This is a genomic window from Halomonas korlensis, from assembly GCF_900116705.1.
Taxonomy (GTDB): Bacteria; Pseudomonadota; Gammaproteobacteria; order Pseudomonadales; family Halomonadaceae; genus Halomonas; species Halomonas korlensis.
Genome location: NZ_FPBP01000001.1, coordinates 341814 through 457156 on the forward strand (window position 1 = coordinate 341814; position 115343 = coordinate 457156).

Sequence of the window (115343 nt, forward strand, 5' to 3'; positions counted from 1 at the left end):
ATGACGGGTTCGCGCATCGGCGGCGGAATGATCAGATCCTCCAGCGGACGTCCAAACGCTTCATCGGCCGTATAGCCGTAGAGACGGGCACTTGCCTCGTTCCAGTAGATGACGCGACGCTCCCGATCGTATCCCTGCACGGCCACCTTGGGCAGGCTTTCCAGCAACGCTCGAAAACGCTGCTCGCTTTCCAGATATTGGCGACGAACGAGCTCCACCTCACCGCGTATCGATCTCTCGAACGGGTGAAAGTGCTGAATACCGCCCCACCTCAGTAGCCCTTTCAACCACCTTCGGAGTTGAGAATCATGCCCGAGCATGGGGCTCCTCATCGCGCAGGAACGGCGCTGTCATCGACTTACCCTAGCCTCATCATTCATGGCGTCATTCATCCTACACGTATGGGTCCTTGATCTCCTACCTGTAACTTCACATTTCCGAATTGCCCATCCCCTTCTTTTTAACGCACGTAGCACCAGCTTTCAGTGCGAGTTTAGCATCGTCTTTTTTGACATTTAGTTTTATTCATTTTCATTTAATTAGTGTTGGCCGGGCCAAGGCTCGTCAACCCACGGGCAATGTCGCCCAAAATACAGGAGAAAGTGAACATGAAACTCGACAATCTCAAGCATGGCTTCGATGTCTCCACCATGCCGATGGACCCGCTGGCGGATTATTGGTCACCCGGAGTCACCGAGACTCTCGAAACCAGGCATTGGAGCCTGACAGATATCCGCAGCCGGATCGACCTGGAGGCCTGGCAGGGCTTCATTGGCGATCTTCCCCGTGACCCCTACGTTAACCAGCGCTGGAAGCGGATGTCCTGGTTGACGCTTAACGGACAAGGAGATGTCGAGGAAATGGGACACTGCCCGATGGCTCAGGGCGGCGCCTTCAATGATGCCGAGAGCATGGCGGATCGCCTGCGCTATTATGATCCCTTGACAGAGGAATTCCTCTCACGTCCTGACGTCAAGGCCTTCGTGCGCGCCTGGGCGCGGCTCTGGTCGCTCGCCCCTCAGGAGCCTATCCTGATGCAGATTACCGGCGTGCGTGGTGAGGGCCAGGTCGACCCCCTGCAGGGCCAGGGCATTCATGCCGATGGCTGCAAGGCGCTGAGTATCATGGTGGTGAACCGCGAAAACGTCTTGGGGGCAAAGAACCATCTGTACGCCGACAAGGCCGGGAGTCAGCCGCTGACCAGCACCACCATGGCAGCAGGTGATGTCCTTCACCTGCGTGACGACAAGGTGTATCACAGCGTGGAGGGAATCGAGCAGGAAGACCCGAATGCGCCGTTCGAGCGCTTCATTATCATCATCAACAGTCGCTTCGTGGATGCGTTCCAGAATCGCATCCTGCGTCGCCACTTTCCCGATGCGGTACTCAACGAGACCCGCTGACGGCTGAACCGGGAAAAGGAACTTCCCGGCACTTCCAACCCAACGACAATACCCCCCGGGCTTTCGCCCGGGGGTGTTCGTATCGCCCGCGTCTGATGCGTTCGTCGTTACTGACGGACGCCTTCAAAGGTCACGTAGAGTTCGAGTTCGTGCATCATTTCGGGAAAGTCGCCCATGTCGATACCGAAATCGGCCAGCGTCAACATGGTGGAACCCTCGAAGCCGGCACGATAGCCACCCCAGGGATCTTCACCCTCGCCCACCAGCGTCACCGGCATCTCGATCTCAACGGTCTCGCCGTGCAGCGTCAGGTCACCGGTCAGCACCCCTTCGTCGTCGCCGTTGGATTCGAAGCCGGTAGAGGCGAAGGTGGCCGTCGGATATTCGCCGGCATCCAGGAAATCATCGCTCAGGATGTGCTTGTCGCGTTCAGCGTGGTTGCTGTTGAGGCTCGCCACATCGACCTCGACATTGACCGATGTAGCATCCAGATCCTCGGGATCATAGCTGAAATCGCCGCTGAAGTTCTCGAAACTGCCCAGGATGTAAGAATATCCCAGATGACTGATCTTGAATTGCACGAAGGCGTGCTGCCCTTCGGTGTCGATGGTGTAATCCGCTGCCTGGGCCTGAGTCAGAGGAACGGAGGCAACCGCCAGGGTCGCTGCAATCACGGTTTTCTTGAACATCTATTAAGTCTCCTTAAGGGAATCTATCGGCCAAGCGGCATCTCAGCCACGGCGTGAACGGGTCGGATCAATCATACGCAACAGGACATCATTGCGATCGACCAGATGATGCTTGAGGGCCGCCAGGGTATGGCCCCCGGCCAGGATGATCAGCGCCAGCGCACTGTACCAATGGATAGTGCCTGCCAGTGTGGCCTGATTGGGCAGATCACTGATAAATGCCGGCGCCTGAAACCAGCCGAATACGTCGATACCTCGTCCGTCGGCGGTGGAAATAAGGTACCCACTGACCAGCGCCACCAGCATCAGCACATACAAGCCAATGTGCCCGATGTGTGCTGCGATGCGCTCGAGTCGAGGACCGCGGGCGACCGGGGCCGGTAACATGAGCCGCCAGATTACTCTCAGCAAGGTGGCGACAAGCAATAACACTCCGACCGAACGATGCCACCAGGGCGCAAGGTTATACCACTCGTCATAATACCCCAGATCCGTCATCCACCATCCCAGGGCGAACAGCCCGACGATTGCCAGGGCACTCAGCCAGTGCAGGGCGATGCTGACGAGCCCCCAGCCGGAGCGAGTATTGCGCCACATGTCGTTCGCCTCTTCGGTGATGTTATGTGCCGTTGGTAGTAGATGGCGTCCAGCATACCGTAGCGCAGCATTACCATCCGCTGAAAAAAGCCGAATGCACCGTTCGGAAAAAACGATGCCGCCCGCAACGGCAGTCGAGGCGGACGGCAAACAGATGGTTGCACACAGTCAAGGCCTCGAGCTCAGACCAGGGCGTCCAGCCCGCGCGCTAGATCTCCGCGGATGTCATTCATCGACTCCAGGCCCACCGATACACGGATCAGGTTCTCGCTGATGCCGGCAATGGCCTTCTGATCGTCGGAAAGCCGACCGTGGGTAGTGGTGCCCGGGTGGGTGATCGTCGACTTGACGTCACCCAGATTGCCGGTGATGGAGAGCATTTGCGTCGCATCGATCACCGACCAGGCTGCCTCGCGCTGCCCCTTGACCTCGAACCCCAGCACCGCACCGAATCCCTGCTGCTGGCGGGCTGCCAGGGCATGTTGCGGATGGTGCTCGAGTCCACTGAAGTGCACCCGCGTGACGGCGGGATGCTGATCGAGCCAGCGGGCCAGCGCCAAGGCATTGTCGCAGTGGGCGCGCATGCGCAGATTCAATGTCTCGAGCCCCTTGGTGAAGATCCAGGCGTTGAAAGGGCTCATGCACGGCCCGCAGGTGCGCACCACGCCGAACAGCTCCTCGAGCTCCTTGTCGCGACCCACGACCGCCCCGCCAATGGCGCGTCCCTGTCCATCCAGGTACTTAGTCGCCGAGTGAATCACCAAGTCCGCCCCCAGCGCCAGCGGCTTTTGCAGTGCCGGGGTCAGAAAGCAGTTGTCGATGGCCAGCAGGGCATCGTGTCGATGGGCAATCTCGGCCAGCGCCGCGATGTCGACGATCTCGGACAAGGGGTTGGAGGGAGTTTCGGCGAACAGCAGCTTGGTTGCCGGGGTAATCGCCGCCTCCCAGGCGTCGAGATTGGACAGCTCCACGTAGCGCGTGGTGATGCCAAGCTTGCCCAGATACTTGTCGAACAGGCTGACCGTGGAGCCGAACAACGAGCGTGAGGCCACGATCTCATCGCCGGCCTCAAGTAGCGCCAAGGCGGTGGAGAGAATCGCCGACATGCCGGAGCTGGTCGCCACACAGCGCTCACCGCCTTCCATCGCCGCAAGGCGCTGTTCGAACGTGCGCACCGTGGGATTGGTGAAGCGGGAGTAAATGTTGCCGGGCTCCTCGCCACCGAACTTGCGGGCGGCTTCTGCGGCACTGCCATAGACGAAGCTCGAGGTGGGAAAGATCGGCTCGCCGTGCTCCTGCTCATGGCTGCGCTGGTGACCGGCGCGGATCGCCAGCGTCTCCAGGTCCCAGTCAGCCTGCGGTGAATGCTCGTCGTGCATGATCGCCCCCTCAGTCGTCGAGTCCGTCTTCCTGATTGTGCATTCCTACCAGGGCATGGTCACCGGCACTCTGCTGCTGCTTTGCCATGTCGTTGCGCGACGCCTCGAGGTCACTGAGGTAGCGTGCATCGATATCGCCGGTGACGTAGTTGCCGTCGAACACCGAACAGTCGAAGGCTGTCAGTGCGGGATTAACCTCGCGGCAGGCGTCCTTGAGGTCATCGAGGTCTTGATAGAAGATCCGGTCGGCGCCGATCAGCTCGCCCACCTCGGCTTCGCTGCGCCCGTGGGCGATCAACTCGTCGGCCGCCGGCATGTCGATCCCGTAGACATTGGGGTAGCGTACCGGCGGCGCGGCAGACGCGAAGTAGACCTTGCGCGCCCCGGCCTCGCGCGCCATCTGGATGATCTGCTTGCAGGTCGTGCCGCGCACGATGGAATCGTCCACCAGCAGCACGTTCTTGTCCTTGAACTCGATGTCGATGGCGTTGAGCTTCTGGCGCACGGATTTCTTGCGCTGGGTCTGCCCCGGCATGATGAAGGTCCGGCCGATATAGCGGTTCTTCATGAAGCCCTCGCGATAGGTCACGCCCAGATGTTGGGCGAGTTCCAGCGCCGAGGTGCGCGAGGTGTCAGGGATGGGGATGACCACGTCGATGTCGTGCTCGGGCCAGTCGCTCTGGATGCGATCGCCCAGCTTGCGGCCCATCTGCATGCGCGTGCCGTAGACATAGGCACCGTCGAGGATGGAATCGGGACGCGACAGGTAGACGTGCTCGAAGATACAGGACGTCAGCTGCGGATGATCGGCACACTGTTGGGTGTGAATCTCGCCTTCCATGTCGACGAAAATGGCCTCGCCTGGGCCGAGGTCCCGATGCAGCTCGAAGCCGCCAACGTCCAGTGCCACCGACTCGGAGGCGATCATCACGTCCTGGCCGTTGACGTCCTCGCGGGTGCCAAACACCACGGGGCGAATGCCGTGCGGATCGCGAAAGGCCACCAGGCCGACCCCATTGATCATCGCCACTGCCGCGTAGCCACCCCGGCAGCGGCGATGAACCCGGCGCACTGCATCGAAGATGTCGCCGGGCTTGAGGTGCGGTCCCTGCTTGCCGAGCTCATGGGCGAAAACGTTGAGCAACACCTCGGAGTCGGAGCTGGTATTGATATGCCGCAGATCGGAGGAAAACAGCTCCTGCTTGAGCTGTTCGGAATTGGTCAGATTTCCATTGTGGGCCAGGCAGATGCCATAGGGGGAATTGACGTAGAAGGGCTGGGACTCGGCTTCGCTGGAGGAGCCTGCCGTCGGGTAGCGCACGTGACCGATGCCCAGGTTGCCCTTCAGGCGCGACATGTGACGAGTGTGAAAGACGTCCCGCACCAGGCCGTTGCTCTTGCGCAGCAGGAAGCGGCCTTCATGCCAGGTCATCATGCCAGCGGCGTCCTGTCCGCGATGCTGCAGCACCGTCAGGGCATCGTAGATACCTTGGTTAACCGCCTGCTTGGCCATCAGGCCAACGATTCCGCACATGTCATCTTTCCTCGCTTGCCTTGGTGGGCGAGTCGCCAACGCGGCCCACCCGGGATTCGTGTTTCAGGGCTGATCGGTCGTCCCGTTCATGTTGTCGATGGATGCGCGAGTTTCCTGCTCGCCGTAGGGCATCGAGAGGCCCGGTAGGGAGTCGGGGGCGCCAGGGAGCTCGCCCTCCCAGGTTTCCAGCTGGCTGAGTGCCCAAGTACGCAATTCTTCGAAGGTGGGTCGCAACTGCGCCCCCTGCCACGCATCAAGCTGGGCCAATGGCGTAAGAGAAATGAGAATAGTTACCAACACCAGGATCGCCGCTCCCTTGGCACCGCCGAAGGCAGCTCCCATCACGCGGTTGAACAGCCCCATCCCGACCCACTCCACGGCAGCGTGGACCAGGCGAATGACGATGCCGCACAGCAGTACCACCGCAAAAATCACCAGTACGAACGCCAGCACCAGGCGACCGTCAGCATTATCGATTACACCGGCCAACAGGTCCGCCACCGGCTCGGCAAGCAGGCGTGCGGCCAACAAGGCGATGACCCAGGCAGCCAACCCAAGGGCTTCGCGGATCAGGCCGCGCAAAAACCCGGTGAGGGTGGTGACGGTCAGCACCACGATGAAGATCCAGTCAAGCCAGGTCAGCAGCATATCAATCCCTAACGCGCACCAGCAGGCCCTGGAGGTTCGCCTGCTCCTTGAGCTCGCCCATGGCTTGCTCGCCGTCCTCCGAGGACGCGAAGGGCCCGACATACACCGTGGTCAGATCGTTGTCGCGGGGTCGGCTGAAGGCATTGAACCCCTGCTCGGCCAGCTGGGACTGCAAACGTTCGGCATTTTCCGGCTGGCCGAAGCTCCCCACCTGAACGGCCCAGCCACCCGAGGCAGTCGCCGCCGTTGCGCTAGGCGCCTCGCTCTCGGCGGGCGGTGCTTCCTGCGACAGCCGTTGGTCGGCGGCTCGCGCCAGCTCGGCGATGGGGTCATCGCCCGGCGAAGCGTCGCCCGACGGATCGCCGCTCGACGGATCGCCGCCCGACCTCTCCTCACTCGCCGTTGATGTGGTTGGTGATGAATCGGGCTCGGGCGTCACGGACTCGCCGCGTGCTACCGTCTCACTCGCCTGAGTGGCGTCCTCATCAATAAAGGGCTGGGGCGTCTGCGACGCCGTACCGCTGGGGAAGCGAATCTCGCCAAGGCTCGACGGGGGCTCCGGGTCGGGCACGTCCTGACGCTCGACGTCCACCGGCTCCTCGATCGTCAGCGCCGGCTCGGGGCGCTCACCGCGCGGCGCCGGCTCATCGAACAGCATGGGCACGAAGATTACCCCCAGCGCGATCAGGATCACCGCGCCGCTGAGGCGCTCACGCATTCCGTATTTCATGGTGTTCCCTCCATGGCCGAATCATTCACATCAGTCTGTTCCGCGGTCTGCCAAGCCATCAGCACCGCGGCCACGGTAAAGAAGGAACCGCATACCAGCACCCTATCCTCGGGCGACAGGCGCGTCGCCAACCACGCAGCACCGGCCTCAGGTGCATCGGCGCAGTGCCATACGGTGCCGCCTCGGGCGGCCACACGGCCTGCCAGATCGGAGGCCCTGCGTGCCCTGTCGCCCTCCAGGCTCACCGGTACCCAAGCATCCACGGCCGGCTGGAGGGCTTCGATGACCCCATCAGCATCCTTGTCGACGAGCATGCCCAGCAGGGCGATCGTTCGGCCAGCGCAGGGTCGTGCCGCGAGGCGGGAAGCTACATAGGTGGCGGCATGCGGGTTGTGGCCAACGTCAAGGCACCACTGCCCCCGCCACTGCATGCGGCCGGGCAAACGGACCGCCGCCAGCGCGCGACGACAGTCCGTGGCGTTCAATTCAACACCCGCCAGCGCCAGCGCCTGCAGCGCCGTGGCAGCGTTATCCAGCGGCAAGCCGGGATCGGGCAACGCATCGATCTCGACGGATTGCCCAGCCGGGTCGCGCCCGCGCCAGCGCCATCCTTCTTCCTCACCTTCTGCTTCTCCTCCCTGGCGAAAAAAAGACTCGTCCAGGGCGTAGACCCGAGCGCCGAGCTCGGCGGCGACCTCCCGCACGCTCTTCGGCAGCGTCGTGCTACCCAACACCGTCGGGCGGCCTGCACGCAGGATGCCGGCCTTCTCGCGCCCGATGCCTTCGAGATCATCACCGAGGTAAGCGGCATGATCCTGCGCCACGGTGGTGATCACGGCAACGTCCGGATCGACGATATTGACGGCATCGAGACGCCCCCCCAGCCCCACCTCGAGAATCGCCAGGTCGGGGCGTTGCCGCGCAATAGCCCAGAGCGCGCCCAGGGTGCCGACTTCAAAATAGCTCAGGCTGATCGGCGGGCCGTCGACGCGCGCCTTTTCCACCGCAGTAAAGCCATCGATCAGCAGGCTATCGGAGGCCTCGGCGCCCGACAGCCGCAGCCGCTCGTTGTAACGCAGGAGATGCGGGGACGTATACGCCGCCGTTGACAGGCCGTGGGCCTGGGCCAGCGCGTCGAGCATGGCCACCGTGGAACCCTTGCCGTTGGTACCGGCCACCGTGACAAGGCGGCCGGCCACGGGAGCATCCAGCAGGCCCATGCGTCGCGCGACACGGGCCACGCGTTCGAGCCCCAGGTCGATCCCCACTGGGTGGGCGGCTTCCAGACGGGCCAGCCAGGCATCCAGGGTAGTTGGCGAAGCCATGGCGTTCATTGCAATGGCGATCAGCGTGAGCCGTCAGCACGTTCGTCGCGATCATCTTCCTCGCGTTCGGCAGCGGGCGGCGCTTCTGGTTCAGGAAGGACTTCTTCGATGGTGGCATCGTCCTGCTCGGCAACATCGACCAGGTCGGGCTCCCATTCGGGCTCATCTGGCGGTGCGCCATTGGCCGGATGATGCGTCAACTTGCGCAGCAGGCTCCCGAGACGCGAGCGCATCTCGCGGCGATGCACGATCATGTCGACGGTGCCATGCTCGAGCAGGAATTCGCTGCGCTGGAAACCTTCGGGGAGTTGCTCACGCACCGTCTGCTCGATGACCCGAGGACCCGCGAAACCGATCAGGGCATTGGGCTCGGCCACGTTGATATCGCCCAGCATGGCAAGCGAGGCCGAGACACCACCGAAGACCGGGTCGGTGAGCACCGAAATATAGGGCACGCCGTGCTGCTTGAGCTTCTCGAGTGCCGCCGAGGTCTTGGCCATCTGCATCAGCGAGAAGAGCGCTTCCTGCATCCGCGCGCCACCGGAGGCGGAAAAACAGATCAGTGGAATACGTTCTTCGAGGGCCAGCGTCGCGGCGCGTACGAACTTCTCCCCCACGACACTCCCCATGGAGCCGCCCATGAAGGTGAACTCGAAGGACACCACGACGACCGGCAGCCCATCGAGGGTCCCGCGCATGGTAATCAGCGCGTCTCGTTCACCGGTTTCCTTTTGCGCCGCTGCCAGACGATCCTTGTATTTCTTGGAGTCGCGAAACTTGAGCCGATCGACCGGTTCGACCTCGGTGGCCAGTTCCTCGCGTCCCTCCTTGTCAAGAAACCAGTCAAGGCGCTTGCGCGCCGTCAGGCGCAGGTGATGGTCGCACTTGGGACAGACGTTATGGTGCTTCTCGAGTTCGGGGAGATAGAGTACCGCCTCGCACTTGGGGCACTTGCGCCAGAGGCCATCGGGCACGCTCGCCCGGCGATCCTTGCGCTGAATGCGACCCATGGAGGGCACGATCTTGTCTAGCCAGCTCATGTCAGAAGAGGTTCCGTCATGTGGTTGGCGCCCGGACGCACCGGACGACGAAGCAAATCAGGCGAACAAGCCGGCCTTCAGCCAGCGCTCAAGGCGTCGAGTGCCTGGCGCATCTCGCCAAGCACTGCCTTGAGTTCGCCATTGATACGGTCGGGTGTCTGGGCATTTTCGGCGATGCGATTGACCAGCGCGCTACCAACGATCACGCCATCGGCCACCTTCCCTACCTCAGCTGCAGAGGCACCGTCGCGGATGCCGAAACCGACACACAGCGGCAGGTCGGTCATTTCACGCAGCGGCGCCAGGTGCCGGCCCACGTCATCGGCATCGAGAATAGCAGACCCGGTTACACCCTTGAGTGACACGTAATACAGATAGCCCTCACCGTGGGCGCATATTGTAGCGGCCCGGTCGTTGGAGGTGGTAGGGGCTACCAGGAAGATAGAGGCAAGCCCTTGCGCCTTCAGCACCGGGCCGAACTCACTGGCCTCCTCCGGCGGCATGTCGACGGTCAGTACGCCATCTACACCGGCTGCCGCTGCCTGCTCGGCGAAGGCTTCCAGCCCGATGCGCTCGATGGGATTGAGGTAACCCATCAGCACCACCGGCGTCTGCGTATCGTGCTGACGAAACTCGCTCACCATGGCGAACAGGTGCGACAGTCGAACACCATGCTTCAAGGCCCGCTCGCAGGCCTTCTGGATTACCGGGCCATCGGCCATGGGGTCGGAAAACGGGACGCCCAGCTCGATAATGTCGGCCCCCGCCTCCACCATCGCATGCATGAAGCTCACGGTGTGCCCGGGCGCCGGGTCACCGGCGGTGATGTAGGGAATCAACGCCTTGCGGCCTTGGGCCTTGAGGTCGGCGAAACGCTGGTCGATTCGGTTCATCATGGTCCCTTAGATCTCGATGCCGTCAATCTTGGCGACGGTCAGGATGTCCTTGTCGCCCCGTCCGGAAAGGTTGACGATGATGTTCTGGTCGGGGCGCATGGTCGGGGCCAGTACCTTGGCATAGGCCAGCGCATGGGCGGTTTCCAGGGCTGGCATGATGCCCTCGACGTGAGTCAGTTCACGAAACGCCTCGAGCACGTCATTGTCGTTGGCGGCCACGTATTGGACCCGGCCGACATCCTTCCATAGTGCGTGCTCCGGCCCGACACCCGGATAATCCAGGCCCGCCGAGATCGAGTGGGTATTGGATACCTGGCCGCCCTCATCTGACATCAGATAGGTGCGATTGCCGTGTAGCACGCCACGCGGCGCATTGGACGCCAGCGGCGCTGCATGACGACCGGTCTCGACTCCATCACCGCCGGCCTCGACACCGTACATGGCAACCTCGTCGTCTTCCACGAACGGGTAGAACAGCCCCATGGCATTGGAGCCACCACCGACACAGGCAATAAGGGCGTCCGGTAACTGACCGAACTCCTCGAACGATTGCCGGCGCGCCTCACGCCCCGCTACCGCATTGAAATCGCGCACCAGCATCGGGTAGGGGTGCGGTCCCGCCACGGTGCCGATGATGTAGAAGGTGTCGTCGACGTTAGTAACCCAGTCACGCAGCGCCTCGTTCATGGCGTCCTTGAGGGTGCGGGTCCCCGACTCGACCGGAATCACGTTTGCGCCCAGCAGACGCATCCGGTAGACGTTTAGCTTCTGGCGCTGCACGTCCTCGGCGCCCATGTAGACTTCGCACTTGAGCCCCAGACGCGCCGCCACAGTGGCAGTGGCCACTCCGTGTTGGCCGGCGCCGGTCTCGGCGATCACCCGCGGCTTACCGCTCTTCTTGGCCAGCAGTGCCTGGCCGATGGTGTTGTTTACCTTGTGGGCGCCGGTGTGGTTGAGGTCTTCGCGCTTGAGCCAGATCTGTGCCCCGCCGAGCTGCTTCGACCATCGCTCGGCATGGTAGAGGGGTGACGGCCGGCCCACGAAGTGGGCCAGGTCGTAGTCGAATTCCGCCTGAAATTCCGGATCGTCGCGAAGACTCAAGTACGTCTTGGTCAGATCGTCCAGGGCGAAGCTCAGGGTCTCCGAGACAAACCGGCCACCGTAGGCACCGAAATGGCCAAGGGCGTCCGGAAATCGGGTCAGGTCACTGAACTTGCTCACGAAAGACACCTCACAAGGTCACGGGTAGAGGGTTAGGTTCATCACGAGAACAGCGCAGTTACCAGCCGTTCAGGTTCGCATGGTCGGCATGTCGCACGGCGTTGGCGAAGGCCAACATTTGCTCAGGATCCTTGAGGCCAGCATCGGCTTCGACGCCGCCGGAAACATCCACCGCGAAGGGCCGAACCGTGGCGATGGCATCAGCCACATTGTCCGGTGTCAAACCTCCGGCGAGGATAACAGGTTTTGCCAGCCTTGCGGGGATTCGCGACCAGTCGAAGGTCTCGCCGGTGCCGCCCGGCACCCCAGGGCGATAGGCATCGAGCAACACCGCCTGGGCGCCGTCATAGGTTTCGACGGCCATCTGTAGATCGAGATCTTCGCGCATACGCAATGCCTTGATCCACGGACGACTAAACGACGCGCAGAGCGCGGGCGGCTCATCGCCATGGAACTGCAGGAGGTCCAGGGACTCGGCGCACCGTGCGACGAGGGCCGGCGAGGGGTCGACGAAAAGCCCTACCCGCGTGACGAAGGCCGGGACGCGAGCACTCAGCCTCGCCAGCCGAGATTCATCGATGCCCCGCTTGCTGCCAGGCCAGAGCACGAAGCCCAGCGCGTCGGCGCCGGCGGCCACGGCGGCGTCGATATCCTGCTCCCGCGTCAGGCCGCAGAACTTGATGCGCGTACGCGCTAATGCTAATCGGCGCTCACTCATCGCTCCCCTCCTTTACTTCTTCCGTCACTTGGCCTGGCATCCAGATCCTGGCGTTTACCTTGATCATGGGCTTACCACGGCGGAAGTCGATCATCGGGCAATCAGGCAGTTCACGCTCACCGGTCCACTCGCCCAGAAAGGCGAGCAGGTTGGGGCCGAGAGGCTCCCGGGGCAATCCCCAGCTCTCATCGTACAACGAGTCCACGAAATGCAGGCCACAGCCCGGCGCCGTGACATCACCCAAGGTACGATTCTGGTGCGCCAGCAGGCCGGTGAGGTAATCGACCCCGCCACCACCCCGCCCGACGGTCACCAGCGCCCCGACGATATTGCGCACCATGTGCTTCAGGAAGGCGTTGCCCTGGACATCGATCACCACCAGCGGACCATGTCGATGGACCTCGATGAAATGCAGATGACGCCAGGGCGTTTTCGACTGACAGCCGGCGGCACGAAAACTCGAGAAATCGTGCTCACCGACCAGCGCTTGCGCGGCCAGGTGCATGGCGCCTTCATCCAGGGGGTCACGACACCAGGTGGTATTGGCGCGCTCCAGCACCGGCCGGCTGGGCTGATTGAGGATGACATATCGGTAGCGACGCGCCAGCGCCTTGAAACGGGAATGAAAGCTGGCGGGCACCGACCTGACCCAACGCACGGCAACGTCGCGGGGCAGATTGGCATTGGTCCCGAACACCCAGGCTTTTTCCGACCGCCGTACGGGAGGGTCGAAATGAATGATCTGGCGAGTTGCGTGGACGCCGGAATCCGTGCGTCCGCTGGCATGTACCGTGATCGCCTGGCCGGCAACCCGGGACAGGGCTTTTTCCACTTCGGCCTGGACCGAGGCGGCGTGCTTGAGACGCTGCCAGCCGCAATAGGCGCTGCCGTCATACTCAAGCCCCATGGCCAGTCGGCCATCGAGAGGAAGATGTTCGTCGAGTTGTCGAAATAGCGTCATGCGGCCTTCAAAGGTCGTGTCGGGTGAGCAGCGATTGCGCCTCCTCCCGCGTCGTCGCATCATCATCGGCGGCCAGATCCATCAACAGCGAGCGTGCCTGCTTGACGTCGCCCGCCTGCAACAGCTCTCGAGCCTCGCCGAGTGCAGAAGCAGCGCCAGCGGAAGGAGAGCTATTATCCTGATCGAGAGGCGGGAAGGCCACCTCCTCGACGTCCCAATCATTCGACCGGACGCCGCCGAAGAAGGTCCCGCTTGACGAGGACCCCGCCCCAACAGGCTCGGGAGTGCGGGATGGCGCCTCGAAGGAGGAGGTGAATTCGATGCTGGGCTGCATCGGCGTCTCCTGTCGAGCCGCTGGAGCGGGGTCCAGTGCCGGCGGCTGGTAGTCGATGATGTCCCGACCCTGTTCGGCTTCCCGAGAGTTCAGCTCAGGCGCTGGGGCGCCCGACGCGTCACTACTCTCGCCGCCCACCTTAACCTCACTCTCTACCTTGGCCTCACTCTCCCTCCTGGCCTCTTCTACTGTCTCGACTGGCGCATCGATCAGCGCCTCATCAGTTTCCTTGGCATCTTCTGGTCCTGGCGTCTCGCCAGGCGTCGCTTGGGTCTCTACCTTGGCAGTTTGGCTATCATCTTCCGGTTGGCTATCTTCCGGGGCGAGTGGGTCGCCGTGGTCGGCGGCGAGTGGCGAGACCTCGCCAAGCCGGCTCATTACTCTGGCGACTTCCGCCTGTATGGCCGGGTCGGCTCTTGCCTCCAAGTGCTCGGCCTGGCGATTGGCGTCTTGCCGGTTACCCTGCTCCAGATGCACCATCAGCAGCTTGAGGCGCAGGTCGTCACGGTCCGGCTCCTTGTCGAGACTGGCTTCCAGCAACTCACGCGCCTGGTCGAAACGCCCATAGGCAATGAAGATATCCGCTTCATTGATCGCCTCAGCCTGTGGCATGGACGCTCGCACCGGCGCGGCCGGCTCCTCCTGGCCGCCGACCGCGTCGGGCCTGGCTGTTCCAGCGCCCTGCGACCCGACAGCCGGGATATTACCGAAGGTATACGCCTCGGTCCGGCCATGCCGGCGACGATGACGCACCAATGCCCAGAGTGCCAACAAGACTGCAAGGCCGGCACCTCCCACTACCAGCGACGGGTTCGTCTCTGCCTCGTAGACGGCACCCCACCAGGGCGCGTCTGCCGCTTGGTTCGCTTCGCCGGTAGAAGGCACGACACCACCGGGTCCCGGTGCATGGATACCTTGGCCACCAGCACTCAGGGTGGCCAGCCGGTCCCGCATGGCATCGAGTTCGGCACGCATGTCGCCAAGCGATGCCTGAAGCGCGTCGCGTTCGGCACGCACAGCTTCCAACGCATCTCGGCTTTCCATCCACCGCCTCTCGAGGCGCAGCAGACGGGCATCGCGCGTCATCTTACTTTCACCGAAGAGCGCCTGCAGCACTTCCGGTGCGATCACGACCTGCTTGTCACCAGCGCCGAGAACAGGCTCGCCTGCCGGCCCGCGCTTATCCTCTCCTCCACCGCTGCCCGCCCCCTCCGGCGCGATGGCGCTGATACGCGAGGCGGCCGCCTGCGCATCGGTCAACAGCGTCAGACGTGCACTCTGACCATTCGACGCGGCGGGCTCTGTCGTCGATTCGGCAACATCAGCGGCGCTGGCACCATTTTCGCCCGCGGGTTCCTCGGCTCTCGTCGTCCCATCGGACGCGGGCGACGCCGATGCACTCGCGAGCGCCACCTCCCCGGCGGCTTGAGGACTGCCCATGGATACGCGCGCCGGGTCACCATTGCCACGGTTCGCCCAGGCCTGATTCATCGACGCTACGATGCGCTGCGCTTCGGCCGCGGTACGCGACGCAAGAGCATCGCGCGAGGGCACTACCAGTATGGAGCCGGCGCGCATGGCATTGATGTTATCCGAAGGAAAGACCCGGGGATTCGCTTCAACCAGCGCGACCATCATCTGATCCATGCTGATGCCACTGTCCGGGCGTAGGCGGCCTGCCACCGACCAGAGGGTGTCGCCACTGCTGACGCGGGCCGCGTTATCGGAAGCGTCAAACCGAGAAGACGGCGATACGGCACGTGCCGCTGGCACCGAATCGACGGTCGACGATGGCGCGCTGGAAGATCGCGCCACGTTCGCTCCCCCCATCACCAGCGCCGGCATGCTGTCATAGTCCGGCGGGTCCAACAGCAGCGTGACCTCACGCAGCTGCTGCCCACTGGGCCAATCGAAGCGCAGCAGCAGGTCCAGCCAAGGCTCGTGAATGGCTCGTTCACTGGTCATGTCAAGCATTAGCCTGCCCTCGCGCTCCGAGACGTCCAGACGCACACTCGCCGCCAGCGGAGTCCGCTCCAGGCCCGCGGTTGCGTAGGCTCGTACGTCGGCAATCGAGGCCTTGATCAGCTCAGGCTCAAGGTCCGCCGTATCGGTCAGGGGAATGCTGGCTCTAAGAGGAGTATTGAGCGTCGAGCGCACCTCAACGTCCCCCACCCCCAGGGCCATCACCGGGTGGCTGGTCGCGGATAGCGAAATCAGCATCGCGAGAGTCAGCTTGTGTTTCATCGATCTCCCTTGCGTTCCTCGGCAGCGTCTATCGTCGGCTACCTCTTGAAGCCGTTCTAAACTGATTTTCTGGTCACTGCCTAATTATTTTCTTTGGCATAGCTAACTATCGTATTGTTAAACATCGTGTCTGAGTATGTTGTCACCTTATAGCATGGCTGTATCTCATTCTTTCAACGTACCTCATTGCTAAGTGACGAGGCGAATCCGAATCTATGGGCGAAAAAACGGGGCGACTCCCAATGGGAGCGCCCCGCTGATTCATATGACCGGATTTACTGTTCGCGCAGAATCCTCAGCATCCGCTTGAGCGGCTCGGCGGCCCCCCACAGCAGCTGGTCGCCGACAGTGAAGGCAGTAAGGTAGTCACCGCCCATGGCCAGCTTGCGCAAGCGGCCTACCGGGACATTCAGCGTGCCGGTCACGGCAGACGGCGTCAGACCCTCAATGGTCGCGTCCTTGTCGTTGGGAATCACCTTGACCCAATCATTGTGCCGGGCCAGACGATCCTCGATCTCGTCGATCGGCACGTCACGGCGCAGCTTGATGGTAAACGCCTGGCTATGGGAGCGCATGGCGCCGATGCGCACACAGAGGCCGTCGATCGGAATCGGGTTGTCCTGAAGCCCCAGAATCTTGTTGGTCTCGACCGAGGCCTTCCACTCCTCCTTGCTCTGGCCGCTTTCCATGGGCTTGTCGATCCACGGCAACAGGCTGCCGGCCAGGGGGGCGGCGAAGTTGTCAATCGGGAATTCGCCCGCGCGCATCGCGGCGGTAACCTTACGATCGATATCGAGGATGGCGCTCGCAGGGTCGGCCAGTTCGGTCGTCACGCTGTCGCGCAGGCCACCCATCTGGTTGAGCAGTTCACGCATGTGCTTGGCACCGGAACCGGAAGCGGCCTGATAAGTCATGGAGGTCATCCACTCGATCATGTCCGCTTCGAACAGCCCACCCAGCCCCATCAGCATCAGGCTCACGGTGCAATTGCCGCCAACGAAGGTTCTGGCGCCCCGGGCCAGCTGCGCATCGATGACATCGCGATTGACCGGGTCCAGTACGATGGTGGCCGCCTCGTCCATGCGCAGGGTGCTGGCGGCATCGATCCAGTAACCTTTCCAGCCGCTCTGGCGCAGGTCGCCATAGACCTTCTCGGTGTAATCACCGCCTTGGCAGGTGATCACGACATCCAGCGCCTTGAGCGACTCGATGTCAAAGGCATCCTGGAGCGGAGGCACGTCGACGCCGACGTCGGGGCCGGCTTGGCCTACCTGAGAAGTGGTGAAAAAGATCGGCTCGATGCCCTTGAAATCGCCATCGTCGAGCATGCGCTGCATGAGCACTGAGCCCACCATGCCGCGCCAACCGATGAAACCGACTTTCAACATGTGAAGTCCTCCCACAACTGAATGTGAGGCGTATTATACATGAGCCGCCCCCACCTGGCAGGCGGGGGAGTCGAGAGCACCAGCCCACCTCTGATTAGGGCTTACCGTTTTCATGCTTGGTCACACGGACATAGCGTTACATTATAGTAACAAAAGGGACTTAGCTAAGGTGGAGACCGATCATGCCGGGCGTTAGAGATCGACTTACACAGAACATTCCGCCATTACCGGCTGCGCCGGAAAGACGCCAAGCTATACCTGCTTCTCCTTCATTCCGTTACTACACCATCTATGGACTGACGATCGCCTCACAGCTTGCGCTTCCCGAGCTCGAAACGCTGCCGCCGGTAGCAAGCCCCGACATTTTGATTCGTATCGGGAACGTGGCAGATCATCTTGAAGGTGCAGGGTTCAGCACGCCCTGGCTTGAGAGCACCAACGACCGTTGCCAATTTCTCCTTGAAGGCATTGCTCGCTTTCGCGTCGAGCAAGGCAAGCACATCAGTGTCGATCGCCGCCTGAGGCTCGCTCGGGGCTCGACAACCAACGAGAGGGACCTGCGTGTCTATTTGCTGGGAACCGCCTTGGGTGCACTGCTGCACCAGAGGCACTGGATGCCCCTCCATATCAGCGCTGTAGAGACGCCCTCTGGTATCTGGGGGTTTACGGGAAACTCCGGAGCAGGCAAGTCAACGCTCGCCGCCTGGCTGCATTATCAGTACGGCTGGAAGTTGGTCAGCGACGATGTGGGAGTGATCAAGCCCGAAGAGGGGCTCCCCACTCTTTATCCAGGGCCACGGCGTCTCAAATTATGGAAAGACGCGCTGGAGCGCCTGAGTATCGAGCGCCAGGGCCTGATCCGAGACCTGACACGCACAGACAAGTTTCACCTGAATCAGCATCAGGGCTTCAAGACGGACATCGAGCCATTGAGGGTGCTCGTGATGCTGGAAAGGGGCTCTGCCGATGAAGAGGCCTGCGTCGAGGCCATCGAGGGCGTCGAGGCATTCAGGATCGTGATGTCGGCCCTGTACCTGCCGGAGTGGGGGCAACGCTTCAATGGACCCGCCAGACTGATGCAGTACGGCGCTGACCTCGCGCGGCAAATCAGGGTCTATCGCTACCGGCGACCCTGGTCGCTGGAGCGCATGGAGCAGAGCCTTGCCCCGCTGCTACAACGGATTCATGCTGATGCAAGACATGACGACTGAGCCTTTCTCGCTGGACTCAACGCTCCGATTATTGATATTGCTCGCCAGGCTCGAGCTCTCGGTGCCCCAGCAGCAATATGCCATGGCACTGTGCTCACGAATCGACGACTGGGCGGAAGTGACACGACAAGCCAAGCAACAGTTCGTGCTGCCCTTGGTCTATCGACATCTGCGACACCTCAGCCCGCCCTCCCTGTCATCGCAAGACGCAGCACTAATGCGGAGCCAATGCCTGCAAATCCTGCAGCATAATCTACACGTTATTGCCGAACAGCAGCGTCTTGTTCGCGAGCTTCTGGACCCTCTGGAAATTCCTTACCTTTTCTTCAAGGGGCCTTCGTTGGCTGCCCGCTACTATGATGACCCGGCCATACGCTTTTGCCGCGATATCGATCTTTTGGTGCCCTGTGACAAGGCTGTCGACCTGCTCGAGGCAGCGTTGCAGCGCAACTACCAGGCACACAATCCAAAACAGCTGGCGTCCGACAGAGGCAGCCTGGACTTCGCCGTGCGCACTCAGCCGGTCATCACCCTCATCTCTCCCAAGGGCGTCGAGATCGAACTCCACAAGCAACTGGACAAGGAGGGCAAACTCTACCGCACCGATGCGCTCCTCGAGGCTCGTAAACCCCTGCCATTCGGCGACACGGTGCTATGGACAATGCCGACAAGCGAACTCTTCGTGTATATCTGCCTACACCACACTCGCCATTACTGGTCACACCTTCACTGGCTGGTCGATCTGGATGCAATTCAACGCCACTCGGATTTCGACCTCGATGACGCCTATGCCTGCGCCGAAAAACATGGCCTGACGACGTCTGTCGCGGCCAGCATGGAGCTCTATCATGCTCTTGCCCAGCCCGAACCGGCACTCACTCATGGACTGGGCGAGAATGGCAGAAGCCTCCTCAATGCCTGCCTGGCTACCCTGCAAGGGGGACACGAAGCCGAATTGGCATTGCGACACACCCGTCCCACGCCGGATTTTGCTTTTTCTTGGCAGTCCACGGCTTCCTATTGGCTGGCCTATCGCCTCCGAAGCCCGTTTGTGCCGCTCATGCCCACCTATACCGATTATCAATTCGTGCCGCTGCCGCCTCGTTGGCAATGGCTGTATTACGTTATTCGCCCGTGGCGCGTGCTGATCAAGCTGTTCACACCTTCTGAGCCTCGACCATGAATCTGACGCTCCCCTTCCGCCCATGCTGAAGATGCAAAGAATTTTCCATCCGCTTCGCACTCTGCGTCGCATTTTCCCGCTTCTCTGGGCAAGCAGCCGAAAATGGACATTGCTGAGCACCATCCTGCTGGTTCTGGAAATCGGTTTCGGCCTTGCCGTGCTGTACCTGCTCAAGCAGATGGTCGATGTCGTCACCGAGCTTCTCGGCGAGGAGGCCGCTAGCCAAGACTTTGTATCGGTGATCGGATACGTGGCGCTGACCGGTGCTGCAACTCTGGCATTCATGACTTCTCGCGCCTTGGCAAACCTGGCAAGGGAAGCTCAGTCACTTCTGGTAGCCGATCATATTGATCGGCAAATCCATGAGCGGGCGGTGCGCGCCGACCTCGCCTTCTACGAAAGCCCCCGTTATTTCGACACACTTGAGCGAGCTCGCGAAGCCGGCAATCAGCGCCCGGCTCAGGTCGTCGTCAACGTGATGATGCTGATCAAGAACTGCGTCATGCTAACGGCCATCGTGGTTCTGATCCTCTCTATCAACTGGCTGGTGCTGCCGGTACTGATGATCGCCATCGTACCGGCACTGCTGGTCCGGCTGCACTTCACCCGCCAACTGTATGACTGGCAGCGACACCGAACCCAGATGGAGCGTCGGGCCAGCTATCTCGACTGGCTAATGACGTCGGATCTCCACGCCAAGGAGCTGCGCCTCCTTCAACTGGGAGACTTTCTGAGGGAGCAATATTCTGAGCTACGTGGCCGGATTCGCCGCGAACGCATGCACATTACCCAGCGACGCACACGCGTCGAGGTGCTCGTGGGCAGCGTTGCCACTATCGCCTTCTTCGGTGCTCTGGCGTTCCTGGCCTGGCAGACGGCAGAAGGACACAACAGTATCGGTGACCTGGTGCTTTTCCTGTTGATCTTCCAACGGGCCCAGACCATGGGCCAGGAACTGGTCCAGCAGCTCTCCAAGCTGTACGAGGATCATCTCTATATGGGGCTGCTGTTCGAGTTCATGGATATACGACCGGAGATCGCCGAACCGGTGAACCCCGTAACGGTCTCCGAACCGCCACAGGAAGGCATTCATTTCGAACAGGTGAGCTTCTGTTATCCCGGCACGAAAGCGCCCGTACTGAGCCAGATCGACTTAACCATTCGCCCTGGCCAGATCGTGGCCCTGGTCGGCGCCAACGGCTCCGGCAAGACCTCGCTGATCAAGCTGCTCTGCCGACTCTACGATCCCACGGCGGGCCGGATCACCCTGGATGGCGTAGACATTCGCGACTACAGCCTGGAAGACTACCGCCGCCTGTTCAGCGTGATCTTCCAGGACTATTCGCACTATGCCGCCTCCGTGAGCGAGAACATCCGCTTTGGGGACATTCTGCAGCCCGTCGGTACGCCATCGATCAAGACAGCTGCGATCAAGGCCGGCGCCGATCCCTTCATTGAGGGGCTCTCGGCCGGATACGATACCCTCCTGACGCGTATGTTTGACGATGGGCAGGAAATCAGCCTCGGCCAATGGCAGAAGGTCGCTCTGGCTCGCGCCTTCATGCGCCAGTCCAGCGTGATTATTCTGGACGAGCCGACCAGCGCGCTCGACCCTGGAGCGGAGTTCGAACTGTTCGAGAACTTCCGTGAACGAATCAATCACCGAGCTGCACTGGTGATCAGCCACCGACTCTCGACCGTGCGGATGGCAGATTATATCTATGTGCTTGACCAAGGAATGATACGCGAGTCAGGAAGTCACGATGAGTTGATCAGACACGGCGGGATTTACTGTCGGCTTTTCACCCAGCAAGCCCACCACTATCGCGAAGTGAGGGATCGCGAAGTGAGGGCGTGAGTGAAACGAGGATGACCTGGATGCAGTGAGGGGCTTGCAAGATCAGCGGACCGTGACCATGCCCTCATTCGCGAGTTGCTCGACGAATTGCAAGACTTCGCGCTCACAGGTCACGCGATCTACCGAGAACTCATCGAGGAGTTTGTCGCAGACCTCGGCGACGCTGACCTCATCTTCGATCAGCGTCCAGATGCGTCTTCCCACCGCCTGGGTTCCGTAATACATGCCTTGTTCAGCACTAAACAGAACCAAGTCATCATCCACACTCGACGACAAAAGCGAGGGATGACGTTTCACCAGAGTACTGCGGTTCATAAAATACCTTTTGTCCATGCACATCAACTTCAAGGACTCCATGATCCATGGACGAAAAGTTGACTCAGGAACCGCCCGATCCCGGAACATTCCCACTAGGATTACCCGACATGGTTTCGGAAGGATTGTCAATCCTTCCCGTTAGGGTCTGCTCAATGCCCATGCGTGTAAGCTCGGGCGTCACCCACTCGCTTTTCTGCCGATCATCTCGCTTGGTCATTGACGAATTATCCATAAGCAACCACTCCATAAAGTAAATCTATCAAAGCGTCCGTTTTCTTTACTGCATAGATCCTTAAAGCGTTATTCACAACCGGAACTAAGTCAAGCCAAACTCAATCACACTTGTATAGTAGATCAATAGCATGTCAGAGCGAAGTCTCAGCGAGTGAAGACGTAGCGCTGCCAAAGATACCAGGCTTGAAGGGCCGAACAGAGGGGAAGAAACCGCAGCATCTCCGGGGTAGAAGTCATTTGTGGGGGGGCATCCCGCAGTCGGGCCTGCAGGGCCGCCATGTCCAGCCAGTCACAATCATGCTGGAACCGCCCTTTCGCCGCCTCCTCCGCCAGGATTTGCCAGCACTCGGTGCGGATATTCATACGCTTCTTTTCGTTGGCGTTATCATTCTTGCCGAGCTGCCGGGGAAGCAGGCTACCGAACGCATCCCGGTACAGGCTGCGGGCCTGTCCCTGGTGCCATAACAACTCGGGAGGGAGCCCCATGGTAAAGCGCAGCAGGCGCTGGTCGGTCAGGGGATAGCGGTAGACCATGCCATTTTCGGCTGCCCAATGCGCCCAGGTCGACATGCGGCTCGCCAGGTGGCCGTTCTGTAGCAGCAGCGCCTGCATGCCAATGGGATCGGGGTACTCACGCCATGCCGGCATGCGTTGGTCTCTCGCCCTGGGGAACCTTGCGATGAAGTCGGGTCGATAGAACGGCTCCAGCTGATCGGGCCGCAGGTAGGGACTATGACGGGCGTATAGCGCATCCGGGAGAAAGGTCAGCAAGCCCTCCTGCCACAGAAACCTGGCCAGCTTTCTGGGATGGCGAAATCCCCCGGCCGCCGTGCGCGCAATGGCTAGGAGTCGCAACCACTGGCCACGTTTCAATAGATAGCCGGGGTACCCCCGCACACCGAAGGTAGCCGACTCATCGCCACCCCAACCCGACAGCATCACTCGGGTGCCGCGACGAGCGGCCTGGCGCATTACGCCCCACTCTTCGAAGAGGTCGGTGGTGCCATCCAGGGCGATGTCCCGGGCCAGATAGTCCCGGTATTCTCGGCCGGTAGTGGTTCCGTATTGACACCGGATACCCTCTCGTCGGCAGATATCATCTATCACACGTCGCTCGTCGCGATGACTATCCGCCAGCGGGTAATGCGCCGACACGGGGGGGGACCAGCTGTAACTCATGTCCAGTTGCCCACCGCCTGCCCGCATACGCTGACTCGCCAGGATCGTCACGCCCGTGGAGTCCAGGCCACCGCTCAGGTGCGAGCCCACCGGGTAGCGGGTGTTCAGCCGGTCACCGACGGCCAGTTCCAGCAACTCCCTGAAATGCTCGGTATATTCTTCGCGCCTTGAATAGCGAATGCTCGGCGCCTCCATGGGGTGCCAGTAGGCCTGAGGCGTCACGCCATGACGATCCACCCTGAGCCAGTGACCGGGCGCCAAGGGTTGAACCCTCTGAAAGAATCTCGCCTCACTGGCGTCATGGGGCCAGAGCAGAAAGCTCGCGACTCGGGATTCATCGATCGCCAGGGAAAGGTCGCGGAAGGCGTAAATGGCGCGGATATCGGTCGCGAACAGGAAGCGCTCGCCGGCCCGGCAGTAATAAAGCGGACGCGAACCGATATGGTCACGGGCACAGAACAGCACCTGCTCGCGGGCATCCCAGATGGCGAAGGCAAAGTCGCCTACGAGCCGCTCCACACACTCCCGCCCCCAGCGACGGTAGGCGTGCAGCAGGAGCCGGCTATCAGGCATCTGCGCGCGCCAGCGCGCCTCGATCGCGAGCTGATCACACAGCGACTCGCGGTTGTCGAGGATCACATCGGCAACGATCAGCAGATGTCCGACTACCAGCGGCTGGTTTTCATGCACCGACGTGGGGGCGATATCAAGACGCTGGAAGCCGAACGCAACGGGCCCCTCGACCCACAGACTCGCGCCCTCCCGGCCGTAGTGGTCGAGGGTGGCCAGTGCCGGGCCGAAGGCCTCGGGGTCGACCGCTTCGCCGGCAAAGTGAACGCGCCCCAGGATTGCACTCACTCAGCTTGCCGCTCTGGCGAGGGGTGGTAGCGAACAAAGCTGGAGATCGGAATGTAGCCTTCCTCATGATGACCCAGCACGACACCCGAGCCGACCCTGACCCAGGCGTGTGCCTTGATGACGAGTCGCTTCTGCGCATCCTGCTCGGTGCGGGTACCCAGCACCAGGCTGCTGGAGATCTCTCGCCGGCTGAGCATCCACTGGGCCGCCATGGCCAGCATAAGGCAGGTGAGCCGGTCGCCCAGCCGCGCACTGATAGAGGTGATCGCCAGGCAGATGTCTCGCACCCGAGGGTCGCGCTCGACACCAACGAGGTCAACCTCCCCTGACGACTGGGTGCCCAGCCAGCGCGACCAGACCCGGAATGGCATGGTTCGGACCAACAGCCAGGCCAGCGCCAGCCAGCCAGCAGCCTCCAGCAACAAGACCTTTCGAGACCAGGGCAACTGCACGAATCGGCAGAGTGTCTTCACGAGGTCCCATCTCCCCTGCACAACTGTCGATGTGGTCCGTTCCCTCATAGCCGAGAGAATCCGGGCTTCTGCCATATCCTTCAGTGCTCATCGAACAGGTTTTGATTAACCCTCCACCACGAAGAGTTCACAGTCACTCGAAGGCAGTAAGCACTGCGTCGCCCATCTCGGACGTCGAGACCATCTTCTTGCCCGCCGAGGCGATATCGGCCGTGCGCAGGCCGTCATCCAGCACCTTGCCAACGGCGGCCTCGATGCGCCCGGCAAGCGCAGCCTCGCCCAGCGAGTAGCGCAGCATCATCGCCACGGAAAGAATGGTGGCCAAGGGGTTGGCGAGATTCTGACCGGCGATATCCGGTGCACTGCCGTGGCAGGGTTCATACATGCCCTGGCCGCTCTCGTTCAGCGAGGCCGAAGGCAACATGCCGATAGAGCCGGTGAGCATGGCCGCCGCATCCGAGAGAATGTCGCCGAACATGTTGCCGGTGACCACCACATCGAACTGTTTGGGCGCACGCACCAGTTGCATCGCGGCGTTGTCGACATACATGTGAGAGAGTTCGACATCCGGGTATTCAGGCGCCAGGCGCTCCATCACCTCGCGCCAGAGGATGGTGACCTCGAGTACATTGGCCTTGTCGACCGAGCAGAGCTTCTTGCCACGCTTTTGGGCCATCTCGAAGGCCACGCGGCCGATGCGCTCGATCTCGCTCTCCGAGTAGACGTAGGTGTTGAAGCCAACGCGCTCCCCCTCACGCTCCTCGATACCGCGCGGTTGGCCGAAATAGATACCGCCGGTCAGCTCGCGGACGATCATGATGTCGAGCCCCGAGACGATCTCGGGCTTGAGGCTCGACGCCTCGGCCAATTGAGGATAGAGGATGGCGGGGCGCAGGTTGGCAAACAGCCCCAGGTTCTTGCGCAACCCCAGAAGCCCTTTCTCCGGGCGCTTGGCGAGATCCTCGATGGTATCCCACTGGGGACCCCCTACGGCACCGAGCAGGATGGCATCCGCCCCCCTGGCCTTGTCGAGCGTGGCGGCGGGCAGCGGCTCACCGAAGGCGTCATAAGCGGCGCCACCGACCAGCGCCTCCTCGACCTCGATATCCAGGCCGCGCGCCTGACAGGCCGCCAGCACCCGGCTCGCCTGAGCGGTAATTTCCGGGCCGATGCCATCACCCGGCAATACCAGAATCTTGCGTGTCATCTTTGTGTCCTTGTGGTCTTCAGCCCTCAGGCGCTGTCGCGGAACAACCAGGGGCGCGCCGCGCGATGCTTATCCTGGAACGAACGAATGGCCGCTTCATCCTTGAGGGTAATACCGATGTCATCCAGCCCCTCGAGCAGGCACTGCTTGCGGAAGGCATCCACCTCGAACTCGATGATTTCCCCCGACGGTGTGGTCACACGCTGGTTTTCCAGGTCCACATCGAGCCGATAGCCTTCGCTTGCCGCCACCTCGGCGAACAGTCGGTCGACCGTGTCTTCGGCGAGCGGGATCAACAGCAGGCCGTTCTTGAAGGCATTGTTATAGAAGATATCGGCAAAGCTCGGGGCGATCACGGCGCGGAAACCGAAATCCTCCAGCGCCCAAGGCGCGTGCTCCCGCGAGCTTCCGCAGCCGAAGTTGCGCCTTGTCAGCAAGATGCTGGCACCCTGGTAACGCGGCTGGTTGAGCACGAAATCAGAATTGAGCGGGCGCTGGCTGGCATCCTGGCCGGGCTCGCCTTCATCCAGGTAGCGCAATTCGTCGAACAGGTTGACGCCAAAGCCGGTGCGCTTGATCGACTTCAGAAACTGCTTGGGAATGATCAGATCGGTATCGACATTGGCCCGGTCGAGCGGGGCCACGAGTCCTTCATGACGATCGAATTTCTTCATGGCTCACGCCTCCTGGACATGGGTGGGGTCGTTGGCGGCACCATCGTTACCCAGCCCGCGGACATCGACAAAATGCCCGGCGATCGCCGCCGCGGCGGCCATGGCGGGGCTGACCAGGTGAGTCCGTCCGCCATACCCCTGGCGGCCCTCGAAATTGCGGTTCGAGGTGGACGCGCAATGCTCGCCCGCGCCGAGCTTGTCGGCGTTCATCGCCAGGCACATCGAGCAGCCGGGCTCACGCCATTCGAAGCCGGCATCGAGGAAGATCCTGTCCAACCCTTCTGCCTCCGCCTGGCGCTTCACCAGGCCGGAGCCCGGCACGACCATGGCAAGCATGATCGAGTCGGCCACCTTCTTGCCCTTGGCTACCTTGGCGGCTTCACGCAGATCCTCGATGCGCGAGTTGGTGCAGGAGCCGATGAACACCTTGTCGAGGCGAATGTCGGTAATCTTCTGCTTAGGCGCCAGCCCCATGTAGTCGAGCGCACGCGAGTAGCCACGCTGCACAGTCTCGTCGGCAGAATCAGCCGGATCCGGCACTTCACCAGAAATACCGGTCACCATCTCGGGACTGGTCCCCCAGCTGACCTGGGGCTCGATTTCGGCTGCATCCAGGGTCACCACCTTGTCGAAACGGGCATCGGCATCCGAGACCAGGTTCTTCCAGTCCGCCACGGCGGCCTCCCATTGCGCGGCGGTGGGCGCGTAATGGCGGTCACGCAGGTAGTCGATGGTTGTGTCGTCCACGGCGATCAGCCCGACCCGTGCGCCGGCCTCGATGGCCATGTTGCAGACCGTCATGCGGCCTTCCATGGACAGGTCGCGGATGGCGCTACCGGCGAACTCGATGGCACAGCCGGTGCCCCCCGCCGTGCCGATACGGCCGATGATCGCCAGCACGATATCCTTGGACGTGACGCCGGTGCCGAGCTTGCCTTCCACCCGGACCTGCATGTTCTTCATCTTCTGCGCCAGCAGGCACTGGGTCGCCAGCACGTGCTCGACTTCCGAGGTGCCGATGCCATGAGCCAACGCGCCGAAGGCGCCGTGGGTGGCGGTGTGGGAGTCGCCGCAAACCACGGTCATCCCCGGCAGCGTGGCGCCCTGCTCCGGCCCCACCACGTGAACGATGCCCTGGCGTGGGTCGTTGATCTTGAATTCTTCGATGCCGAACTCGACGCAGTTGTCATCGAGGGTCTGCACCTGTATCAGCGACGTCGGGTCCTTGATGCCGGCGTTACCCTCGGCACGCTCCTTGAGAGTCGTCGGCACGTTATGGTCCGGGGTCGCCAGGTTGGCGTCGAGCCGCCATGGTTTACGTCCCGCCAGCCGCAGCCCTTCGAAGGCTTGCGGAGACGTCACCTCATGCAACAACTGACGGTCGATGTAGATCAAGGCGGTACCATCGCCGCGTTCCTTGACCAGGTGCTGAGACCACAGCTTGTCGTAGAGTGTCTGGCCAGCCATGTGTTCCTCCTGGGCTCATGCCCTGTTATGACGTCGAGAGGGTGAGAAGACGTCGAAACGTTCGGCGCTCACGGGTGCCTCTCTTGGTTGTGAAAGCAGTGTTGCGCGACGTGCCCATAAATGCAATTCATGTTATTTATGGAAGCGATTCCTAAAAGGAATGCAAGTAGGCACCAAGGAGAGTCGATCATGGATACCCAAAGCCTGCAGGCCTTCCTCTGCGTGGCCGATACGGGCAGCTTTTCACGCGCCGCCGAACAGCTGCACCTGACCCAGCCGGCAGTCAGCAAGCGAATCGCGACGCTTGAGGGCATGATCGACGCCCGGCTGTTCGACCGCATCGGGCGCCGGGTCACGCTCACCGAGGCGGGCCGCATGCTGTTGCCTCGGGCCCGCCAGATCCTGGTGATGGTCGACGACAGCCGACGGGCGCTCGGCAACCTCAGCGGCGGCGTGGCGGGCAGCCTGACCCTGGCCACCAGCCACCATATCGGCCTGCACCGCTTGCCACCGCTGCTCAAGACCTACACCCGCGAGCACCCCGAGGTACGCCTGGACCTGCATTTCCTGGATTCCGAGCAGGCGTATCAAGGGGTGCTCGATGGTGAGCTGGAAATCGCCGTGGTGACCCTGGCGCCGACACCCGACCCGAATCTCAACGTCGTTCCCGTGTGGATCGACCGCCTCTGCTTTGTCTGCGCACACGACCACCCACTAGCCGCCAGCGAGCGACCCAGTCTCCACGATCTGTGCGAGTTCGATGCGGTATTGCCGGGCAAGCTGACCTTTACCCGGGGCCTGATCGAATCGAGGTTCGCCGCCGCCGGCCTGAAATTGCCGGTCGCGCTCTCCACCAATTATCTGGAAACCCTCAAGATGATGACCGCCATTGGCCTCGGCTGGAGCCTGTTGCCCGAAGGGCTGGTGGCCGGCGATCTGCACGAACTGGCCGTCGATCATCCCCCCATCCATCGGCCGCTGGGGTATCTTGTCCACCGCAGCAGAACGCTCTCCAATGCGGCCAGCGCCATGCTCGAACGCCTCGAGAATGCCCGCGAATTGCAGGCCAGGGAGTGGCGCCAGTCACCGTGAATTGGTTAGGCTGCTTTGTTTCAGGAGAACGCTTCGTGCCTGCCACTACCGCCACTCTCTCCGCACGACAGGCTGTTGCCGGTTGTCTGATCTTCGCCGGGCTGCTGTTGCAGATCAGCGGTTTCACCAAGCTCGACGTCTCGTCGATACCCGTCAGCTACGCTTTCTGGCTCGCGGTTCTGCTGCTGTGGCGTGACCTCCCCACGCGCACCCGTCGCCAATCGGGTGTCCTCGCCGGGATCGGCTTGGCCCTGTTGATGGCGGCTCATGTCTATTATGAGGCTGACATTGCCTGGCCGAGCATCCTCGACGGCAATACTTTTGTCGTCGCGATGCTGGTTGGGGTGAGCTTCGTCGGTTTGATAGGCGCGCGTCGCGGCAGCTCTCGGCCGCTAGGTCGGCCCATCACCGGCGCGCGCGGTATCGCCAGCACCTGGCTTGGTGTTCATCTACTGGGTACGATTCTCAACCTGTCGACCGTCTTCATGATCGGGGACCGCCTGGCCCGACAGGGGCCCTTGAGCATGCCGCAATACCTGGCCCTCAATCGCGGGCTCTCCAGTGCCGCGCTGTGGTCGCCGTTCTTCGCCTCCATGGGCGTGGTGATGACACTCGCACCGGACATGCACTATCCCCAGGTACTGGCGATGGGTCTCCCGCTGGCGATGGTAGCCGGTGCGCTGACCGTTCTCGAGCTATCGCGACGTTATGCGCTCGATGAGGTCGCGGGCTTCTCGCTGTCTCCGCGCAGCCTGTTGATGCCGGTCAGCATGGCCGCACTGGTCATGCTGTTTCATTACGGCCTGACGCCCAAGCTGTCCATCGTCAGCATCATCACTTTCCTGCTGCCGGCCGTGGCGCTTGCCAGCAACCTTCCGCAAGGCGTGTCCTGGACCCTCAAGCGCTTCCACCAGCACACCATCACGCGTCTACCCGCCATGCGCGGCGAGCTGACGCTTTTTCTTTGTGCGGGACTGCTCACCAAAGGGTTATCGACCTTCGTCGACGCCGCCACCGACAGCAGCTGGCGGCTTTTTGCCCAGTTCGAGGCATTCGAAGCCGTACTGAGCTTTCTCGCCATTGTCGCCAGCGCCCTGGTGGGCCTGCACCCCATCATTGGCGTCTCGGTGCTCGCCTCGATGCTCGATCTAGAGGCCGACCGCCAGACCCTCTTTGCCTTCGTCGGCCTGGCAGCCTGGGCCGTAGGTACCTCCGTCGGCCCGCTCTCGGGCATCAATCTCTCGCTCCAAGGCCGCTACGGCATCAGCGGCAAGCAAATGATGTGCGCCAACCTGGGTTATGCCTTCGCCATGACCGCGCTGGTCATCACGACCATTCTGCTGCTGAAACCTCTCGGAATGCTGGCATAACGCCGAAGGCAGCGCAGCATAGGCGGCTTATAAAGTCGGATTAGGTTTTTAGCTTTTTCCGTCCACTTTCCTGCTTTTTTTTTCGTAAAGAACGAAGCCATTTGGTTGAAGTTATTCGAGAATTTTCAGGGGGCACCGACTGTGTAAATATGTAACGCTTCGTGTCATGGGGAGCCACACCCATCCTTGTCACGATTATAGCGACCTGTATGAGACGTTCATGATTGGATATCGGTACTTTCGTAACAACGAGGTTTTATGGCGTAAGCACCTTGGCACGTTGCTACCTCTATCGATGCCCCATTGTGATGCCGGCGTCAGCCCCTCAAGGGCCATGGTTCTCCTGGCGATCCACCGTGCCTATCTGATCCGCTGGGAATCTGATTTCGACTGCGAAACCCCGACCGAGTGGTGGCACGTCATCAAATCGGAACCCGAGGAACTCGAGGCCCTGAGCGCCAACACGCGCAGCAAGGTGCGCCGCGGCGACAAGCGATTCCTCGTCGAGCCAGCGTCCCGCAAGCAGATCCTCGAGACGGGGCATGCCGTCTATTGCAAGGCTTACGAGCGCTACGACACCTTCGAGCCGATGATGACACGTGAGGACTTCTGCGAGGCCATCATGGCGCTGCCTGCTGAGACCGAGTTCTGGGTCGTGCGCCACCGCCAGAGCGGCGAGATGGTGGCGTTCAGCGAAAACCTGGTGTCGGATGACGCCTGTTTCTATCTTTCCATCTGGTCAACGCCCGACTCGCTCAGACAGTACGCTTCCTACGCGTTGATCTATCGGATGAACCTGCACTACCTCAACGAGCGAGGCCTGAGATACGTCTCGGACGGCGCTCGGAGCATCAGCCACAACACCGGTATCCATGACTTCCTGATCGAACGCTTCGGCTTTCGCAAGGCCTATGCTCGCCTTCATGTCGTCTACTTCCCGTTGTTGTCTCCCGTGGTATTCGCCCTCTACCCCTTCCGTCAGCGCATTTCACAAGCACAGGGCCCGCTCTGTCAGAAGGTCAATATCCTGCTCAAGCAGGAAGCAATCCGCCGTTCCTTCAAACGACATCGCACATCGCAACGCGCGTTGGCCAACTGACTCATCCCAGCCCAACGTCACTGGAGCAGGACCCATGAAACTCTTACGTCGCACATCGCAGAGAAAGAAGAGGGTACTTGATTTTACCCTTGCCGCCATCGGCCTATTGTTGGCCTGGTGGATCATTGCCCTGGCCTGGCTAGCGGCCACCCTCAACACGGGGCGAAATGGCTTTTTCACCCAACGACGGATCGGACGGGGCGGAAAACCCTTCACGCTTGTCAAGATACGCACCATGCGAGACAGCCCCGGCCTCCATACCACCGTGACTCGCGCCAACGATCCACGGATCACCCGGGTCGGTCGCCTGCTGCGTCGTACCAAGATCGACGAGCTGCCCCAGCTCTGGAATGTACTGATCGGCGACATGAGCTTCGTGGGCCCCCGGCCGGATGTCACAGGCTTTGCCGACAACCTGGTGGGGGAGGAGCGGCTATTGTTGCGCGTACGCCCCGGCATCACGGGTCCCGCCACGCTCAAGTATCGTGATGAAGAAGAACTGCTCGAGAAGACCGCGGATCCTGAAACCTTTAACCGTCATGTTATCTGGCCAGACAAGGTGCGCATCAACCTTCATTATGTTCACCAGTGGTCGCTCACGGAGGATTTGAAACACATCTGGCACACCGTGGCGAAATAACAGGGGTGGCAAAACGCTATAAGCTTAGCCAGCTCGATGGGAGCGAAGACGCGTCGCTCCCATACACGCGAAACGGCTGATACCCGGGGCCTGCCGACTAGTCTTCCACGCTATCCGATGCCCGATAGAAATAACGGTGGCCACACTGGTGGCACGGCTCGATGCGTGTCACGCCCTGAAGCTCGACGATGGCTTCGCAGTGCACGCAGGCCATCCGGCCGGGAGCTGCCATCTCGCCTTCGCAATAGTCGGCGCGGGCCGCCTCTAGATCTTCCTCGAACTGCTCGCGCTGAATGCTGCTGCGATCAGCAATCGACAACAGCGACTCGACGACCTTGCGTGACAGCGCCGACAGGTCGATACCCAGCCATGCCGCCACCCCCTCACCGCCGGCGCTGAGATAGCGACGCATATCCTTGAGGTCGCGTTCCACCCAGGCGCGCAGCAACGAAAGCTCGTCCTTGGTGAATTCCTCGAGCTCGGCCTCGAACTCCACCGCCTCGTCGAGCTCCTGTTGCAGATTTTCCCAGGTCAGCTCGTGGGCACCCTCTCGCAACCGGCCAAGCATGCGCGTGTAACTCTCGCGCAGGCGGTGCTCGTGCTGTAAATCCTGCTCACGTTTCATGGTCTTCTCCTTTCGGTCGCGGTGCGCGGCAGATGCCGGCCATAGCCGGACCCTGCCGTGCTGGGGTATCCTTGCGTACCATTTAGACTACATCTTCTCGGCAGTTCAATGTCTTGACGCTTCACGGGTCAGCACTGAGCCGCCGGGCTTTATCCGTAGACTCCTGCAGCCCGCCGGTGCGCTGCAATGACTCCAAGGTACCCGTTGACAGCGATGGACGCACAGTACAAGCCCCACGATATCGAACGCGACGCCCAGCAATTCTGGGACACTCACCAGTGTTTCAAGGCCGTGGAAGACGCCGAGCGCGAACCCTTCTATTGCCTGTCGATGTTCCCCTATCCCAGCGGTAAGCTGCACATGGGGCACGTGCGCAACTACACCATCGGCGACGTGGTCTCGCGCTACCAACGCATGCAGGGCAAGAACGTCATGCAGCCCATGGGCTGGGACGCCTTCGGCATGCCGGCCGAGAATGCGGCGATCCAGAATCGGGTGCCGCCGGCCAAGTGGACCTACGACAACATCGACTACATGCGCAATCAGTTGAAGGCCCTCGGTTTCGCCTACGACTGGAGCCGGGAATTCGCCACGTGCGACAGCAGCTACTATCGCTGGGAGCAGTGGTTCTTCACCAAGCTCGTCGAGAAGGGGCTGGTCTACAAGAAGATGTCGACCGTCAACTGGGACCCGGTGGACCAGACGGTGCTCGCCAACGAGCAGGTGATCGAGGGCCGTGGCTGGCGCTCCGGCGCCCTGGTCGAGCGCAAGGAAATTCCGTTGTGGTTTCTCAAGATCACCGACTACGCCGAGGAGCTGCTGACGGACCTGGACAAGGTCGACTGGCCCGAGCAGGTCAAGACCATGCAGCGCAACTGGATCGGCAAGTCGCGTGGCGTGGAGATGACGTTCGACATCCGGGAAGCCAACGGCCATGCCCTCACGCCGGTCAACGTCTACACCACCCGCCCCGATACGTTGATGGGCGTGACCTACCTGGCGGTGGCGGCCGGCCATCCCTTGGCGAAGCAAGCGGCCGAAGGCAACGTTGAATTGACCGATTTTCTCGAAGAGTGCGCCCAGGGCGGCACCTCCGAGGCGGCGCTGGCCACCATGGAAAAGAAAGGCATGCCCACCGGGCATGTGGCCGTACATCCTCTCACCGGCGATGAAGTGCCCGTTTATGTCGCTAACTTCGTGCTGATGGAATACGGCACCGGCGCGGTGATGGCCGTACCGGGCCACGATCAGCGCGACTGGGAATTCGCCACCAAATACGACATTCCCATCAAGGCGGTGATCGCCGACGAGCACGGCCAGACGCCGGACCTTACCCAAGGCGCCCATGTCGAGCATGGCACGCTGATCCATTCCGGCGAGTTCGACGGCCTCGCCTTCCAGGCCGCCTTCGATGCCATCGCCGCCAAGCTCGAGTCGCTCGGTCGCGGCGAGGTCAAGACTAATTTCCGCCTGCGCGACTGGGGCGTGGCGCGTCAGCGTTACTGGGGCGCGCCGATCCCGGTCAAATACGGTCCCGAAGGCCAGACCGTGCCGCTCACCGATGACGAGTTGCCGGTCGAGCTGCCCATGGAGGTCACCGTCGACGCCACCGGCTCGCCGCTCAAGCGCATGCCGGCGTTTTCTGACCTGGGCGACGGCTGGACGCGCGAGACCGACACCTTTGACACCTTCATGGAATCGTCCTGGTATTACGCCCGCTTCTGCTGCGCGGACAATCCCGATGCCATGCTCGACGAGCGCGCCAATTACTGGCTGCCGGTGGATCTCTACGTCGGCGGCATCGAGCACGCCATCCTGCACCTGCTTTACGCACGCTTCTTCCACAAGCTGATGCGCGACTTCGGCCTGGTCGACAGCGACGAGCCCTTCCAGCGTCTGCTGACCCAAGGCATGGTGATCGCCGAGACCTTTTATCGTCCTGCCAATAACGGTGGCAAGCAGTGGTTCAACCCTGCCGATGTCGAGGTCAAACGCGACGACAAGGGCCGCCCGGTCAGCGCCGTGCTGATTAATGACGGTCAGCCGGTCGCGATGGGCGGCATCGAGAAGATGTCGAAGTCGAAGAACAACGGCGTCGACCCCCAGTCGATGATCGACCGCTTCGGCGCCGATACCGTGCGCTTGTTCATGATGTTCGCCGCACCGCCCGAGCAATCGCTCGAGTGGTCCGATTCCGGCGTCGAAGGTGCCCACCGTTTCCTCAAGCGCGTGTGGCGCCTAGTCGCCGAGCATCTGGAGGCGGGAGAACCCGGCGCTCTGGATGTCGAAGCACTCAACGAGTCCCAGCGAGAACTGCGTCGCAAGACCCACGAGACCATCAAGAAGGCCGGCGACGACATCGGCCGGCGTACCACCTTCAACACCGCGATCGCCGCCGTTATGGAACTGACCAACGCCCTGGGGCGCTTCGAGGATCGCTCGCCACTGGGGCTGGCTGTTGTGCGTGAGGCCATCGAGGCCAGCGTGCTGCTGTTGGCACCGATTGCCCCGCACGGCTGCCACGCCCTATGGCAGACACTGGGACACGCCGACCCGGTGATCGACGCCGCCTGGCCCCAGGTCGACGACGCCGCGCTGGTACGCGACAGCATCGAACTGGTCGTGCAGGTCAACGGCAAGCTGCGCGCGCATATCGAGGTCGCGGCCCAGGCCGACAAGACGGCCATCGAGAACGAGGCACTGGCCGCCGAGAACGTCAAGCGGCATACCGACGGCAAGACCATTCGCAAGGTCATCGTGGTGCCGGGCAAGCTGGTCAATATCGTCGTTGGCTGAGAAGCGATTCCCGGTGACGTCCAAGGTCTGAATGGCCTTCAAGGAGAGCGCTCATGCAACGTCGCACCTTCCTGAACCTTATCCTGGCCGGAAGTGGCACTTTCGTGCTCGCGGGCTGTGGCTTTCGGCTGCGTGGGGTCGGAAGTCCAATGCTCGCCTTGGAATCGCTCGCCCTTTCGGGGGCTGACAGCGAGCTCTTGCGCCTTGCCGGCGAGCGGCTCGAGGCGGCAGGAACGCGCCTCGATGACGATGCTGACCTAGTGCTGAACCTGGGTAATGAAATGTTCCGCGAACGCCAACTCGGCGTGCTGGACAGCGGGACCCAGGAGCGCGAGCTTGAGCTCACCGTCCCCTTCTCGGTGCAACGCCGTGATGGCACCTACCTGCTGGATCAGCAACGCCTCGAGGTGACGACCAGCTTCACGGTGAGTGAGGACAATCTTCTCTCCAATCAGGACCTGCGCGACGAGGCAATGCAGCAACTGCGCCAGCAAGCCGTACAACAGCTTCTGGATCGCCTGCGGAGCCTGGCCGAAGAATGATTCGCCAAAGCATGAAGAAAGCATGAAGAAAAAGTCATGAAGGAGCGGCCATGAAGGTCTTTGCCGACAAGCTTCCCGAGGCGCTGGCGAAGACGCTGCCACCGGTGGTGATTGTCGCCGGCGACGAGCCGCTGCAGCATATGGAAGCCTGCGATGCCGTGCGTCAGGCCGCGCGTTCCGCCGGTATCGAAGAGCGCGATGTCCTGCCCGTGGAAGCCAATTTTGCCTGGGGGCGCCTCACCGAGGCGGCGGCCAGCCTGTCGCTATTTGCCTCGCGTCGCCTGATCGAACTGCGCCTCAACGGTAACAGTCTCGGCCAGGAAGGCGCCAAGGCCCTGAAGGAATACGCCGATGGCCTGAAAGACAGCGAGGATGTGCTGTTGATCGCCATGGGGAAACTCGATTTTCGCCAGCAGAAGAGCGCCTGGTTCCAGGCGTTGGACAAGGCCGGCCTTTTCGTGCCGGTCTGGCCGGTGGACGCCTCACGCCTGGGCTTCTGGCTGCGCGACCGTGCCCAACGCCATGGCCTCAACCTGGAGCTCGGCGCCGCACGCCTGCTCGCCGAGCGCACCGAAGGCAACCTGTTGGCCGCCGACCAGGAGCTACAGAAGCTCGCCCTACTGATGCCGCCCGGCGCACGCGTCACGCCTCAGGAGATTGTCGGGGGGGTAGAAGACAATGCCCGCTACGACGTCTTCGTCCTGGTGGAGGCCTGCTTGAAGGGTGAGCGTGTACGGGTCTCACGCATCATCGAAGGATTACGAGGGGAAGGCGTCGAGCCACCGATCATGCTCTGGGCATTGACCCGCGAGCTGCGCACCCTGCTCTCGCTGCACCAACACATGGACCAGGGACAGAGTTTCGAGCATGCCTGCAAGGCGCAGAAGCCGATGATCTTCGACAAGCGGCGTCCCGCCTACCAGCAGGCACTGGGTCGGCTTCCCGCGAAGCGCTTGCATAAGCTGCTGCTGTTCGCCCAGCGCCTCGATCTTGCCGTCAAGGGCGCCTCGCCCTTGCCGCTCCACGACGGCCTGCATGACCTTGCCCTGACACTCGCCGGAGGGCGCGGCCTGTTGGCCGAGCTGCCCTCTTCCTACCGCATCGGCTGATCGCTCCCTCGGGAGCAGCGGCCTCAGGCTCTCGGCTCGATGTTTCGATCCTGACGTTGAGGGCCAAGGGTATGAAAGCACATGGCATTTTGGCCTATACTGACATAACCAGCATCGCACCTCTCGCCTCGCTTGAGCGCGACGCCTGGCATATCGAGAAACCGGAAGCCGAACCAAAAAGAAGGATGAACCTCATGATGAAGAAGATTTGCCGTTTCCTGAGCCCGCTGCTCATCGCCGCGCTGGTGCTTGGCAGCCTTCCCGTGGTGGCAGCCAGCCAGCCGACGCCGGGAGCCACCCTGATCAGCACCGAGGAAGCATTGAGTGCCGAGCGCGGACAGAGCCATCGTGAGCGTATCCACACGATCCTCGCCCGCGATGATGTCCAGGAGCAACTGGTGGCACAGGGCGTTGACCCGGCGGAAGTCGAGGCGCGTGTCGCCGCCCTCTCGGATGCCGAGGCCGCGCAGATGGCCGACCAGCTTGAAGAGCTTCCCGCCGGTGCCAGCGTTGTCGGTGCGCTGTTTGCGGTCTTCATTATCCTGCTGGTCACCGATATCCTGGGCCTGACTAACGTCTTCCCCTTCACTCGCTGAAGCTGACACAATGTTGACAAGCCGAGTCTGGTACGTCGAGAACGCCCGCGCTGCGGGCGTTCTTGTCTTGCGCAAGCGCCTACGAAAAATTCCGCGGCTCCGCTTTGCAGGGCTTTGTCTGATCTTGCTGCTGTTGACCGGCTGTGCCGCCACGCCGCAACTGGCCGAAACGACGCAGCAGCGACTACCCGAGCGGCTATTGCTCGATGATGTCCCCTTCCATGGCCAACGTGACTATCAATGCGGCCCGGCGGCGCTTGCCATGGTCCTCAATGCCCAGGGCGTCGAGGTATCAGTCGATGCCCTGATTCCCCAGGTATTCCTGCCCGGCCGCGAAGGCAGTGTGCAGCCGGAGATGCTGGCCACGGTTCGCCGACATGGGCGCATTCCCTTCGTGATCGAGGGCAATCTCGATACGCTGCTGACCGAAATTGCCGCCGGCCAGCCGGTCGTCGTGATGCAGAACCTTTCCCTGCCTGCCTGGCCACTCTGGCATTACGCGGTCGCCATCGGCTTCGACCTGGAGGCAGAGGAGTTGATTCTGCACAGTGGGGAAACACCGCAGCGAATCGAGTCCTTCAAGCGTTTTGATGCGACCTGGGCGCGCAGTGATCGGTGGGCCTTCGTGACCCTGGCTCCCGGAAAACTGCCTGAAACCATCAATGAAGATACTGCCATAGAGGCGACCACGGCATGGGAACGCCTTCAGGGTGCCGAGGCTTCATTACCCGCCTGGAATGCTATCGTGGAACGTTTCCCCGGCACTGCCATGGGCCACTTTGCACTCGGCAATGCCCGTCATGCTGTCGGCGATGACGAGGGCGCCATTCACGCCTTCAAACAGGCCGTGACCAACGACCCGAATCTTGCCGTAGGTTGGCTGAATCTGGGTCTCCTTCATCACGCCAGGGGTGAAAACAGCCAAGCGCAGCGGGCGATACAACAAGCGGCCGACCTGCCAGGCAAGTGGCAAGCGCATGCCGAGGATGCACTGAATAGACTATAGGAGCCGTTCGATGGCGTATCGGATCATGCTGAAACGTATCTACCGGCCTGCCGAACCAGACGATGGCGCTCGGGTATTGGTTGATCGTCTCTGGCCGCGTGGCAAGCGCCGCGAGAGCCTGGCGCTTACCGACTGGTATCGTGACGCCTCCCCGTCTCCCGCCCTGCGTCGTCAATATCACCAGCAGGACATCAGTCATGGGGTTTTCGCAGCTCGCTATCGAGGCGAGCTACGCGATCGCCCTGACTGCCTGATCCCGCTGATGCGCCATGCCCGACTGGGTCCGCTCACGCTGCTGACGGCGGCCCGGGATGTTGATTCATCCCATTTACCCATCCTGCAGGAGGTCTTGCTCGCTGCACTTCAGCAAGAAGATGCAGACGACCGTGAATCGGCCTCACCACCTTGTTACCTGAGTGTCCTGCCTCGTAAGTAGCCGAACACATCAAGCATTCCTGTGATGAGCGCCCTGCCACGAATGTAACGGAAGCTCTCACGCCCTGCCGTGATCATCCGCGACGACAGTCCTGCTCGACGATGCCGTGGTGCGACCACATCGCGCAACGCCAGGTCGTGTGCCCAGGCCAGCCGGACTGCCTCGGCATGGCTTTCCTCCAGTGCCAACTGGCGTATTACCAGTCGCCGTGGAAAGAAGCAGAGTTCGACACATGTCCAAGCCAACAGGAAGGCGGCCATGCCCCACCACCACTGCCATTCTCCACCTCCCAGCTGCACTATCAGGTAGAAGAAAAGCGGCGCGAGAAGCCCTCCCCACCATACCTGATGGATTCCCAGGAAGCGGTTCGCTCGTAACATTTCCCTGCGCACCTCACGTGGCGAACGGGCGATGGGAGGTACGGTCATGGTTATATTGTTCATCGCTGCACCGCATTATTTGTCTGACCACCATTAATGAGCCCAACACATCACGGCTTGAAAGGTTCTCGGACAGGAGTACAAAACGCCACAACCACCTTTCAGGAGCCTAGCCGTTACAAAACGGACTCGCCGTATACATAAAGTAACACAAATTCTGAATTTGCGCTTTTTGATCGACCAGCGCATAAAACTAGCCTAGCGAATTGATGAGGAGACGATGAGAGGAAAGCGAACGGCGAGGGAACAAGCGGTTAAATAAAGGGAGCAGGCGGCTAAAAGGTGAGAAGCGAGGTCTTCCGATGCCCCGTGGTTAGTCAAGCCGACCCACGCAGGAATCGGGGCGAGTAGAAACTCGCCACTCCTTTGGTAGTGAGTAAAACGCTGGAAGGGGCGCGGGTGGCTCCATCGGTCCTATCGCAAACCGAGTCGGCCTGCTGACCGTACAACTAGGAGCCTGCCCCTTCCCACGGTGGCTTAACGCGGATAATTCAGAGCTGGGGAGTCTTCAACGAGTCCCCACGGCCCATAGCGTAGTAGAGCAGACCGGCACGCTTCACTGTCTGCGGATCGTAAAGGTTGCGACCATCAACGATCACCGGGGTGGCCAGGTTAGACTTGAGCCACTCGAAATCGACCGTACGAAAATCTTTCCATTCTGTGCAGATTACCAGTGCGTCGGCCCCTTTCACCGCCTGGATACGGTCGGCCACGAGAGTCAGATCATCACGCTCGCCATAGATCCGGCGACATTCCTTCATTGCCTGAGGGTCGAAGGCCTGCACCCGGCCCCCGGCGTTCCAGACCGCCTCCATCAGCGTGCGGCTGGGGGCGTCCCGCATGTCGTCGGTGTTGGGTTTGAAGGACAGACCCCATAGGGCGATGGTCTTGCCTGTCAGATCCCCATCGAAAACCTGGGAGAGCTTGGTGAAGAGGTTCTTCTTTTGTCGGCGGTTGACGCTCTCAACAGCGTTGAGAAGTTCAGCCTGATAGTCCACGTCGGCGGCGGAGCGCGCCAGCGCCTGCACATCCTTGGGGAAACAGGAACCACCGTAGCCGCATCCGGGATAGATAAACTGGTAACCGATGCGCGGATCACTGCCGATACCGTGACGCACCTGTTCCACGTCCGCCCCCAGCCGCTCGGCCAGGTTGGCGATCTCGTTCATGAAGCTGATCTTGGTGGCCAACATGGCGTTAGCCGCATACTTGGTCAGCTCAGCGGATCGCACATCCATGTACATGAGCTTTTCATGGAGGCGGTTGTAGGGTGAGTAGCACTCACGCATCAACTCCTTCACCCGCTCCGAATCGGTGCCCACCACGATGCGAGCCCCGTAGGTAAAATCCTCGATGGCCGCGCCTTCCTTGAGAAACTCCGGATTGGAGCAGACATCGAAGTCGATCGTTTCACCACGTGCCTCGAGGGCATTGGCCACCGCGGCATGAACCCGGTCGGCGGTGCCGACCGGTACCGTCGATTTGTCGACAACCACCTTGTATTCGTTCATATGCCGACCGATGGTGTCGGCCACCGCCAGCACATACTGGAGGTCGGCGCTGCCGTCCTCGTCCGGTGGCGTACCCACCGCGATGAACTGCAGGGTACCGAAAGCCACTGCCTCGGCCGGGTCGGTGGTGAATTGAAGGCGTCCATTGGCGACATTGCTCTTCACCATGCTTTCGATTCCCGGCTCATAGATGGGAATCTCGCCATCACGCAACCTAGCGATCTTGTCGGCATCCACATCCATGCACAACACGTCGTGGCCCACATCGGCCAGGCAGGTACCGGTCACCAACCCGACATACCCCGTTCCGAAAATTGTGATCTTCATTACCTGTCTCCCGATATAGCCAGTTCAAACATCAATATTTACGTTGTAGGTATTGGCCTCGACCCTCGCCGCAGACCTCGACCTCTCATACGCCATAATATTCGCGGTACCACCCCACAAAGCGCTGGGCGCCCTCTTCCACCTTCACCTTCGGTCGATAGCCAGTGGCAGCGAACAACGCTTCAGTATCCGCCCAGGTACGTGGCACATCGCCGGGCTGCATGGGCTGATAATCGCAGACCGCTTTCTTGCCGATAGCGGTCTCCACGGCGCGAATGAAGTCCATGAGCCCCACCGGGCTACCATGGCCGATGTTATAGAGCGCATACGGCGCACTACTGCTATCCGGTGATCCCTGGGAAGGTTTCCACTGTGGATTCGAGGCAGGCGTCACCGCCTGGATACGCACCACGCCCTCGACGATGTCGTCGATATAAGTGAAATCGCGCGACATATCGCCATGGTTGTATACCTGGATCGGCGTACCTTCGATGATTGCCCGGGTGAACTTGAACATGGCCATGTCGGGCCGCCCCCATGGCCCATAGACCGTGAAGAAGCGCAGCCCCGTGGTAGGCAGGTCATAGAGATGAGAATAAGTATGCGCCATCAGCTCGTTGGCCTTCTTGGTGGCCGCATAGAGACTGACGGGGTGGTCTACGCTATCGCTGGTAGCGAAAGGCATGCGGTCGTTCATCCCATAGATTGAGCTGGACGAGGCATAAACCAGATGCTTGACGTCGTGTCGACGGCAGCCCTCAAGCACGTTCATGAAGCCCATCAGGTTGCTGGTCGCATAGACATGCGGATTCTCGAGCGAATAGCGCACCCCCGCCTGGGCGGCCAGGTGAATGACTCGATCAAAGCGGTGTTCCGCGAACAGCCTCGCCATTCCTTCCTGATCGGCCAGGTCCAGTTTCACGAAGCGCACATCGTTACAATCTGCGAGATCCTTGAGGCGTGCCTGCTTGAGCGAAACCTCATAATAATCGTTGAGATTATCGATACCCAGTATCTCGTGCCCTTCCCCCGAGAGGCGTTTGGCCACGGCATGTCCGATGAAACCGGCCATGCCGGTGATCAAGAATTTCATTGTTGCCCTCGTTCCTTGGTGTCATCTGGCAACCTGAATGTAACCAAATGTGTCTTGAGCAGCGCCCAGCATGCCACGATTAAACCTAGATAGCCGCTCAATCCTCTCACATCGCGGAGCATGGATTGTGTCAGACCAAAATCCACGAAAGCGACGATAACCATCAATCCTGAAAGCGCGAGAGTTCTCGTCTGTGCATCGTGACTTCGATGCAGGTGACGAGCGAACAGCCAGAACGGAATTCCATACAACGCGGCCAGGGTCATCAACCCCAACAGCCCTCGTCTTGCCGCAGTATCGATGATGTCGCTGTGTAGCTGGTCATAGAGACTCACGTCGGGATGCACTACGCCCTCGTCGATCATGACATCCCGAGCCGCCTGCAGCCGCCCCTCGCCCCAGCCCAACAGCGGCTGTTCCAGGAACAGCTTTCCACCGGCATGCCACATATCCAGTCGCAGCCCGACTGAGCTGCCGCTATCGCCCTCCTCGACATAGCCACGGACATCATTGAACGCTCTCTCGATGCGCTCGGAAACCCCGTAATCGGTGATGGCGGTCATTGCCACCAGCCCGACCACCAGCAGCCAGAACCCCGCCGCGACCATCAACATCTGACGTGGTGGAAAGACCCGGCGAAACGCCCGGAATCCCATCCAGAACAACAAGGGCACTGCCACCCAGCCACCGCGAGTACCGGAAAGGAAGGAAGCGGCAAAGCCAGCCACCGATGCCAATCCAAGCGCGGCGGTCAGCCAAGCAGAAGGGCGCCGTGGGCGGGATAAGCGCCCCAGCATCGCCACCAGGGCGAGCACACCCAACAGCAAGGAGATATTGCCGAAGGGAATGGCGTTCATGTCGTTATCGGCGCGGTAGGCACCCAACACGAATCGCTCATGCACAGCGATGGCACCAGCTCCCAACCCTCCCACCACCAGACCCAGCCACCAGCCGATGCGCAAAGGGGGATGGCGGCGCAACCACACCAATAGCACCGCGGCCAGCAGCGGCCACAGCGGTAATAGCCAGCCTCGCCCATGTTCTGCGACTGGCCAGATGCCGGTGCGCAACACATCCCAGCACCATGTAAAAGCAAACGCAGCCAACGCCAGTAGCCAGAGGAGATCTTCGCCATCCAACAGGGCCGGGCCGTGCCGAGCCGTATCGCGTACGAGATTGCGCGCTGGATCGTGTGCCAGCAACCAGGAAAGCGCCAGCAGTCCACCCGCCAGCGGGACAGCCGCATATCCCCACGGCACCAGGATCAGCAACGATACGAAGGCCCATAGCAACAGCGTGTTGCCCGCCCGCCAAGGGTCATCGCCCAGTGCGACCATCTGTTGCCGGATTGCCGACTGCGACATTCATCATGCTCCTGAGCTCCGCCAGTCGGCGTATCCTGACATTTCCTAGACCGAGACGATGTTCTCTTGATGAAGGTATGACCAGGCTGTGCCCGATATCGCTCCAGCACCATCCAACTGTCATGCCGTGTTGCGGGATAATAATTGTTACATTTCTTTACGTCAAAGAGCCGCTGCCTGCGGCCTGCAACCGTTCGGTCAATAACGCCTGAGCTTCCTCGATCAACGTCTGAAGATGCTCCGGTCCTCGAAAGCTCTCGGCATAGACCTTATAGAGCAATTCGGTTCCACTGGGGCGGGCGGCGAACCAGCCATTGGCCGTTGTCACCTTCACTCCGCCGATCGGTGCCTGGTTTCCCGGAGCAGTAACCATTACCCCCACGACGGGGTCGCCGGCCAGTTCCTCGACAGCCAAACTTTCGGCGTTCAGCGCCTTGAAGGCCTGCTGCTCGCGGCTGCAAGGGGTGTCCACACGGCGATAATGAGGCTCGCCATGCTGTGCCGTGAGTTCCCGATAGTATTCGCTGGGGCGTTTGCCGGTGACCGCCAGGACCTCGGCTGCCAGCAGGCAGAGCAGGATACCGTCCTTGTCCGTGGACCAGGGATGACTATCAAAGGTGAGAAAGCTCGCCCCGGCGCTTTCCTCACCGCCGAAGGCCAGCCAGCCCTGATGAAGGCCCTCCACGAACCACTTGAAACCCACCGGTACCTCGAACAGCTCGCGCCCCCGATCCGCCACCACCCGGTCGATCATCGAGGAAGACACCAGCGTCTTGCCGACCTTCAGCGCTTCCGACCAGCCTGGACGATGGGTGATGAGGTAGTCGATGGCGACCGCCAGATAGTGGTTGGGGTTCATCAGGCCGGCAGCATCGACAATACCGTGACGGTCGGCGTCGGGATCATTGCCGAAGGCCAGATCGAAGTCATCTTTCATTGCCAAGAGGTTGGCCATCGCCGCCGGGCTGGAACAATCCATGCGTATCTTGCCGTCGTGATCCGGCGGCATGAAGGCGAAGCTGTCGTCAATGGCGGGATTGACCACCTCAAGATACAAGGCGTAGCGCTCCGCGATGGCCTGCCACACTGGCAAGGCCGTGCCTCCCATGGGATCGGCCGCCAGCCTGAGGTTCGAGGCGGCGATGGCCGGCATGTCAACCACCTCGCCCAAGGCCGCCACGTACTCGCCCACGAAGTCGTGACGCTGAGCATTCGCCACCGCTTCCTCGAGTGGCACGGTGGCAATTGCCGTCACCCCTTCGGCGAGGTAACGGTTAGCGCGGCGTTCGACCCAGCCAGTGATCTCACCCTCGGCCGGGCCGCCATGGGGCGGGTTGTACTTGATACCGCCATCCTCTGGGGGGTTGTGCGAAGGTGTGATGATCAAGCCGTCGGCCTGCACCGCCCCGCCCTGGGCGTTGTGCTTCAGGATGGCACGGCTGACCAGCGGCGTGGCGGTAAGTGCACCATCGCGTTCGACGCGCACCTCCAGCCCATTGGCGGCTAATACCTGAAGGCTGCATTCCCAGGCGGGCCGGGAGAGCGCATGGCTATCGCGCCCGAGGAAAATCGGCCCCTGAATGCCAGCCTCGCGACGATAATCGACTACCGCCTGGGTGATGGCCAGTATGTGCGACCGATTGAAGGATCCCACATCAGCGCGGCCGCGATGACCGGAGGTGCCGAAGCTGACCGCCTGATCCGGCGTCGCCGGGTCGGGCTGGATATCATAAAATGCCTGAATGACTGCCTGCATCGATATTGCCTCCCTGCTTGGATAAATCAGCCGCCTTGGCGGGGTCATTGTACCCAGCCCTGATAAAGGTCGGCCGTGCACTCACAAAGTGCCTCATTCGAGATATACGGCCAGTTGTCCCAGGCGCTCGTAGATGGCGCGCTCGCTCTTGTGCAACTGAGTCGCCGAGGGCACCCAGTAGCCTAAGCTGTTGGTCAGCGCACGCCCTGCCAGGTAGTGCGTGGGTGCCGCCAGTGGCTTCAGCCCGGCGCGCCGGAAGTGCTGGATCGCTCGGCTCATGTGCGAGGCCGAGGTGACCAGAACCACCCGGGCTCCCTCACCCAGCGACTCGCGTACCGCCCGCGCCTCCAGGCCGGTGTCCGTCGGGGTATCCAGTACCTGCAAGCGAGCTGACGGTACGCCAAGCTGTCGTGCAGCCTCGGCATAGCCTCGAGCGACGGGTTCTCGTTCGGGATCGCGACTGGCGCCCGTCACGACCAGCGGCAACGCGGAACGCTGGCGCCACAGCCGCACCCCTTCCATCAGGCGAATGGCGGAACTCTGGTTCAGCTTGGCAGTGATTGGCCAGGGGGCTGCGTCGTGCCAACCGCCTCCCAGCACCACTATCGCTGCAAGGTCGGCTTCTACCGGCAGGTCGTGCAAGGCCTCGTACTGCGTTTCGAGGGGCGAAATCAGGCGGTCTGCTATCGGCGCCCAGCTCAACAGCAACAGCAACAACAGCGCCGCTACGGACATGGCAAGGCCAAGGCGGCGGCGTCCTGCCTTGACCAGCAGCAGACCCAGCAACAGCAGACTCAGCAGGACGGGAAGCGGCATCAACAGTTGAGCCACCAGTATCTTCAACAAGTCATACATAAAGGCTTAGCCAAGCTTCCCTATCCAACTGTCTGTCGCCTCGGTCAGTAGCTTGTGCACCTGCTGAAAAGCCTCCTGACTCTTGCGATAGGGATCAGGTATCTCACGCCCTTGGCCGCCGTCGAGCCAACGACCCAGGAGCATGGTCTTACCCAGGGCGGCAGGGTCCAGCTGGCCGACCGCCAAGCGCTGACCATCGGACATCACCAGCACCAAATCGGCGCCCTGCAGAATCTCGCTGGTGACCTGGCGCGCCTCGTGAGCGCTGACGTCAAGCCCCGCGCCTTCAGCCAAGGCACGTGCTCTGGCCTCCACGCCTCGGCCTTCCAGGGCGTTGAGACCAGCGGTCTCGACATGCTTATGGGGTAGCTGGGCGGCCAGCATGGCGCCGGCAACCGGGCTGCGGCAGATGTTACCGGTGCATAGCACCAGAATGCGCTCGAACATGGTGTCCTATTCGTTGATATTCAATATGTTATAAAAATCTAAAGCTACCTGCCCGAAGGGCTGGTCAATGCCGGTAGACAGATTATACGGTTCCAGCGGATGGCCATGGCGGAGACAGATAAGCCACACCCCGATTCCATCGGTGTGCAGTTGGCGATGGTAACAGCCTCGCTGTGACGAATGTCGAACTCCTGGACGCTCATCAGTATCGTGCCGCCTTCTTGCGCCCCGCCATTCCCGAAGATACCTGAGGCCTCGACACTTGTCTCGTTGATTCCGGCCGCCACGTGAGACGCCTCGGTCCGAGAGGTCGGCTCACGATTCGGCGCCAGGTACCCCCGGGGCCGCGAATGAGCGGTCACCATGATAGCGAAAGAAACAGGGCAAAGGAGCACCTGCGGGGTATTTTGGCTCCGCTATATGCAACAAAGTGTCGCAGCGCCATCCCGAAGCCAGCGACGTTTAGGCAGCGATGACAGCTTGGCGGGAGGAGCAATCAACTAATGCAAACCAAGTCCCTCATACTCGCTTAAGGTTTAGCCTCAGAATAAACCTGATTAATAATACCAGATTCTCTAGACATATCTGACCAGGAAATTTCTTAAGGGCAATTCAATCCTGCCTCTCTTGAAAGTAAAAGCCATTGCCACTCAATGATATCCCCCGCTACCCCCGCCAGCATGCTGCCGCGCCGAAAGCGCTGCCTCGTCACCGTCAGTCCTTTTATCGGCGCTTTCATTGTTCATGCTTTCTCGCCAAGCCGACCTTTAACCTCAGACTTTCTCATTTCAAGGATGGAAAGTTAACTAGCTATTTTTTGTTATAAATTGCAATTTACTTATTTACCGTCAGCGCTGCATTTTGCTCGTTATATCAAGTTTCTGGCGCCCTTCTGCTTAGTAAAACCAACTTGGGAAGTCAGCTAAGGTTTCATATTCTTGGTAACATTATTTAACAAATCGGCAAAGGATCTGATCCATGGTGGCGATGCTTAATCGGCTGTTTCGTTTGCCACGTCGGCAGAAACGTCTTATCCAGCTGTCGATTGATAGTGTGCTGCTAACGGCGAGCTTCTTCCTGGCCCTCTGGCTGCGACTGGAAAGCTGGGCACCCTTGATGTCACGCGAAATCTGGCTGTTATGGTCGGGTGTGCTGCTGGTGAGCCTGTTGCTGTTTACGCGGCTGGGTTTCTACCGCAGCGTGATCCGCTACATGAGCGCCAAGGCACTGCAGTCTCTGGTGGTCGGCATTGCGTCTTCCAGCGCCCTGCTGTTGATGGCCTCGCTATTCTCGGACGCGCTGCCCCGTTCGTCGGGCCTTATCTACGCTATGTTGGCCATGCTGACCGTGGGCGGCATACGTTTCATCCTTCGTTCACTGCACCTGCGCAATCAGCGACGCGACAAGACCCGGGTGATCATCTATGGGGCGGGTGCCGCCGGCGCCCAGCTGGTGCACACGCTGCGTCAGGGCTCAGAATACTCGCCAGTAGCTTTCATCGACGACTGGCGCGGTATGCAGACGACCTACGTGGAAGGATTGAAGGTCTACAGCCCCGATGTGCTACCTCGTCTGTTGAAGGACTACGGGGCCAAGCGCATCCTGCTGGCCATCCCCAGCGCGCCGCGTAGCCGCCGCCAGGAGATCCTGCGCGTGCTGGAGCCGCTCCCGGTGCCCGTTCAGACCCTGCCCAGCATGGAGGACGTCATTGCCGGCCGTGCACGGCTCAACGAGATTCGCGACGTGACCGTTGAGGACCTGTTGGGTCGAGATCCGGTACCTCCCAACCAGACGCTGCTGGATGCCAATATCCGTGGCAAGGTGGTGATGGTGACCGGAGCCGGGGGCTCCATCGGGTCGGAGCTGTGCCGCCAGGTACTGGAACAGGGACCGCGTCAGCTTTTGCTGTTCGAGTTCTGTGAGTACTCGCTGTATACCATCGAGCGTGAGCTGCAACAGCGTGTGAGCGACAAGAAGCTGAACGTTTCTGTGAAGGCATTGCTCGGTTCAATCCAGGATCGTCAGCGCCTCGACAGCGTATTGCGAATCTTCGGCGTGGAAACGATTTACCACGCCGCCGCTTACAAGCATGTACCCATGCTGGAGAACAACAGCATCCAGGGCATCCTCAACAACGTCTACGGCACCTTGGCCATGGCCGAAGCGGCTATTGACTGCGGAGTGGCGACGTTCGTGCAGGTATCAACCGACAAGGCCGTACGCCCGACCAATGTAATGGGTACCACCAAGCGGCTCGCCGAACTGGTCTGTCAGGCACTCGCCGACCAACAGACGAAGACACGTTTTACCATGGTGCGTTTCGGCAATGTGCTGGGCTCTTCCGGCTCGGTGGTGCCGTTGTTCCATGAGCAGATCGCCCGCGGTGGTCCGATCACGGTGACGCATCCGCAGGTGACCCGTTATTTCATGACCATTCCCGAGGCCTCACAGTTGGTGATCCAGGCCGGCGCCATGGGTACCGGTGGCGATGTCCTGGTCCTCGACATGGGGGAACCGGTGAAGATCGCTGACCTAGCCACCGAAATGATTCGCCTGTCGGGTCTGGAGGTACGCAGCGAGGCGAATCCTGATGGCGATATCGAGATCAGCTACACGGGGCTGCGTCCTGGCGAGAAGCTCTATGAAGAGCTATTGATCGGGGAAAATGTATCCGACACGGCCCATCCACGGATCATGGCTGCCAAGGAGGACTACTGGTCGTGGGAGCGGCTTGAGTCTTACTTACAGGAGCTTTACCAAGCCATCCAGACACGCCGCCACGACAGGATCCGCGAGTTGTTGATCTCAGCCCCCACCGGTTATGCGCCGCGCGACGACATCGCCGACCTCGAGTGGCTCGGCCGCTCGCCCTCACCTTCCTGGCCGGCGCAGCCCGTGGCGATTCCTGCCGACCGCGTGCGCAGTTCGGGAGAGGCCATGTCTCCGGCACTGAGATCGTCGTCTTTCGGTAGATAACGCGGGGCTACCTAATGCCAACAGGGACATGGCGGCCGTAGCCGCCATGTCCCTGTTTCATTTCAGATATTCCAGTATCACCAGCCGATGTTGTGAGACAGGCAAGCTTAGTCCGTCGCTATAGCCATCACTTCTTTGAGTGCTCGACAGGTGGCCTCGATCTCTTCCGCCTTCAGCGTGGGATGACAAAGCAACATCAGGCTGGTCTCACCGAGTTCGCGGGCTACCGGTAGCCTCTCCTCGGGGCGCCAGCCGGTATCCTCGAAGGCCTTTTCACGATAGATCTCGGAACAAGAGCCGCTGAAGCAGGGAACCCCGCGCGCCACGACTTCATCAATGATGCGATCCCGGTCCCAACCATCGCTGAGTTCGTGTGGTTGAACGAAGACATAACACTTGTAGGCGGCGTGTTCGATATGTTCCGGCGGCCGCGGCACCCTCAGTCCGGCACATTCGCGTGCGGTCGCCCAGATGCGCTCGGCGTTGGCACGGCGTTGGGCGGACCACGCCGGGAGACGGCGCAACTGCACCCGGCCGATGGCGGCCTGCATCTCGGTAAGCCGCCAGTTGGTACCAAAGCTTTCATGCAACCAGCGAAAACCGGGAGGATGCTGCTGCTCGTAGACGGCGCTCCAACTCTTGCCATGATCCTTGTAGGCCCACATGCGTTGCCAGAGTTCGGGGTCGTTGGTAGTCACCATGCCCCCCTCACCGCCGGTGGACATGATCTTGTCCTGGCAGAACGACCAGCAGCCCACCTTGCCGATCGACCCCACGCTGCGTCCTCGGTAGCGTGCACCGTGGGCCTGGGCACAGTCTTCGATCACTTCAATGCCATTGCCCGACAGGTTTATCAGCGCATCCATCTCACAGGGCCAGCCCGCCAGATGCACGGCGATGATCGCCCGAGTACGAGGGGTGATGTGGCCCACCACGGTGGTCAATGAAAGCGTCTGGGAATCGCACTCCACATCGGCAAAGACCGGCACGGCGCCGACGGCTACAATGCTCGAGGCCGAGGCCAGGAAGGTCCGTGAGGTCACGATTACCTCGTCACCCGCACCAATACCCAGCCCGCGCAGCGCCAGCTCGAGGGCAACGGTGCCATTGGCCACCGCAATGGCGTACTCGCTGTCCGTGGCACGGGCGAACTCGCGTTCGAATTCCCGCCCTTCCTCACCGGTCCAGTAATTGACCCGATTGGAGAGCAGCACTTGCTGTACCGCCTCGGCCTCCTCCTCGGTGAAGGAAGGCCAGGAAGAAAAGGGTCCGTCAATCATCATGCGCCTCCCGTTTCAACAGCTCACTTTCTTTCATGACAACCGGTTTCTCGTCGACGTCGCGCAGAAAGATCATGTCGTCCTCGAAGGTGTAGTGCCGATAGGCGGTAGAGAACGCTTCGGGGTTCAGGCTGGCTTCCAGGTAATCAAGCGGCAAGTTGGCGCCCGCCTTGGCCAGGACCGACATGAAGGCGACGAACCTCACGTTGATTTCGGTGATCATTGGCTGGCCATTTGCCGCTTCCTTGAGGTCCGCCGTAAACACCCCATGCGGTTTAACCCCATGTTGGTGAAACACCTCCCTGATGGCGTCATCCGCAATATCGACCAGATGGCGGTCGTTGATCAGGCGCCCGAAGGAGGTATTGCCGGTGATACCGGACGGCGACACCTTGGCCATGATGTATTCCAGCCGCTCGGCACACGCCGAGCGCAGAAGCCGTCCATCGAAATAGAGCAGCTTGCAAGCCAGATTCCGCCCAGGCAGGAACTCGGAGGCAATAAACTCCCCGACGGTAGGATTGATGCGCATCCATTCATCGAGCTCTCCTCGGCTGCCTACCTTCAGGGAACCAAGACCACTCGAGCCGACAGTGGAGCGCACCCAGAAGGGATAAGGTAACGACAGCTCGCCAATATCTGCTCCGTTGGAGAAGTTGGCATGCGCGGGTATGTAATGCTTGTTGTACAGCGCGTCATGCATCGCTTTCTTGTCGATCAGCACGCGGCTCGTCTGATAGTCAGGCACGAACGCCTTGCAGGGCAGCGCCTGTGCATCCTTGGCCTTGGCCCAGACCAGCACCTCGGTTTCGGGCATGACCACGGCGAACGCAATCTCATGCTTGTCGACGAGACGCCCGATAGCCGGCCAGTAATCTTCACTGGAAGACTCCGGCACTACATGGGTCTCGATGTAGCTGTCTCGGTCATAAAGACCAATGGCCAAGGGGTTCGAATCGACTCCCACGAAGCGATAGCGTTCACATCCCGAGTCGAGGATCGATCTGACGAAGCTACGAGGGGTGGGCCCGCCCACCCCTGTCACAAGCACGTTGATCCTGTCACCCATTTTCGTTGATCCTATTGTTGGTTGATTTCGCTCCCTGAAATCGGGGCATGCCTACCTCATTGGCGTGGGAGATACCCTCGCGGCTGAACACCTTCTTGACCGTCAGTAACAGGATCCAGATATCCAACCGAAGAGACTGGTGATCGACGTACCAGACGTCGAAAAGGAACTTTTCCTCCCAGCTAATGGCATTGCGTCCGTTCACCTGGGCCCAGCCGGTAACGCCGGGACGAACCTCGTGACGACGAAACTGTTCGGGAGTGTAGAGTGGCAAGTAATCCATCAGCAGAGGACGCGGCCCCACCAGGCTCATATCGCCCAGGAGGACGTTCCATAACTCGGGTAGCTCATCCAGGCTGGAGGAACGCAGCATGCTGCCAAAGCGGGTAAGTCGCTGCGCCGACGGCAACAGCTCGCCGTTGGCATCCCGGATGTCGCGCATGGACCTGAACTTGACCAGTCGGAAGGGCTGGCCATCAAGGCCAGGACGCACCTGTCTGAAGAGCACGGGGGAACCGAGTTTCCAGCGAACCAGGATGGCGACGATGAGCATGACCGGCGACAAAACGATCAATAACAGGGCAGCTACGCTCACATCAAAAAGGCGCTTGATCATGAAATCCCCATTTCCTTGAGCATGACGGCATTGACCTTGCGTACGTCATATTTGCGAAGGGCCTGTTCGCGCGAGCGACGGCCCATGGTGCTGACAAGTTGCGGCGATACGAGGAAGGCTCGCATGGCATTGGTCAATTCATCGGCATTGCGCGGCTGGACCAGATAGCCATTTTCCCCCTCGATGACAGTTTCGCGGCAGCCCGGGGTATCGGTGGTGATCACGGCACGCCCCATCGCCAATGCTTCCAGGATGGTTCTGGGTACTCCCTCTCGATAGAAAGTGGGCAGCACAAACACGCTGGAAGCCCCCAGTGCATCTCGGACGTCATCTTGCTTGCCAAGGTAAGTAATGACGCCGTCATCGACCCACTTGGTGAGTTCCTGGGGCGTGATCGAATTGGGATTGCTGTCGAGGTCGCCGACCAGAATGAAGCTGGCCTCGGGAAATTCCACCTTGAGGCGATAGGCGGCTTCAGCGTACTCGCGAACCCCCTTGTCGATCAGCAGCCGGGCGATCAGCAGAAAGGCAACCTTGGCTGGGTAAGGACGCGGGGCGTAATGCTCGATGTCCACTCCCGAGCCGTTAACCACCACCGAAGGTGTTACACCATTCAGCACGCCCAGTTCACGAAACAAGGCCTGATCGTCGGGGTTCTGAAAGAACACCTTATGGGTGAAACGCAGCGACTGCCGATAGAGGTTGGTGGCGATGCGACTTATCAAGCGTTGCTTGTGGCTATCGCTGTGGCCCGAGAAGGAATAGCCAAGCCCGGTGATCAAGGCGAAACGCTGGCGACAACCGGCCATGGCAGCGGCCAGGGTACCGAAGATCACTGGCTTGATGGTGTAGCCGAGCACGTAGTCGGGTTTGATGACCCGCATGAGCCGAAATAACCCCAATAATGTGCGTAGATCATCCAGGGGGCTCATGCCGGTGCGCTTGAGAAAGATATCGTGCACATGGGCACCCTTTTGCTCGAGTTGCACTCGAATTTCGCTATCCATCGGCAGATCAGGACCCGCGGCATGGATCGTCAAACCCTGGCTGACAAGATCGGATATGAGATGACCTCGAAAACTGACCAGCGAGCGCGGTGCGCCGGCAATGATAAGAAATTTCATGTCAATCCTTGGAGTCGAGGCAACTCGCCCAGACACTATCGAAAGAAGTCACCATCTTGTCGATGGTGAAATTGTCCTTTATTCGTGCAACGGACGATGCCTGACGCCCTGCCCAGCGATCGGGAAAATCCATACGTTCGACCAGTGCCGCCTGAATGGCATCGGCGAGCTTGCAAGGCTCCTTGGGAGGCACCACCCAGCCAGTCTCACCGATGATCATCGCCGTATCACCGACATCCGTGCCCACACATGGTGTGCCGCAAGCCATGGCTTCGGCGATCACATTGGGGAAGGCTTCACCAAATGAGCTCGAGAGAATATGAAGATCCAGACAATTCATGATGACCGGAATATCCGAGCGAATCCCCATCAGGCGAATCCGAGAGGTCAGATCCAGCTCCGCGATCCGCTTTACGAGAAAGAGGTTTTGGTCATCGAGGCCACTTCCTACCAGTAGGCAGCTAAAACCATGACCGCGGCTCTTCACTTCGGCCAACGCCATGAGTAGATTTTCATGGTCCTTCTGCGTGTTGTATCGCCCCACCATTCCCAGAACCGGCCACCGTAAATCTTCTCCCGACAGCACGTCGTCTCGCCTGCCATCAGGCTCTCCAAAAGGATGAAAAGCGGACAGGTCATAGCCGTTGGGAATGACCACCATCTTCTCGGAACGGTAGCCAAGCGACGCATGGAGCCTGGCCGCTTCATGAGCACAGCAGACGATTCGGTTGGGTATTAGGCCGGAGAGCCGCGCGCAGAGCCTGGCGGTAATGATGGAGGAGCGTGAGCTTTGGCCCGTTTCCAACGCAGTGTGGCGGATACCCCAACAAACGTGTCGAACCCCGGCTAGACGCGCGCATATCCCTCCAATAAGATCGGGATGATACATCCACGTCTGCACCAGATCCGGTCGATACTGCCTGAGGTGTTTCCACAACCTCACCATCCCCGAGAGCAAGCCGTCCTTGCGGGTAAAGCCCAGCGATTCGACAGCGATGCCTTGCTGCCTGAGGCGTTCCTCGTAATCCCCACCGCCGATCATGGCGATGATAGTATGCTGATTCGCTGTATCATTCGTGCAGAGGCGGCACAGAGCAGACTGAGCGCCGCCGGGATACAGGCTGGTGATGACATGAAGAATGTGCATAGCGTTACCGGAGTGTCCTGTAATGAAAAGTCTCAACAATAGGCAAACTTCCGGCTACATCGCGGGGTCAAGTTCCCATAGCTTTCCCATCCATTTATCGTAAATAATGGAGGAAAAACGTGATCGACCAGCGCCATGCGCAAAGGTGATCTCTCCGAAATAGATAACTCCATCGACGTTATAAAGATCAACGCGAGCATAGGAAAACGGCTGGCCCAGTGTCTTGGCAATCTCAAGCATCTTCACGTAATTTTCCGGTCGCTCAAGAGTGGTCTTCAAGCACGGATGGGTCAGCGAGAAAGGCAGCCAGTTAAGCTCTTCATCAAAAAAAGAACGGTGCGCATGGCCGTATCGGTCATAGTCAATATGCAGCAGAACTGTCTGCTCACCCTTCTTCTTGTGGTTGAAGACATGAAATTTATAATCCCAAAGGTCGTCACCGTTGGACGTTTTTAGCTTTTTTTCAACCAGCACTGCCGGTTGGATGTGGCTGTACCAAGGCTCCAGTTTCATCCGACCGTAATCGACGGTGAGTTGATGATTGATGTTATCGCAGACCGACCGGACCCTGTCGTCCGGATCGGCTGGAGAAAGAAACTGGACCGGACCTGAGTTATGATTAGCCTTGACTACCAAGGCACCATGCTTGTCGAGCAACTTCCGGGCGTCGAGAGGTGAGAGTCGATCTCCGACAAAAACATTGTCAATTACGTATTCGCGCCCCACTTTTTCAGCCACATACTCCTTGACGGCGATCTTGTCGGCGCAGGTAATGAAAAGCGGATTCTTCCAGTTAAATTTACGGTGGTTGATCTTCTGGTTGTAGGTAACCGGGTGCTTGAAGCGGGGATAATACCCGGCACGCGCGATGAAGGCGGCGCGCTCGCGAATGGCAGTGGGAACCAGCCGATAAATCTTTTTCATGTCATCTTCCTAAGGTACTACGTCATCACGTTTCGCTATGAGCGCATTAATCTGCCTGAAAGCGTCGATGCATGGCTTCAAGAACACCGAATGGCATCAACGAGATCAGTGTCCATTTCAGGCAATAAGGAATATCGTCGGCCCAGTAGAACGACCCAGGCAGTAATGACAATGGAAGTGACATTCGCTTCTTCTTCTTCTGCAGCCACACATACTTGACCATCTTGTTGCTATAGCGCTTGAGCCATTTTTCATCCCTGTGGCTGACATAGGGCCCGAGCTCATTCACCATCTCGCGGAAGAGGTCTATGGAGGGCGTGGAGTTGACCGATACCGAGGCGGCATCACGATAGGAGATGGAGGCGATATGCGGTGACCACACCATGCGCTGCATCCTGGCCAGCAGCTCAACCCAGGCATAGAGATCACCTGAGCGTTCGGTACGCCCTTCAGGGAAGACGGTATGACTGAACAGGGCGTCTCGTTTGAGTAGAACAGCGTTTGTTCCCATGGCACGCCAACCCTTGCAGGCAAACTTCAGATAGTCAGAGAGAGTAAGTACCTGAGGCCCTTCTGATATAAAATGCTTCGCGAAGGAATCAAGCGTCTGTTTAGTACCGACCTGGCTGATACGGGCCGAGCAGATGATCGGAATATCAACAAATTCACCAGCAATGTCCATGGCATCGGCGAGATGCTCCGGGAACCAGGCATCATCTGCATCCAGTAAGGCCACCCAGTCTCCCGTGGCATGCCGGATGCCGTGATTCCTGGCGGCGTAACCACCCGGACCGGAGGTAGTTCTCCTGAGTACCCTGATGCGTGCGTCGTCGAATTCCGCCACCCTTTCAAGGCTGCCATCCTTGGAAGCATCATCAACAATCAACAGCTCCAGGTCCGGATACGTCTGGTCCAGAACGGACTGAATTGCGCGTGACACATACTGTTCCTTGTTATAGACAGGCATCACGACAGTGACGAGCGGACGCATGAAAATCTCCATAAAATGATATTGGATAACGGAACGCTGACAAGGCGGCGAACAACAAGAAGCACTCTTTCAGTAGGCAGGTTCGCGCTCTCTCTGGTCGGCATAAAAAGGCGAAGAGAAGGTGTAGCAAAGTCCCATGCCGATAATCATCCACATCATCCTTGCCGAGTATCCCTTGAAAATGAAGGGCTCCTTTATTTCGGCAATAAACATGATAATCATGAAAACGATCCAGAAGCTCTTGTAATGGGTGATCATCAATACATACCTGGCCAGATAGGCAACAAACAGGTAAAAAGCGATTGTCAACGGAATACCCAAGGCCGTGAACATGCGCATATAGCCCGCATCAACGCGGCGAACCAGGTCGAAGCCGCCCGTGTGGGCCCCTACACCAAAAAATAGTTTGGCCCATTGATCTGACATGGCAAACATATCTATCAGCGATGTTGTCGTTCCCTCCTGCTCTAGCCCTTCGACACCTTGGTACAGGAAACTGATTGAGTAGGAAAGCACGCTGTCAGGATACAGCAGGGCAAGCATCGGTGGGGCAACAACCACAATAGCCGTGACACTGGCATAAATCAGCACCCGTCGCATTGATACTTTTTCTTTTGATAGCATGAGATTGAGGATGTGAAACAGGACGATGCCAATGAAACCCACCACAATGCCGGTCCGGCCGATGAACAGCAGCGACGTGAAGATTGTTATCGAAGCCACCAAAAAGTAAATAAAACTTATCTTGCGCTTGATGTATAACGCCTGGAGCAATACGAGGATAGTGCCATGGAAAAGCGACAGATTAGCGGCGCCGCCTGACGCGATACCGCGTAGCCGATACTCCCTCGTCAAATAGTTGATGTTGGAATTTTCGGGCAGGTAGAGGATAGACTCGACGAGGGCACGGAACGCCGGGAACTGATATTCCAGCAAAATAATTGCGGAATTAACGAAAACCACGAAAACGATGAGCTTGAAGCACAGTGTCAATGCCTGATCCATGTCTAGAGCCTTCTGGATCAAATAGAAGGCTAACACGAACCCAATCATTATATAGACGCCTACTTGGATAACGTAGTTCTGGAAAGACGTACTGAAGGCTTCCATGTAGAAGATAATGACGACGAGGTTATATAGACAGAAAAAACATAGTGCGATAAAGGTCAGCAGCAGAGGCATCTGCTGCAGCGACCTGGCGGCAAGAAGTGGGTGCATACCCAGGAAGAGCACGATTGCAATCATGCCACCGTGAAGTAGCATCCCGCCCAAATTGAAATAAGGGCTCAGCAAATAGAGGTACAGAAATAGCGTCAACACGAAAATGCTTCGATAGGTGAATCCGTGTATATACCGGAGCCCCCCATGAAAGCTGTCGACATCCACTGTTCTTTTTGAATATCTCACGGCAATCTACCTTCAGGTTTCTGCACTCAGTGGCTTGATATTCCCAACCTGCGAAACTGGACCCGAGAACGGAATTCATCATTTCAATCCCGGGCCCAACTGACTACTTGTAGGAGTAACTGTAATAGCCGTAACCGTAGCTGATGGCGGCAGTCTTCTCGATGGCGTTGAGGATGCAGCCCTTCACATGAACACCGGTGTTCTCGAGACGACGAACGGCGATCTTGACCTCACGCGGGGGGTTGACGCCGAAACGCGCCACGAGCAGCGTGGTTCCGACGACCTTGCCGATGATGGAGGCATCGGTCACGGCCAGGATCGGCGGCGTATCGAAGAACACCAGATCGTAGTGCTGGCTAACCTCATTCACCATTTCCGCAAAGTTCTTGCGCATCAGCAGCTCGGAGGGATTTGGCGGCGCCACTCCGCGTGTCATGTAGTGCAGGCCAGGCACATCGGACTGACGGATCGCCTTGTCGACCGGCAGCTTGCCTGAGATCACCTCGGACAGGCCATTTTCTGACTTGTCATTGAAGGTGAAGTGCAGGTTACCCTTGCGCATGTCCGCGTCGATGATCAGCACCTTCTGACCCGCCTGGGCACAGACAAACGCCAGATTGATGGTCACGAAGCTCTTGCCGATCCCAGGACTCGGACCGGTGATCATGATGGAGTTGTTGGGTGAATCCATCATGGCGAAGTGCAGGCTGGTGCGCAGGCCACGAATCGACTCAACGGCCATATCGGTTGGGTAGAGCTTGGCGAGAAAGCTGCCGATGGCATGCTTGGATATCTTATCGTTACGCTGCTTGACCCGTTTGACGAGCTTCATCTGGTCATTGGAGCGCGGTACTGTGGCGTAAACTGGGAGGTTCATATCCTCCAACTGTTCAGCGCTTTCGATACCCTTGTTTAACAACCCGCGAAGCAGAATCAGGCTGATGGCAAGCAAGAGACCCACCAGCATGGCGACGATCACGATCAGTCCGGTATTGGGCGCGATCGGGGATGGCAGGACGGCAGCAAAGTCGATGATCCGCACATTGCCGACGGTGGCCGCCTTGGCAATATTCAGCTCCTGCATACGGTTAAGCAGCTGCACATAGATCTGCTGGGTGACCTCGACATCGCGGGTCATTCTCAGCATCTGCTGCTGGGTCTCGGGCAGGTTCTCGGTCCGGTCTTCCAGGTTAGCTCGCTCACGCTGTAGCTGAGCTTTCTTGTCGAGCAGCGCGGCGTAGACCGGGTGATTCGGTGTAAAACGGCGAGACAGCTCCGATTCCTGCATCTCGAGGTCGTTCATGCGACTCTCTATCTCAACCATGCTGGTCAAGACGTTCTGAGTCTCTTGTGTGAGGTCGACACTGTCCTGCTCGGTACGGTAGGCGTTGAGGCTATTTTCGGCCTCTCCCAATTGCTCACGCACCCTCGGCAGTTGCTGGTCAAGAAACTCGAGGCTCTTCTCCGCTTCCGCGGCCTGGCGCGCAATGTTCTGGGCCAGGTACACCTCGGCGATGGCATTGAGCGATGACTCCACTTCATCAGGAGCGGTGCCATTAAGAACGAGTTGCAGTACGCCGGTATCGCTCTCCCCTACCTGAGTTACGGCGAACCGTGACTTCAGGCTGTTGATCGCCGACTGAGTGCTGCGCTTGGCAATGGTGAACTGAGCGCCTGCCGGTGCCAAAATCTCGCCGACCCGGATCTCGATCCAGGGGTTATCGGCCTCGATTCGCTCACCTGGCTGACCGGTCAACAGCACCTCGCCTTCAACGCCTAGAATTCGATAGCCACCGCCCTGGGTGACCTCAAGCGTCAGGGGCTGGTTGACCAGTTCCGGATCGACGCTCAGCGTTTCCACGCTGATGCTCTCACCGGCCCAGATCTCAGGCCGACCCTCGGCGAATGCCGGACGCGGGATATCGTGAACGATGGGGGCATTACCAATAACGGGAAAAACTACCGGCGAGACGCTGATATCCAGCTTCTCCTGGCTCGCCGCCTGGCCGATGATGAGCCTCGAGCGCAGTATTTCCATCTGCGCTGCCGTTCTCGGCTCCTCTTCCATCAGCATCGCGGCGATCTCATCGGCGCCGGTAGTGGTGCCTGTCCTTTCAATCTGGACGAGAGCATCCCCTTGGTATACGGGAGTTTGAAGCATTGCGTAAACAATACCCGCGATCCCGAACGCCAAGGTCAGAAGAATGATCTTCCACTTGTTGTCGAGCAGCATGCCCAGCATGCGCCCCAGGTCAATATTCTCTTCACCGAGAGGCATGCTGGGAGATGCTGATGCATTCGGATTGGGTTGTACGATCGTACTGTTAGTGGTCAAGCTAGTCATGTTGATGTCATCCCTAGGAGGGTGAGGATGAATATCTCTCTGGAAGGCCATGGCTGGGTATCATGACAACCGCATGCGGTTGTCATGATACGAAAGCCCCAAGGGATTAAAGGTCGCCAACGTCGCTGGACGTTTCAGCCACCGAACCGGGCAAACTGATTGACGGCAGCAGCAGACTGATGACGTTGTTCCAGCGTGCCAGCGGTGCGGAGGTCACGTAGACAACATCCTGAGGTTCCAGCGGGAAGTGGGTTCCCATGTTCAGGGCGACGGCATTCGAGATGTCGAGCTGGTAGACGGTAGCCATCTTGTCGCTGCCCTGCGGGTTACCCCGAATGACGAAGATGCCTGAAGGCTCGGCGCGACTCTCGACCACACCACCTGCACGCGACAAGGCATCGGTGAGGCTGAAGCGCTCCATGCCTGCCTGAATGGTGCCCGGATCCCGAACCTGCCCCAGCACGGAGATGTTCTGATTCTCAGCCGACGAGACATGCAGCACGTCGCCTGGCCTCATCAGGGCATTCTGCGTCAGATCGCCTTGCTTCAGCATCTCGTACAAGGAAATGGGCATCTCCTTGCCGTCACGCGTTAAGGTGACTTGGTGCCAATTGGCGTTCTCGGTAGCTCCTCCCGCCTGGCTGATGGCATCGAGGACAGACATGGGGACATTGGTAATGGGCTGAGTCCCCGGTGAATCGACAGCGCCGCTGACGTAAAACTTCTTCGAACGGAACGCCGCCACGCTCACTTCAAGCTGAGGATCGGTGATATAGGTGGAGAGTTGGTTGGTGAGAATTCGCCGAATCTCGTTGACAGTTTTCCCTTCTACCTGGATGTTGCCGATATAGGGATAGTAGATGCGACCGTCGGCATGCACGAGGGTGCCGGATTCTTCTGCACTACGCTCACTACCCGCCGGTATGGTCAGCTCGGGGTGGTCGTAGACGATGATATTCAACACATCACCCGGCCCGACGAGATACTGATAATCTTCTATCTCGCGGATCATTTCCGTTGTCATGGTCCTGGATTTGCTGGAGTCATTCTCGGCGCGATAGGTCGATATCAAGCTCGGCGTGATTGGGACGATATCTACCTGATTATCCAGGGAGACTTCCTCCGTTTCATAATCGATATGACCACCAGGCGCCATGGCACAACCGCCCAATATGCTGATAGGCAATAATGCGACAGCAAAGCAGGCACCGCGTGTAAACTTCTTCATTGTCCTTTCTCCCTTGCTCGCAAGACATTTCGAGTGTTCTTGTCGGCGTTCCAATGACGCATGGTTGACTCCCTCTTCATCAGACCTGCTGTGTCTTACCGTCTTCTTGCCCAAGCGTTCGTGCCACATGCCTCTTGTGGCTTTCTTCCCTAGGCGTGTGGCAAAGACCATGTCATCTGGCAGACCCTGATTGTTACAGGAGTACAATCATAATTACACAATATTACAAATATCTCGAATGCTTGTGGGAATGGAATTTCCCATCCCTCAAGGCTCATTAATTTAGCTATTATAATAATTAGATTATATTGATGTATTTAAGATTAACCGTTTGATTTATGGGCGTTTTTATTATCATTCCCAAGCGATTTCGCTCACTCACGTACACGAATTCACTTACAAGGCCATCGTCAAAGTGAGCCTCGAAAAAGAAAGTATGAGAAAGCTAGTGTCATGCTCAGGCTGAAGCGAGGCGAGAGAGGCGCATGGCTCCCTCCGTCGACCAGGCCACTGGGGTAATTTGAGCAGAGAAGCCAAGGAAAACAGGGCCGGCATTACGGGGGCTTCTGTCGTCAAGGTGGGTATAGCTGCCGTAGCCTCTTCACCACGAAGGCTTCAGAGAAGCCCGTCAGGTGCTGCCGATCGGAGAAAAATGACCAGCCGTCATCGGATACCTGGCACCTTTTGTCGCAAAATATCCGATAAGGACTCAGATAACGTAGCGCATGGTGTTGAGACAAATGTTGGAAATAAGTGTCGGACTTGGCAAGCTCTTCAAGGTCTTCAACCTTTAACTGATTCAAGCCTTCACGATAGTCATCAAAATCGATGGCAATGGAAGGCTGCAGCCTCTGCACACCTTCCACATGAACATGGGGACCAATGATCGTTACCTGACGGCTCATTGGACGAAAATGGTCAACCGTGGCTTGTATGAACCCGGCCCAACGAGTATCGATAGTGCTTCCCTCGGGGAAATTAGTGATCCTCTCGTCATACGTGTCCCAAAGTTGAGAGATGATGACATGGTCATACGTCTTATCAATGTCATAAAGTTGCTCGCGAAGCTCATTGCAAGAAATATCCGCTGACTGGTCATTGAACGCAACACCCTTGAGCAATACACATGCTCCTCGGGAAACGACATCTACGTTCTCCGGAGACAATCCCAAAGACTTCGCGATTGGCGCAACGTATTGTTGGAGAACAGAGTCACCAATAAACAGTACGCTGGTTTCCGCTTGGGTTTCAGCTACATTAAAACCCCGGACATAGTCCTTATGGAAGGAGGAGGCATGGGCCTTCGCCACCTCGAAAGCGAACGGGTTCAGTATCCTGAAACGTGCCTCGAGGCCATTGGTCTTAGCGACCAAGAAGCCGGCCCCTGCGAGAAGGCCGACAGATAGCGTCCCGAGTGCCATGCCCTTTCCATAACCACCTGCTCGCCGTGCATAACGGCGAGCCGGTATCTCCAGGAAACAATACGACATCCATGCCGCCGGCACAGCAATGAGCACAACAATGCTGAATACCATCCAAGGAGCTTGTTCTCCTTGAAAGAACTCGAGCCCGGCGATGACCGGCTGATGAAAGAGATAGAGAGGGTAAGAAATCAGGCCTATCCAGACGAGTTCCCTGGAAGCGAGCAATCGACAGAGGCTACCCCGGTTGCCATGAAAGATAATCAGCGCCGTTCCCAGGCACGGCCAAAGCGCATTCAGCCCGGGAAATCGGCTGTTGGACTCCAGCCACAAGGCCGAAAGCAATATCATCCCGGCGCCAAGCCAAGGCAGGAATGGAGGAGAATATCGCGTGGCCCGCCATGCATAACGCTCGTCAGACATGACAATCGCCAATAGGGCCCCTATCAGCAATTCGAAGGCGCGATAGTGTGGTAGGTAATAGCTTGCCAGGCTCTCACCCTCTCTGACGGACCACTCCGACATCCCCAGCGATACCAACAGCAGCAGCGCCGTGACAAGCAGGACGACAGCACGACCCGTACGAATGAAAAATATTAGCAACAACGGCCAGAAAGCATAGAACTGCTCTTCAACGCCAAGAGACCACAAATGAATCAAGGGTCGATACGCTTCCTCGCTGGCAAAATACTGCTCCCCCTGGGCGAACAATATATTCGCTAACCCAAATGCTGAAAAGAATATCTCCTTACCTAAGTTGTCGAAGGTTTTTTCATCATAGAAGACGAAGCCGAAGATCAGGACCGCGGCGAGAAGCACAAACAGCGAAGGAAGTAGACGAGAGGCGCGTCGTCGATAAAAAACTAAAAAACTGAAGCGCTTGTCTGTCATTTCACCATATATAAGTGCTGTGATCAGATAGCCGCTTATCACGAAGAAGACATCGACACCGACGAAGCCACCTTCCAATAAAGAGAAACCAGAATGAAAGCCAATCACCAGAAAAACCGCAAACGCTCTCAGGCCATCAATGTCGGGCCGGTAAGAAAAACTTGGATGCATTATTCTTCCACTTTGTAACTAGACTTGAAATTAATTATTATGCCTATTCCTCCAAGTTGACGTTATTCCCCAGATCTATCACGCCATCTGACTTGTTAAGGAGCCGCATAAAATTGTTGCCCACGAAACCACTGACCTTGTGCGATGTAATGATGGCATTTCCACCATCACCATCGTTCCCCTGAATATCGACCTGCCTGGACCACAGCAACCGAATATGCCCACCTTCCAATAGATTATCCTTGATTTTTACAACGCGAGTAAACTTATCGGAGTCACCATGATAGGCATCCGTTATCGCAGATTCGGACGTCTTGAACTGATTGCCGGTAATCCAGAGCCCTTTGGATAGTCGTTCGTCCTTTTTTTTGTCGAACCCACCGTACACGCACCCTCTCTCTACATGGTTAGCACTATTATGCAAGATGTGAATCCCTTCGTGGCGATCGATCCAGTAGGCATTCCGAGTATTTATGGCACTGTTGGCGATGATCTGCGTGTCGTAGGCCGATGCCAGACGAAAGCCATGGAGAGTCTGACCATCCGTATGGTTGCCCATGATCAATACATTTTCTGCCCCGCCTTCACATCCAATACCCACCTGTCCACGTAGTGCACGACACTGGCGAATCACACCACGGTGGGTCGAATTCCAGAAATTGCTACGGATGTTATTAGTAAATCGCCCTACACCGTAACCGGTGACGAAGATCCCATAGCTCGAGGCATCCTCGGTACGGACTCGCTCGACAAGGAAATCTGACATTCCTTCAAGGCGAATCAAGGGACCATTATCAGTGGCTCGCTTATCGGCCCCGATGGCGCAGAAATCTGACAAGAATACACCGTGTCGGTGAAGGGTATCGCCGACATTCAGATGTATCATGACATAATCGTCTTGCCGCCAGTCCTCGGCCCGGGCTTCGATGATTGTTTTTTCCATCCCTTGGCCACAGACACGAATGCCATCATGCAAGTTGAGCTTTCTGTAGACGAACCAGTGGCCCGCCTCGATGATGCCCGTTAACCCATCGGAGGCGATATTGTCCAGGAAGTCCTGCAATTGCTTCTGATCAATGACCGGGTCACCGCTCGGTGCCAAGCCCATCTCACTAGTAGTAATGCTGGAGGCTCGGCATCGTACACGCGCAGCACCCGTGACCTTACCTGACCCAAAATGGGTCTTTCTGGCACCAACCGTGGTTGAGGCCAGCAGCAAGTTATCGCTATCCGCTATCGATCCCAGTGACATTACATTAGCACCTTTTTAATATAATTTCTTGTATTGACTATTTTTATGCTTATCCATGACAACAGTGAACCATATTGCCAAACAATCTTAGCAAAACGGAATATCCAAGTTGCCAAGCGATAGCTCACCTCGCCTCATCCAACTAGTATCAAGCTAATCTTTGATACACTGAAATAATCTTATTTTTCAACACACGGCAATGAAAGGTGATTTATACAATAATCAATCCAGTCGCTCGCGACTCTCGGCGACTTCTTGCTAATTATCCGGTCAAATATAGCAAGCGCCTCCTCTTCCGTATGAAATCCATTGACGACGCTAGGGAAATGCCGAGAAAAAGACTTAAGCATGAGGCCTCCAGGCGCCTTTTTCGGTTGTAAACGAACGACTGCAGACTCATGGCCCAAGGCCGCCAGGCAAGCGATACGGTGTTGGCCCGTCGAGACCATCACTACCCAATCCTTTTCATCGATCCAAGCTGTACCCGTCATCCATTCGCCTGTCTGAGGTTTATACCCACGACTCTTTATCGAATCGTAAAGATGAGTTAAACGCCGGTATTCAATAAAAAGTTTTCTAGGTTCAATTGGGCCAAATTGACTTCCACCAATGAATTCATCGAGCTTGACCCCTTGCTCGGTATCTTCTCTTTGATAAATGCTTTTTATATATTCACAGTACTTTTCCGGTGATAACCAAGAAGATAGCGGCAGGCTAGCAAGTGGGGGAAGATCAAGGAAGGCAGAATAGCTTGGTCTAGGAATATCCATCAACTCACTTGCCGTAGCTGGCTGATAAAGATCATAAAACCAGCGAAGGGGAGAAGCTTTTGCAGTTAATTGGCTGTTTTCCTCGTACGCCTTTAATGTTCTGACAAAGGGGTGCTTTCCGTTTATACCAAGCGAAAAGGCGCTGTAATTAAAAGTCACTATGCGATCCAACGGAACCTTGACCAGGCATGAGTTACCAGATGAGGCGTATACTGCCTCAATTGGATTAACACAATCACCCTTTGTCAAATCAAAAATTCTGGTCATCTCTTTTCGTTTTAACTCTACTCCTAATTTGCGACACGAAGATCTTAGCAGCTCTTTAGCAGCTCTTTTTATCATGGTAACCAGCCCCTGCGGAACAAGGCAAAAACCTTGCCTTTTTTAGAATTTATTTTAATAACTAATTATTTATGCGTGCTCAGCCATTTTTTTGAAGGTTTCGTTACGTTGAACCAGCTCGTCGTACGTTCCACTGTCGATCACATGCCCCTCCTCCATCAGGTATATACAGCCACAAGCTTTTACCGTGGCCAGACGGTGGGCGATCATGATGATGGTCTTCTTGCCGGAGAAGTCGTGGATCGCATCCATTACCAGGCGCTCAGTAATACCATCCAGGGCGCTCGTCGCTTCATCGAGTACCAGGACTTCGGCGTTATCATAGAGGGCACGGGCGATACCGATACGCTGGCGCTGGCCACCAGAGAGTTGAATGCCACGTTCACCTACTCGGGTCTCAAGACCCTCAGGCAAGCGCTCTAACAGGTCATCCAGATGAGCCATCTGTGCGGCACGCTGTACTTTTACAGCGTCAATATGTTCTGGTGGAAGGCCAAAGGCAATGTTTTCACGAATACTGGCGTCGGCCAGGAATATGCTTTGGGGCACAAAGCCGACGGTATTCTGCCAGGCTCGGCGGCGTTCAGCCGTTACCGGCTGGCCATCCAGCGTCAGTTGTCCTTGATTAGGCTCGATCAGACCCAGCAATACATCAATGGCGGTACTCTTACCCGAGCCCGAGGCACCCACCAAGCCAATGGTACCGTTGACGGGGATTGTCATATTGAGGTTTTCAAGCGCCGCTTCTTCCTTGCCTGGATAGCAGAACGTAACATTGTCAAGACGGATCACCTGCTGAGGTACCCATTTGCCCGTCTGCTGTACCGGCTTATCGTCAGTCGTTTCCTGACTGGCCGCCAGGTCCCCTTGCAAGCTATTGAACGAGGCGATATTCCCTCGAACCATCGCAAGGCTGCTGTAAATTTGCTGGAATGCTGGCAATAGTTTGAAGCCAGCCATGGCATATACAGAAAGGATTGGCAGGATCGTACCGAGGTTGCCTTGGTGAGAAACCAATAAGTAAAGAACCAACATGATGACAGCCCCAAAGGCGACCAGCTCCATCAGATAACGCGGCGCTTGGCTGAGGGCCTTGGTGGTGCCTTTGGCTCGCCCCAGTTGGCGGCTGGTTTTTTCAAAACGACGGTTGAATTCATCTTGACGCGCCAGAAGTAGAGTGTCCTTGATCCCGCCAAACCCTTCATTCATCAGCTTGAAGCGTAGGCTATTGGTGGCGCTGACTACGTTGCCATTACTTGAAAGTTTGCGCCGTACAGTTCGGTAAAGCCCCCAATAAACCGTGCCAAAGACCACCACCCCACTTAGCGCTACCCATGGGTTAAAGAGGAAAATGGCTATCGTAATGACCAAGGCCATTACCATCTTTGCATTCATCTGCATGAGCGGCGTCAGAACGTTGTCGCTGATCCGCCGGCATTCCTGCGCAATCTTGCTGGTGAGTTCGCTGCTGCTGCCGCTAGCATGGTACAACCAATCCTGTTGCATATAGTGCTTAAAAAGACGCGTGCTCAGCTCGGCGCCTACTTGCTGAGAATACAGCGAAAGCCTCCACGTGATAAAAATCGAGATCATGGCAGCCAATGCCAGCACGCCTAATACGCCTAGTCCTATCCAGAACAGAAAGGTTGTAGGGTCGTCGGCACCATACCACCGGTAGAAATCGCCTAGCAGGCCATCCCCCTCCAAGCGGCTCATATCGCCAACTACCGCCATGAAGGGGCCAATTGCCGCTATGCTGGCGAGTTCCGCAAAAGCCATTATTACTACCAGGAATTGCAGGCGCAATAGTCGCCTTCGTTGCTCGCCTGTCAACAGCCGATATAGCTGCTTAACGCTTGAAAGCAAGGAAAAGGTGTTAGCGTTCTTGACTGGATATACCATATAAGCCTTCCTCACAGGGAGGTGATAGCGTTTTAAAAGATAACCATACGTTCAGCTTTTCTATAGATCAGCCGCTTGGAAAATGATTCCCGAATTAACCAACTTAGATACCCGCAAACTTAAACGCTCACTTTGATTCTGCTATTACAGCATGGCATCGAGCAGGTGTACTAATGAAGCTAACGAGCCTGATCAAGAGAGTTACGCTTGACAGATCCTTTTGAAAGCCTCGCATCTTCTCACAGAATAACTAAGCACTGAATTCGCTCACGTAACCTGTCACTATGCTAAATAACGTTACAAATTGCGAGCCTAAGAATATTGGTTTTTCTAATACTTAACTACCTAAAGCGTTCTCGTTCCTGCGAAACTGCTCACGTCAGGCGTTGCAGCAGCCAGGGTGCAACAGCGCAAGGCCACCTGCCGACTTTGTCACTATGGGTTAATAACGTGGTATGGCGACTACCGTCTGATTGACAGGTGCTATCATTTGAACTCAGCACTATTGGTGGGCCGCACCCTTCAAGATTGGCGAATATACTTCAGGCCCGCAAACATTGCCGGGTTGGCTGCCCCGGCACTATGGTCTACGTAAGTGTCCGCTTGGTGCGTAGTTGATTTTTCGATATTCGAGTAGTCGTAATCAGCATCCACTCGTTCACTATGTGGGTTGAAAAAGAGGCTCTGTGTTAAACCCACCATCACGACATACGCCTTTCTCGGCTCCCCCTTGAGTAGCATCTTGATGGTCAGCACGACATTGTTGAACAGCACGGAAAACAGTCGCCGCCTCGTCTTGTATTTTCTGGCCAAAAAAATATTATTCCTGACAAAATTCTTGTAATAGCCGATTCTGACCGGGTTGGTTTCGGCCACGATGCTGATCGAGGCTCCCCCGTGACGGATATGGGCAACTCGGCTTGCTCCGACGAGGTAACCAGGAGCCTCACGCGTGATTCTGAGAGTGAATTCTGCATCCTCGCCCCATATGAACATCGATGAAATGGGTAGTCCATATTGCTTCAGTGTGCTTCGCGGTAACAAGATCGACACGAAGGTACCACTACAAACGGCTACCAGACCATGCTCGAGCTGTTCTGGCCAGCCAAAGTGACCGGCTTCGTTCCTCTTGTCACTGATCTGAGGGGTATTGGTCGACTGCCCCGTCTCTGTAAAGGCCGTCGACAACAGGTAGGTTCGCTTTGCCCCTTTCTCCTCAAGAAGGGCATCGGCCTCGAGGAGCCGCTCAAGCGCCGTGGTTTCAGGTATGACATCATCATCCATCATCCAGACGTAATCGGCGCCATTATCGTAGGCCAGGCGAAACCCTGCATTGAAGCCACCTGCCGCCCCCATGTTCTTCTTCAATGAGTACACCTTGAGGTCGGAGTACTTGCCACTCTCCAGCATCTCACGCGTGCCATCCGTACTCGCATTATTGATAACGAGAATGTCGTCACAACGCCGTGTCTGTTGCTGGATAGCATCCAGGCAGCATTGCAGGAGTTCCTGACGGTTGTATGTCAATACGACTGCTATCACTCTAGTCATCATTCCCTCCCCCTGCGATGATGAAATCCTTTTTTATGGTCTTCTTATCAAGTGCTTTTCTGGCTAACATCCCTTGGCTAATGTTTCTTGCCTGTCCTCATCCCGGCTGTATCACGGCTTATCGGGATAAATAGGCTCGAACACTCAATAGAGGGGTTCGCTGCGTGCCTGGATCAATGGCCAGTTGGCATCCTTATCCGACATTACCGTGACCGGCAATGGCCATTTGATTCCAATCTCCTCATCATCAAAGCGCAGGCCATCTTCTGACGCTGGCGAATAGCGGGCAGTGACCAAGTAGCTTACTTCGACATCGTCCTCCAACGTCATGAAGGAATGAGCGAACCCCTTGGGGACATACAATTGAAGGCGATTGCTACTCGTGAGCTCGAACATCTGATGCTGCAAATAAGTAGATGAGTCTTTTCTAATATCAACAATGACATCAACAATGGCGCCCTTGAGGCAGCGAACCAGCTTGTCTTCCCCATGGGGCTGCTTCTGAAAATGCAATCCCCGTAAGGTACCGCGCTGGGCCGAGAAAGACGTATTCTGCTGCACGAAATTGCTGTCCAGTCCTACCTCGTCAAACTCATCACAGCACATGGTCCGGGCAAAAAACCCTCTCTCGTCGCCGCGAGGCTCAAGATCAACGAGATAAGCGTCCTTGAGATTCGTCTCGGTAAATTTCATTTCACCTGTTCCTTCATACTGATATTTTTTGCCCGGTGTAGATTCTTTCCTGTTCGCTGTACAGGCGGTCGACCAGCCGTCCCTCAGGTACTTGAACATCGTCGAAGGTCAGCGGCATATCTTTGCGTACAGGCCGTCTTACGACGCTGTCGAGCGCCAGCCCGATAGGCAGCAACCGTTCATTGCGTATGGTGTCGATGTTGTCAGCCACGCCGTAGACTTCGAAACCGCCAAACTCGGTAATGCGCTCGCCTGCCGCCAGGTCCTTCTTGGCGATTGCCACGACCCCGACCCTGGGTCCGCCTTCAGGCGCTAGAACCGCATCGCTGAAAAGCACAGCGCGGGCGACCGAGGTGGGCACTTCGAAGTGACAGAGATGATAAGGCGTGTTGAAGCAGTAATAAGGGCCCTTGCCGAGCTTGTAGAGTTCAAGGTAGTGCTGCTTACGGGGATCCTCCACCGTGCCAATGACGAACACGCCGGGCCCCGGTCTGGCCCCCACCACATAATCGACCAGGCCTGGCCTTGTGGCATTCAGATAGGGCTCGAACGAGGATATGGTCTGCTCGACCGGAATCAGCGGTGCATTGGGATCGCCTTTCGAGAAATCGGGCCCCAGCATGCCGCGGCGGGCCACTTGCATGCCGGTACCGTTAGCCACGATGGCCTGTTCAAATGAGATCTTGGTGCCATCAGCGAACGAAGCGACCATTGCCGGTTTCTGGCCCCAGCGTTCCGCGAAGGCACGCTGGGTAGCCGGATTGCGATAAGGGTCATGGAGCCCTTTGATGTTGCCGCACAAGACTGGTTTGACGCCGATACCTTGCACGAACCGATAAAGGTTCATCTGTACCCCGGGCTGATCCCCGTCCGAAAAGGTGTAGACGACGCCTGCCTGGTCAGCCTTCTTTTTCAGGATGGGGCCGATGGTCCCGTCAAGCTCGGCGTTCATCTGGATGACGTGCTTTCCGCTGGAAATAGCGGACAGAATCGCCAATGCCGCATACTCGATCGACCCCGTCACTTCGATGATGGCGTCAAGGCCTGCTGCTGCCGCAAGCGCATTGGCGTCCTGCGTGACGACCGGTCTCCCGCGAGCGATCGCCGACTCGATCTGCGAGGTGGTATCGCACCTCTCCGGCTCGGCACCCACCTGCCCGAACACCTGTACCGCCGAATCAATGTTCCGGTTCGCTACCGCGCATAGCTTCATGCCGGGTGTCGCGGTCATGATCTGTAGGCCGATTCCCCTACCCTGGAAGCCCGCACCGATCATGCCTACACGAATGGGATTGTTATCCGCTTTTCGTTTCGCCAGAGCCGTATCTACGATAATCATTGTCTTCTCACAAGGTTGCCGCTGTTCGGAAAAATAAGGAAGATTTTATTAATCTTTCCAGACTTTCCAGCGGGGGTTATCAGCCCAACTGGCTTCGAGCACCATCTTATCGCGCAGCGAGTCCATGCTTTGCCAGTAACCTTGATGATGGTAGTAGCCTAGCTTGCCCATCTCGACCATTCGCTCCATGGGCTCGTTTTCCCAGGTCGTGCGGTCATCGTCGATCAGGTCCAGGACTTCGGGCTCGCAAACGAAGAAGCCACCGTTTATTAATCCCCCATCCACGGCACCTTTTTCCCGAAACGCTTTGACTTGACTATTCTTTTCGTCGAGCCTCAGGGCACCGTAACGGCCCGGCTGAGTTACCGCCGTGAGAGTGCACCAGCTATCTGACGCCTTGTGAGCTTCCACCAGATCGTGGATATTGATGTCGCTGACACCATCCCCATAGGTCAGGCAGAAGGATTCATCTCCGATGAGATGCTTGGCACGCTTGATCCGCCCGCCGGTCAAGGAGTCGGGGCCCGTATCCATGACGGTTACGTTCCAGTCTTCAGAGACGCCCTGCAACCACTCGACTCGCCCGGTCTTCAAATCAATGGTGTAATCGGTCTGTTTCCCCCGGTAGTTAAGAAAATAATCACGGATATACTCAACCTTGTAGCCACCGAGAATAACGAAGTCCTTGAAGCCATAATGGGAATAGAGCTTCATGATGTGCCAGAGAATGGGACGTCCTCCGACTTCCACCATTGGTTTAGGACGAATTGAGGTTTCTTCACTGAGGCGAGTGCCGAAACCTCCTGCCAGAATGACGACTTTCATGTTCTTTCCCCTGCTCTGCTTACGATATGGTTTGTCACAGCATGCATCTTGTGCATGCGCTTTATTGTTCGGTCCACCTCAGGGCTTGCGTCAGCCGACCCTGATCGACATGCGCCTGTAGGACATGCAGGCGCATCAAATGGGAGTCGCGGAAGTCAGTATCCGCAAACTCCATCTTGCTCAGCCCCTCCACGAGGCCCTGTATAGAATCTCGCAGCGTCATCTGCGGTTGATGGTCAGGTGCCAGTTCCTCGAAGAGACTGAAATCAACCTTGTAGGACCGACTGTCGACTGCCGCTGCTTCATTGATGCTGACGGAAGTGCCCGGAATTACGCTTGCCACGGTCTCGGCCAGATCGCGTACCTGATGGTTACGCTGATTGGAGCCGGTATTGATATTAAGTAGCCGACCCCCGTTACTGGCCTTGCGCTGTATGGCCCAGTCGATGGCACGCGCCATATCGCTGACGTCGATCAGGGGACGCCAGGGGCTGCCATCGCTTAATACCGTGATTTTCTTCTGTGACAAGGCACAGGCGACAAAATCGTTCAGCACCAGATCCAACCGCAGACGCTCGGACATACCGCAGGCCGTTGCAAACCTGAGACTAGTGATGACCATGTCACCTTCGATATCGGCAAGCGCCTCTTCGCTGCCGATCTTGGACCTGGCATAGGCGGTCATCGGTGAGAGCGGGTCTGTCTCTTTTCTCGGATCTCCACTTGCCACCCCATAAACGCTACAACTCGAGGCAAACACGAAGTTGCTGACATTTTCTCGCGCCGCCTGTTCGGCAATGCGCACAGTGGCTTCCTGATTAATCTCTCGCGTCACAGACTCGAAGCGGTTACCCATGGGGTCGTTGGAGACGGCGGCAAGCTGAACAACGCCTGTATAGCCTTCCAGCATACCTTCCGGCAGATTGCGCACATCGCCGAAATACTGCTTTTGCAAATGCCGCTCAGGCAGGGTATCGATACCGGTCAGGCAGTGTGCAAAATAAGCATTATCGTAACCATGCAAGATGGCTTCCGGGTGTTGCCGAGCCAACTCCTTGATCACGGAAGGACCTACGTACCCCATGTTCCCAATGACTAATATCTTCATTTTTATTCCCTTCATTTAACAGGATTTCTTTAGCGTTTCCTTAGTCTTTAGTGATTCCTTGCTCTTTAGTGTTTCCTTACAGGGTCAACGCCCATTGCGTTACTCACTGAGCAGGCTCAACTTCAACTCTTTGTCGCTCAGCCACCCCTTGCTGCGCATTTCATGAAACACATGCTCGACCAATACAGAGGCACCGAATTGACTCAAGTGGTTGTTGTCGTAATAAAGAATGTTCTCCTCGACCTGGGTCGCACAGCGTCCGGGCAAATAGGTATCGCAGAACAGTCGCGCCGGCTCGATTTTCAGCAGACCATCGTGAGGGGCAACTTTGGAAAGCTGCTGGTAGGCGGAAGCCGCGCGCTCCTTGAATACGTCATAGCTGGTCGAGAGTGGCGACGTCCGCTCGATGCCGTACAGCTTCTCCTTCGCCAGCAGGTAAGGCACGTTCCAGCCCACTTCCGGAACCGGGTAAATCAGCACGACCTGCTTACCGTCGTTCACCAACTTGTCGACGGTTGCCTGGAGTAGTTCTCCAACCGCCTCGACACGACGATAATCATCGGTCATAGAGTCGCCGGCCGCGTCGAATGGCACGGCATGAACGGCGCGGTCGGTTTCGATTCCTCCCTCACCGTTGTTGAAGGTTTCTCCTTCAAACTGCATTGGATAACGACCGAGCATGACCACCAGCTCTACATCATCATTACCCAACAGATATTCCATTGCATCGTTGTTGAAGCGACCGCACTCCGGCTCGTCGCTTCGGGTATAGCCGGCGATGGGCAAACAATTGGTATAGACGAACTGCTTAACCTTCATCCCCAAGGCATCGACTCGCTCGGCCACCGGGCCAACCAGGGGTGTCGCCTGGCTGTCTCCCCAGACCACGACAGTTCCTGGCCCCTTGTCGTTGTACTCACATATCTCATCGATGGAGCGCATATCGCCTGGCTGTGATTGGCAGCTGCCGCTGTTAATATCCTGGTCGCTACGGACCTCGGCGAGTCTTTCGACATCGTCATCCAGACGCCAAGGAATTCCCTTCGAATAACTGCCGTAGAGCCCGATCCCTATCATCAGGCAGGACATTGCCAGTCCTGCCTTGAAAATCTGCGGGCGGGTGAAATTCTTTCGGCTCCTGAAAGGCTGCTCGACATAGCGCCAAGAGAACCAGGCCAGAAGCAGCGAGAGAATGCTGAACAGGATGTAGTCGACATGAGAGATCGGGTTCAAGCTACGCTCTCGGGCGAAGACGAATACCGGTTGGTGCCACAGGTAAGCGCTGTAACTGATCAGACCTATCCCCACCACCGGCTTCAGTGACAGCAAACGGCCGATGACGTTAGTGCCGTTCGCATAGAGAATGATCAGTGAGGTGCCCAATATGGGGATAACGGCCCACAGGCTCGGGAACGGTGTGCTTTCATCGAAGCTAAAGATGGCATAGAGGATCAGGCCAAGGCCCAGCGCCCCCGCCACATTACTGGTCCGTGAAGAGGGTCGTACCGAATGGTCATGCATGTAGATGGCAAGGATGGCCCCTGCCAGCAGTTCCCAGGCACGTGTCGGCAGCAAAAAGAAGTTGGCCGAGGGATGATGTACCGAGCCATACTCCGCCAACGCCAGACTGGCCACGAAACCCAGCGCTATAACGCCCAGCAGGAGGCCTCGCCCGAATCGCCAGACCAGAAGCATGAAAAGCGGGAAGAACACATAGAACTGCTCTTCGACTGCCAGGCTCCAGGTGTGCAGGAAAGGCTCCATTTCTGCTGGACCGGCAAAGTACCCCGAATCCTGCCAGAAATAGATATTGGAGACGAAGAGATTGACCGCAACGAGGCTTTCGCTCAGGTTTTGGAACTCTTCGGGTAACATCCATAGCCAAGCTGTTACCAGGCAGGCAATACTGACGAAGAAAAGGGCCGGGAGTATTCTTCTTGCACGACGCTCATAGAAATTGATAATCGAGAAATTACCGGAGAGCAACTCCCCGTATATAATACCGGTAATCAAGTAACCACTGACGACAAAGAAGATGTCGACACCGACATACCCCCCACTGAACCATTCGAAACCGGCATGAAACAATATTACGGGAATAACGGCCACTGCCCGCAAACCATCAACTTCGGGCCTGTAAGTAGTTGTCATCACTTCCTCATTGAGTTCCGTTCAACCGAAAGCCCATGACGACATGCTCATGAACACGTTTATACATCCTCCAATTGCCAGTGTATGACTGGCGGAACATGACCAAACGTGTGAGCATCAGGGCGGATCAAGCCGTCCAGGCAAAGCTACCGCCAGAAAGTGCATCGCCTCTCTCCTCTTTAATGCAGCAGTGCCGATTTAGCAGCGCCTATGTAATTGTTAATTTTCTCTTCGCAATGTTACTAAACGTATGCCTCCTTTGCGTAGTTGGTTTTTCTCATCCTCGCTCGCCCGTCAAGTCATGACGTTGCTGATGCTTCAATGGCACCAAGGGGGTAGCGAGTCGAGCAAAAGACCGTGCAAAGCCGTGCGGGACATCATGTCAAGAGGGAAAGCTATTTGCGGTAATGTGCTTGGAAGGGCAGGCAGGGAGAGATTTTACGCACAGCGGAAAAGACCCTCCGCAATAGAGAGCCGTGGGGAAAGATTATGAAGGGTGATCCGAGGTAGCAACGCGACTCGGATAGGATAGGTTAGCCCCTACCGAGTCACTGATTCAACGCGCTCATACCCCTCGTGGTGGCGAAGAAGGATACATGACGCTTACGCAAGCGGTAAAGAGCGCGCACGGACCGTCAAAAACATATTACGCTGGCCGTATAATCACAGCGATGCCGTGCCAGGCATTGCTGTGGGCCTCCTCTACGGACTACCATCTAGTTCTTTGTGGTATCAGATATTGTCATGGCGCAGCCTGCTAAGGCTAACGTGGCTCATCAGCGACGGGTTGCGTCGTACCCCAGGTCCGCACCGCGGCTTTCGTCGCTTTTCCGACGAGCACCAGCACGTCCCTTGCGGTTTTCCTCTTCGCATACCTCGTCCTTGCCGCCGCAGACTTCACAGCCTTCCTTCATTCCCAGACGATTGAGCCCGCCGCAGCTTCCGGCAATGGGCCGCCGCCCCATGATCACGCCAATAGCCATGGCGGCCACGATCAGTAACATGAAGGCCAGTACAATAAAAAAAAGATTCATGATCATTACTCCGCAATCATTGGAAATTCATCGACTCGTACGTTTATCCACTCGTACGAAATCCTGTCCTTGAGACAGTAAATAGCTAGTATAGATCCATGCCAAAAAACCCCACCTTTGGCCAGCAGTGCCATCGTTTACCAATGCGGTACGTCATAAGCACAAAGGGCCGACCCACAACGGCCAGCCCTTTGAGCACTACACGGCAACCACTCGATGGAGATCCGCCATTTGATGAAGGTCAACCACCAAAGTCGTCAAGCATGATGTTTTCTGGCTCAACTCCCATGTCGACGAGCATCTTGATCACCGAAGCGTTCATCATCGGCGGCCCACACATATAGTACTCGCAGTCCTCGGGAGCAGGATGGTCCTTGAGGTACATGTCATAGAGCACATTATGGATAAACCCAGTAGGGCCCTCCCAGTTGTCTTCCGGCTGCGGGTCGGATAGCGCCAGGTGCCATTCGAAGTTCGGGAACTCTTCGGCGAGCTTGTCGTACTCTTCGTTGTAGAAGGTTTCGCGCCAGGAACGCGCGCCGTACCAGAAGGTGATCTTGCGCTTGGAGTGCAGGCGCTTGAGCTGGTCGAAGATATGGCTGCGCATCGGCGCCATGCCAGCGCCACCGCCAACGAAGACCATCTCGGCATCGGTATCCTTGGCAAAGAACTCACCGAAGGGACCCATTACCGTGGTCTTGTCGCCCGGCTTCAGGCTGAAGACATAGGTCGACATCAACCCGGGCGGGTGGTTGGTGTTAGGTGGTGGTGTAGCAATACGAATATTGAACTTGAGGATGCCCTTCTCATCCGGATAGTTCGCCATGGAGTAGGCGCGGATGACCTCTTCGTTGTTCTTGTGGGAGATATCGAAAAGACCGAATTTTTCCCAATCGCCTCGATACTCCTCATCGATATCGAAATCGGAAAACTTGACATCGTAAGGAGGAGCGACAAGCTGTACATAGCCGCCCGCACGGAAAGCAACTTCCTCTCCCTCGGGAAGCTTGAGGTTAAGCTCCTTGATGAAGGTGGCGACGTTGGGGTTGGAGATGACTTCGCATTCCCACTGCTTGACACCAAAGACCTCTTCCGGGACCTCGATTTTCATATCCTGCTTGACCGGCACCTGGCAGGAGAGCCGCCACCCATCTTTCTTCTCACGCAGCGTGAAGTGGGACTCTTCGGTGGGCAGGATGGAACCGCCGCCCTCTTCAACTCGACACTTGCACTGAGCGCAGGAGCCGCCACCGCCGCAGGCGGAAGAGAGGAAGATGCCGTTGGCGGCCAAGGTATTGAGGAGTTTGCCTCCCGCCTGGGTCGTCAGGGTGTGCTCGGGATCGCCATTGACCTCGATCTGGACGTCGCCGGTACTGACGAGCTTGCTTCTTGCGGCCAGGATTACCAGGACCAGGCCGACGATGATCACGGTAAACATGACCACACCGAGCAAGATGACTACTGTATCAACCATGTCGGGTTCCTATTGCTTGACGTTGCCTGATTTCCGACAGCACGGCGTGCCGCCGGAACAACATGACGTGCCTCAGAGCTGGATGCCGGAGAAGGACATGAAGCCCAGTGACATCAGACCCACAGTGATGAAGGTGATGCCCAGCCCCTGAAGCGAGCCGGGAACATCGCTGTATTTCAACCTCTCGCGGATACCGGCCAAGGCGGTGATGGCCAATGCCCAACCGACGCCGGCGCCGAACCCATACACCACCGACTCACCGAAGTTGTAGCTGCGCTCGACCATGAACAGCACACCGCCCAATATTGCGCAGTTGACTGTGATCAATGGCAGGAATACCCCCAAGGCGTTATAAAGTGCCGGAACGTACTTATCGAGGAACATCTCCATGATCTGCACCAAGGCAGCGATAACCCCGATATAGCTCAACAGCCCGAGGAATGAGAGATCGATGTTTTCGGCACCGCTGATGCCCGTCCAAGTCAGCGCCCCTTCCTGGAGCAAGAAGCTATAGACGAGGTTGTTGACCGGGACAGTTACGGTCAGTACCACGATGACTGCAATTCCCAGTCCGAAGGCCGACGACACCTTCTTGGATACCGCCAGAAACGTACACATACCAAGGAAAAACGCCAGGGCCATGTTCTCGACGAAGACCGAAGCGACGAACAGGCTGAGATAATGTTCCATGTTACACGGCCTCCTTCGGCTGGGTGTTTTCCTTCATCTTGAACTCGTTCTCCTCGATCTGCTCAGGATTGAGGGTGCGCAATACCCAGATCAGCAGGCCGATAATGAAGAACGCCGAAGGTGGCAGCAGGAACAGGCCATTGGGCACATACCAACCACCATCCTGTACCGGTTGCAGCACGGTGAAACCGAAGACGCTTCCGGCGCCGAATAGCTCGCGGAAGAAACCCACCACCATCAGGATGAAACCATATCCCAGACCATTGCCGACGCCGTCAAGGAACGACATGCCGGGCGTATTGGTCATGGCAAAGCCTTCGGCGCGGCCCATCACGATACAGTTGGTAATGATCAATCCGACGAAGACCGACAACTGCTTGGATATTTCGTAGGCGTAAGCCTTGAGAATCTGGTCTACCACGATGACCAGCGAGGCAATGATGGTCATCTGCACGATGATGCGGATGGAAGAGGGGATGTGGTTACGAATCAGCGATACGAACAGGTTGGAGAAAGCCGTAACGAAGATCACGGCCAACGCCATGACCATCGAGACACTCATGCTGGTGGTCACCGCCAGGGCCGAGCAGATACCCAGTATCTGCAAGGCGATGGGGTTATTCTTGAAGATCGGCGTTGTCAGAACGCCCTTGGGAGTATCTGCCGCCATGATCAGGCTCCTTCAGCTTCGAGTTCGACTTCGGCATTCTGGGCGTCTTCCTGGTCGATGCCGCTACGGAACTTCGCCAGATAGTCGCCGAACCCTTCCGGGCTCAACCAGAATTGCAACATGTTGGTAACACCGCGGCTGGTCAGTGTCGCACCAGACAGGCCATCCACTTCCGTTTCCTCGTTGGCGCCACCCTTGACCAGCTCGATAGCTGGCGCCAGGTCACCCTCTTCAGCATAGACCTCTTTGCCTTGCCACTGGGCCTGCCAGCGGGGGTTGTTCACCTCTGCGCCAAGGCCCGGGGTTTCGCTGTGGTCATAGTAAGTGATGCCGACGAAAGTATTGCCGTCGCCCTCAAGGGAGATATATCCCCGCATCAGCCCCCACAACCCCTGTCCACGGATGGGCAGGATGATCTGCTCGGGATCATCCGGGTCGCCCACCAGGTAGACGGTGGAATAGTTCTCCTGACGAGACAGGCCGGCAATATCCTGATCACCCGACAGGGTACGTGAGGACGCCGGGTCACGAGCCGCCTCGAAACTATTGTAGGTGTCGGGGTCAAGTTCGTCGGTGTACTCGCCGGTACGCAGATCCACGACGCGTGCGGTGATCTCGCTGAATGCCTCTTCCACATCCATTCCCGGTTCATAGAGGTTGGCCACTTCGAGAATGTTGGTCTTGCGGTCGAGTTCCTGATTGAGTTGCTGCCTTTCGCGCAGCGCCACCGCGGCGGTAGAAACAATAACCGAACACACGATACAGAGTGCGAACGCTACCGTCAGAATCTTCTTGATGGAGTTGTTGCTCTGTGCCATCAGGCAGTCTCCTCGGCCGGCACACCAGTACGCTGCAAGCGGCGCTTGATGTTGGCCTGTACAAAGAAGTGATCGATCAGCGGAGCAAACAGGTTAGCGAACAGGATCGCCAACATGATGCCTTCCGGGAAGGCGGGGTTCACCACTCGGATCAGTACGGTCATGACTCCAATCAGCGCACCGAATATGAGCCGGCCCTGATTGGTCATCGACGCGGATACCGGGTCGGTGGCCATGAACACCATGCCGAAGGCAAAACCGCCCACCACAAAGTGCCAGTGCCATGGCATGGCGAACATCGGATTGGTCTCTGAGTCCATCAGATTGAATAGTGTACTGGTGACCACCATGCCCAGGAAAACGCCAAGCATGATTCGCCACGAGGCGATCTTCGTCCATAGCAAGACTGCCGCACCGATGAGTATGGCAAGCGTCGAGACCTCCCCCACCGAGCCCGGCATGAAGCCGATGAACGCATCCCACCAGCTCCACTGGCTGGAAAGTGCCGCCATGCCGTCCTGCGCCGCTACGGAAAGCGCGGTGGCCCCTGTGTAGCCATCGGCGGCGACCCAGATGGCATCACCGGAGATCTGGGCGGGATAGGCAAAGTAGAGGAACGCACGCCCCGTCAGCGCCGGGTTGAGGAAGTTCTTTCCAGTACCACCGAATATTTCCTTGCCGATCACTACGCCAAAGGTGATACCCAGCGCCACCTGCCAGAGCGGAATGGTGGCAGGCAGGATCAAGGCGTAGAGCACTGAGGTCACGAAGAAGCCTTCGTTCACCTCATGGCCGCGCTTGATGGCGAACAGTACCTCCCAGAACCCACCGACCACGAAGGTCACCAGGTAAATCGGCAGGAAATAGGTCGCTCCAAGCACGAAGTTGGCCCAGAGACTATCGGGGTCGTGGCCGCTGGAGAACAACATCGTGATCGCTTCGCGCCAGCCCGACATCGAGGCGTAGCCGTCAGCAATCGCGGTATTGGCCTGCCAGCCGGCATTCCACATGCCGAAGAACATGGCCGGGAAGGTACAGGCCCAGACAGTGATCATGATGCGTTTGAGATCGATACCGTCACGCACATGGGCCGTTGTCTTGGCGACGTTTGCCGGCGAGTAGAAAATGGTATCCACCGCCTCATAGAGGGGATAGAACTGTTCGTACTTTCCGCCCTTGTGGAAATGCGGCTCGAGATTATCGAGTGTTTGTCGGATAGCCATCATCAGGCCTCTTTCTCGATCATGGAGAGGTTGTCACGCAGGATAGGGCCGTATTCATATTTCCCCGGGCAAACATACGTACAGAGCGCCAGGTCCTCTTCGTCCAGCTCCAGGCAGCCAAGCTGCATGGCGGTTTCGATATCACCGACGATCAGCGTGCGCAGAAGCTGCGTGGGCATGATATCCAGCGGCATCACTTCCTCGTAAGTTCCCACGGGCACCATTGCCCGTTCGGAGCCATTGGTCGAAGTGGTGGGCGCATAATCGTGCAGGCCCTTGAAGTGGGAAAGATAGATTCCCATTATTGAATGGCGATCTTTCCCCGGTGACAGCCATCCCAGCCAGGAACGCTTGTTCCCTTCCTCGATCAACGAGATCTGATTATGAAAGCGGCCAAGGTAGCGCAGAGAGCCTTCGGCGGTCGCGCCGGCAAACACGGAACCGGAAATGACCCGCGTATCGTGGGGGTCGATCACTTCCTGATCGAGAAGTTCCAGCGTGCTGGCACCGATACGCGTACGCAGCAGGCGGGGTGCCTTGGCACGCGGACCTCCTACGGCGACGACCCGGCTGGTGTCCAGCTTGCCCTCGGCAAACAGCTTGCCGACGGCAATGACGTCCTGGTAGCCGATATGCCAGACACGCTTGTGAAGTGCCACCGGTGACAGGAAATGGATGTGGGTGCCGACCAGACCGGCCGGGTGTGGGCCACCGAACGTCTCGACCTGCACGCCCTCGACGTCGCCGCCAGGAACGGATGCGTCGGGTGCGGTGCACAGATACACCTTGCCTTCGGTGAGGCGTGTGAGAACTTTAAGGCCATCTTCAAAGGCCTCGGGCTGCTCGTTGATGATTCCGGCAGGATCCGCACTGAGGGGGTGCGTATCGATGGCAGTGACGAAGATGTTCTCCGGAGTCCCATCGAGGGCAGGGGTGCGCGAATACGGGCGGGTACGAAGGGCCGCCCAGAGCCCCGATTCGGCCAGTTGGTCCACCACGAGCTGTCGATCCAGCCTCATCAACTCGTTGCGACCATGAGCCACAAACTCGATCGCCTCCTCGGTCTCGGCGACCTTGATGACGACCGATAGCAACTTGCGCTTCTCACCGCGATTGATCGCTACCACCTCGCCAGCGGCCGGTGCCGTGAATCGCACACCATCGGTTTTCTTGTCGGTGAAGAGCAGCTGCCCCAGCTTGACACTGTCCCCCTCCCGGACCTCCATGGTCGGCTTCATGCCCACATAGTCGGTTCCCAGGACCGCCACGTGGCGCACCGGCCGCGCATCCTCGATACGCGGCTCGGGCGCCCCCATGATGGGGAGATCCAGGCCTTTCTTGACTTCGATCATAGTCTCGCCCAGTTGATGGATCGGATATACGAAGGAAAGGGGTTCGAATGGATTCGAATTCTTGTGGTTTCAGTACGTTACCAGACAGGCCCGGGCACGTCCCGGACCACCCCGAATATCAGGGATATTATAAAGACATGCCGTCAGAATGACCACATGACCCAAGGTATAAGATGGCGCCCTGCAGCGGGCGGCGACACGACTCGGGCGGATATCAACTGGCGTTATCGCGACGCCGGACAGCGTCGCAACACATACTCTCAGGCAGGCATGCTGCCGCTCCTTGGGCGAGGAGCGACAGCACGGGGCATCATTCGCTGGCGCGGGGCAACTTGCGGAAATGAACGTTGGAGATGTGCTGCAGAATGCGGATCACCTGGCAGCTGTAGCCGAACTCGTTGTCATACCAGACATACAACACGGCGTTACGTCCATTGGCGATCGTCGCCTTGGCATCGACAATACCCGCATGACGATTGCCAACGAAGTCCGAGGAAACCACCTCGGGTGAATCTACATAGTCGATCTGCTTCTGATAGGTGGAGTCGATCGACATGCGGCGCAGGTAGTCGTTCAGCGTGTTGGCGTCGGTCTCTCTCTCGAGGGTCAGGTTGAGGATCGCCATGGATACGTTGGGGATCGGCACGCGGATGGCGTTACCGGTCAGCTTGCCGGCGAACTCTGGCAAGGCCTTGACTACAGCCTTGGCGGCGCCAGTCTCGGTAAGCACCATGTTCAGGGGCGCACTGCGGCCACGACGGTCCCCCTTGTGGTAATTGTCGATCAGGTTCTGGTCGTTGGTATAGGCATGCACCGTCTCGACATGCCCGTGAACGACACCGAATTCGTCGTTGATCGCCTTTAAGGCCGGCACGATGGCATTGGTGGTACACGATGCCGCCGAGAGAATGCGATCTTCCGCCGCGATATCGCCGTGGTTGATGCCGAAGACGATATTCTTGATATCTCCCTTGCCCGGCGCCGTCAGCAGCGCCTTGGCCACGCCCTTGCAGGCCAGATGCTGACCCAGGCCCTCTTCATCACGCCAGATACCGGTATTGTCGACCACTACGGCGTTATCGATGTCGTAGGCGGTATAATCGACGTCTGCCGGAGAGTCGGCGTAGATCACCTGAATCAGGTTACCGTTGGCGATAAGGGCCCGAGCCTCGGTGTCCACACTGATCGTGCCGTTGAAGGGGCCATGAACCGAATCGCGACGCAGCAGGCTCGCCCGCTTCTCGAGATCCTTGGCAATATCACCGCGGCCGCGCACCACGATGGCGCGCAAGCGCAGCAGGTTGCCGCCCCCCGCCTTCTCGATCAGCACCCTTGCCAGGATCCGCCCGATACGCCCAAAGCCATAGAGCACAACGTCCTTTGGCTTGCCGTTGCCGGCGCTGGGGTCATGACCATCGACAATCTCGGCCAGTTCCTCGCGCATGAACGCCAGAGCGTCCCCCCTGCCCTGCTTCTTGAACGCCACCCCCAGCTTACCCACGTCGACGTGCGCCGGCCCGAGATTGAGTTGCCCCATGGCCTGAACCAGCGGAAACGTATCCTGAACGGAAAGCTCGGTGCCCTCGACCTTACGCACGAAGCGGTGATCCTTGAGGATGCGAATGACGCTGCGGTTGAAGAGCGAACGGCCGTAAAGCGTCGTGACGACATTGTGCCGGCGATAGAGACTGCCGATCAGCGGAATCATCTGTTCGGCGAGCGCCTGATTGTCATGCCATTCCTGGAAGACAGTATCGAGGGGGGGTTGACTCACGTGAAGCCTCTCTGACGGTGATAGGTGTGGGACGCTATTATCCTGGGCCTCCATCGCTGGGGCAATCGCAGGATGGTCGTAACCGCTGTAAAGAGATTACAGAAAGCACAGGTTGACTACACGCCTCATGGCAGGCTGGTATCATGGTGTGGCTTGCCGCCCGGGAAGCGTACCGTCACTTCTTACCTCAAGCCAAAGACACCCTTTGCCTCCAGCCGAAGACACCATGCCGACATTCTCGCCGCTAAACCCGCCGCGGCCCCAGGGCCTGCGCGATACGCTCTACTGGCAGACGCCCCATGGCAGCGCTGGCGCCCTGGCGCTCGCCCATCTGGCCGACGATGCCCCACTGCTGGTGATTACCGCTGACACCGCCCAGGCGCAACGGCTCGAAAACGACCTGCGCTTCTTCGCCGTCACCTCGGTGATGCCCTTTCCGGATTGGGAGACGCTGCCCTATGACAGCTTCTCGCCCCATCAGGACATCGTTTCATCGCGGCTGCGTACTCTGCGCCGGCTTCAGGATGGCGAACACGGCATCGTCCTGGTGCCGATCAATACCCTGATGCAGCGACTACCGCCGGTCGAATATATCGCCGGCCGGGTACTGACGCTGGAAACCGGCATGCGCCTCGACCGCGAACGATTTCGCGACGCGCTTTCGCGTGCCGGCTACCGTGCCGTTGAAACGGTGTACGAACCGGGTGAATACGCGCTGCGTGGCGCCTTGATCGACTTGTTCCCCATGGGTAGCGAAGACCCATTGCGTATCGACCTGTTCGACGACGAGATCGACACCCTGCGCCACTTCCAACCGGACACCCAACGCAGCCGGAACAAGGTCGACAAGGTCGAGCTGCTGCCGGCACACGAATATTCTCTCTCCCCGGAGGCTATCGCTCGATTCCGCGAGGGTTTCGAAACCCTTTTCGATGTCGATCCCCGCCAGTGCCCGCTCTATGTCGACGCGCTCAAGGGCATCCCCTCTCCTGGTCTCGAGCAGTATTTACCCCTGTTCTTCGACCATACCGCCACCCTCTTCGAGCACCTTGCCGAAGGCACGCGCGTGGCGTTGCTACCCGAGGTCTTTGCCGCCGCAGAACACCACTGGAGCGCCATCGAGAGCCGTTACGAGAACCTTGGCGTTGACCCGACCCGGCCGCTGCTGCCGCCACACCGTGCCTTCGTCCCTGTGGCCGATGTCTTTGCCGCCATCAAGCGCCACCCTCGCGTCGAGCTGACCGATGACAGCGAACATCGCCATGCGAGTGTGCCGGCAACCCAGCCGCCACCCGATGTAGCGGTCAACGCACGGGCCAAGCAGCCGCTCGCCGCCCTGGAACATTTTCTGACCACGCAACAAGACAGTCGCGTGCTCTTCGTGGCGGAGTCGCGTGGACGCCGCGAGGCGCTGGAGGAAACCCTGGCGCCATTGCGGCTCACGCTTCCCCATGTGGCCGACTTCCCGGCATTTCTGGCCGCAGACTCACGCCTGGCGCTTACCGAGGGGGAAATCGATGCCGGCCTATGGCTGACCGAGCCCAACCTCGCGGTGATCAGCGAGACCGAGCTGTACGGCGATATCGTGCGTCAGAGCCGGCGTCGCGAGAAGGCGACCGACGATAACGAACTGGCGATTCGCCATCTCTCGGAATTGCGTCCCGGCGCCCCTGTGGTGCATCAGGCCCACGGCGTCGGCCGGTACCTGGGCCTGGAAACGCTCGATGCCGGCGGTCAGGCGGCCGAGTTTGTAGCGCTCGAATATGCCGATGGGGCTCGCCTCTATGTCCCGGTCGACAGCCTGCACCTTATCTCACGCTATGCCGGTGCCGACGATGAACTCGCTCCACTGCATCGCCTGGGCTCGGAGCGCTGGCAGAAAGCCAAACGCAAGGCCGCCGAAAAAATCCGCGATACAGCGGCCGAGCTCCTCGATATCTATGCGCGTCGCGAGGCCCGCCAGGGTTTCGCCTACGACCCGCCCGATGACGCCTATCGGCGCTTCGCCGCCAGCTTTCCTTTCGAGGAAACGCCCGACCAGCACGCCGCCATCGCCGCGGTGATTGACGATATGACCGCCCCACAGCCCATGGACCGCGTCGTCTGCGGTGACGTTGGCTTCGGCAAGACTGAGGTCGCCATGCGCGCGGCCTTCCTGGCCGTTCATTCCGGCCGCCAGGTCGTGGTACTGGTACCTACCACCCTGCTGGCCCGTCAACATTACGAGAACTTCCGCGACCGCTTCGCCGATACCGCGGTCAATATCGAGATTATCTCGCGCTTCACCTCGGGCAAGGGGCAGGCAGAGTCGCTGAAGCGAATCGAGGAAGGCAAGGCCGATATCGTCATCGGCACGCACAAGTTGCTCTCAAAGCAGACCCGACTGCCAAGGATGGGGCTCTTGATCATCGACGAGGAACACCGCTTCGGCGTAGGCCAGAAGGAGAAACTCAAGAGCCTGCGCGCCGAAATGGATATCCTCACCATGACGGCAACCCCCATTCCGCGCACCCTTAACATGGCCATGAGCGGCATACGCGACCTGTCAATCATCGCCACCCCCCCACCGCGACGGCTCTCGGTCAAGACGTTCGTCCAGCAACGCGACGAGGCGGTCATCAAGGAGGCGCTGCTGCGTGAGCTGTTGCGCGGCGGTCAAGTCTATTTCCTGCACAACGAGGTCAAGACTATCGAGACGGCCGCGGAGCGGCTGCGCGAGCTGGTACCCGAGGCGCGTGTCGGGGTCGCCCATGGCCAGTTGCCGGAGCGCTCGCTTGAGCGTGTGATGTCCGATTTCTACCACAAGCGCTTTAATGTGCTGGTGTGTTCGACGATCATCGAGACCGGGATCGACGTACCCAGCGCAAACACCATCATCATCGAGCGCGCCGACAAGTTCGGCCTGGCGCAGCTGCATCAGCTTCGCGGTCGCGTCGGACGTAGCCACCACCAGGCCTATGCTTACTTGCTGGCGCCACCGCCTCGCGCCATGACCCGCGATGCCGTCAAGCGTCTGGAGGCCATCGGCCAGGCCGAAGAGCTCGGTGCCGGCTTCACCCTGGCCAGCCACGACATGGAAATCCGCGGTGCAGGCGAACTGCTCGGCGAGGAGCAGAGCGGCCAGATGGAGGCGATCGGCTACGGCCTCTACATGGAAATGCTCGACCGGGCCGTGGCGGCGATCCGCGCCGGCAAGACGCCCAACATCGAATCACCATTGGCGGAAGGCGTGGAGATCAGTCTTAACCTGCCGGCGCTGATTCCCGACGACTACCTCCATGACGTTCAACAGCGCCTGGTCATGTACAAGCGTATCGCCAGCGCCGTAGATGAAGGCGAGCTCAAGGAGTTGCAGGTGGAAATGATCGATCGCTTCGGCTTGTTGCCGGCACCCGTGAAGACTCTGATGCACCAGACTCGCTTGCGCCAGCGGGCCGAACGGTTGGGCATCGTACGCCTCGAGGCCGGCCCCGAAAGAGGAAGGCTGACCTTCGGCGGAGGAACCCGCGTCGATCCGCTGACTCTGGTGGAACTGATCCAGCAGGCGCCTGATCGCTACCGGCTCGATGGTGCCGACACCCTGCGCTTCGAAGCCGACATGCATAATGAACAGGCACGCTTCCAGGCCGTGGAGACATTGCTGGACGCTCTCAACCGCAAGGCTCAAGCCGCTTGAACGACAAGCCACCGCGTGAACACTGGCGATACATCACCACGCGGTGCAATCATACGGATGACGGTTAATTAACATCCTACTTGTCGCACTGCTTGCCGATGCGTGATGAGGATCACTTCACTTGACGAAGGAAGAGTAAAACTCGATGGATGACATATTGCTGGCAGGCCGAACGAGGAAATATCGCTCTACATTGATATTCGCCGGGCTATCTCCCCGACTGTTAGCTTCCCGACTGCTTGCCGCCACCTTGTTCGTCGCTACTTTACTCGCGATGGCGTTCATGCCGGTAGACGCGAAGGCGCAGGCGCAGGGAAGCGACATCATGCGAGACCTGCCGCGGGGTCACTATCTATTGCCCGAGACGGGTAGCGTCATCGGTCAGGACGAGTCGGTCGTGATCGAGAAGGGCGATACCCTGGTCGACCTGGCCCGCCAGCATAACGTGGGTTACGAGGCGATTCGCATGGCCAACCCCGAGGTCAGCATCTGGGCTCCGCTTCCGGGAACCGAAGTCATGATTCCCAAGCGCCACATTCTGCCCGAGGCGCCACGCGAGGGTATCGTCGTCAACCTCTCGGAGCTGCGTCTCTACTATTATTCCGCCGATAATATCGTCGAAACCTATCCTATCAGCGTTGGACGCGACGGCTTCGGCACGCCAGTCGGTGAAACCCGCACGACGGTCAAGGTCAAGGATCCTCATTGGTCTCCGCCGCGCTCGATGCGCGAAGAAGCCGCGGCACGAGGTGAACCACCGCCTACCGTGGTGCCGCCGGGACCGGAGAATCCTCTGGGCAGGCATGCCATCCTGCTGGGCCTGCCGAGTTACCTGATTCACGGCACCAATCGACCCGAAGGCGTCGGCATGCGCGTCAGTCGCGGCTGTATCCGCATGTATCCCGAAGATATCAAATCGCTGTTCGAGCGCGTGCCGAGTGGTACGCCGGTAAATATCATCGATCAACCCTTCAAGGCCGGCTGGTCTCAGGATGGTGTCCTCTATGCCCAGTCGTTTCCTCAGCTGGAAGAGAACCAGGCGAGTTTCGAGCCGCTGATCAATGCCCTTGGAGTGGTTTCAACCGCCTTCGGCGAGGCCGAACCACCGGTGGACTATGCCAAGGTGAGACGCCTGGTCGAGGCGCCCGATGGTGCTATCGTCTCGCTGCTTCGCTCCGCTGAAGAGGATGCGCTGCCCCGCAAAGATCGCCCCGACACCCTGTATGACTTTCTCGAAGCGACTGTTCACCAAGGGGAGGATTTTGAGGGTGCCTGAAAAGGTTTACTTACATAACGCAGGCGGCATTTAACATGCCTATCTCACGAAAAAACCCCGCGCTGGCGGGGTTTTTTCTACTGCAGAACCGACATCATCTTTCGATGAATGCCGACACTCAAACAGAATTACTTCTGCATGGAGCGCTCGAACATACGGTTCATTTCGTCACGGTTCTGCTCGGACATCTGCAGAGCCGCCTGGGCGTCGCGCTGTGCCTGGTTGGCAGTGTTCTGTGCCTGGGTCGCGATGCTGCGCGCTTCTGCGGCATCCGCCTGGGCGGATTCAGCGGTCGTGCGAACTTCTTCCAGCGCGCCGGTAGAAGCACAACCAGCCAGAACGGCCAGTGAGGCAGCGGCAGCAGTCATCTTCAAAGTGGTCTTCAGAGTCATAGGGTTCTCCTTGAGTATTCCTTGGTCTTGCGTTGATTGCCTGACTAGCAGGCGTCCTGCACGTGCAGGCTAACATGCAGCATCTGAGCTGCGAAGCACAGACATCAAACGCTGTTTTATTATACTCGGCAACGCTTGTCCATAGCTTCAACATTCCCTACGTAGGCCAAGCCTAGCGGATCACTACCCGCGTGCCAATATCGATCAGCGAAGTCAGGCGTTCGACCTGGACATCGGTGACCGCGACACATCCATCGGTCCAATGGAAGCGCTCATGGATGTCGGGATCGCCGTTACCGACCCCATGGATCCCGATGTAACCTCCAAGCACGGTATCCTGTGGAGGATAGCCATGGCGGCGGTAGTAAACAAAATAATTGTCGTAGTCTTGCTGGTCGTAGACCCCCGACTCGAGGGCCATGCGCGCATGAGTGGGAGTGGGATAATCCAAGCCAATGAAAATGTGAAACTTGCTCTGGCGATTGAAGCGATTGACGCGAAACTCGCCCAGCGGGGTTGCCCGGTCACCACGTAGACGTTGTGGGCTGGCCCCGCCGCGACCCAGCGATATGGGGGAAAAATGCTCGAGACGATAGTTCCCACGGTAGACCGACAATGCCGCCTCTCTATCGTCGACCAGCACCCAGACTTCATCGTCGTGTCGTGGCACGATGGCCTGCAACAGAACACGATCGACCAGGTTGGCGTTGGCGGCCTTGCCCCCCAGCAGGCTAAGCGGAGCCGCCAGCGCCATGAGGGTAAAGTGACGTCGGGACAGAGATGGCATTACATGAGTCTCGAATGAAGGTTGCGACGAACATACCTCAATTACCGCCCCCTTGTCAGTGGCGTTTCACCGCCGCGGGACGACGCGAAGCATAGTGTCACTCACCTTCCAGATTGACCGGATGACGCAAAGCCCAGTCGGGCGGCGTTGCCGATCACACTGACGGAGCTCAAGAACATGGCCAGCACGGCGGCTTGGGGGGGTATCGGCATCCACACCGCCAGGGTCAGCGCGAGAGCATTATAGAGCATCGAGAGGGTGAGGTTTTGCGTCATCACACGCTGGGTGGCGCGAGCGGTATCGATCGCCACACGCACCCCACCGAGCCCGGGCCGGAGCAGCTGAATGGCGGCGGCGTCCCTTGCCTGTGTGCTGGCGCCGAGAGGTGTGATGCCAAGCGTCGCGGCCGCCAGCGCCGGGGCATCATTGATGCCATCTCCCACGTACAGGGACGGATGCGGGAGCGCTGACACCAATGCGAGCTTCTGTTCCGGTCGTCGCCCTCCGAAACAGGCATTCTCGTCGAGCCCCAGGTCTCGTCCGAGCCGGTGGACCAGAGGCGCTCGATCGCCGCTGATCAATGCCACGACGATCCCCTCTCGCTGCAACGAGGCCAGCAATGGAGCGGCCGAAGCATCTGGTGTATCGGTGAGCCATAGCGTTCCGAGCCAGCGGCGCCCCTGGGCCATATCGACCCGCGTGCAGGCCGACGTGTCATCGGCTTCGGACGGCACCGCGACCCCAAGTTCGGCCAACCACTCGGGGCTGCCGATACTCAGTCGCCTATGTTCCTTATCATCGGCGTCCGTCGGCACCAGCCAGGCATGACGCCCCCGACCTTGCCGCTCCTCGATCCGCCAGGGCGCTCCTTCCAGCGGCACGCCCTCCTCCATGGCTTGTCGTCGTATCGTCCGCCCTACCGGATGCTCGCTTCCCCACTCGAGACACGCAGCAAGCCCCAGCACTTCCCCTCTGCTCAGCTCAGGGGCCGTCTCGATCGCCGTGACCGCCAGTTCACCCAGTGTCAAGGTTCCCGTCTTGTCGAAGGCCACCGAGCGGACATTGCCGGCCATTTCCATGGCCGAGGGATCACGAAACACCACTCCTTGCTCCAATGCCCGGGCCGTACCGCCCAGACTGGCCAAGGGAACGGCCAGTCCCACCGCACAGGGACAGGCCACCACCAGGACCGAGAGCGCACGTACCATGGCCTCGTCAATCGCCACGCCGAAGGCGAACGAGGCGCCCAGGGTCACCAGCGACAACGTGAGGGCCAACGGCGATAGCCAGGCGGCAAAACGCTCGGCCAAGGCACGGCGTCGGTTTTTGGTGGCCTGAGCACGCTGCATCTCGCGATATAGCCTGTCCATGCGGCATTCACCCGCCCGAGCGGTTACCACCATGCTCAACGCCTCGCCCCGATTGCGCGAACCAGCCACGACCTGGTCGCCACACGTTACCCATTGGCTGCGGCTCTCTCCGGTGAGTGGCGAGAGGTCAAGCTTTGCGGCGACATCGAGCAGCTCACCATCCAGCGGCACCATGTCCCCGGGCGCTACGCGAATGTGCTCACCAGGTTCCACCTCGGCGGGCGCCACCCAGGCGTCGCCCGCCTCGCGCAGCACCTGTATGCGCTCGGCAGCAGGAACCAATCCGCGAAGCGCCCGCAACCCCCGATAGCGCGCCAGGGTCTCGATCCAGCGCCCGGCCAGCAGCAACAGGATAAGCATCACGGCCGTATCGAAATAGACTTCGGCTTCCCCACGCCATAACAGCCAGGCCGAGACGCCCAGCGCAGCGAACACACCCAACGACACCAGTGCATCCATACCCGGCCAGCCGGCGCGCGTTGTGCGCCAGGCGGCCAGGTAAAAGGGCCGCCCGGCATATACAACGACCGGCAGGGCAAACGCGCCGGACACCCAGGCGAGAATACGCTCCAGACGTGGCTCGGGCATCGCACCTACGTAGATCAACAATGAGGCCAGCATGGTCCACATGCCGAACACCGCTGCCACGATCAGCCGGCTGGCCAGGCGATGGCTCTCGCCGTCCAGTCTCGCCTCGGCATCCGGCGCCCGCTCAAGCAGGCAGAGCCGATAGCCAAGCCTGGACACCGGCCCGGACAAGACATCACGGCGAATCGCCCCGGACTCACCCTCGACCAGTAGCGTGGCACTGGCATAATCGACCCCGACACGGCTGATGCCCGGCAGGCCGCTCAGCCGATGCTCGATTGCCAGCGCACAGCCGCCACACCACATTCCCTCGAGCGAAAAGAGGGCTTCGGTGACAGGTGACGCATCAACCAGATCGGCCGGCAACGTAGTGGGTGACGTCATCGGGCCAATGCCACCGTCACAGGCACGGCGGCAGCATTAATAGCGGCAACCCCACGAACGCCACACTGACGGTTGAGAAAAGATACAACCCTCCCGCCAGTGCGCTCATATAACGCAACCTTCCTCGCTTGCGCCGGGCCGCCGCCATGCAACGCTGGGTCATCCACGCGAGGAAACCCAGCGTCACGAGGGTCAGGCCCCCCAGCACGAGGTTGATGCCCGTCAAGGCCCCTTGCTCGGGCGCGGGCGGCGCCAACGCACAAACGACTGACAACCCGCCATAGGCCGTCACGAACCACAGGCTCCAGATCGTCAGGCCCAGCACCAGTTGCATGGGATGCTCGGTTTCCAACCAGAGAACGCGGCGCATCATGCCCCACCTCCGATTACACGTGGCAGCACACCGAGCGACACCGCCAGGATGGCGTAAATGCCCAGTTGGTAGCGCCAGAACAGCGCCACGACCCCAGGCTCCATGGGAAGACGGACACCCACATAGCCCAGCGCCGCGCGGCGCCCTTGCAGCGCCATGAGAAGAGTGGCCAGCAGGCCATGCACCAGCAGGTAGGCCAGCGACACCACCAGCACGGCGTCGTGGGCATTGTCGGTCGGGGCGAGATCCGCTTGCCACAACAGCGCTACCAGCAACAGGACATGCAGCCCACCGAGCGCGGCGATCAGATAGAACGCCAGCGCCAGGCGCGTCTCATCGCCGGCGTACAACCGGCGCAGCCGACGCTCCAGCCACAGCATCCCCAGAGCAAAGGCGATCCCGGCGCCGATCAGCAGCATCGGGTCGAGCGGGGATTGCTCGGGAAGTTGCCATTGGGGTGAGACGCTCCAGAGATAGAACCAGCCGAACAGCAGCGAATGAAAGAAGGCCCCATCGGCAATCAGTGACACACCCATGGTGAAGCGAGCGGGACCGCCACGGGTCCGCGAATGCAATGGCGGCGAGGTCGGTTCATCGTCGCCCAGTGGCGCTGCGATCGGATGGCCGCCATTCTCCCAGGCCCAACGCAACAACATCGCCACCGCCACCAGAAAGGCGCCCAACGCCAAGGGGTAGAGGCGCACCAGCAGGCTGATGCAGACCACCGCCAGCACCAGGGCGGCGAACAGAGGCCACCAGCTATTGGAGGGTATATGAATTCTCTCGCGCACGCGTCCGGTAAGCACCTCACCGCCCAATATCTCACGGCGACCGTGGCTCGCATCGGCCAACGCGTGCTCGCCTCTCGCCATTTCGTCACCCAACGCCGGGTTATCCCACAGCGGGTGGCGGCTCTTGATCGTCGGCAAACTGGCAAAATTATACGGTGCTGGCGGCATCGACAGCCCCCACTCCAGCGTATCCGCTCCCCAGGGGTTGGGCGGCGCCGGACGCCCGAAGCGCCAGTGCAACGCTAGATCGAGAAGCACCATGGCAATACCCGCGGATAACATGAAACCGCCGACGGACGAGATCAGATTATAAATGTCCCAACCCATGGCGCTGTCGTAGGTATAGACGCGCCGGGGCATGCCCAGCAGGCCCGTCCAGTGCATGATCAGAAAGGTCAGGTTGAAACCCAGGAAGGTCAGCCAGAAGCCAAGCCGCCCCAGGCGCTCCGAGGGCATACGACCGGAGACCAGCGGTAACCAGTAGACGAACCCCGCCATCAGCGGGAAGAACATTCCTCCCACCAGCACATAATGCATGTGCGCCACCACGAAGTGGGTGTCGTGGACCTGCCAGTCGAACGGCACCAGCGCCAGCATGACCCCGGTGAGCCCCCCGCATACGAAAATGACCAGAAACCCCAGTATCCACAGCATCGGCAGGGACATGCGCGGCCGCCCCAGCCACAGGGTCGCCAACCAGACGAACACCTGAATGGCGGTCGGCACCGCGACCAGCATGCTGGCAGCCGAAAAGAAAGCCTGGGCCAGATGCGGAATCCCCACGGTGAACATGTGGTGAACCCAAAGCCCGAAGCTGATGAAGCCGGTGATGATGACTGCCGCCACCGCCCAGCCGTAGCCGACGATGGGGCGACGCGCGAAGACCGGCAAGAGGGTCGAAACGATCCCTGCTGCCGGCAGGAAGATGATGTAGACCTCTGGATGGCCGAAGAGCCAGAACAGATGCTGCCAGAGTATCGGGTCGCCCCCCTGCTCGACGATGAAGAACGGCATGCCCGCGGCGCGCTCCAGCTCCAGCAGCACGCTGCCGAAAATCAGCGGCGGGAACCCGACCACGATCATCAATGCCATGACGAGGATGTACCAGGCGAACAGCGGCATGCGGTGCAATGCCATGCCGTCAGCGCGCGTGCGCAGAATCGATACCGTGAGTTCAACCCCAGCCGACAGCGCCGAGATCTCGACGAAGGTGATGCCGAGCAACCAGAAATCCGAGCCTTTCCCCGGCGAATACTCGCCGCTGCTCAGCGGGGTATACATGAACCAGCCACTGTCGGGCGCCATTTCCAGCGCCATGCTCGACAACAGGATGATGCCGCCGAACAGGTAGCACCAGTAACCGAAAGCGGTGAGTCGTGGACACAGCAGGTCGCGAGTGCCGAGCATCTTCGGGATCAGGTAGATCGCCAGTCCCTCGAGAACGGGAATGGCGAACAGGAACATCATCACCGTGCCATGCATGGTGGTGATCTGGTGATAGATATCCGGGGTCATGAAAGCCTGGCTCGGCAACGCCAGCTGGGCGCGGATCAGCATCGCCAGCACGCCACCGATCAGGAAGAAGGCCAACCCGGTGGCCATGAAGCGCAGGCCCAGCGTGCTGTGATTGACCACGGTCAGCGCTCGCCAGCCACGCGGGTTGCGCCAGACGACCTCGAGTTCGCGATGCAGCTGTGCGGACTCGCTTCGTTCGTGTTTACCGGGTGCCTGGGTGTCGCTCATGGGTTCAGCGTCTCCAGCCAGTTACCGAGGTCTTCAAGGGTCTCGGCATCGAGTTGATCATGGACGGGCATCAGGTTGCCGGGCTTCAAACGCTGATGGACGGCCAGCCAACGGGCGATTGCGCCATCTTCCATGGCCATCACACCGGCCCCCAGGGTGGGGCGACTGCCGACATCCGACAGATCGGGACCGACAGTTGCCTGTGACACCCCTGCAACCCGGTGGCATTGTGCACAGTGCTGAGCGAACGCCTCGCGGGCGACTTGATGCTGCTCGTCATCGCCCACGTTGGCCGGCGCCTGGCGTGCGCTCAGCCAGGTGTCGAAATCCGCGGGCGGCATCGCCTCCACGTAGAGCTTCATATGGGCATGCTGGGTACCGCAGAATTCGGCACATTGTCCACCGAAGACACCTGGCTGGTCGGCCTGAAGGCGGATGCGATTGACGCGGCCGGGTAGCATGTCGATCTTTCCGCCAAGCCGCGGTATCCAGAAGGCGTGAATGACATCACCCGCCGAGACGTGAAAATCCACCGGCTCGCCAACCGGCATGACCAGTTGATTGGCGGTGACCACCTCACCGTCACCGGTATCCGGATAGCGCACCTCCCACCACCATTGATGTCCAATGACTTCTATCACCCGTGGATCCTCACCGCCCGGCAAGGGCAGGGTCAGCATGCGTTGCCCGACGGGCACGCCGAAGACAAGCAGGACCAGGATCGTCACGCCTGGCAGCAACAGACCACCGCCGATGATCCAGCGTCGCGAGAGACGGCGCACCTCCCCTTCACTGCGCTCACGGTGTTCATGGCGTCGAAAGGCAGCCAGCCACAGTGCGACCACCACTCCAAACACCAGCGTGAAGAAGGTCAGCATCCCCCACCATACAAAGGCAATATCGCGGGCGGCGGGTCCGGAAGGGTCCAGCATCGAGTAGTCGCCGCTGCAACCGGCAAGCCCCAGCGTCGTCGCTGCCAGTGCTGGAAGGGCGTGCTTGACCCGCCTGCGCCCGAGGCGTTGAATGCGAGCAGGACTCTCATTGCGATCAAGGAGGATGGCATGCCCATCGTGACGCAACGCACTATCAGAAGTCGCGCCGCCATTGCCGGGCACCCGCTGCATCCAGTAATGATCCATTTCCCCGTAGCGGCGTTGCTGGCGCTGGTCGCCAGTGATCTGGGGTATCTCTATACCCAGGACCCTTTCTGGGCCAGGGCATCGTTGTGGCTGGCGGGGGTCGGGGCCCTGGGTGGCTGGACGGCAAGCGTGGCGGGCGTCATCGACCTGGTCAGCGTGAGGCGCATCCGCCGATTGGTCACTGCCTGGAGCCACGCCATCGTCGCGGTCCTGCTGCTGTCGCTGGCATCGCTGAACTGGCTGTGGCGCCTGAATGGCGAGACCTTGCTGCCCTGGGGGCTGGCACTCAGCCTGACCACGGCGGCATTGATTACCCTGGCCGGCTTGCTGGGCGGCCAGCTCGTCTATGATCATGCCGTCGGTGTCGAAGTGGAAGAATGATCCTTGGCAATCCGACATCCATGCTCTCCCTGTCTGACGTCCGTTACAGCTCAGGCTTGGCCAGTACCAGACCCACCACGACCAGCATACTTACACCGGCAATCATGCTGGTGACGAGTGCCACGGGTCTCACACCCTTTTGATGACCTTTTTCCAGACGCACGAGCAACAGGGCACAGGTGCCATGCGCCGCTATCATGACAGCCACCGCCAGAAGCTTGAGCACCAGCCAGCCACTGGCGATGTTATTGAGCAGGAACAACAAGGTTCCCGAGATGATGGCAACCAGTGCCGCAGGGGTGGCAACGCTGTTGTAGAGGAAACGCGGCATGAATGGCGCGTCAATCGCATAGGCGGGGGCATCAGGCGTGGCACGCGCCGACTGAGCGATCATCGCCGGCAGGTAGAGCAGCGTGCCGCACCAGCAGACCAGTGCCACAATATGAAGAATCTTGATCCAGGGCATGTGCTTCCTTGCGCTAGACGCCCAACGGCACGATCGCAGACGGGCCCCTATTCACCCTAGACGAACCTCACTCAGCCCACCAGTTCCCGACGTCCTGTTATAGGCATAATTCAGTAATGGCCCTGGCTTCTCAGGTAATCGTCGTACCCACCTGTAAAATCGATGATCCCCTCACGGCTCATGTCCAGGATACGCGTGGCGAGCGATGAGACGAATTCTCGGTCGTGGCTGACGAAAATCAGCGTACCGGGGTAGTGTTCGAGTGCCAGGTTGAGCGCTTCGATGGACTCCATGTCCATGTGGTTGGTGGGCTCGTCCATCAGCAATACATTGGGGCGTGTCAGTGCCAGCTTGCCAAACAGCATCCGACCCTGCTCGCCGCCGGAGATCACCTTGACCGACTTGCCGATATCGTCGCCCGAGAACAGCATGCGGCCCAGGGCGCCGCGAATCACCTGCTCGCCACCGGTGGTCCATTGCGCCATCCATTCATAAAGTGTCGCCTGGTTGGCAAAGTTATCGCTATGCTCCTGGCCAAAGACGCCGATTTCAGCGCTATCGGTCCAGCGGACGCCCCCAGCCAAGGGGGCCAGTTCGCCGGCCAGCGTCTTGAGCAGCGTGGTCTTGCCGATGCCGTTGGGCCCGATGATGGCGATACGTTCGCCAGCCTCGACGGTCATGCTCAACCCCTCGAACAACGGTGCTTCACCCGTATAGCCCTGACTCAAGGTCTCGACATTAACCGCGTTGCGGTGAATCTTCTTGCTCTGCTCAAAGCGAATGAAGGGGCTGACCCGACTCGATGGCTTGATGTCCTCAAGCTTGATCTTGTCGATCTGACGCGCGCGTGAGGTGGCCTGCTTGGCCTTGGAGGCGTTGGCCGAGAAGCGACTGACGAAGGCCTGAAGCTCGGAGATCTGGGCCTTCTTCTTGGCGTTATCGGCATGTTGGCGTTCACGCACGGCCGTGGCGGCGATCATGTAATCGTCGTAGTTGCCGGGGAACAGCGTGATCTCGCCGTAGTCCAGGTCCGCCATGTGCGTGCAGACACTATTGAGAAAATGGCGGTCGTGGGAAATGATGATCATCGTGCCGCTGCGTGCCGTTAATACGTTCTCCAGCCAGCGGATGGTATTGATGTCGAGGTGGTTGGTCGGCTCGTCCAGCAGCAGCACGTCGGGGTCGGAAAACAGGGCTTGAGCCAGCAGAACTCGCAGCTTCCAGCCTGGCGCGATTTCGCTCATGGGTCCCGTATGCTGCTCGATCGGAATGCCCAGGCCAAGCAATAGTTCGGCGGCACGCGACTCGGCCGTATAGCCATCCAGTTCGGCGAAACGAACCTCGAGGTCAGCGACCGCCATGCCGTCGGCCTCGCTCATCTCGGCAAGCGAATAGATGCGCTCGCGTTCGGCCGTCACTCGCCACAGCGCATGGTTGCCCATGATCACGGTATCGATAACCCGTTCGGCCTCGAAAGCAAATTGATCTTGTCGCAGCTTGCCGAGCCGGGCGCCCGACTCAACCATCACCTGGCCGCCCGACGGCTCCAGATCGCCACCGAGAATCTTCATGAAGGTGGATTTTCCGCAACCGTTGGCACCGATCAATCCGTAGCGGTGACCGCTGCCAAACTTGATGGAAACGTTTTCGAACAGGGGCGTGGCCCCGAATTGCATGGTGATGTTGGCAGTGGAGATCACGTAGAGGGGTCCAGTCAGATCGCAAAAGTCCGCGATTGTACCGGTTATGGGCGCTTCTCACATCGCCTTGCCCCACCTGCCCAAGGCGATCGCCCCACTGCGCAAGAAGCGGCTGAGCGATGCCTTGGCGTGGTGGGCTGGCAATGGGCTGGGTCAGTCTTGACATTCTACGGTGATTAGTCTTGTCGTTCCACGGTAAAGAGACTCTGCAGCTTGTCCGTCTTGCCATAGAGATGAACGGTCGTCTCATCGAAGGGGAAGCGATCGAGATACTGACTGTGGCTATTGAATCGCGGCTTATGGGCATTGATCATGGCCGCGGCCAAGCGCTCTCGATTGGCATGGCCCGCCAACCCCACCGAATACCACAGCTCCTCGTCGGGCTTCAAGAAGGCCCGCCAAGTCTCCCTGTCGGGATGATGCTCGATCCCATAGCGCGCACTGCGGTGCTCACCCACATACAGCAGCTGCTGAACGATCATCTCTTCGCTCTCAGGGTCCCTGGCCGCTCGAAAGACACAATAGATGCCGGACTCATCTGGCGCGTCACGTAAATGCGCATCGGTCCAGTAGCCCAGCATCTTCGGCGACAAAAGCCCGCTCGAGGCAGGACTCAGCATGAAGTGTTCCGGCATAAGGATCTCTCCTGGGTGACGTGTCTTCCTATTCTGGCAAAAACACCCACAGTCTTCGAGGACCAACATATCGAACGCTTGGTGTAAAGCAATAAGGAGGCCCCATATCGCCTAAAGCAGCAACGAGGTATCAATCGGCACAAATTGACTCGCCGCACGGATCAGTGAATCGGCGCTGAGCGATTCCACGCCCACCACGTCGACCGCGACGCCATGACGTTCGCGCATTCTCTCCACCAGGATGTCGAAGTCGCCATCGCCGGAAACCAGCACCACACGATCGACTCGTGACGCGGCTTCGATGGCGTCAAGCGCGATCCCCACGTCCCAATCGCCCTTGGCAGAGCCATCGCTGCGCTGGATGAAGGGCTTGAGCTTCACGTCGAAACCGATGCCTCGCAGGATATTCTGAAACTGACGTTGCTTGGGATCCCCGCGTTCCACTGCGTAGGCATTGGCCACGACTACGTCTCGCCCGGCCGCGAAGCGCAACCAGAAGGCGTTGTAGTCAAAATGGCGGCCGAAGGCCTGGCGCGTAGTGTAATAGACGTTCTGGACATCGACGAAGAGGGCGACACGCTCCACAGCGCTTTCCGCCGGCACGGTTACCACTCTTCGCTGGTCTCGCGAAGCGCGGCAAGCTCCGCCTTGGCCTCACGCAGACACCAGGCCAGCTCATCGCCCAATGCCGCGCCGCTGCCGGTGGCGATCAAGCCCTGTGCCGCCCCACTGGAGCGCCGGGCCACCCCGTCGCTGCCATGCAGGGCCTCGAGGCGAACCACCAGCCAGGCCAACCAGCTGTCGGGCCGCGAGGCCAGCTCGCGAAGACGCTGCAGTTCGGCGATCCCGGCACCTTCGTCGCCTAACAGCTCACGCCAGTCGTGACGTTCGAGCCGGGCATGCTCGGTGACCTCCCGCAGCAGCGACTCCAGCGCCAGTTCAGTCAGTGCCAGCGCGCCCTCCTCGGTCGCCATGCGACGCGGTTCGGCGTGCTCGTCCGTGCCCGGGCGCATCTGAAGCAACAATTCGGCCTGGTAGAGCAACTGATTGGTACGCGATCGCGGCGTCACTTGCGCTTGTCCTCCACCTGCCATTTGCCGTTATTGAAGGTCGCCTTCCAGCCGGTGGCCTTGCCGTCTTCATCGGTCATCACGAATTGCTCCTTGGCCTTTCGTGAGAAGCGGATCTGGGCCGGACGTCCGTCGGGATCTTCGCTGGGCGCTTCGAGCAGGTAGCGATACTTCTCGGGCAGTTCGTCGCCATGGGACTTGAGTTCGCGCACCAGCGGCGGGCGCGTCTCGCGATTCTTGGGGAATTTGCTCGCCGCCAGGAAAAGGCCACTGGCGCCATCGCGTAGCACATAGTGGTCTTCCACTTTCTGGCAGGCCAGTTCCGGCATGGGAATCGGGTCCATCTTGGGTGGGGCCACCTCACCGCTTCTCAGCAGCTTGCGGGTATTCTTGCACTCATCGTTGGTGCAGCCGAAATACTTGCCGAAACGGCCCGACTTGAGCTGCATCTCGCTGCCACACTTGTCACATTCGATGGTCGGCCCGTCGTAGCCCTTGATGCGAAACTTGCCTTGCTCGACCGCATGGCCATCACAATCGGGGCTGTTGCCACAGATGTGCAGCTTGCGGGTTTCGTCGATCAGGTAACTGTCCATGGCCGTGCCGCATTTTGGACAACGCTGCTTGGCGCGCAGCGCATTGGTCTCCGCTTCCTCTCCCGCGTCCTCGGCCACGGCTTCGTCGCCGGGGATCAGATCAATCGTAGTCTTGCAGCGCTCCTTGGGCGGGAGGTTGTACCCCGAACAGCCCAGAAATACCCCGGTGGAGGCGGTACGGATCTGCATCTTGCGGCCACAGCTGGGGCAGTCAATATCGGTGGGCACCGGCTGGTTCGGCCGCATGCCCTCTTCGCTTTCGGCCTTCTCGAGCTCGAGGCGAAACTCAGCGTAGAACGCATCCAGCAATGCCTGCCAGTTGCGCTCGCCCTGGGCGACCTCGTCGAGACTGTCCTCCATGCGCGCCGTGAAGGAGAAGTCCATCAGATCGGGAAAGGACTCCTTGAGCCGTTCGGTCACGATGGCGCCAAGCTTCTCGGCGTAGAAGCGTCGGTTGACCAGCTTCACGTAGCCGCGATCCTGAATCGTCGAGATGATCGAGGCGTAGGTGGAGGGCCGGCCGATACCGCGCTTCTCGAGCTCCTTGACCAGACTTGCCTCGGTGTAGCGGGCCGGCGGCTTGGTGAAGTGCTGCAGCGGCTCGAGACGCTCAAGCGACATGGGAGTGCCTTCGGCGAGGTCCGGCAGCGACTGGTCTTCTTCCTTGCGCCCCATGGGCTTCATCACCCGGGTGTAACCATCGAACTTGAGCACACGGCCCTTGGCCCTGAGTTCATAGCCCGCTACCTGCACGGTCAGCGTGCTGGACAGGTATTCTGCGGGAGTCATCTGACAGGCCACGAACTGACGCCAGATCAGTTCATACAAGCGCTCGGCGTCGCGCTCCATACCGGCAAGCTCTGTCGACTGGCGCGCCACGTCGGAGGGACGAATCGCTTCGTGCGCCTCTTGGGCACCTTCCTTGCTGGAATAGCGATTAGGCTCCTTGGGAAGATAGCGGGTACCAAATTCGTTGCCGATGTAGTCACGAACACCCTCCACCGCATCCTTGGAAAGGTTGGTCGAATCGGTACGCATATAGGTGATGTAGCCCGCCTCGTAGAGGCGCTGCGCCAGGGTCATGGTCTTCTTGACCGAGAAACCCAGCCTGCCGCTGGCCGCCTGTTGCAAGGTCGAAGTAATGAAGGGTGCATTCGGTTTGGAACTGGTCGGCTTGTCCTCCCGCGAGGTAATGGCCAGCTTCGCCGTCCTCAGCGCGGCAATACGCTCAAGCGTTTCGGCCTCCGACGTGGGACGAAATGGCTTGCCGTCCTGACGAACCAGCTCGAAGCGTACCGGCTCGCCATCATTCGACACGAGCTCGGCGTGGACATCCCAGAACTCCTCAGGAACGAAGGCGTGTATCTCGCGCTCACGCTCGGCGATCAAGCGCATCGCCACGGACTGGACCCGGCCGGCAGAAAGGCCTCGGGCCACCTTGGCCCAGAGCAGGGGCGAGAGCATGAAGCCCACGACACGGTCGAGGAAGCGACGCGCCTGCTGGGCCTCTACCCGCGGAATATTGAGACTACCGGGATCCTGGAAGGCTTCCTGAATGGCGTTCTTGGTGATCTCGTTGAACACCACACGGCGATAACGGCTGTCGTCTCCGCCAATGGTTTCACGCAGGTGCCAGGCAATGGCCTCGCCCTCGCGATCAAGGTCGGTGGCGAGATAGACCGTATCGGCCTTCTCGGCAAGCTTCTTGAGCTCGGCGACCACCTTTTCCTTGCCGGGCAGAATCTCGTAATGGGCCTCCCAACCGTGATCCGGGTCGATCCCCATGCGGCGGATGAGCTGGTCGTGGGCCTTGCGTTTCTTGTAGACCGCCTTCTCGTCCGGTGACATCTGGCGCGTCAACGCCGCCTGCTTCGCCCGTTCCTTGGGGTCGGAGGCCGACTTGCCAGAGCCGCTGGTCGGTAGGTCGCGAATATGACCCACACTCGACTTCACGACGAACTCGTTGCCGAGATATTTATTGATCGTCTTCGCCTTGGCCGGCGATTCGACGATGACCAGTGACTTGCCCATAGTGCTCCACTATATGGTGTTCCCCTCCGATTCCCGAAGGGAGAAAAATTCGCTTACCCTACCCCAGCGCTGCCCGCCATGCCAGTCACATACATGGCCTCTCGGGCTGAGCAACCTTTCAGACCGTAGACCGGGAATACCCATGACGGCAAGCCGCCATATTCGCGAATCATATAAAAAACGCCCCTGCCGGCAAGCCGGCAGGGGCGAGGAAGGACCGTGATCCAGAAGCCTCAGCCTTTGTCGTCCTGCCTGGACGTCTTACGCTGACGTTTCGCGGCGGGCTTGCGAGACGGGGTCTTCTCGGCCGCGTGGCTGGTCGATGCTGGAGACTCGGCCGATGCCTTACGAGTCTCGATCGATGCCTTACTAGCCTCGGTCGTTGTCTCACTAGTCGCCTTGCTAGCTTCATTTGGTTCCTTGACAGCCTTGGTCGCTGCTTCAGGCTGTGAGGTCGGTGTCTTTTCCTCGGCCTGAGTGTCAGGCGCTACTGCCACTGTCGATGCCTGAGGCTTGACAGAGGCTTCCGGTTTTGCTTCCTGATGGGCGTTCGTGACTTGAGGCTTGACCGTCGTTTCCGCTTTGGCAGCCGGTGGCTTCCCAGCGGGTACCGACTGGCGGGAAGTGTCGGTTTCTTCTTCCTGCGGCGCCTGCTTTATCGCCTTGCGGAACAATGCCTTGACACGCTCGAAGCGCTGGGCAGCATGCTCGGAAAGATCGCCGCTGGCCGCCAGCACATGCTCTATATGCGCCAAGTGGTCATCGATCTGGCTAGCCGTCTGGCCTTCGAGCAACGTCGGCAATGCTTCCAGCGCCGCCTCGCGGTCCAGGCGCAGAATGAAGAACTGATCACGCATCAGCGTCTTGAAGTCCGCCAGCTGAATGTTCGGCTCCAGCTCGGCCCGCGAAGCACGCAACCGATTGAAGTTGCGCTCATCGGTAGCGGGCGCCCCGCCGAGTACATGGATCACCGAACGCATCACGGCTTCGTGGCTGCTGCCCTTGGCAATCTTCTCGCGAAATTCAGCTTGGCGTCGTTCGATGAAACGACGATGTTCCGGCTCGGCGCCCGGACGACGGCGATGCACATGGGCATCGCCCTTCAGCCCTACCAGGGCTTGCAGAAGCGGTTGGCCGTAGATGTTCATGAACATCCGCTCGGTGCTGCTGTCACGCAGGTCTCGCCAGGTATCCAGGCTTCTGGTGATCTGATCTGACATGATGCCTTCCACTGAGCGAAAGACGTTCTCGTCACCCACCAGATGACGGTCAGCGTCTACCTGTTCGGCCAAGACCGGAATCAGGGCCATCAAAGGATTTCGGTCGGAAAGTAGGCGATACCCCAGGCGGTTGGGATGCATGCGACGCATCCACTTGGCCGTTTCAGGGGTGGCGGTCGCCTGAATCCAAGGCTGAACGAAACTCCGATAGAGACCGAGATTGATCTCGGAGATCCGCGCCACGGTAGCGAAACGAGTATCATCCTCGATACTCGGCTTCACATCCTCGTTGAGTTCATCGATGGTGCGAGGCTCGAACTCCAGCAGATAATCGCGCTCAATCAGGTCGGCATCGTCACGCTCCGCCGCCGAGGAAATCGTGGTCTCGTAAAGGCCGGGCGGCAACACATCAATATAGTCCATGTTGGCGGTGAACTCGGTGTGCTCCTTGCGAGAGACGCTGCCCGAGACAAAGATGCCCAAGTGGCCGGTACTGTCGTGAACGCAATAGACGATCGTCTGCTCATTGGCAATGATGTCCTCGACCCCTTCATAGAGGTCGCCAACCCAGCCAAGCGCCTGAGGCGGCGGCGTGATGTCATCACCGCGCGAACAGAAAACGACTACCGGCGAGCGCAGGTTGCGCAGATCGATCCGGCGCCCGTCCGCGGTTACCAACTGGGCGGTAGAAAGCCGATTGCCGATAAAGAGATTATCGACAATGTACTGGATTTCCTGACCGCCCAGCACCACATGGCCACCCCACCAGCGCTCGAACTCCAGATAGCGTTCAGCTTCGGTATCGACCCTGGAATAGAGCTGGTACTGCTTGTTCCACCAGGTGTTGGCGGGGTTGAGTTTCTCGAAGTTCTGCACCAGCCAGGCGCCATCGAACAAGCCAGCGCCCATGTCGCTGAGCATGGTCGTCATCCAGCTGCCCCCGGTCATGCCACCGGTATAACGCATCGGCGCCTTGCCGCGTTCCCCGGCCCAGTAGGAGAGCGGTGCTCCGGCAATCAGAATCGGGCCGAAGACATCCGGCTCGAGGGCGGCCGCCATCATTACCTGCCAGCCCGCCTGGCAATTCGCTACCACCATGGGCTTTTCGGAGGTGTCTGGATGACGCTCCATGACGTGACGCACGAAGGCCACCTCAGCCTCGACGACATCCTCGACGGTCTGGCCAGGCACCGGGTAGGGCAAAAAGCCGATGAAGTAACAGGGATGGCCGGCGCGCAGCGCCACGCCAATCTCGCTATCTGACTTGAAACCGCCGATTCCCGGGCCATGCCCGGCACGCGGATCGACTACCACATAGGGGCGTGCCTGCGGGTCGGTCTCGACGCCGTCCGGAGGCAGGATACGCAGCAGTTCATAGTTGACCGGCCGTGGCAGCGTCCGGCCGTCCATCAATACTTCGGACTCAAAGCCGAGCACGTTGGGCTTTGTCTTCTCGATATGTTCGAGATACTGATTGCCTCGAATACGCATGACATCCATGTAGAGCACGCTGCGCTCCAGCGCATCGCGCCAGTAGTCGCCGGCGGCGCGTCCAAAGCCGAACGGGTCCATATAAGGCAGCAGAGCTGCCGGGGGAGTCGGCATCAGGGGAATCATTATCTGCTCCAGGCGTAAGGTGGCAGCCAGTTGGCCACCACGGTGAATCGTTTATGCTGCAATGCAATATAACGTACTTCATCCTTTACCGCGAGCCTGTCCAGTCCCGCCGCGATTGTGATAAATTATAAAGCAATGACATCGTTAGCGTCTGTCATGTCTTGCGTCTCGTTGAATGCGCTGCTGTACCGCCCCATGGCGACCTTCAGCTTGCCGACAGGAAAGACAGCCGCCGAATGAAGAGGCTCACCTTGCTATGAGCGACAATATCCCGAGACACGTGCCGAGCGGTGAAAAATTCCGTAACGAGCATGGTATGAGTGTCATCAAGGATGGCATGAAGCAGCGCAAACAGGCCGAGGACAGCCATGCGCTGGGCCGAAAGCCTCAGTGGTTGCGCGCCCAGATTCCTGGTGGGGAACGCTTCGAAGCGGTCAAGAAGAACGTTGCCAAGCACCGGCTCAGCACCGTGTGTGCCGAATCCCACTGCCCTAACATGGGTGAGTGCTGGAGCAATGGCACCGCTACCATCATGCTGATGGGGTCGGTGTGTACCCGCGCCTGCCGGTTCTGTGCCGTCGATACGGGTAACCCGCGTGGCTGGCTAGACCTCGAGGAGCCCGAGAATACCGCCAAATCGGTCGAGCTCATGGGGCTGCGCTACGTCGTGCTGACCTCGGTAGACCGCGACGATCTACCCGACGGCGGCGCCACCCACTATGCCGATTGCATTCGTGCCATCAAGTCGCGCACCCCCGAAGTGGTGGTAGAAGCACTCACGCCAGACTTCGATGCCATACCTGAAGCAATTGAACGCGTTGTCGATTCCGGGCTGGAAGTCTTTGCTCAGAACGTAGAAACCGTGGAGAGACTGACCCGTCGAGTGCGTGACCCGCGAGCCGGCTATCGCAAGACACTCGACGTGCTGGCCCATGCCAAACGGCATCGGCCCGACGTGATCACCAAGACCAGCCTGATGCTCGGGCTTGGGGAAACCGAGGAGGAGCTCCTGGCAACCTTCGACGACCTGCGCGCCATCGGGGTGGATATCGTGACACTGGGCCAGTACCTCAGGCCTACACGCAACCACCTGCCCGTCGAGCGCTGGGTCACGCCGCACGAATTCGATCGCTATCGGACGCTGGGTCTGGAAAAGGGCTTCATGGAAGTGCCTTCCGGCCCTCTCGTACGCTCCAGTTACCGCGCCGACAGGGTCTTCGAGAACAACAATCTTGGACTCGCCTCGCCGGCCGACGTGCCCGGCCAAGCGCCCGACCCGGACCGGATTCCGGTCAGCCACGTCAGCTGAGGCCTGCAATGTTCTCTATCGGCTGGCAACGACGCGCGTAGCTGGGCGAGGCGAGGTTCTATTCGGGACAAAGGGACTATTCGGGAACGTATCTCAAGCACCTTCCCAGCTGATCGGCCAGACACTCGGCCAGGCGTTCAGCGATCACGGACACATCGGGGCAGTGCGGGATGTGATCTGCCAACCGCGTCATGGCAAGCCCAGCATAACCGCAGGGGTTGATACGCGTGAAGGGTGCCAGATCCCCATTCACGTTGAGTGCTACCCCATGAAAGCTGGCGCCGCGGCGGATGCGCAGCCCTAGCGAGGCGATCTTGCACTCGCCGACATACACGCCGGGAGCATCCGGGCGCGCCTGGGCGGTAACGCCGTACTCGGCTAACACCGCTATCACCGCCTGCTCGAGCGCGGTCACCAGATCCCGCACGCCCAGACGAGCCCGTCGGACATCCAGTAGCGGATACAGCACGACCTGTCCCGGACCATGATAGGTCACCTGCCCGCCACGATCCGTCTGAACCACCGGAATATCACCCGGAAACAGGATGTGTTCCGGCTTGCCGGCCTGTCCCTGGGTAAAGACAGGTTCATGCTCTACTAACCAGAACTGGTCTTCGGTGGCCGGATCACGCGTATCGGTCAGCTGGCGCATCGCCTCCCATACCGGCTGATAAGGTCGACACCCGAGCGAATAGACGGCAATGGGCATCTGCATCTCGTCGGCCGCCTTCATCAGACCACCATGTGCACGCGGCCGGTAGCCTTGAGCTCCGCGAACAGCGCCTTGATCTGCGTTTCGCCGGTAGCCCGCAGAGTCAGGCGTACCGATTGAAAACGTCCGTTGCGGCTCGCTACCACTTCAAGACCCCCGGCATCGAACGTCGCGTCGTGGCGCGTCACAATCTGACACACGGTAGCGGCGAAATCCTCCGCGGCGTCTCCGACCACCTTGATCGGATAGTCGCAGGGAAATGTGATGACGGGCGACTTGCTGGCAGACTGTGTAGTAACCGGCTGGCGCAGGTCACGCAGCGATTTTTCCTTCATCCTTCCCCCATTGAAATAGCGCTAGCGACTGCCTATACCCCATGAGCTTCCACCGGGATCTTCCGACAGGGACACTCCTGGCTCAGGCTCGCGGCATTCGCTGGTGTGGTGGGTGTCAATTAAACCAGTCGCCGACCAGGTTCGAGAACAGGTTGGTAAAAAAACGCTGCACCTGATCGAAAAGACGCTTGAATATCCCCCCTTCCTCGATACCTTCCAGAGCGACCAGTGATCGCTCGCCGACGGCCTCGTCGCCGAGACGAACCTCCAGGGTTCCTACCTGGTCACCAGTGCTGATAGGTGCCATCAGGTCAGGCCATATATCGAGACGCGCGGTGAGCTCGGTATTCCGAGAACGCGGGACCGTCATATGAATGTCCTGCCCGACACCGACGCGCAGCTCATTCTTGTCGCCGCCCCAGACGCGCGGAGTGTTGAGTACTGCGCCTCGCTCGTAAAGCTCCAGCGTCTCGAAATATCGAAAACCGTAGCTAAGCAGTTTCTGTGTTTCCTGTGCTCGCGCTTCCTCGGAATCCGTGCCCATTACTACCGAGATCAGACGCATGTCGTCACGCTTGGCGGACGCCACCAGGCCGTAGCCCGCCTCGGTGGTCCAGCCGGTCTTCAGGCCGTCCACGCTTGGGTCACGCCACAACAGGCGATTGCGATTGGGCTGGTTGATATCGTTGAAGGAAAACTCCTTCTCGGCGTAGATCGCGTAGTGCTCGGGATAATCATTGATGATGTGCTGGGCCAGCAGGGCCATGTCACGCGCCGAGGAATAATGGTTGTCACCCGGCAGGCCAGTGGCGTTGACGAAATTGGTGTTCTCCATCCCCAGCCGGGTGGCGTGCTGATTCATCATGTCGGCGAAGGGCGCATCGCCTCCTGCCAGGTATTCCGCCATGGCGACGCTGGCATCGTTGCCCGAGGCGATAATGATGCCGTTAAGCAGTTGTTCCACCGAGACCTCGGTGCCAACCTCGATAAACATCTTGGAGCCACCGGTACGCCACGCTTTCTCGCTGATATCTACCATATCGTCCAAGGCGATATTGCCCCGGTCGAGTTCACGCTCGACGAGATAAGCCGTCATCAGCTTGGTCAGGCTGGCCGGAGGCAAGCGCTCGTCGGCGTTATGATCCACCAGTATTCGTCCACTGTTGGCATCCATCAATATCCACGAGCTGGCCGCAAGCTGGGGCGGCGAAGGAATCATCGTAGGTATCGGCTGAGCCAGGGCCGGCAAGGCGGCCAACAACAAACACAGGCATAGCGAGGCCGGATGCCGAATGGCGGATAAAACAGCAACAAACACTTTCATGGGGCAAATCTCGTCGAAATATCAGGGGGGTTGCAGGAAGACGTAATCAATCTTCGCCGTGAACGATAAAGGCTTGGGCAAAGCCCGCGCGGCGCAGTTGATCGCGCACCGGATCTGCCTGCTCCACATGGTTCAATGGGCCGACCTGGACCCGGTGCGTTCCGGTCGCGCTGGCGACCCGTACCGGTCGGGAAAGCTCACTTTCAAGCCGCGTCTTCAGTGTCCTGGCACTCTCCGCGGAGCCCAGAGCGGCCACTTGAAGAAAGACGCTACCCGCGGCGGCGCGCTCACTATTATCGCTACCGCTGGCGATCGAGGGTACGGCAGACACCACCGGTGTTGTCGCGGGTATCGATGATGCCCCTTGCGTGTCTGGCTGCCCTTGCCGCTGGGCGGGATTGCCCTTGTCGGCTAGCCATTGATCCACATTGATCGCCTCGACCCTGACACGCCCGGTGCCGCGGTCAAGAATGCCCAGACGGGCGGCAGCAGCGTAGGAAAGGTCGATTTCACGCTCACTATGGAAGGGGCCACGATCGTTGACGCGAACGATTACCGAACGGCCATTGTCCTGGCTGGTCACGCGGGCAAAGCTCGGCAAGGGCAGCGAACGATGGGCGGCACTCATCGTGTACATGTCGTAAATTTCGCCGTTAGAGGTGGCATAGCCGTGAAATTTCTCGCCATACCAGGAGGCTTTACCCTCTCGCACATAGCCACTGGCATCGGCGAGCACTTCATAGGATTTCCCCCAGACCTCATACGGAGAACGGTTGCCGCCCCGGGACAACGGCTCGCGCCTTGGCTCGGCATTTGGCACCTCGCTGACATCCGGCGGGTCCTCGGGATAGGCATCGCCGCTTAGTGCATAGCGCTCGCCGCTCGAGGAGGCCGTGCTATCGGCGTCCCCCTTGCCATCCGTGGCAGGTCGCGAACCGCCGCCAGCCGAGCACCCGACCAGCAGCATCAGAAATCCCACCACCAGCCCTTGGCGGATCATAGGCTCGTTTCCTTATTTTCAACGGCGGTATTGGGAATAAGTGGCACCACCTGAAGCGCCAGAGAGTCGCGAATCGATTCTGCCAACTCGGTCACTGCCATCGCGTAAAGGTGGCTATGGTTATAGCGAGTGATGACGTAGAAGTTGTCATGACCGAAACGGTAGCGCCAGTTCGTCTCGTCGATTTCCAGCGCCAGGGGTATGACCTCCTGCGCCGCGTCGATCCCCACTTCTGGGCGAATGCCCTTCTCGGCCAACTCCGCAACCTCGCGGTAGGGCTTGGCCGTTCGGTTGAACTCGATGTCATGAGGGGGCGCCGCTGGTCCCTTGGCCTCTTGATAGACAGGCTCGTCGGCCTGCCAACCATGCTGCGCGAAATAGTTGCCGACACTGCCGATGGCATCTACCGGATTGGTCCATAGGTCGCGTATCCCGTCAGCGTCGAAATCGACGGCATAGGCGCGATAGCTGGTAGGAATGAACTGCGGATAGCCCATTGCACCGGCATAGGAGCCTTTCAAGCTGCCAGGATCAACGTTCTGCTCGTAAGTAATATCGAGAAACGCCGCCAATTCGCCGCGAAAAAAGCCTCCGCGCTGCGGATGGTGAAAGGCCAGGGTGGCCAGGGAATCCAGCACCCGATGGTCACCGGTGAAGCGGCCGTAGCTGGTCTCGACCCCGATGATCGCAGCGATGACCTCGGGCGGTACACCGAACTCTGCCTCGGCACGCTCAAACGCCTGACGATGCGCCTCGATGAAGCCAACGCCACTTTGAATTCGCTCGGGGGTCAGGAAGATGGCCCGGTACTCATCCCAGCGCAGTCGTCTCTCCACCGCACCCTCCATCGCCTCCAGCACACCTTGCTGATATTCGGCCCCGCGCAGGGCATCCTCAAGCCAGCGGCGTGGGATATCCTTGTCAGACAGTTCATCGACAAGCAATCTGGCCCCGGAATGCTCGCTCGGGTCAAAGTCTGCCATTGCAGGCGTGGTGAACGAGAAAAATACCAGACTGCTGGTGGCGATAATGACTTGTTTCCACCTTTGTGAACGGCTCACCGTCATGCTTTTGCCTCTTCCCGATGAAAATAAGGACCTGAAAGGTGCCATGCCATCCACTCGTGCGAGCTGGTGCTTGTGAGTTAGTACTAACGCGGCAGCAGTCGGCGGTGGGTGTGAATCGCCATGAGAATACCGAAACCCGCCATCAAGGTCACGCTGGAGGTTCCCCCGAAGCTGACCAACGGGAGCGGCACCCCAACCACCGGCAGGATACCGCTTACCATACCCACGTTGACGAAGACATAGATAAAAAAAGTCAGGATGATGCTGCCCGCCAGCAGGCGGCCGAAAGTATTCTGGGCGCCACCCGCCATCACGATGCCACGCATGACGATCACCAGATAGAGCATCAGAAAAGCCAGCATACCGACCAGGCCGAACTCCTCTCCCAGCACCGCGACGATGAAATCGGTGTGGCGCTCGGGCAGGAATTCCAGCTGCGACTGGGTGCCTTGCAGCCATCCCTTCCCCAGCAGGCCGCCGCTGCCGATGGCGGTGGTAGATTGAATGATGTTCCAGCCGGAACCCAGCGGATCGCTGTTGGGATCAAGAAAGGTCAGGACACGCTGCCGCTGGTAATTGTGCAGGTTCATCCATAGCAACGGCAGCGCTGCGGTGGCCAACAAGGCCAGGATGGCAATAAAGCGCCAAGTCAGCCCCGCCAGCAACACCACAAAGACCCCGGCAGTCGCCACCAGTAATGAGGTGCCGAGATCGGGTTGTTTCGCTATCAACACCACCGGTAGACCGATAAGCAAGCCACAGACCGCCAGATCCCTGACCCGTGGCGGCAATTCTCGGCGGCAGAGATACGAGGCCACCATCATCGGCATCGCCAGCTTCATCAGCTCCGACGGCTGGAAACGGATGACCCCAGGAATCACCAACCAGCGCTGGGCCCCCATGCCCATATCACCGATCAGCTCCACCGCCACCAGCATCAGAACGCCAGCAAGATAGGCCGGAAAGGCCCAGCGCTGAAAGGTTGCTGGAGTGAACTGCGCCAGTACCAGCATGACCGTCAATGCCACGCCGAACCGGACACCTTGGGCAATGGGAACCTGAAGATGCTGTCCGCTGGCGCTGTAGAGCACGACCAGACCAGCCAGCATCAGCAGCAACAGCATGCCCAGCAACCAAGGGTCGAGGTGAATGCGCTCCCAAAAGCTCCGGCGACGCGCGATCCCGCTGGCAGGAGGCCGGACGGGATGACTGCGGAGCCCGCGGGTGAGATCGATCATCGCCATCGCTTAGTTTCCCGCCACACTGCCATCATTGCTCTCCAGGGTTTCACGGACCTCCTCGACATCCGGCTGTTCGTCCTCATCGAGTAACCAGGCATCGGTCATCGCACGGGCCAGGTGAGCGGCATGCGTACTGCCACCACCGGCATTCTCGACGATGACCGACACGGCAATCTGGGGATCATCCAGCGGGGCAAAGGCAATGAACAGTGCATGATCGCGAAGGCGCTCCGCCAATTCATCGGCATCATAGCGCTGGTCCTGGCCAAGGGAGAACACCTGAGCAGTGCCCGACTTGCCGCCCATTCGGTATTCAAGCCCCACTCCGGTGCGCCGGGCCGTCCCTTCGCTGCCTGATATGACCTTTTCCATACCGGCGAACACTCTGTCCCACCACGCCTCGTTGGCCAGCTCGAGATCCGGCGGAGTATCCGGCAAGTCGACTGGCACATCCTCCTCCCCGATACGCCTGGCGATACGCGGCTTAACCCATTCGCCTCGATTGGCCAGCACCGAGGTAGCTGTCGCCAGCTGCAGTGGGGTGACTTGCCAGTACCCCTGGCCGATACCCACCGAGAGCGTCTCGCCGGGATACCAAGGCTGTCCGAAGCGGTCGCGCTTCCATTCCCTGGATGGCATCAGGGCGTTGCTCTCACCGAAGATATCGTGCCCGACACGCTTACCGAAGCC

At 59.1% G+C, this 115343-nt stretch carries 96 protein-coding genes (2 of these 96 cut by a window edge); 19 read left to right on the plus strand and 77 right to left on the minus strand.

What is annotated here, in order from left to right:
- Positions 1 to 320, minus strand: the beginning of a protein-coding gene (locus BM341_RS01585; RefSeq protein ID WP_089792233.1) for a putative bifunctional diguanylate cyclase/phosphodiesterase. Its footprint begins 1507 nt before the window's first position; 320 of the gene's 1827 nt are visible here — the first part of the coding sequence; its start codon is at positions 318 to 320; the stop codon falls past the left edge of the window.
- Between the two features lie 288 nt (positions 321 to 608).
- Here BM341_RS01585 and BM341_RS01590 point away from each other — a divergent pair, with 288 nt between their 5' ends.
- On the plus strand, positions 609 to 1403 hold the full coding sequence (locus tag BM341_RS01590) for a 2OG-Fe dioxygenase family protein (protein ID WP_089792235.1): 795 nt from the start codon (positions 609 to 611) through the stop codon (positions 1401 to 1403).
- Positions 1404 to 1510: 107 nt separating this feature from the next.
- Here the strand turns inward: BM341_RS01590 and BM341_RS01595 are convergent, their stop codons facing one another.
- The 14 genes from BM341_RS01595 to asd form a co-directional block, all read right to left on the minus strand.
- Entirely contained in the window at positions 1511 to 2092 is a 582-nt protein-coding gene (locus BM341_RS01595) for a YceI family protein (protein ID WP_089792237.1), read from the minus strand.
- A 42-nt stretch (positions 2093 to 2134) separates the two neighbouring features.
- Positions 2135 to 2689, minus strand: coding sequence for a cytochrome b (locus tag BM341_RS01600; protein WP_089792239.1), 555 nt, complete (start codon positions 2687 to 2689; stop codon positions 2135 to 2137).
- Between the two features lie 182 nt (positions 2690 to 2871).
- Positions 2872 to 4068 carry an O-succinylhomoserine sulfhydrylase gene (locus BM341_RS01605; RefSeq protein WP_089792240.1) on the minus strand — a complete coding sequence of 399 codons (1197 nt, stop codon included), beginning with the start codon at positions 4066 to 4068 and terminating at the stop codon, positions 2872 to 2874.
- A gap of 10 nt (positions 4069 to 4078) precedes the next feature.
- Positions 4079 to 5602, minus strand: coding sequence for an amidophosphoribosyltransferase (gene purF / locus BM341_RS01610; RefSeq protein WP_089792242.1), 1524 nt, complete (start codon positions 5600 to 5602; stop codon positions 4079 to 4081).
- 63 nt (positions 5603 to 5665) lie between these two features.
- Positions 5666 to 6250: a CvpA family protein gene (locus BM341_RS01615; protein WP_089792244.1), complete on the minus strand. Its 585-nt coding sequence runs from the start codon at positions 6248 to 6250 to the stop codon at positions 5666 to 5668.
- A 1-nt stretch (position 6251) separates the two neighbouring features.
- The gene (locus tag BM341_RS01620) at positions 6252 to 6980 is read right to left on the minus strand and encodes an SPOR domain-containing protein (protein ID WP_089792246.1); all 729 of its coding nucleotides are present in this window, start codon (positions 6978 to 6980) and stop codon (positions 6252 to 6254) included.
- The gene (gene folC / locus BM341_RS01625) at positions 6977 to 8305 is read right to left on the minus strand and encodes a bifunctional tetrahydrofolate synthase/dihydrofolate synthase (protein WP_089792248.1); all 1329 of its coding nucleotides are present in this window, start codon (positions 8303 to 8305) and stop codon (positions 6977 to 6979) included. Before folC ends, BM341_RS01620 begins: the two co-directional genes overlap by 4 nt.
- A 20-nt stretch (positions 8306 to 8325) precedes the next feature.
- A complete protein-coding gene (accD, locus tag BM341_RS01630) occupies positions 8326 to 9345 on the minus strand; it encodes an acetyl-CoA carboxylase, carboxyltransferase subunit beta (protein ID WP_089792250.1) in 1020 nt (339 codons plus the stop codon).
- A 77-nt stretch (positions 9346 to 9422) separates the two neighbouring features.
- Positions 9423 to 10238, minus strand: a complete 816-nt coding sequence (gene trpA / locus BM341_RS01635) for a tryptophan synthase subunit alpha (RefSeq protein ID WP_089792683.1) — start codon at positions 10236 to 10238, stop codon at positions 9423 to 9425.
- A gap of 9 nt (positions 10239 to 10247) precedes the next feature.
- Complete coding sequence (gene trpB / locus BM341_RS01640; protein ID WP_089792252.1) at positions 10248 to 11462, minus strand: tryptophan synthase subunit beta; 1215 nt, start codon at positions 11460 to 11462, stop codon at positions 10248 to 10250.
- A 58-nt stretch (positions 11463 to 11520) separates the two neighbouring features.
- Complete coding sequence (locus tag BM341_RS01645) at positions 11521 to 12180, minus strand: phosphoribosylanthranilate isomerase (protein ID WP_089792254.1); 660 nt, start codon at positions 12178 to 12180, stop codon at positions 11521 to 11523.
- The gene (gene truA, locus BM341_RS01650; protein ID WP_089792256.1) at positions 12173 to 13141 is read right to left on the minus strand and encodes a tRNA pseudouridine(38-40) synthase TruA; all 969 of its coding nucleotides are present in this window, start codon (positions 13139 to 13141) and stop codon (positions 12173 to 12175) included. Before truA ends, BM341_RS01645 begins: the two co-directional genes overlap by 8 nt.
- 7 nt (positions 13142 to 13148) lie before the next feature.
- On the minus strand, positions 13149 to 15719 hold the full coding sequence (locus BM341_RS01655; RefSeq protein WP_089792258.1) for a FimV/HubP family polar landmark protein: 2571 nt from the start codon (positions 15717 to 15719) through the stop codon (positions 13149 to 13151).
- 275 nt (positions 15720 to 15994) lie between these two features.
- Positions 15995 to 17107 (minus strand): aspartate-semialdehyde dehydrogenase, encoded by a 1113-nt coding sequence (gene asd, locus BM341_RS01660; RefSeq protein WP_089792260.1) that lies wholly within the window; start codon positions 17105 to 17107, stop codon positions 15995 to 15997.
- Positions 17108 to 17289: 182 nt separating this feature from the next.
- Between asd and BM341_RS18900 the strand changes: the two genes are divergently transcribed.
- The 3 genes from BM341_RS18900 (at position 17290) to BM341_RS01680 (ending at position 21359) form a co-directional block, all read left to right on the plus strand.
- Positions 17290 to 18318 (plus strand): phosphoenolpyruvate carboxykinase (ATP), encoded by a 1029-nt coding sequence (locus BM341_RS18900; RefSeq protein WP_139232956.1) that lies wholly within the window; start codon positions 17290 to 17292, stop codon positions 18316 to 18318.
- Positions 18299 to 19501, plus strand: coding sequence for a nucleotidyltransferase domain-containing protein (locus tag BM341_RS01675; RefSeq protein ID WP_175507766.1), 1203 nt, complete (start codon positions 18299 to 18301; stop codon positions 19499 to 19501). Before BM341_RS18900 ends, BM341_RS01675 begins: the two co-directional genes overlap by 20 nt.
- Before the next feature lie 109 nt (positions 19502 to 19610).
- Positions 19611 to 21359, plus strand: a complete 1749-nt coding sequence (locus BM341_RS01680) for an ABC transporter ATP-binding protein (protein ID WP_175507767.1) — start codon at positions 19611 to 19613, stop codon at positions 21357 to 21359.
- A gap of 42 nt (positions 21360 to 21401) precedes the next feature.
- Here BM341_RS01680 and BM341_RS01685 read toward each other — a convergent pair whose 3' ends face one another.
- The 6 genes from BM341_RS01685 to leuC form a co-directional block, all read right to left on the minus strand.
- Positions 21402 to 21674: a PqqD family peptide modification chaperone gene (locus BM341_RS01685; protein WP_175507768.1), complete on the minus strand. Its 273-nt coding sequence runs from the start codon at positions 21672 to 21674 to the stop codon at positions 21402 to 21404.
- 381 nt (positions 21675 to 22055) lie between these two features.
- On the minus strand, positions 22056 to 23948 hold the full coding sequence (locus BM341_RS01690) for an asparagine synthase-related protein (RefSeq protein ID WP_089792272.1): 1893 nt from the start codon (positions 23946 to 23948) through the stop codon (positions 22056 to 22058).
- Positions 23945 to 24421, minus strand: a complete 477-nt coding sequence (locus BM341_RS01695) for a lasso peptide biosynthesis B2 protein (protein WP_175507769.1) — start codon at positions 24419 to 24421, stop codon at positions 23945 to 23947. Before BM341_RS01695 ends, BM341_RS01690 begins: the two co-directional genes overlap by 4 nt.
- A 133-nt stretch (positions 24422 to 24554) precedes the next feature.
- Positions 24555 to 25628, minus strand: coding sequence for a 3-isopropylmalate dehydrogenase (gene leuB, locus BM341_RS01700; protein WP_089792276.1), 1074 nt, complete (start codon positions 25626 to 25628; stop codon positions 24555 to 24557).
- Positions 25629 to 25654: 26 nt separating this feature from the next.
- On the minus strand, positions 25655 to 26302 hold the full coding sequence (gene leuD / locus BM341_RS01705) for a 3-isopropylmalate dehydratase small subunit (protein ID WP_089792278.1): 648 nt from the start codon (positions 26300 to 26302) through the stop codon (positions 25655 to 25657).
- Positions 26303 to 26305: 3 nt separating this feature from the next.
- Positions 26306 to 27769, minus strand: coding sequence for a 3-isopropylmalate dehydratase large subunit (gene leuC / locus BM341_RS01710; protein ID WP_089792280.1), 1464 nt, complete (start codon positions 27767 to 27769; stop codon positions 26306 to 26308).
- Between the two features lie 189 nt (positions 27770 to 27958).
- On the opposite strand from leuC, the gene BM341_RS01715 reads away from it, so the two are divergent.
- The 4 genes from BM341_RS01715 to BM341_RS01730 all read left to right on the plus strand — a co-directional run bounded on the left by BM341_RS01715 (position 27959) and on the right by BM341_RS01730 (position 31970).
- A complete protein-coding gene (locus tag BM341_RS01715; RefSeq protein WP_089792282.1) occupies positions 27959 to 28861 on the plus strand; it encodes a LysR family transcriptional regulator in 903 nt (300 codons plus the stop codon).
- Between the two features lie 35 nt (positions 28862 to 28896).
- Complete coding sequence (locus BM341_RS01720; RefSeq protein WP_089792284.1) at positions 28897 to 30231, plus strand: hypothetical protein; 1335 nt, start codon at positions 28897 to 28899, stop codon at positions 30229 to 30231.
- 295 nt (positions 30232 to 30526) lie between these two features.
- Entirely contained in the window at positions 30527 to 31330 is an 804-nt protein-coding gene (locus BM341_RS01725; protein WP_175507770.1) for a GNAT family N-acetyltransferase, read from the plus strand.
- Positions 31331 to 31364: 34 nt separating this feature from the next.
- Positions 31365 to 31970 carry a sugar transferase gene (locus tag BM341_RS01730; protein ID WP_089792288.1) on the plus strand — a complete coding sequence of 202 codons (606 nt, stop codon included), beginning with the start codon at positions 31365 to 31367 and terminating at the stop codon, positions 31968 to 31970.
- Between the two features lie 97 nt (positions 31971 to 32067).
- Here BM341_RS01730 and BM341_RS01735 read toward each other — a convergent pair whose 3' ends face one another.
- Entirely contained in the window at positions 32068 to 32595 is a 528-nt protein-coding gene (locus BM341_RS01735) for a zinc ribbon-containing protein (protein WP_089792290.1), read from the minus strand.
- A 213-nt stretch (positions 32596 to 32808) separates the two neighbouring features.
- On the opposite strand from BM341_RS01735, the gene leuS reads away from it, so the two are divergent.
- The 6 genes from leuS to BM341_RS01765 all read left to right on the plus strand — a co-directional run bounded on the left by leuS (position 32809) and on the right by BM341_RS01765 (position 39080).
- A complete protein-coding gene (leuS, locus tag BM341_RS01740; protein WP_089792292.1) occupies positions 32809 to 35391 on the plus strand; it encodes a leucine--tRNA ligase in 2583 nt (860 codons plus the stop codon).
- 53 nt (positions 35392 to 35444) lie between these two features.
- Positions 35445 to 35933, plus strand: a complete 489-nt coding sequence (locus tag BM341_RS01745) for an LPS-assembly lipoprotein LptE (RefSeq protein ID WP_089792294.1) — start codon at positions 35445 to 35447, stop codon at positions 35931 to 35933.
- Positions 35934 to 35983: 50 nt separating this feature from the next.
- Positions 35984 to 37042: a DNA polymerase III subunit delta gene (gene holA / locus BM341_RS01750; RefSeq protein ID WP_089792296.1), complete on the plus strand. Its 1059-nt coding sequence runs from the start codon at positions 35984 to 35986 to the stop codon at positions 37040 to 37042.
- Between the two features lie 197 nt (positions 37043 to 37239).
- Positions 37240 to 37638, plus strand: a complete 399-nt coding sequence (locus BM341_RS01755) for a PA2779 family protein (protein WP_089792685.1) — start codon at positions 37240 to 37242, stop codon at positions 37636 to 37638.
- Positions 37639 to 37648: 10 nt separating this feature from the next.
- Entirely contained in the window at positions 37649 to 38644 is a 996-nt protein-coding gene (locus tag BM341_RS01760) for a PA2778 family cysteine peptidase (protein ID WP_089792298.1), read from the plus strand.
- A 10-nt stretch (positions 38645 to 38654) separates the two neighbouring features.
- Complete coding sequence (locus tag BM341_RS01765) at positions 38655 to 39080, plus strand: DUF488 domain-containing protein (RefSeq protein ID WP_089792300.1); 426 nt, start codon at positions 38655 to 38657, stop codon at positions 39078 to 39080.
- On the opposite strand, the gene BM341_RS18905 is transcribed toward BM341_RS01765, so the two are convergent.
- From BM341_RS18905 to BM341_RS01795, 7 genes are all read right to left on the minus strand, one after another.
- Positions 39053 to 39508 (minus strand): hypothetical protein, encoded by a 456-nt coding sequence (locus BM341_RS18905; RefSeq protein WP_139232959.1) that lies wholly within the window; start codon positions 39506 to 39508, stop codon positions 39053 to 39055. The genes BM341_RS01765 and BM341_RS18905 overlap by 28 nt on opposite strands.
- Before the next feature lie 503 nt (positions 39509 to 40011).
- The gene (locus tag BM341_RS01770) at positions 40012 to 41358 is read right to left on the minus strand and encodes a UDP-glucose dehydrogenase family protein (RefSeq protein WP_089792303.1); all 1347 of its coding nucleotides are present in this window, start codon (positions 41356 to 41358) and stop codon (positions 40012 to 40014) included.
- A gap of 85 nt (positions 41359 to 41443) precedes the next feature.
- Positions 41444 to 42451 carry an NAD-dependent epimerase gene (locus BM341_RS01775; protein ID WP_089792305.1) on the minus strand — a complete coding sequence of 336 codons (1008 nt, stop codon included), beginning with the start codon at positions 42449 to 42451 and terminating at the stop codon, positions 41444 to 41446.
- Positions 42448 to 43815, minus strand: a complete 1368-nt coding sequence (locus tag BM341_RS01780; RefSeq protein WP_089792307.1) for an O-antigen ligase family protein — start codon at positions 43813 to 43815, stop codon at positions 42448 to 42450. Before BM341_RS01780 ends, BM341_RS01775 begins: the two co-directional genes overlap by 4 nt.
- Positions 43816 to 43972: 157 nt before the next feature.
- The gene (locus BM341_RS01785) at positions 43973 to 45571 is read right to left on the minus strand and encodes a phosphoglucomutase (RefSeq protein WP_089792309.1); all 1599 of its coding nucleotides are present in this window, start codon (positions 45569 to 45571) and stop codon (positions 43973 to 43975) included.
- Positions 45572 to 45664: 93 nt separating this feature from the next.
- Positions 45665 to 46426: an ElyC/SanA/YdcF family protein gene (locus BM341_RS01790; RefSeq protein WP_089792311.1), complete on the minus strand. Its 762-nt coding sequence runs from the start codon at positions 46424 to 46426 to the stop codon at positions 45665 to 45667.
- 6 nt (positions 46427 to 46432) lie between these two features.
- Entirely contained in the window at positions 46433 to 46873 is a 441-nt protein-coding gene (locus tag BM341_RS01795) for a low molecular weight protein-tyrosine-phosphatase (RefSeq protein ID WP_089792313.1), read from the minus strand.
- Positions 46874 to 47851: 978 nt separating this feature from the next.
- Between BM341_RS01795 and BM341_RS01800 the strand changes: the two genes are divergently transcribed.
- On the plus strand, positions 47852 to 49849 hold the full coding sequence (locus BM341_RS01800) for a polysaccharide biosynthesis protein (RefSeq protein ID WP_089792315.1): 1998 nt from the start codon (positions 47852 to 47854) through the stop codon (positions 49847 to 49849).
- A gap of 107 nt (positions 49850 to 49956) precedes the next feature.
- On the opposite strand, the gene BM341_RS01805 is transcribed toward BM341_RS01800, so the two are convergent.
- The 28 genes from BM341_RS01805 to BM341_RS01935 all read right to left on the minus strand — a co-directional run bounded on the left by BM341_RS01805 (position 49957) and on the right by BM341_RS01935 (position 85430).
- Positions 49957 to 51129, minus strand: coding sequence for a DegT/DnrJ/EryC1/StrS family aminotransferase (locus BM341_RS01805; protein WP_089792317.1), 1173 nt, complete (start codon positions 51127 to 51129; stop codon positions 49957 to 49959).
- Positions 51122 to 52198, minus strand: coding sequence for an ATP-grasp domain-containing protein (locus BM341_RS19330; RefSeq protein ID WP_217646155.1), 1077 nt, complete (start codon positions 52196 to 52198; stop codon positions 51122 to 51124). Before BM341_RS19330 ends, BM341_RS01805 begins: the two co-directional genes overlap by 8 nt.
- Positions 52191 to 52814 (minus strand): sugar transferase, encoded by a 624-nt coding sequence (locus BM341_RS01815; protein WP_089792319.1) that lies wholly within the window; start codon positions 52812 to 52814, stop codon positions 52191 to 52193. The genes BM341_RS19330 and BM341_RS01815 overlap by 8 nt, the downstream gene beginning before the upstream one ends.
- Positions 52811 to 53938 (minus strand): glycosyltransferase family 4 protein, encoded by a 1128-nt coding sequence (locus BM341_RS01820; RefSeq protein WP_089792321.1) that lies wholly within the window; start codon positions 53936 to 53938, stop codon positions 52811 to 52813. Before BM341_RS01820 ends, BM341_RS01815 begins: the two co-directional genes overlap by 4 nt.
- 1 nt (position 53939) lies before the next feature.
- A complete protein-coding gene (locus tag BM341_RS01825) occupies positions 53940 to 55085 on the minus strand; it encodes a glycosyltransferase (RefSeq protein ID WP_089792324.1) in 1146 nt (381 codons plus the stop codon).
- Positions 55086 to 55139: 54 nt separating this feature from the next.
- A complete protein-coding gene (locus tag BM341_RS01830) occupies positions 55140 to 56009 on the minus strand; it encodes an ATP-grasp fold amidoligase family protein (RefSeq protein ID WP_089792326.1) in 870 nt (289 codons plus the stop codon).
- A 46-nt stretch (positions 56010 to 56055) separates the two neighbouring features.
- On the minus strand, positions 56056 to 57000 hold the full coding sequence (locus tag BM341_RS01835) for a glycosyltransferase family 2 protein (RefSeq protein ID WP_175507771.1): 945 nt from the start codon (positions 56998 to 57000) through the stop codon (positions 56056 to 56058).
- A gap of 69 nt (positions 57001 to 57069) precedes the next feature.
- Positions 57070 to 58320, minus strand: coding sequence for a hypothetical protein (locus tag BM341_RS01840; protein WP_139232960.1), 1251 nt, complete (start codon positions 58318 to 58320; stop codon positions 57070 to 57072).
- A 190-nt stretch (positions 58321 to 58510) separates the two neighbouring features.
- Positions 58511 to 60685 (minus strand): polysaccharide biosynthesis tyrosine autokinase, encoded by a 2175-nt coding sequence (locus BM341_RS01845; RefSeq protein WP_089792333.1) that lies wholly within the window; start codon positions 60683 to 60685, stop codon positions 58511 to 58513.
- 172 nt (positions 60686 to 60857) lie between these two features.
- Positions 60858 to 61979 (minus strand): polysaccharide export protein, encoded by a 1122-nt coding sequence (locus BM341_RS01850; protein WP_089792335.1) that lies wholly within the window; start codon positions 61977 to 61979, stop codon positions 60858 to 60860.
- Between the two features lie 572 nt (positions 61980 to 62551).
- Complete coding sequence (locus tag BM341_RS01855; protein WP_089792337.1) at positions 62552 to 64462, minus strand: acyltransferase family protein; 1911 nt, start codon at positions 64460 to 64462, stop codon at positions 62552 to 62554.
- A gap of 43 nt (positions 64463 to 64505) precedes the next feature.
- Positions 64506 to 65714 carry a right-handed parallel beta-helix repeat-containing protein gene (locus BM341_RS01860; protein ID WP_139232961.1) on the minus strand — a complete coding sequence of 403 codons (1209 nt, stop codon included), beginning with the start codon at positions 65712 to 65714 and terminating at the stop codon, positions 64506 to 64508.
- Positions 65715 to 65893: 179 nt separating this feature from the next.
- Positions 65894 to 66751 (minus strand): hypothetical protein, encoded by an 858-nt coding sequence (locus BM341_RS18910; protein ID WP_139232962.1) that lies wholly within the window; start codon positions 66749 to 66751, stop codon positions 65894 to 65896.
- 144 nt (positions 66752 to 66895) lie between these two features.
- Positions 66896 to 68728, minus strand: a complete 1833-nt coding sequence (locus BM341_RS01865; RefSeq protein WP_245784116.1) for an ABC transporter ATP-binding protein — start codon at positions 68726 to 68728, stop codon at positions 66896 to 66898.
- A 522-nt stretch (positions 68729 to 69250) separates the two neighbouring features.
- On the minus strand, positions 69251 to 70282 hold the full coding sequence (locus tag BM341_RS01870) for a glycosyltransferase family 2 protein (protein WP_089792341.1): 1032 nt from the start codon (positions 70280 to 70282) through the stop codon (positions 69251 to 69253).
- Between the two features lie 141 nt (positions 70283 to 70423).
- Entirely contained in the window at positions 70424 to 70972 is a 549-nt protein-coding gene (gene rfbC / locus BM341_RS01875) for a dTDP-4-dehydrorhamnose 3,5-epimerase (RefSeq protein ID WP_089792343.1), read from the minus strand.
- Between the two features lie 13 nt (positions 70973 to 70985).
- Positions 70986 to 72311: an NAD(P)H-dependent oxidoreductase gene (locus BM341_RS01880; RefSeq protein ID WP_089792345.1), complete on the minus strand. Its 1326-nt coding sequence runs from the start codon at positions 72309 to 72311 to the stop codon at positions 70986 to 70988.
- A gap of 48 nt (positions 72312 to 72359) precedes the next feature.
- Positions 72360 to 73136 (minus strand): glucose-1-phosphate cytidylyltransferase, encoded by a 777-nt coding sequence (gene rfbF / locus BM341_RS01885; RefSeq protein WP_089792347.1) that lies wholly within the window; start codon positions 73134 to 73136, stop codon positions 72360 to 72362.
- Positions 73137 to 73197: 61 nt separating this feature from the next.
- On the minus strand, positions 73198 to 74244 hold the full coding sequence (locus tag BM341_RS01890; RefSeq protein WP_089792349.1) for an NAD-dependent epimerase/dehydratase family protein: 1047 nt from the start codon (positions 74242 to 74244) through the stop codon (positions 73198 to 73200).
- Positions 74245 to 74343: 99 nt separating this feature from the next.
- Positions 74344 to 76395 carry an acyltransferase family protein gene (locus BM341_RS01895; RefSeq protein WP_089792351.1) on the minus strand — a complete coding sequence of 684 codons (2052 nt, stop codon included), beginning with the start codon at positions 76393 to 76395 and terminating at the stop codon, positions 74344 to 74346.
- Between the two features lie 776 nt (positions 76396 to 77171).
- Positions 77172 to 77429: a (Na+)-NQR maturation NqrM gene (gene nqrM, locus BM341_RS01900; protein ID WP_089792691.1), complete on the minus strand. Its 258-nt coding sequence runs from the start codon at positions 77427 to 77429 to the stop codon at positions 77172 to 77174.
- A 241-nt stretch (positions 77430 to 77670) separates the two neighbouring features.
- Positions 77671 to 78903, minus strand: coding sequence for an NADH:ubiquinone reductase (Na(+)-transporting) subunit F (gene nqrF, locus BM341_RS01905; RefSeq protein WP_089792353.1), 1233 nt, complete (start codon positions 78901 to 78903; stop codon positions 77671 to 77673).
- A 72-nt stretch (positions 78904 to 78975) separates the two neighbouring features.
- Complete coding sequence (gene nqrE, locus BM341_RS01910; protein WP_089792355.1) at positions 78976 to 79593, minus strand: NADH:ubiquinone reductase (Na(+)-transporting) subunit E; 618 nt, start codon at positions 79591 to 79593, stop codon at positions 78976 to 78978.
- A gap of 1 nt (position 79594) precedes the next feature.
- Positions 79595 to 80263, minus strand: coding sequence for an NADH:ubiquinone reductase (Na(+)-transporting) subunit D (locus BM341_RS01915; protein ID WP_089792357.1), 669 nt, complete (start codon positions 80261 to 80263; stop codon positions 79595 to 79597).
- 2 nt (positions 80264 to 80265) lie between these two features.
- The gene (locus tag BM341_RS01920; protein ID WP_089792359.1) at positions 80266 to 81081 is read right to left on the minus strand and encodes a Na(+)-translocating NADH-quinone reductase subunit C; all 816 of its coding nucleotides are present in this window, start codon (positions 81079 to 81081) and stop codon (positions 80266 to 80268) included.
- Positions 81081 to 82307 carry an NADH:ubiquinone reductase (Na(+)-transporting) subunit B gene (locus BM341_RS01925; RefSeq protein WP_089792361.1) on the minus strand — a complete coding sequence of 409 codons (1227 nt, stop codon included), beginning with the start codon at positions 82305 to 82307 and terminating at the stop codon, positions 81081 to 81083. The genes BM341_RS01920 and BM341_RS01925 overlap by 1 nt, the downstream gene beginning before the upstream one ends.
- Complete coding sequence (locus BM341_RS01930) at positions 82307 to 83656, minus strand: Na(+)-translocating NADH-quinone reductase subunit A (protein ID WP_089792363.1); 1350 nt, start codon at positions 83654 to 83656, stop codon at positions 82307 to 82309. The genes BM341_RS01925 and BM341_RS01930 overlap by 1 nt, the downstream gene beginning before the upstream one ends.
- 310 nt (positions 83657 to 83966) lie before the next feature.
- On the minus strand, positions 83967 to 85430 hold the full coding sequence (locus tag BM341_RS01935; protein ID WP_089792365.1) for a glyceraldehyde-3-phosphate dehydrogenase: 1464 nt from the start codon (positions 85428 to 85430) through the stop codon (positions 83967 to 83969).
- A gap of 226 nt (positions 85431 to 85656) precedes the next feature.
- On the opposite strand from BM341_RS01935, the gene mfd reads away from it, so the two are divergent.
- Complete coding sequence (gene mfd / locus BM341_RS01940) at positions 85657 to 89106, plus strand: transcription-repair coupling factor (protein ID WP_089792366.1); 3450 nt, start codon at positions 85657 to 85659, stop codon at positions 89104 to 89106.
- Between the two features lie 325 nt (positions 89107 to 89431).
- Positions 89432 to 90382: a L,D-transpeptidase family protein gene (locus tag BM341_RS01945; protein WP_425431965.1), complete on the plus strand. Its 951-nt coding sequence runs from the start codon at positions 89432 to 89434 to the stop codon at positions 90380 to 90382.
- Positions 90383 to 90510: 128 nt separating this feature from the next.
- Here BM341_RS01945 and BM341_RS01950 read toward each other — a convergent pair whose 3' ends face one another.
- From BM341_RS01950 to coxB, 6 genes are all read right to left on the minus strand, one after another.
- On the minus strand, positions 90511 to 90774 hold the full coding sequence (locus tag BM341_RS01950) for an Lpp/OprI family alanine-zipper lipoprotein (RefSeq protein WP_089792370.1): 264 nt from the start codon (positions 90772 to 90774) through the stop codon (positions 90511 to 90513).
- A gap of 172 nt (positions 90775 to 90946) precedes the next feature.
- A complete protein-coding gene (locus tag BM341_RS01955) occupies positions 90947 to 91561 on the minus strand; it encodes a L,D-transpeptidase family protein (RefSeq protein ID WP_089792372.1) in 615 nt (204 codons plus the stop codon).
- A gap of 101 nt (positions 91562 to 91662) precedes the next feature.
- Positions 91663 to 93903: a heavy metal translocating P-type ATPase gene (locus tag BM341_RS01960; protein ID WP_245784117.1), complete on the minus strand. Its 2241-nt coding sequence runs from the start codon at positions 93901 to 93903 to the stop codon at positions 91663 to 91665.
- A gap of 16 nt (positions 93904 to 93919) precedes the next feature.
- Complete coding sequence (locus tag BM341_RS01965; RefSeq protein ID WP_089792376.1) at positions 93920 to 94276, minus strand: hypothetical protein; 357 nt, start codon at positions 94274 to 94276, stop codon at positions 93920 to 93922.
- Entirely contained in the window at positions 94273 to 96810 is a 2538-nt protein-coding gene (ctaD, locus tag BM341_RS01970) for a cytochrome c oxidase subunit I (protein WP_089792378.1), read from the minus strand. The genes BM341_RS01965 and ctaD overlap by 4 nt, the downstream gene beginning before the upstream one ends.
- Complete coding sequence (gene coxB / locus BM341_RS01975) at positions 96807 to 97742, minus strand: cytochrome c oxidase subunit II (protein ID WP_342713849.1); 936 nt, start codon at positions 97740 to 97742, stop codon at positions 96807 to 96809. The genes ctaD and coxB overlap by 4 nt, the downstream gene beginning before the upstream one ends.
- Positions 97743 to 97871: 129 nt before the next feature.
- Between coxB and BM341_RS01980 the strand changes: the two genes are divergently transcribed.
- Positions 97872 to 98330, plus strand: a complete 459-nt coding sequence (locus BM341_RS01980) for a DUF2231 domain-containing protein (RefSeq protein WP_089792695.1) — start codon at positions 97872 to 97874, stop codon at positions 98328 to 98330.
- A 43-nt stretch (positions 98331 to 98373) separates the two neighbouring features.
- On the opposite strand, the gene BM341_RS01985 is transcribed toward BM341_RS01980, so the two are convergent.
- From BM341_RS01985 to BM341_RS02015, 7 genes are all read right to left on the minus strand, one after another.
- A complete protein-coding gene (locus BM341_RS01985; RefSeq protein ID WP_089792380.1) occupies positions 98374 to 98796 on the minus strand; it encodes a CopD family protein in 423 nt (140 codons plus the stop codon).
- A 110-nt stretch (positions 98797 to 98906) separates the two neighbouring features.
- Positions 98907 to 100496: an ABC-F family ATPase gene (locus tag BM341_RS01990; RefSeq protein WP_089792381.1), complete on the minus strand. Its 1590-nt coding sequence runs from the start codon at positions 100494 to 100496 to the stop codon at positions 98907 to 98909.
- 176 nt (positions 100497 to 100672) lie between these two features.
- The gene (locus BM341_RS01995; protein ID WP_089792383.1) at positions 100673 to 101131 is read right to left on the minus strand and encodes a hypothetical protein; all 459 of its coding nucleotides are present in this window, start codon (positions 101129 to 101131) and stop codon (positions 100673 to 100675) included.
- A 111-nt stretch (positions 101132 to 101242) separates the two neighbouring features.
- Positions 101243 to 101716 (minus strand): LabA-like NYN domain-containing protein, encoded by a 474-nt coding sequence (locus tag BM341_RS02000; protein WP_089792697.1) that lies wholly within the window; start codon positions 101714 to 101716, stop codon positions 101243 to 101245.
- A 20-nt stretch (positions 101717 to 101736) separates the two neighbouring features.
- On the minus strand, positions 101737 to 102201 hold the full coding sequence (locus BM341_RS02005; protein WP_089792385.1) for a DUF6586 family protein: 465 nt from the start codon (positions 102199 to 102201) through the stop codon (positions 101737 to 101739).
- The gene (gene topA / locus BM341_RS02010) at positions 102198 to 104828 is read right to left on the minus strand and encodes a type I DNA topoisomerase (RefSeq protein ID WP_089792387.1); all 2631 of its coding nucleotides are present in this window, start codon (positions 104826 to 104828) and stop codon (positions 102198 to 102200) included. The genes BM341_RS02005 and topA overlap by 4 nt, the downstream gene beginning before the upstream one ends.
- Before the next feature lie 233 nt (positions 104829 to 105061).
- On the minus strand, positions 105062 to 107665 hold the full coding sequence (locus BM341_RS02015; RefSeq protein WP_089792389.1) for a DUF3141 domain-containing protein: 2604 nt from the start codon (positions 107663 to 107665) through the stop codon (positions 105062 to 105064).
- A 256-nt stretch (positions 107666 to 107921) separates the two neighbouring features.
- Between BM341_RS02015 and lipA the strand changes: the two genes are divergently transcribed.
- Entirely contained in the window at positions 107922 to 108974 is a 1053-nt protein-coding gene (gene lipA, locus BM341_RS02020; protein WP_089792391.1) for a lipoyl synthase, read from the plus strand.
- A gap of 76 nt (positions 108975 to 109050) precedes the next feature.
- Here the strand turns inward: lipA and lipB are convergent, their stop codons facing one another.
- From lipB to mrdA, 7 genes are all read right to left on the minus strand, one after another.
- Positions 109051 to 109707, minus strand: a complete 657-nt coding sequence (gene lipB, locus BM341_RS02025; protein WP_245784118.1) for a lipoyl(octanoyl) transferase LipB — start codon at positions 109705 to 109707, stop codon at positions 109051 to 109053.
- Entirely contained in the window at positions 109707 to 110021 is a 315-nt protein-coding gene (locus BM341_RS02030) for an HP0495 family protein (RefSeq protein ID WP_089792392.1), read from the minus strand. Before BM341_RS02030 ends, lipB begins: the two co-directional genes overlap by 1 nt.
- A 115-nt stretch (positions 110022 to 110136) precedes the next feature.
- On the minus strand, positions 110137 to 111345 hold the full coding sequence (locus tag BM341_RS02035) for a D-alanyl-D-alanine carboxypeptidase family protein (RefSeq protein WP_089792394.1): 1209 nt from the start codon (positions 111343 to 111345) through the stop codon (positions 110137 to 110139).
- A gap of 46 nt (positions 111346 to 111391) precedes the next feature.
- Complete coding sequence (locus BM341_RS02040; RefSeq protein WP_089792397.1) at positions 111392 to 112345, minus strand: septal ring lytic transglycosylase RlpA family protein; 954 nt, start codon at positions 112343 to 112345, stop codon at positions 111392 to 111394.
- A complete protein-coding gene (gene mltB / locus BM341_RS02045; protein WP_089792399.1) occupies positions 112342 to 113412 on the minus strand; it encodes a lytic murein transglycosylase B in 1071 nt (356 codons plus the stop codon). The genes BM341_RS02040 and mltB overlap by 4 nt, the downstream gene beginning before the upstream one ends.
- A gap of 83 nt (positions 113413 to 113495) precedes the next feature.
- On the minus strand, positions 113496 to 114656 hold the full coding sequence (gene rodA / locus BM341_RS02050; RefSeq protein ID WP_089792401.1) for a rod shape-determining protein RodA: 1161 nt from the start codon (positions 114654 to 114656) through the stop codon (positions 113496 to 113498).
- Between the two features lie 3 nt (positions 114657 to 114659).
- Positions 114660 to 115343 carry the 3' portion of a penicillin-binding protein 2 gene (mrdA, locus tag BM341_RS02055; protein ID WP_089792403.1) on the minus strand. Its footprint extends 1227 nt past the window's final position, so the window shows 684 of its 1911 coding nt (coding positions 1228–1911); its start codon lies off the right edge, out of view — the gene reads right to left on this strand; its stop codon occupies positions 114660 to 114662.

Coding starts and splice junctions, on each gene's coding strand:
- BM341_RS01590 (WP_089792235.1), top strand. CDS start 609: ATGAAACTCGACAATCTCAAGCATGGCTTCGATGTCTCCACCATGCCG.
- BM341_RS01595 (WP_089792237.1), bottom strand. CDS start 2,092: ATGTTCAAGAAAACCGTGATTGCAGCGACCCTGGCGGTTGCCTCCGTT.
- BM341_RS01600 (WP_089792239.1), bottom strand. CDS start 2,689: ATGTGGCGCAATACTCGCTCCGGCTGGGGGCTCGTCAGCATCGCCCTG.
- BM341_RS01605 (WP_089792240.1), bottom strand. CDS start 4,068: ATGCACGACGAGCATTCACCGCAGGCTGACTGGGACCTGGAGACGCTG.
- purF (WP_089792242.1), bottom strand. CDS start 5,602: ATGTGCGGAATCGTTGGCCTGATGGCCAAGCAGGCGGTTAACCAAGGT.
- BM341_RS01615 (WP_089792244.1), bottom strand. CDS start 6,250: ATGCTGCTGACCTGGCTTGACTGGATCTTCATCGTGGTGCTGACCGTC.
- BM341_RS01620 (WP_089792246.1), bottom strand. CDS start 6,980: ATGAAATACGGAATGCGTGAGCGCCTCAGCGGCGCGGTGATCCTGATC.
- folC (WP_089792248.1), bottom strand. CDS start 8,305: ATGGCTTCGCCAACTACCCTGGATGCCTGGCTGGCCCGTCTGGAAGCC.
- accD (WP_089792250.1), bottom strand. CDS start 9,345: ATGAGCTGGCTAGACAAGATCGTGCCCTCCATGGGTCGCATTCAGCGC.
- trpA (WP_089792683.1), bottom strand. CDS start 10,238: ATGAACCGAATCGACCAGCGTTTCGCCGACCTCAAGGCCCAAGGCCGC.
- BM341_RS01645 (WP_089792254.1), bottom strand. CDS start 12,180: ATGAGTGAGCGCCGATTAGCATTAGCGCGTACGCGCATCAAGTTCTGC.
- truA (WP_089792256.1), bottom strand. CDS start 13,141: ATGACGCTATTTCGACAACTCGACGAACATCTTCCTCTCGATGGCCGA.
- BM341_RS01655 (WP_089792258.1), bottom strand. CDS start 15,719: ATGAAACACAAGCTGACTCTCGCGATGCTGATTTCGCTATCCGCGACC.
- asd (WP_089792260.1), bottom strand. CDS start 17,107: ATGTTGAAAGTCGGTTTCATCGGTTGGCGCGGCATGGTGGGCTCAGTG.
- BM341_RS18900 (WP_139232956.1), top strand. CDS start 17,290: ATGCCGGGCGTTAGAGATCGACTTACACAGAACATTCCGCCATTACCG.
- BM341_RS01675 (WP_175507766.1), top strand. CDS start 18,299: ATGCAAGACATGACGACTGAGCCTTTCTCGCTGGACTCAACGCTCCGA.
- BM341_RS01685 (WP_175507768.1), bottom strand. CDS start 21,674: ATGAACCGCAGTACTCTGGTGAAACGTCATCCCTCGCTTTTGTCGTCG.
- leuB (WP_089792276.1), bottom strand. CDS start 25,628: ATGACACGCAAGATTCTGGTATTGCCGGGTGATGGCATCGGCCCGGAA.
- leuD (WP_089792278.1), bottom strand. CDS start 26,302: ATGAAGAAATTCGATCGTCATGAAGGACTCGTGGCCCCGCTCGACCGG.
- leuC (WP_089792280.1), bottom strand. CDS start 27,769: ATGGCTGGCCAGACACTCTACGACAAGCTGTGGTCTCAGCACCTGGTC.
- BM341_RS01715 (WP_089792282.1), top strand. CDS start 27,959: ATGGATACCCAAAGCCTGCAGGCCTTCCTCTGCGTGGCCGATACGGGC.
- BM341_RS01725 (WP_175507770.1), top strand. CDS start 30,527: ATGCCCCATTGTGATGCCGGCGTCAGCCCCTCAAGGGCCATGGTTCTC.
- BM341_RS01730 (WP_089792288.1), top strand. CDS start 31,365: ATGAAACTCTTACGTCGCACATCGCAGAGAAAGAAGAGGGTACTTGAT.
- BM341_RS01735 (WP_089792290.1), bottom strand. CDS start 32,595: ATGAAACGTGAGCAGGATTTACAGCACGAGCACCGCCTGCGCGAGAGT.
- leuS (WP_089792292.1), top strand. CDS start 32,809: ATGGACGCACAGTACAAGCCCCACGATATCGAACGCGACGCCCAGCAA.
- BM341_RS01745 (WP_089792294.1), top strand. CDS start 35,445: ATGCAACGTCGCACCTTCCTGAACCTTATCCTGGCCGGAAGTGGCACT.
- holA (WP_089792296.1), top strand. CDS start 35,984: ATGAAGGTCTTTGCCGACAAGCTTCCCGAGGCGCTGGCGAAGACGCTG.
- BM341_RS01755 (WP_089792685.1), top strand. CDS start 37,240: ATGAAGAAGATTTGCCGTTTCCTGAGCCCGCTGCTCATCGCCGCGCTG.
- BM341_RS01760 (WP_089792298.1), top strand. CDS start 37,649: ATGTTGACAAGCCGAGTCTGGTACGTCGAGAACGCCCGCGCTGCGGGC.
- BM341_RS01765 (WP_089792300.1), top strand. CDS start 38,655: ATGGCGTATCGGATCATGCTGAAACGTATCTACCGGCCTGCCGAACCA.
- BM341_RS18905 (WP_139232959.1), bottom strand. CDS start 39,508: ATGACCGTACCTCCCATCGCCCGTTCGCCACGTGAGGTGCGCAGGGAA.
- BM341_RS01770 (WP_089792303.1), bottom strand. CDS start 41,358: ATGAAGATCACAATTTTCGGAACGGGGTATGTCGGGTTGGTGACCGGT.
- BM341_RS01775 (WP_089792305.1), bottom strand. CDS start 42,451: ATGAAATTCTTGATCACCGGCATGGCCGGTTTCATCGGACATGCCGTG.
- BM341_RS01780 (WP_089792307.1), bottom strand. CDS start 43,815: ATGTCGCAGTCGGCAATCCGGCAACAGATGGTCGCACTGGGCGATGAC.
- BM341_RS01785 (WP_089792309.1), bottom strand. CDS start 45,571: ATGCAGGCAGTCATTCAGGCATTTTATGATATCCAGCCCGACCCGGCG.
- BM341_RS01790 (WP_089792311.1), bottom strand. CDS start 46,426: ATGTATGACTTGTTGAAGATACTGGTGGCTCAACTGTTGATGCCGCTT.
- BM341_RS01795 (WP_089792313.1), bottom strand. CDS start 46,873: ATGTTCGAGCGCATTCTGGTGCTATGCACCGGTAACATCTGCCGCAGC.
- BM341_RS01800 (WP_089792315.1), top strand. CDS start 47,852: ATGGTGGCGATGCTTAATCGGCTGTTTCGTTTGCCACGTCGGCAGAAA.
- BM341_RS01805 (WP_089792317.1), bottom strand. CDS start 51,129: ATGATTGACGGACCCTTTTCTTCCTGGCCTTCCTTCACCGAGGAGGAG.
- BM341_RS19330 (WP_217646155.1), bottom strand. CDS start 52,198: ATGGGTGACAGGATCAACGTGCTTGTGACAGGGGTGGGCGGGCCCACC.
- BM341_RS01815 (WP_089792319.1), bottom strand. CDS start 52,814: ATGATCAAGCGCCTTTTTGATGTGAGCGTAGCTGCCCTGTTATTGATC.
- BM341_RS01820 (WP_089792321.1), bottom strand. CDS start 53,938: ATGAAATTTCTTATCATTGCCGGCGCACCGCGCTCGCTGGTCAGTTTT.
- BM341_RS01825 (WP_089792324.1), bottom strand. CDS start 55,085: ATGCACATTCTTCATGTCATCACCAGCCTGTATCCCGGCGGCGCTCAG.
- BM341_RS01830 (WP_089792326.1), bottom strand. CDS start 56,009: ATGAAAAAGATTTATCGGCTGGTTCCCACTGCCATTCGCGAGCGCGCC.
- BM341_RS01835 (WP_175507771.1), bottom strand. CDS start 57,000: ATGCGTCCGCTCGTCACTGTCGTGATGCCTGTCTATAACAAGGAACAG.
- BM341_RS01845 (WP_089792333.1), bottom strand. CDS start 60,685: ATGCCTCTCGGTGAAGAGAATATTGACCTGGGGCGCATGCTGGGCATG.
- BM341_RS01850 (WP_089792335.1), bottom strand. CDS start 61,979: ATGAAGAAGTTTACACGCGGTGCCTGCTTTGCTGTCGCATTATTGCCT.
- BM341_RS01855 (WP_089792337.1), bottom strand. CDS start 64,462: ATGCATCCAAGTTTTTCTTACCGGCCCGACATTGATGGCCTGAGAGCG.
- BM341_RS01860 (WP_139232961.1), bottom strand. CDS start 65,714: ATGTCACTGGGATCGATAGCGGATAGCGATAACTTGCTGCTGGCCTCA.
- BM341_RS18910 (WP_139232962.1), bottom strand. CDS start 66,751: ATGACCAGAATTTTTGATTTGACAAAGGGTGATTGTGTTAATCCAATT.
- BM341_RS01865 (WP_245784116.1), bottom strand. CDS start 68,728: ATGGTATATCCAGTCAAGAACGCTAACACCTTTTCCTTGCTTTCAAGC.
- BM341_RS01870 (WP_089792341.1), bottom strand. CDS start 70,282: ATGATGACTAGAGTGATAGCAGTCGTATTGACATACAACCGTCAGGAA.
- rfbC (WP_089792343.1), bottom strand. CDS start 70,972: ATGAAATTTACCGAGACGAATCTCAAGGACGCTTATCTCGTTGATCTT.
- BM341_RS01880 (WP_089792345.1), bottom strand. CDS start 72,311: ATGATTATCGTAGATACGGCTCTGGCGAAACGAAAAGCGGATAACAAT.
- rfbF (WP_089792347.1), bottom strand. CDS start 73,136: ATGAAAGTCGTCATTCTGGCAGGAGGTTTCGGCACTCGCCTCAGTGAA.
- BM341_RS01890 (WP_089792349.1), bottom strand. CDS start 74,244: ATGAAGATATTAGTCATTGGGAACATGGGGTACGTAGGTCCTTCCGTG.
- BM341_RS01895 (WP_089792351.1), bottom strand. CDS start 76,395: ATGACAACTACTTACAGGCCCGAAGTTGATGGTTTGCGGGCAGTGGCC.
- nqrM (WP_089792691.1), bottom strand. CDS start 77,429: ATGAATCTTTTTTTTATTGTACTGGCCTTCATGTTACTGATCGTGGCC.
- nqrF (WP_089792353.1), bottom strand. CDS start 78,903: ATGGTTGATACAGTAGTCATCTTGCTCGGTGTGGTCATGTTTACCGTG.
- nqrE (WP_089792355.1), bottom strand. CDS start 79,593: ATGGAACATTATCTCAGCCTGTTCGTCGCTTCGGTCTTCGTCGAGAAC.
- BM341_RS01915 (WP_089792357.1), bottom strand. CDS start 80,263: ATGGCGGCAGATACTCCCAAGGGCGTTCTGACAACGCCGATCTTCAAG.
- BM341_RS01920 (WP_089792359.1), bottom strand. CDS start 81,081: ATGGCACAGAGCAACAACTCCATCAAGAAGATTCTGACGGTAGCGTTC.
- BM341_RS01925 (WP_089792361.1), bottom strand. CDS start 82,307: ATGATGGCTATCCGACAAACACTCGATAATCTCGAGCCGCATTTCCAC.
- BM341_RS01930 (WP_089792363.1), bottom strand. CDS start 83,656: ATGATCGAAGTCAAGAAAGGCCTGGATCTCCCCATCATGGGGGCGCCC.
- mfd (WP_089792366.1), top strand. CDS start 85,657: ATGCCGACATTCTCGCCGCTAAACCCGCCGCGGCCCCAGGGCCTGCGC.
- BM341_RS01945 (WP_425431965.1), top strand. CDS start 89,432: ATGCGAGACCTGCCGCGGGGTCACTATCTATTGCCCGAGACGGGTAGC.
- BM341_RS01950 (WP_089792370.1), bottom strand. CDS start 90,774: ATGACTCTGAAGACCACTTTGAAGATGACTGCTGCCGCTGCCTCACTG.
- BM341_RS01955 (WP_089792372.1), bottom strand. CDS start 91,561: ATGCCATCTCTGTCCCGACGTCACTTTACCCTCATGGCGCTGGCGGCT.
- BM341_RS01960 (WP_245784117.1), bottom strand. CDS start 93,903: ATGACGTCACCCACTACGTTGCCGGCCGATCTGGTTGATGCGTCACCT.
- BM341_RS01965 (WP_089792376.1), bottom strand. CDS start 94,276: ATGATGCGCCGCGTTCTCTGGTTGGAAACCGAGCATCCCATGCAACTG.
- ctaD (WP_089792378.1), bottom strand. CDS start 96,810: ATGAGCGACACCCAGGCACCCGGTAAACACGAACGAAGCGAGTCCGCA.
- coxB (WP_342713849.1), bottom strand. CDS start 97,742: ATGCTGGACCCTTCCGGACCCGCCGCCCGCGATATTGCCTTTGTATGG.
- BM341_RS01980 (WP_089792695.1), top strand. CDS start 97,872: ATGCCCATCGTGACGCAACGCACTATCAGAAGTCGCGCCGCCATTGCC.
- BM341_RS01985 (WP_089792380.1), bottom strand. CDS start 98,796: ATGCCCTGGATCAAGATTCTTCATATTGTGGCACTGGTCTGCTGGTGC.
- BM341_RS01995 (WP_089792383.1), bottom strand. CDS start 101,131: ATGCCGGAACACTTCATGCTGAGTCCTGCCTCGAGCGGGCTTTTGTCG.
- topA (WP_089792387.1), bottom strand. CDS start 104,828: ATGGGCAAGTCACTGGTCATCGTCGAATCGCCGGCCAAGGCGAAGACG.
- BM341_RS02015 (WP_089792389.1), bottom strand. CDS start 107,665: ATGATTCCCCTGATGCCGACTCCCCCGGCAGCTCTGCTGCCTTATATG.
- lipA (WP_089792391.1), top strand. CDS start 107,922: ATGAGCGACAATATCCCGAGACACGTGCCGAGCGGTGAAAAATTCCGT.
- lipB (WP_245784118.1), bottom strand. CDS start 109,707: ATGAAGGCGGCCGACGAGATGCAGATGCCCATTGCCGTCTATTCGCTC.
- BM341_RS02030 (WP_089792392.1), bottom strand. CDS start 110,021: ATGAAGGAAAAATCGCTGCGTGACCTGCGCCAGCCGGTTACTACACAG.
- BM341_RS02035 (WP_089792394.1), bottom strand. CDS start 111,345: ATGAAAGTGTTTGTTGCTGTTTTATCCGCCATTCGGCATCCGGCCTCG.
- BM341_RS02040 (WP_089792397.1), bottom strand. CDS start 112,345: ATGATCCGCCAAGGGCTGGTGGTGGGATTTCTGATGCTGCTGGTCGGG.
- mltB (WP_089792399.1), bottom strand. CDS start 113,412: ATGACGGTGAGCCGTTCACAAAGGTGGAAACAAGTCATTATCGCCACC.
- rodA (WP_089792401.1), bottom strand. CDS start 114,656: ATGGCGATGATCGATCTCACCCGCGGGCTCCGCAGTCATCCCGTCCGG.